Source organism: Streptomyces sp. NBC_00820, from assembly GCF_036347055.1.
Classification (GTDB): domain Bacteria; phylum Actinomycetota; class Actinomycetes; order Streptomycetales; family Streptomycetaceae; genus Streptomyces.
The window spans coordinates 6,170,687-6,286,029 of record NZ_CP108882.1; the positions used below are offsets into that span (position 1 = coordinate 6,170,687).

Consider the following 115,343-nt stretch of genomic DNA (forward strand, 5'->3'; position numbering starts at 1 on the left):
TCCACGGCTGCTCGGCCGAACTGGAGGCGCTGCTGGTCAAGTTGGGCTACGTGGACGGCGTCCACCCCAAGGGCCGTACCGCGGTGTTCGTCGGCGACCTGGTCGACCGCGGCCCGGACAGCCCCGGCGTGCTGCGCCGCGTGATGGCCATGGTGAAGTCCGGCAACGCGCTGTGCGTGCCCGGCAACCACGAGAACAAGTACGGCCGTTACCTCAAGGGCCGCAACGTGCGGCACACGCACGGACTCGCCGAGACCATCCAGCAGATGGAGGGCGAGAGCGAGGAGTTCAAGCAGGAGGTGCGGAGGTTCCTGGACGGGCTGGTCAGCCACTACGTCCTGGACGGCGGACGGCTCGTCGTCTGCCACGCCGGCCTGCCCGAGAAGTACCACGGCCGTACCTCGGGCCGGGTGCGCTCGCACGCCCTGTACGGCGAAACCACGGGCGAGACGGACGAGTTCGGGCTGCCCGTGCGCTACCCGTGGGCGGAGGACTACCGCGGCCGGGCCGCCGTGGTCTACGGCCACACCCCGGTCCCCGAGGCCTCCTGGCTGAACAACACCATCTGCCTGGACACCGGAGCCGTCTTCGGCGGAAAGCTGACCGCGCTGCGCTGGCCGGAGCGCGAACTGGCCGACGTGCCGGCCGGGAAGGTCTGGTACGAGCCGGCGAAGCCGCTGCGTGCCGAGGCGCCCGGTGGGCACGACGGCCGGCCGCTGGACCTCGCGGACGTGCACGGGCGCAGGGGAGTGGAGACGCGGTACGCCGGCCGGGTGGCCGTCCGTGAGGAGAACGCGGCCGCCGCCCTGGAGGTCATGAGCCGTTTCGCCATCGACCCCCGCCTGCTGCCGTACCTGCCGCCGACCATGGCGCCGACGCCGACCTCGCAGGTCGACGGCTACCTGGAGCACCCGGCCGAGGCCTTCGCGCAGTACGCGCGGGACGGCGTCGCGCGCGTGGTGTGCGAGGAGAAGCACATGGGCTCGCGGGCCGTGGCCCTGGTGTGCCGGGACGCCGAGGCGGCGCGTGAGCGGTTCGGGGTGGACGGGCCGACCGGCTCGCTCTGCACCCGCACCGGGCGGCCGTTCTTCGACGACGGGACGGTGACCGAGGAGATCCTCGGCCGCCTCCGCTCGGCCGTCACGGACGCCGGCCTGTGGGAGGAGCTCGACACCGACTGGCTGCTGCTGGACGCCGAGCTGATGCCGTGGTCGCTGAAGGCCTCGGGCCTGCTGCGCAGCCAGTACGCGGCCGTGGGCGCCGCGTCCGGCGCGGTGTTCCCGGGCGCGCTCGCCGCCCTGGAGGCCGCCGCGGCCCGCGGCGCCGACGTGGGCGGACTCCTCGCCCGGCAGCGGGAACGCGCCGCCGACGCGGGGGCGTTCACCGACGCCTACCGCCGCTACTGCTGGACCACCGACGGCCTGGACGGGGTACGACTGGCCCCCTTCCAGATCCTGGCCGCCCGCGGCCGCAGCCTCGCCGCGCTGCCGCACGACGAGCAACTGGCCCTCATCGACCGGATGGTGGAGAACGACGGCACCGGACTGCTGCAGACGACCCGGCGGCTGTACGTCGACACCGGCGACCCCGAGTCGGTGCGTGCCGGCGTCGACTGGTGGCTGGAGATGACCGGCCGCGGTGGCGAGGGCATGGTCGTCAAGCCGGTCGGCGCGCTCGTCCGGGACGAGCAGGGACGGCTGGTGCAGCCCGGCGTCAAGTGCCGTGGCCGCGAGTACCTGCGGATCATCTACGGCCCCGAGTACACCCGGCCCGACAACCTCGCCAAGCTGCGGCACCGGTTCCTGAACCACAAGCGGTCGCTGGCGATCCGCGAGTACGCCCTCGGCCTGGAGGCCCTGGACCGGCTCGCGGAGGGCGAGCCGCTGTGGCGGGTGCACGAGGCGGTGTTCGGCGTGCTCGCCCTGGAGTCGGAACCGGTCGACCCGCGCCTGTAGGCGGCCGCCGGCAGCTCCGGCAGCTCCGGCAGCTCCGGCAGCTCCGGCAGCTCCGGCAGCTCCGGCAGCTCCGGACGTCGGCGGGCCGCGCTGGACGCCCGCCGATCCGGCGCCCGCCGATCCGGCGCCCGCCGACCCGGCACCCGCCGACCCGGCACCCGCCGACCCGGCGGGCGTCGGGCGGCTCGGCCTGATCGGCGGCGGCCGGGCGGCGACCCTTCCCCGGCTCCTCCGCGCTTCCGGAGCCGCCCCCGTGCCGCCCCGTGCACCGCGGTCCGAGGGGCGGGGGAGGGGACCCCTGGACGTACGCTGCGGCCCCGCTTGTCGTCGACCTGACGAAAACAGACGGCGGCGGAAACCGCCGAGAAGAGCGTGAACCGGGGTGTCCGTGGCCAGGATGGAGACATGGCATTCCACGTCGACTCCGAGGCCGGGCGCCTGCGCCGCGTGATCCTGCACCGGCCCGACCTCGAGCTCAAGAGGCTCACCCCGAGCAACAAGGACGCCCTGCTCTTCGACGACCTGCTCTGGGTGCGCCGGGCGCGCGCCGAGCACGACGGGTTCGCCGACGTCCTGCGCGACCGCGGGGTCGCCGTCCATCTCTTCGGCGACCTGCTCACCGAGACCCTGGCGATCCCCGCCGCCCGGTCGCTCGTCCTGGACCGCGTCTTCGACGAGAAGGAGTACGGCCCGCTCGCCACCGACCACCTGCGCGCCGCGTTCGACCGGATGGCCCCGGGCGAACTGGGCGAGGCGCTGGTCGGCGGCATGACCAAGCGGGAGTTCCTGGAGGGGCACGCCGAGCCCGCCTCCGTCCGCTTCCACGTCATGGAGCTGGACGACTTCCTGCTCGGCCCGCTGCCCAACCACCTCTTCACCCGTGACACCTCGGCGTGGATCTACGACGGCGTCTCCATCAACGCCATGCGCTGGCCGGCCCGGCAGCGGGAGACCGTGCACTTCGAGGCGATCTACCGGCACCACCCGCTGTTCCGTGACGAAACGTTCCACGTGTGGTCGCGCGGACAGGCCGACTACCCCTCCACCATCGAGGGCGGCGACGTCCTGGTGATCGGCAACGGCGCCGTCCTCATCGGCATGAGCGAGCGCACCACCCCGCAGGCCGTGGAGATGCTGGCCCACAAGCTGTTCGCGGCGGGCTCGGCCCGCACGATCGTGGCGCTGGACATGCCCAAGCGGCGCGCGTTCATGCACCTCGACACCGTGATGACCATGGTGGACGGCGACACCTTCACGCAGTACGCCGGGCTCGGCATGCTGCGGTCGTACACCATCGAGCCCGGGGCCGGGGAGCGCGAGCTGAAGGTCACCGACCATCCGCCGGAGCACATGCACCGGGCGATCGCCGCGGCGCTCGGTCTCGGCGAGATCCGGGTGCTGACCGCGACGCAGGACGTGCACGCGGCCGAGCGCGAGCAGTGGGACGACGGCTGCAACGTGCTCGCCGTCGAACCCGGCGTCGTCGTAGCCTACGAGCGCAACGCCACCACCAACACGCACCTGCGCAAGCAGGGCATCGAGGTGATCGAGATCCCGGGCAGCGAACTGGGCCGGGGCCGGGGCGGGCCGCGCTGCATGAGCTGTCCGGTGGAACGGGAGGCGGTGTGAGCGGACCCACTGCATAAACGCTGAATATCCATGCTATATGTCGTATAGAATTCCAGAGTCTGTGCACCCGTACCTCTGGAGCGCCCCATGGCGACAGTCCCGACAGCCCTCACCGGCCGCCACTTCCTCAAGGAGCTGGACTTCACCGGTGAGGAGTTCCGCGGCCTGATCACGCTTGCCGCGGAGCTGAAGGCTGCCAAGAAGGCCGGGACCGAGACGCGGCACCTGCGGGGCCGGAACATCGCCCTGATCTTCGAGAAGACCTCGACGCGCACCCGCTGTGCGTTCGAGGTCGCCGCCGCCGACCAGGGTGCGCACACCACCTACCTCGACCCGGCCGGCTCGCAGATCGGACACAAGGAGTCCGTGAAGGACACCGCGCGTGTCCTCGGGCGGATGTACGACGCCATCGAGTACCGGGGGCACGGGCAGGGCGTGGTCGAGGAGCTGGCCGTGCACGCCGGGGTCCCCGTCTACAACGGCCTGACCGACGAGTGGCACCCCACCCAGATGCTCGCCGACGTGCTCACCATGACCGAGCACAGCGACAAGCCCCTGGGTCGGATCGCCTTCGCCTACCTCGGCGACGCCCGCTACAACATGGGCAACTCCTACCTGGTCACCGGCGCCCTGCTCGGCATGGACGTGCGCATCGTCGCGCCCCGGGTGCTGTGGCCGGACGAGACGATCGTCGCGCTGGCCCGGCGGCTCGCCGCCGCCTCCGGTGCCCGGATCACGCTCACCGACGAGGTGGCGGAAGGGGTGCGCGGCTGCGACTTCCTCGCCACCGACGTCTGGGTGTCGATGGGCGAGCCCAAGGAGGTCTGGGACGAGCGCATCGCGCTGCTCGGTCCGTACGCCGTGACCATGGACACGCTGCGCGCCACCGGCAACCCGGACGTGAAGTTCCTGCACTGCCTGCCGGCCTTCCATGACCTCGGCACCGCTGTCGGCCGTGAGATCCACGAGCGGCACGGGCTGACCGAGCTGGAGGTCACCGACGAGGTGTTCGAGTCCGAGCACTCCGTCGTCTTCGACGAGGCGGAGAACCGGATGCACACGATCAAGGCGGTGCTCGTGGCGACTCTCGCCTGATCGGCATCACGAATCTCGCCTGAGCTACGTCACAAACCCCTTCCTGACCGGCCGTATCGCCCTTTATCCTGACAAACGGCCCGGTGCCACCCCCGCCCGGGCCGCTGTCGCGCCCCCACAGGTCGCGCCCGCACCACCAGAAACGAGCACCACCCGTATGCCCGCTCCCCGTATCAAATCCCCACACCTGCTCGTCGCCGAATCCGGCGCCGACCGCGAGGGGCACGGCCTGAAGCGCACCATGGGCCTGTTCCAGCTCATCTGCTTCGGTGTCGGCGCCATCGTCGGAACCGGCATCTTCGTCGGCCTGTCCGGCTCCGTGGCCCAGGCCGGTCCCGGCGTGGTCGTCTCCTTCGTCCTCGCCGCGCTCACCTGCGTCTTCACCGCCTTCTCCTTCGCCGAGCTGGGCGGCGCGATACCGGTCTCCGGCTCCTCCTACTCCTTCGCCTACGCCGGCCTCGGCGAGTCCACCGCCTTCCTGGTCGGCTGGTGCCTGCTGCTGGAGTACGGCGTGTCGATCTCGGCCGTGGCCGTCGGCTGGAGCCAGTACGTCAACGAGCTGCTGCACACCCTCACCGGCTGGCAGCTGCCCGCCGTGCTCTCGAACGGACCCGCCGACGGCGGGTTCGTCAACCTGCCCGCCGTGATCGTCATCGCGATGGCCGCCGTCCTGCTGGTGCGCGGTGTGCGCGAGAGCGCCCGGGCCACCGCCGCCATGGCCGTCGTCAAGATCGGCATCCTGATCGCCTTCTGCGTCATCGGCTTCAGCGCGTTCAAGCACGGCAACCTCTCGCCGTTCTCCCCGGCGGGCCTCGGCGGCATCGGCGCGGGCACCACGGCGGCCTTCTTCTCCTACATCGGCTTCGACGCGATCACCACCGCCGGCGAGGAGGCCAAGAACCCCCGCCGCGACATCCCGGTCGCGATCCTCGTCTGCCTGGGCGTGGCCACGCTGCTGTACTGCGCCGTCGCCGTCGCCGCGATCGGTGCCGTCGGCGGCCACCAGGTCGCCGGCCGGTCCGCCGCGCTGTCGTACGTGGTGAACCAGGTGACCGGGTCGCACATCGGCGGCGGGATCATCGCCTTCGGCGCGGTCGTCGCCATCGCCTCGGTCGTGCTCGCCGTGATGTACGGCCAGACCCGCATCCTGATGTCGATGGCCCGCGACGGACTCGTCCCGCGCGCCTTCGAGAAGGTCTCGCCCCGGACCTCCACGCCGGTCAGGGGCACCGTGATCACCGCGATCGTCTTCGCGCTGCCGGCGGCCTTCTGCCCGCTGGACGCGGTCGTCAACCTGAGCACCATCGGCACGCTCGCCATCATGGCGGTGGTCAACATCGTGGTGATCGCCCTGCGCCGCCGTGAGCCGGGCCTGGCCCGCGGCTTCCGGGTGCCGCTCTACCCGGTCATGCCGCTGCTCGGCGTCGCCTTCTGCCTCTACCTGATGTACGAGACGGGCTGGAAGACCTGGATCCAGTTCGCGGTGTTCCTCGCCGTGGGCCTGCTCGTGTACGTCGGCTACGGGCGCCGGCACTCCACGCTGGCCCGCGCCGCCTCCGCCGAGGTCACCTCGGCCGACGCTGAGCGGGAACCACAGGCAGTCTGAACCACACCGCCTTGCCCGACGAGGTAGGGCGGTGACCACAGGACGAACTGAGGGCGCGGATCAGCAGCAGACCGCGCCCTCCTTCCTGCCACGGGTCGGGCGCCTCGAGCACGGGACGCGTGAGATGGCCGGGCGGCTCGGGGTCCGGATCGTGGACCTCGACCTGGCAGCCGGTCGGCCGCAGCTCCACCACCAGCTCGATCGGGCCGCTCCCGGCGGTGTGCTCCACCGCGTTGGCCACCAGCTCCGCCGTGAGCAGCTCAGCCGTGTCGCTGTCGGGGGTGTGCTCCACCTCGGCGAGCGCCGTGCGCACCAGCGCACGCGCGACCGGCACCGCCGCGGCGGTGTGCGGCAGCGCGATACGCCAGGAGGCCGATTCGGTGGGGCGTTCGTGCAAGGCGAGTCCGTTCATGAAGCAGGCTGTCCCGCTTTCGACTGTAGGAATGGTACGGGTCCGGACATGAAGATCGTCTTCGGGCGCCGTCGGGGCGCCGAGGACAACTCCGTCTCCGGCAGGGGGTGCCCTACCCGGCCGGACATCCCGCCTCCCACGGCCGCGCGCACTGTTACGCCGCCGTGGCGGACCCGTGACGCGAGTGACGCCGCCGGACCGCGCGCGACGCGCCCTGTCGCGTACTCGTGACGACAGTCACAAATGGGTGATAGCTTCGTGGGGTAGCGCAACGTGAGGTACCGCCCCCTCTAGGAGGCCGCACGTCATGAGTCCCTTCACCGGCTCCGCCGCCCGCACCGGCGACTGGGAGCACCTGCGGGTCCAGATCGCCGACGGGGTCGCCACGGTCACCCTGGCCCGCCCCGACAAGCTCAACGCCCTCACCTTCGGCGCCTACGCCGACCTGCGCGACCTGCTCGCCGAGCTGTCCCGCGAGCGGTCGGTCCGGGCCCTGGTGCTGGCCGGCGAGGGGCGCGGATTCTGCTCCGGCGGCGACGTGGACGAGATCATCGGCGCCACCCTGTCCATGGACACCGCCCAGCTGCTCGACTTCAACCGGATGACCGGGCAGGTCGTACGGGCGGTACGCGAATGCCCGTTCCCGGTGGTCGCCGCCGTGCACGGGGTTGCCGCGGGTGCCGGGGCCGTCCTCGCGCTCGCCGCGGACTTCCGGGTCGCCGACCCCTCGGCCCGGTTCGCCTTCCTCTTCACCCGCGTCGGCCTGTCCGGCGGCGACATGGGCGCGGCCTACCTGCTGCCGCGGGTCGTCGGCCTCGGCCACGCCACCCGCCTGCTCATGCTCGGCGAGCCGGTCCGGGCGACGGAGGCCGAGCGCATCGGCCTGATCAGCGAGCTGGCGGAGGAGGGCGGCACCCACGAGGCCGCCCAGGCGCTGGCCCGCCGCCTCGCCGACGGCCCCGCTCTGGCGTACGCGCAGACGAAGGCCCTGCTCACCGCCGAGCTGGACATGCCCCTGGCGGCGGCGATCGAACTCGACGCCTCCACCCAGGCCCTGCTGATGAACGGCGAGGACTACGCGGAGTTCCACGCGGCGTTCACCGAGAAGCGCCCCCCGAAGTGGCGGGGGCGATGACGGTGGGGGCAGGCCGCCCGCACCCGCACGCGGACCCGGACCCGCTCCCGTCGGAGGGGGGCGCCGGCCGCCCGCAGCGCATCGCGATCATCGGTGGAGGACCCGGCGGCCTCTACGCGGCGGCGCTCCTCAAGCGCCTCGACCCCACCCGCGACATCACCCTCTGGGAACGCAACCCCCCGGACGAGACCTTCGGCTTCGGGGTGGTCCTCTCCGACGAGACCCTGGGCGGCATCGAGCACGCGGACCCGGTGGTCTACGCGGCCCTCCGGGAGGAGTTCGTCCGCTGGGACGACATCGACATCGTCCACCGGGGCACGGCACACCGCTCGGGCGGCCACGGGTTCGCCGCCCTGGGCCGCCACCGCCTCCTGGAGATCCTGCACGACCGCTGCCGCTCCCTCGGCGTACGGCTCCGCTTCCGTACCGAGGCACCGGACCTCGACCGGCTCTCGGCGGACCACGACCTCGTCATCGCCGCCGACGGTGTGCACAGCACCACCCGCCAGGCCTACGACCATGTGTTCCGCCCCCATGTGGCCACACACCACTGCCGCTATGTCTGGCTCGCCGCGGACTTCGCCTTCGGCGCCTTCCGCTTCGAGATCGCCGAGACCGGACACGGCGTGATGCAGCTGCACGGCTACCCCTTCTCGGCCGACGCCTCGACGGTGATCATCGAGATGCGCGAGGAGGTCTGGCGGGCCGCCGGCTTCGACGAACTCGCCGAGCACGAGTCCGTGGAGCGCTGCGCCAAACTCTTCTCCGACGCCCTCGGCGGCCGCCCGCTGCGCTCCAACGCCTCCTCCTGGACCACCTTCCGCACGGTGGCCTGCGAGCGCTGGTCGCACGGCAACGCCGTCCTGCTCGGCGACGCCGCCCACACCGCCCACTTCTCCATCGGCTCCGGCACCAAGCTCGCCGTGGAGGACGCGCTGGCGCTCGCCGCGTGCCTGGAGGAACAGCCCGACGTGCCCCGGGCGCTGGCGGCGTACGAGGAGGAGCGGAGGCCCGTCGTCGCCTCCACCCAGCGCGCCGCCCGGGCCAGCCTGGAGTGGTTCGAGGACCTGCGCCTCCACCTCGACCGCCCGCCCCGCCAGTTCGCCTTCGACCTGCTCACCCGCAGCCGCCGGGTCACCCACGACAACCTGCGGCTGCGCGACGCCCACTTCACCGAGGCGGTGGAGCGCGAGTTCGGCTGCCCGCCCGGCACGCCGCCGATGTTCACCCCGTTCCGGTTGCGCGGCCTGACCCTGCGCAACCGGGTCGTCGTCTCACCCATGGACATGTACTCGGCGACCGACGGCGTCCCCGGCGACTTCCACCTCGTGCACCTCGGCGCCCGCGCCCTCGGCGGCGCCGGTCTGGTGATGACCGAGATGGTCTGCGTGAGCGAGGAGGGCCGGATCACCCCCGGGTGCACCGGCCTGTACACCGGCCGCCAGGGCGAGGCGTGGCGGCGGATCACCGACTTCGTGCACACCCGGGCCCCCGGCACCGCCATCGGCGTGCAGCTCGGGCACGCGGGACGCAAGGGCTCCACGAAGCTGATGTGGGAGGGCATCGACGAGCCGCTGCCCGAGGGCAACTGGCCGCTCGTGGCCGCCTCCCCGCTGCCGTACAAGCCGGGAAGCCAGACCCCGCGCCAGCTCTCCCGTGCTCAACTGACCGATATCCGCGAACAGTTCACCGCAGCCGCCTGGCGGGCCACCCGGGCCGGCTTCGACCTGCTCGAACTGCACTGCGCCCACGGTTACTTGCTGTCCGGTTTCCTCTCCCCGCTGACCAACCACCGCACCGACGCCTACGGCGGATCACCGCAGAAGCGGCTGAGGTTCCCGCTCGAGGTCTTCGACGCCGTACGCGCGGTGTGGCCGGCCGAACGGCCCATGACCGTGCGCGTCTCGGCGACCGACTGGGCGGACGGCGGCACCACGGCCGAGGACGCCGTGGAGATCGCCCGCGCCTTCGCGGAACACGGCGCCGATGCCATCGACGTCTCCACCGGCCAGGTGGTGGCCGAGGAACGTCCCGAGTACGGGCGGTCGTACCAGACACCGTTCGCCGACCGCATCCGGCAGGAGGTGCGCGTCCCGGTGATCGCGGTCGGCGCGATCTCCTCCTGGGACGACCTCAACTCCCTGATCCTGGCCGGGCGGACGGACCTGTGCGCCCTGGGCCGCCCCCACCTCTACGACCCCAACTGGACCCTGCACGCGGCCGCCGAGCAGGAGTACGAGGGCCCCGGGGCCGTCTGGCCGGCCCCATACCGCGCGGGCGGCCGACGCCCCCGCACCGGCCGCGGCGACGCCCCCAAGCCCCGTCTGTCGCTCGGCCGCTGAGGCCGTCCCTTTCCGTCCGTACGGTGGACGGACGGGCCCGTCTGGTGTACTTCGGTCACAGCGCGATCGGACGGAGATCTCATGGGTGTGCTGTACGACTACTTCCACGCGGCCGACCAGGCCACGGCGGTGGACTGGGCGATCGGGCCCGCCGGGGACCGGCTGAACGGGCGGTCCCTGGACGAGGCGGGCGCGGACTGGTTCGACGCCAAGAACATGGACCCCAACGTCGTCCTGGGCCAGCTCGTCGCCTTCGCCGAGGGCATCCCGTTCGGCAGTCTCACCGACCCGGAGATGGTCTGGCCCGACCCCGTGGAGTGGCCCTACGGCCGTCCGGCACCCTCCGGGACCGAGTCCCCTTGGGACACCGGGCTCGTCCTGCAGCAACTGCCCGACGGATGGCGGGACGCCCTCGCCGGGGTCGTGGAGGACGCGGTGCCCATGCTCGCGCTCCAGTGGTACGACATCGAGGAGATCCGGTTCGCCGACTTCCTGCACGCGCAGAGCAGTGTCCGTACCTTCGTCGGTCTGGCCCGCCGTGCCAGGGCGGCGCGGGCGAGCCTGTACTGCCGCTGCGTCGTGTGAGCCTCACACCCCGGCGAACTCCGCCCCCGCGTCCCGCAGTCGCTCGTGCAGCCCCCGGAAGACCCGCGCCGAGCGGAACCCCGGCCAGTCGGCGGGGAGCAGCGGGGTGGGCAGGCCGGGGTCGGTGTAGGGCAGGTGGCGCCAGGAGTCCAGGGCGAGGAGGTAGTCGCGGTACGCCTCCTCGGGCGGGGTGTCCGGGCGCTGCTCCCAGGCGTGCAGGACCGGGGCGTGCGTGTCCAGGAAGCGCTCGTGCTCCTTGGCGATCGCCGCGAGGTCCCACCAGCGGGTGACGGCGTCGGGTGTCGGGGCGAAGCCGAGGTGGTCACCCCGGAAGAAGTCGACGTACGCCTCAAGACGCAGTCGGCTGAGCGTGTGCCGGGTCTCCTCGTACAGCCGGGCCGGGGCGATCCACACCCCCGGCGCAGCCGTGCCGAAGCCCAGGCCGGACAGCCGGGAGCGCAGCACGTGCCGCTTCTGCCGCTCCGACTCGGGCACGGAGAACACCGCGAGCACCCAGCCCTCGTCCCGCGGGGGCGCGGTGGCGTAGATGCGGAGGTCGCCGTCGTCCAGCAACTGGCGTGCCTCGGCCGAGAGTTCGTACCCTGCCGCGCCCTGCGCCGTACGGCCGGGCAGCAGCAGGCCGCGGCGTTTGAGCCGGGACACCGAGGAGCGCACACTCGGGGCGTCCACGCCGACCGCGGCCAGCAGCCGGATCAGCTCGGCGACGGGCACCGGGCCGGGCATGAAGCGGCCGTACGCTCCGTAGAGCGTGACGATGAGGGACCTGGGGGCGTGCTGCTCGGACACGTTGATCATTTTAGGTCTTCGGCATCACTGCTGATCACCATCATCGCTGGTCACCGTCGGTGCGCAGGCGGAACCGCTGGAGCTTTCCGGTGGCCGTGCGCGGCAGCGCGTCCACGAAGACGAACACCCGCGGGCACTTGTACGGAGCCAGCTCGGCGGTGAGGAACGCGCGCAGCGCCTCGGGGTCGCGCCTGGCCCCCTCGCGCAGCACGGTGTAGGCCACCGTCACCTGGCCGCGTGCCTCGTCGGGGCGGCCGACCACCGCCGTCTCGACCACGTCCGGGTGGCGCAGCAGCGCGTCCTCCACCTCGGGCCCGGCGATGTTGTACCCGGCCGAGACGATCATGTCGTCGGCGCGGGCCACATAGCGGAAGTAGCCGTCGCCGTCGCGGACGTAGGTGTCCCCGGTGACGTTCCAGCCGCCGCGCACGTACTCCCGCTGCCGGGGGTCGGCGAGGTAGCGGCAGCCGACCGGGCCGCGGACGGCCAGCAGGCCCGGCTCGCCGTCGGGCAGGGGCGTGCCGTCCGCGTCCTGCACGCGCGCCTGCCAGCCCGGCACGGGGACGCCCGTGGCGCCGGGTCTGATCCGTTCGTCGGCCGCGGAGATGAAGATGTGCAGCAGCTCGGTGGCGCCGATGCCGTTGATGATGCGCACCCCGGTCCGCTCGTGCCAGGCGTGCCAGGTGGCCGCGGGCAGGTTCTCGCCGGCCGACACGCAGCGGCGCAGCGACGACACGTCGTGGCCGTCCAGCGCGCCGAGCATCGCGCGGTACGCGGTCGGCGCGGTGAACAGAACCGACACCCGGTGCTCGGCGATCGCGGGCAGCAACTGCCGGGGGCCGGCCTGTTCCAGCAGCAGGGAGCTGGCGCCGGCCCGCATCGGGAAGATCACCAGACCGCCCAGGCCGAAGGTGAACCCGAGCGGCGGACTGCCGGTGAAGACATCGTCCACATGGGGGCGCAGCACATGTGCGGAGAAGGTGTCGGCGACGGCCAGCACATCCCGGTGGACGTGCATGCACCCTTTCGGGCGACCCGTGGTGCCGGAGGTGAACGCGATCAGGGCCACGTCGTCGGCCGCCGTGTCGACGGCCTCGAACGGCGTGCCGGGCGCCGGGCGGCGCAGCAGGTCGTCCGGGCCGTCACCGCCGTACGTCGTGACGCGCAGGCCGGGCACCTCCGCCTTCGCGAGGTCGTCCACGGACCGGACGTCGCACAGCGCGTGCCGCACCCGGGCGATCTCGCAGATGGTCGCGAGTTCGTGCGGGCGCTGCTGGGCCAGCACGGTGACCGCGACCGCGCCCGCCTTCAGCACCGCCAGCCAGCAGGCCGCGAGCCAGGGCGTGGTGGGGCCGCGCAGCAGCACCCGGTTGCCCGGGACCACACCCAGGGCGCCGGTGAGGACATGGGCGATGCGGTCGACGCGGGCGCGCAGGTCGCCGTACGTCCAGACGGGGCCGTCCGGGGTGCGGAAGACGGGGCGTGCGGGGTCGGTGTGGCCGAGGAGTTCGGCGGCGCAGTTCAGCCGTCCGGGGTAGGCCAGCTCCGGCAGGTCGAAGCACAGCTCGGGCCACTCCTCCCGCGGCGGGAGGTGGTCGCGCGCGAAGGTGTCGACGTGGGCCGAGTCGTGCATGGCGGTGCGCCCCCTTGCCGTGACAAGCGTCGAGACGGGCGTCCTCGTGGGCTCGGGCGTCCTGGGCTCGCATCGAGCGTATCGTGTTGGTGACGGCAGTCAACTGTGCGCGATAACGTCGGGGGAGGTGCCCCGCGGTGCCGGCCGCGACGGCGGCGCGCCGCCCCGGAGAGAGGACCGGCAGTGCTCGCATTCTCACTCGAACCGGAACAGACCGCCTGGTGTGCCGAGCTGCGCGCGCAGGCCGCCGACCGGCTGCGCCCGCTCGCCGACAAGGGCGAACCGGGCCGCGTCAACCGTCCGCTCCTCGCCGGGCTCGGTGAACTCGGGCTCCTCGCGAGGCTGTTCACCTCCGGCGCGCTCGACCTGTGCCTGATGCGGGAGTCCCTCGCCCAAGCCTGTACCGAGGCCGAGACCGCGCTCGCCCTCCAGGGCCTGGGAGCCCGTCCGGTGTACGCCCACGGCACCGCGGCCCAGCGGGAGCGCTGGCTGCCCCGGGTCGCCGACGGCAGCGCGGTGGCCGCGTTCGCGCTGAGCGAGCCGGGAGCCGGTTCGGACGCCGCGGCCCTCGCCCTCGCCGCCGACCCCGACGGTGAGGGCGGCTGGCGGCTCACCGGCGCCAAGTGCTGGATCTCCAACGCCCCCGAGGCCGACTTCTACACCGTCTTCGCCCGCACCACGCCCGGCGCCAAAGCCCGCGGGGTGACCGCCTTCCTGGTCCCCGCCGACCGGCCCGGACTCACCGGCACCGCCCTGGAGATGATCTCGCCGCACCCCATCGGCGCCCTCGCCTTCGACGCCGTGCCCGTCACCCCGGACGACGTACTCGGCGACGTCGACCGGGGCTTCGCCGTCGCCATGGGCACCCTCAACCTCTTCCGGCCCAGCGTCGGCGCCTTCGCCGTCGGCATGGCCCAGGCGGCACTCGACGCCACCCTCGACCACACCCGTGCCCGGGAGGCGTTCGGCGGCACGCTGAGCGACCTCCAGGCGGTCTCCCACCAGGTCGCCGAGATGGCCCTGCGCACGGAGGCGGCCCGGCTGATGGTGTACGCGGCCGCGGCGGCGTACGACCGGGGCGCCGCCGACGTCCCCCGGCGCGCCGCGATGGCCAAGCTGCTCGCCACCGAGACCGCGCAGTACGTCGTCGACACCGCCGTCCAGTTGCACGGCGCCCGCGCACTGCGCCGCGGCCACCTCCTGGAGCACCTCTACCGCGAGGTGCGCGCGCCCCGGATCTACGAGGGCGCCAGCGAGGTCCAACGGGGCATCATCGCCAAGGAGTTGTACGCCATGACCCGTGAGGGGGAGACCCGGTGACGACCGAGCGCGTCAACCCGCCCGAGCTGTCCCCGCCCGCCGGGTTCTCCCACGCCGTCGTCGCGGCCGGCTCCCGCGTGGTGTTCCTGGCCGGGCAGACCGCCCTCGACACCGACGGCAAGGTCACCGGCGCCACGCTCCCCGAGCAGTTCGAGAAGGCGCTCACCAACCTCCTCACCGCCCTCCGCGCGGCCGGCGGCACCCCGGCCGACCTCGCCCGTGTCACCGTCTACGCCACCGACGTCGCCGCCTACCGCGCTCACGCCCGCCAACTGGGCCGGATCTGGCGGGAGCTGGCGGGCCGGGACTATCCGGCGATGGCGGTCGTGGAGGTCGTACGACTCTGGGACGAACAGGCGCTGGTGGAGCTGGACGGGTTCGCGGTGCTGCCGTAGCCGAGACGTTCGCGCGGTAGCGGGAGCCGTAGCCGACCCGTTCGCGCCCAGGCCGAGACGTTCGCGCCGGAACCCTAAGCGGCCGCGGCCAGTCGGTCGGCGGGGATCCGGCGCGGCTGCACCACGCGGCCGTCGGGGCGCAGTTCGCCGGTGTCGTCGAAGACGATCGATCCGTCGCACAGCAGGGTCCAGCCTTGCTCGGGGTGGGCGGCGACGGAGTGTGCGGCGCCGCTGTCCGCCGCGCGGCACGAGGACTGGTGAGAACACATGGCGCACCTCCACATCGGATGCGAGGGGCCGGTGGCTCGGTCGCCGCGCGGCCATGTCCAGAAGATGCCCCACGCGCCAACGCCCCGGAACGCCCGGCGGTCAAGTGTGACAACATGCGGACACCTCGCGGACGGCTCGATGACGCGCCCCCGATGGAGTGACGATCACACGCGACGGCACGGCCGCCCGGTACCAGTGGAAGCCCCACTCCATGGAACCGGAAGGTGTCCCATGCCCGTACGCCCCGTCCTCGCCGCCGCGTTCGGCGCCGCCGCACTGCTCTGCGCCGTCGCCGCGCCGGCCGCCACCGCCCTCTCCGCCCCTACGGAGACGGTCACGGCCGACCCGACCGCCCCGATCTCCGTCGACGGCACCGTGACGCTCTCCGGCACCTACCGCTGCTTCGCCGGCAGCGGGCCCGTGTTCGTCACCTCCTCGCTCAGCCAGGCCGACGCCCGCGTCAAGTACGGCATCGGCGGCAGCGCCGCCCTGTGCGACGGCGTCGATCACCGGTGGGAGAACACCGGCAAGGTCACGTCCGAGGCCCTCAAGTCGGGCGCTGCCCACGTGGAGTCCACCCTCATGGAGCTGCGGTCCTCGGGCATCGTCCCGCTGCCCGTCTTCCACGCGGCCCAGGAACAGGACATCACCCTCGTCCAGCAGTGACGCCCGACGCGAGGGGCCCGGCACACGGACGTGCGCCGGGCCCCTCGGCGTGCGAGACACCCGGTGCCGGGGCCGCCGAAGAAGCGACCCGCCCGGGCCCCGCGACGAGGCGTGGCCCCAACTCCCCCGGGGGCGAGGGGAACCACGCCCCCGGAACCCGCCCGGACCGCCGCGGGCCTACGCCCCGTGGGACATCGTGTCGTCCGTGCACACCAGGTGAATGCGCAGGTCGGCCGCTCCGGCCGGGCGCTCCTTGCCCTGGGTGGTGTGCCAGACCTGCGGCTTGCGGACGGCGATGATCCAGCCGCTGGCGAGGTCGTTCGGGCGGCTCTCGATCAGGTCGGCCGCTTCCTTGCCGAGCCGCCGCCCGGACCCCGCGGAGAGCGTGTAACCGCCGCTCTCCACATGCTGCATCGCGGGACAGTCCAGCTCGTGCCGGCGGCCGTCGGCGCCGCCCACGAGGAGGGCGCCGGACATGTGCATCGGGGGCTGCGGCGGGTCCGCGGCGGCGGGCGCGGCGGAGCAGAGCAGCGCCGTGGCGGCCGCGCAGGCGGCGAGGGGCAGGCGTGACAGGCGTGTTCCCGGCATGGCGGGACTCCTCGCGACGGGAGGGAGGGGACAGAGTCCGACCATTGGAGCCGCCGACCGGCACCCCGCTTCGATGGACACGCAGCGTTACCGCCCATCGGGGTAAAACGGTCAATCTTTCGAGCTGGCGACACGGGATCGCTATGGTGTGTGATTAAGTGTGGGCGTTCCGTCACTCTACGTGGTCGCCTCCCGTGCTGCTCCGTGCCGCCCACGGCGCCCCGTGCTCTCACGAGGAGTTCCATGTCCCGCAGAGGGATCCTCGCCCACAAGGGGAGGTGGACGCTCGCGGCCGGCCGCGCCGCGCTTGTCCTGTCCGTCACCGCACCCGCCCTGCTCGCCCCCTCCCCGGCGTCCGCCGCCGGTTCCGCCCCGGGCGGCGTACGCATCACCCGCGACCAGCTCCGGGACGAGGTGCGCGCCGACGAGGTCGAGGCCTTCGGCCGGCCCCGCGCCGAACGGCTCGCCCGGGACCGCGTCGGCTACAACCCCAACGCCGACGAGAAGTACCGGCAGACCGAGATCCGCGGCACAGACGGCGCCTGGCGCCCCGGCCCGCACGAGCGGCTGCCGCGCGGCTACCACTCCAACGCCTTCCTGCTGCCCGACGGCCGCATCATGGTCACCGGCGACGAACTCCAGGAGATCGCCAACAACCCCGACATCAAGTCCGGGCTGAACGGCACCATCGAGATCTACGAGTCGCCGTACCTGCACCAGGGCGGTGCGCGGCCCATGCTGACCGGTGTCACGAACGGCTCCGTCGGCTACGGCACGAGCCTGCGGGTCAGCACCGGCACACCCGAACTGGCCGAGAAGGCCGTCCTGATGGCGCCCATCACCTCCACCCACTCGGTGGACACCAGTCAGCGCCGCATCGAACTGCCCATCACCAGCCGGGCCGGCAACAAACTGGTCCTGCAGACCCCGGCGTCCGCCAAGGACGCCCCGCCCGGCTACTACCTGCTGTTCCTGCTCGACTCGCGCGGCGTGCCCAGCGTCGCCAAGTGGGTTCAGCTGCGCCCCGGTTCCTGACCGGACCGGACCCTCCCGCTTCCCCTGCCGCCGGAAGAAGAGTCCCGGGCGGCGTCGCCCACGCGCCGCCCGGGACGGTCCGTCCCCGACCGTCCCCATCCAGCAAGGGAGTCACATGGCAACGCCATGCCGCTGCGCGACAGCACCGAGATCCAGGGCGACGTTCTCGCCGGGTTCAAGAAGGACCACATGACCCTGCTCCTCCTCCAGTTCGGCGACATGACGGCCGCCCGTAACTGGCTGGCGGGGCTGGTTCCGAGCATCGCCACCACCCGGCAGGTCGCCGCGTTCAACGCCAAGTTCAACGAGGCCCGCAGGAACTCCATGGGTGACGATCCGAAGAGTCTCAAGGCCACCTGGCTCGGGCTGAGCCTCACCCACCGGGGGTGCAGTTCCTCACGGGCCGGGAGACGGTCTTCGGCGAGGTGCCCACGGGAGGCACGATCGAGGCGTTCGTGCAGGGGTCGGCCCTGCGTTCCGAGGCGTTCGGCGACACCGGCCCCAACCACCAGAAGCACTGGATCTCCGGCGCGGACCACCGGCCCGTCGTCCACGCGGTGCTGACCCTCGCGGCCGACGACAAGGACGACCTCAAGGCCGAACTCGCCCGGCAGACGGAGGCGGCCTCCCGTGCCGGGATCGTGATCGTCCACCCGCAGGACGCCGAGCTGTCCTCCTGGCCAGCGCTGGAGGGCGTCGAACGGGTCGACGTGATCCTGCCCGTGCCGGACGAGCAGGGCGTCAACGGCGAGAGCGGCTACTGGCTGTTCCACACGATCGACGGCACCCAGGTCTACCGCCGGATCGACATCGCCCACGACGCCCGCCACACCAGCCGGCGCGTCGGCGGCGACCAGCCGCTGTCCCGCTGGAACTCCCTCGGCGGCGTGACCCACGTCGACGCGGTGCTGCCGGTGCCCGACCAGCGCCGGGTCGATGGCACGACGCAGTACTGGCTCTTCCACACCACCCCGCAGGGGCAGCGCTACCGGCTGATCTCCGTCGCCGACGGCGGCATGCACACCGACATCCTGGAGCGCACCGACCGCGACCTCACCAAGTGGGCCTCCCTGCAGGGCGTCGGGGAAGTGGAGGACTTCCTGTTCGTCCCGCAGAAGTACCGCGTGAACGGGCAGACCTTGGTGCGGGTCTTCCACGACGACCGGCGGTACCGGGTGATCTCGGTCGCGGACGGACCGGGCCATCCCGACACCCTGGTCCGCGAGTCCCGCCCGAACACGCCGTGGTTCCGCCGCGGCTGACCGACCGGCGGCGAGACCCGACTCAGGCCGGGCGTACGGCACTTGCGGTGACACATGGTGCCGGACGCCCGGCCTTTTTCGGTGGCTCCATTGGCATGGACCTGACTTGCCGCCTCGGCTAGGATCTGCCCCGCACGCTTGAGAGCGCTCTCAGACATCGGCTGTTCCACCCCCACCCAGATGGAACGACGAAGGGCAACCCCCATGAGACGCACCACACTCGTCCGCGTCGGCCTGGCCGCACTCCTCACCCTCGGCGGCCTCACCGCCGCCGGCACCCTCCCCGCGTCGGCGAACCCCGCCCCCACCCCGCACACGACGGCGGCGGACGCGCCCGCCTCCGACGGCCTGCTGGCCGCCATGCGGCGCGACTTCGGCCTCACCCGGAACCAGGCGGAGGCACGCCTCAAGGCCGAACGGGCCGCCACCGCGCTCGCCCCGAAGGCGCGCAAGACCGCCGGGGACGCGTACGGCGGCTCCTGGTTCGACGCGCGCAGCGGCCGGCTCACCGTGGCCGTCACCGAGGACGCCTCCACGGCCACGCGCCAGAGCCTGCGGGCCGCGGGCGCCGAACTCCGCACCGTCCGCCACACCGCCCGGCAGCTCGACGCGGCCAAGGCCCGCGTCGACCGGCTCAAGGCGCCCACCGGCGTGACCGCCTGGCACGCCGATCCGGCGACCGGCGCGGTCGTCGTGGACGTCGTACGCGGCCGGAGTTCCGACAACGATGTCCGGCGCTTTCTGACCCGGGCCCGCGAGACGGCTCCCGTCACCGTCAGGACCGTCGCCAAGGCCGCGGGCACCCTCGCAGCGGGCACGGTCGGCGGCGACCCCTACTACACCGGCAACGTCCGCTGCTCCATAGGCTTCTCGGTGTACGGCGGCTTCGTCACCGCCGGTCACTGCGGCCAGCCCTCGGCGGCCGTCTACGGCTGGGACCACTCCTACGTGGGCAACTTCCAGGGCTCCTCCTTCCCGGACAACGACTACGCCTGGGTCAACGTCGGCAGCGGCTGGTGGACCGTACCGGTCGTGCTCGGCTGGGGCACCGTCTCCGACCAGCTCGTGCGGGGCTCGGCCGTGGCACCCCCCGGCTCCTCCATCTGCCGGTCGGGATCGACCTCCCACTGGCACTGCGGCACCGTCCTGGCCCTCAACGAGACCGTCAACTACAGCCAGGGCGCCGTCCACGAGGTGACCCACACCAACGTGTGCGCCGAACCCGGCGACTCCGGCGGCTCCTTCATCAGCGGCGACCAGGCCCAGGGCGTCACCTCCGGCGGCTGGGGCAACTGCACCAGCGGCGGCGAGACCTGGTTCCAGCCGGTCAACGAGATCCTCAACCGCTACGGCCTCACCCTGCACACCGCCTGATCCCGGACACCGCCTGATCCCGTCCACCGCGAGGGGTCCCGCCGGACGACGGCGGGACCCCTTGGTGCCACGGTCACGCACGTCCGCCTACAGCAGCTGCCACAGGTGGTCGTCGGTGCCGTTGTCCGCGAACTGCACGACCTGCGCGCTGTTCGCGGTGGACATCCTGTCCACGCCGAGGACCTTGCCGCTGTTCTTGTTCTGCAGACGGAACCAGCCGTCGCCGTTGTCCAGCCGCCGCCACAGGTGGTCGTCGGTCCCGTTGTCCTCGAACTGCACGACGATCGCGCTGTCGGCCGTCGACATGCCGTCGACGCCCAGCACCTTGCCGCTGTGGCCGTTGCGGACGAGGAACCAGCCGTCGCCCCGGTCGAGCAGCTGCCAGGCGTGGTCACCGGTCGGGGTGTTGTCGAACTGCACCACCCGCGCGCTGTTGGCCGTCGACATGCCGTCGACCGCCAGCACCTTGCCGCTGTGCCTGTTCACCACGCGCCGGAACGGCGGCTCCGGCGTCCACTGGCGGCCGTCGGACGAGACGGTCGGGAAGCTGCTGATCCGCAGCCGGGCGGCGCCCATCGGGATGAGCGTGACGCTCTCGGTGGGGGAGTCGGAGCGCGCCGGGCTCTGCTGGAGCGGAGTGACCACGTGCTCGTCGTCCGCGATCCACTCCGGGATACGGCGTGCCTGTGCCGTCATGCGCACCGGCGTGCCGTCCTGTGTGAAGGGGTCGGCCGCGAGCGGACCCCCGGTGCGGGCGAACTCGGGTGTGCTGCCGAGCAGCAGGCCGTAGTTCCACGGGGTCGTGGCGTGCACCTCGTACTCGGGGAAGTCGTCGCTGCCCGCGTAACGGACGTAGTTCTCGCCGATCCGCAGCGCGTACGTCAGCGGGCCGCGCCGGACACTGACCGCGGCGTGGCCGGCGGACCAGGTGCGCACGGTGGTGCGCTGCGGCAGGCGCAGGGTGACGGTGTCGCCGTCCGCCCACACACGGTCGACGGTCACGAAGGCGGGCCCCGCCTTCGCCGCGACCGTAAGGCCGTTGACGGTCAGCGCGGGAGCCTCGCACCAGCCCGGGACGCGCAGCCGCAGCGGGAAGCGCACGGTCTTGGCGGGCGACACGGTGAGGCGGACGGTGTCGTCGAAGGGATAGTCGGTCTCCTCGGTGATCGTGACCCGGGTGCCGCCGGCGACGGTGGCCGTCACCTGGCAGGGGGCGTACAGGGCGGCGGCCAGGCCCTGGTCGGGCGTGCCGAGCCACAGCTCCTCGCTGAAGTAGGGCCAGCCCATGCCGTAGTTGTGGGGGCAGCAGCGGTACTGGTCGACGCCGGGCTGGAACGACTGCATGGCGAAGCCGTTCTGGAACTGCCCCTGTGACTTCACGTTGTTGTCGAGGTCGACGCTGTTGGCGCTGGTGACGTAGTGCAGCGCCTTGCCCTGCGGGTCGAGGGCGGCGGGCAGCAGGTTGAAGGCCAGTTCCTCGCAGCGGTCCGCCCACAGCGGGTCACCGGTGACGCGGGTCAGCAGCTCGTGGCTGGCCATGAACTCCACGATCCCGCAGGTCTCGAACCCCTGCCGGGGATCGCCGAAGCCGGGCCGGTAGTTCTCGTCCCCGGCGAACCCGCCGCCCGGGAACTGGCCGAACTCGCCCATCACTTGGTCGTAGTGACGGTAGGCGGCGGTGGTCAGGGCCGCCGAGCCCGAGCGCAGCGCGTACTGGGCGGGCTCGCGGAAGCCCTGCGCGATGTTGACGTTGTGCGGGCTCGGGACGGTGTTGGTCCAGTCGGCCCCCCAGGAGTGCATCTTGTCGGCCAGGTCCAGCAGGAACGCGTCACCGGTACGGCCGTACAGCCACAGCGCGACGTCCAGGCCGTCGCCCCAGCGGTAGGAGATCCAGCTGTGGTCGAAGGCTCCCTTGCCCTGGGCGTTCATGAAGGTCAGGAAGCGGGTCAGGAAGGGCACGATCCGCTGGTCGCCGGTGTACTCCTCCCAGGTGCGCAGCGCCATCAGCAGCGGCAGGAACGGCCAGAAGTCGGGGCCGCCGTCCAGCGAGGTGCGCAGGGCCCGGGGGCCGAAGAAGCCGTCGCCCTGCTGGGTGACGAGGACCGCGTCGATCCAGCGGCGGGCGTTCGCGAGTGCGTTCTGGTCGCGGGTGGCGACGGCGAGGGGCACGTAGCCGCGCAGCCAGTACGGCAGCTCCTCCCAGCCGGGGTTCTCGGGGTGGACCCAGCCGGTGGTGGTGAAGTCGAGGAAGTGGGAGCGCTGTTCGTAGCGTCCGAACAGTCCGTTCAGCTGGAGCCGGAGCTGTCCGGCGAGCCAGCCGCGCGGGGTGATGCTGCCCGGCCGCAGCCGGGTGAACGCCGTGGGGGCGAGAGCGCGGACGGCCGCACCGGTCCGGCGGGAAGGGCCGTCCGCCGCGGCGGCCGCCGGCGCGAGACGGCCGGCCAGCGCCGTGGCGCTGATCGCCAGGGCGCCGCCGGTCAGGAAGTGGCGTCTGTCGAGGGACATCGGATGCTCCTGGGGGGGAGGGAGTCCGGCAGGGGGGACGCGCGGCCCGCCCCGTCCCCTGGAGGGGCGGGCCACGCATGCGGGGAGAGCCGGGGTGCGGCTCAGGCGGTGGCGCACACGAGCGTGCCGTCCTCGGCGCCCTTGATCAGGGCCCGGTGAGCGGCGCGCAGACGGTCGGCGTCGGGCTTGAGGACCTTGCGGTCGTAGGTCATCAGCCCGTTCAACTCGCCTTCCACGTCGCTGATCTGGGTGTAGACCGCGCCGTTGCCGCCCTGGCAGGCCGCCAGTTGCCCGACCTCCTCCAGGCGGTCCAGGTAGACGTCGGTGTAGGTGTCGGGGGTGACGCCCACATAGGTCATCTGGACCGGGAAGGCGTGTCCGGGCACGCCCAGGCCGAGTCCGCCGTACTCGCCGCTGACCAGGGCCCGCCTGCCGTCCGGCCTGGGCAGTTGCGGACTCGGGTAGCCGTGGGCGTCGGCGATGTCGCCGTTGCCGCCGTCCACCGCGCCGCAGCAGTTCAGGCCGCTCATGTTGTTCTCCAGGCGCGTGGGGTCGAGCGACTTGGCGTAGTCGGCGATCCTGGCCTGGTCGTACTGGCCCCAGCCCTCGTTGAAGGTGACCCACATGACCACCGAGGGATGGCTGTCGTGCTGGAGGATCATCTCCTTCAGCTCGTGCTCGTACTCGGTACGGGCCGTCGCCGAGGGGTTGACCGTGTTCATGGCCGGCATGTCCTGCCAGACCAGCAGACCGAGCTTGTCCGCCCAGTAGTACCAGCGGTCGGGCTCGACCTTGATGTGCTTGCGCACGGAGTTGTAGCCCAGCCGCTTGTGCACCTTCAGGTCGTAGGCGAGCGCCTGGTCGGTGGGGGCGGTGTACAGCCCGTCGGGCCAGAAGCCCTGGTCGAGCGTGGCCATCATGAAGACCGGCTTGCCGTTGAGCAGCGTGCGCTGCTTGCCGCCGACCGTCTTCACCTCGATGGACCGCATCCCGAAGTAGCTGCCCACCCGGTCGGCTCCGGAGCCCTTGCCGACCGTCACCTTCAGCTTGTACAGGTGCGGGTCGTCGGGCGTCCAGGCGTGCGGGTGCGGCACCGGCACCTTCAGCGCGGAACCGGTGGTGCCCCGGGCCCGGCCCACCTCGCGCCTGCCGTCGTAGGCGACCGCCGTGACCGGCAGGCCGTCCCGCACCCCGCGCGCGGTGACGGACACCGAGCGGTCCGCCAGGTCGGGCGTGGTCTTCACGTCCTCGGCGTGGTCGCGGGCGACCGGCTCCATCCACACCGTCTGCCAGATACCGGAGGTGGGGGTGTACCAGATGCCGCTCGGGTCGAGGCGCTGCTTGCCGACGGGCGGGTTCTCGCTGCCGGCCGCGTCGGTCGGGTCGTACACGCCGACGATCAGCTCCTGCTTCCCGGACTTCTTCAGCGCGTCGGTCACGTCGAGGCTGAAGCGGTCGTAACCGCCCTTGTGCTCACCGACCTTGCGGCCGTTGACGTAGACCGCGGTCTGCCAGTCGACGGCGTCGAAGTTGAGCTGGAGCCGCTGGTTGCCGTGGACGCGCCAGTCGGCGGGCACGGTGAAGGTGCGCCGGTACCACATGCGGTCCTCGTGCCGCTCGATGCCGGACAGCTGGGACTCGACCGGGTAGGGGACGAGGATCCGCTCGGCGAGGTTCCGGCCCGTCGGCGGCTGTTCGCCCGCCGCCGCGCCCGCGAACTGCCAGGTCCCGTTGAGGTTCTTCCAGTTCTCGCGGGTCAACTGCGGCCGTGGGTACTCGGGATGGGCGTTCTTGGCACTGACCTGGTCGGCCCACGGGGTGCGCAGCTCGTACGCCGAGTTGTTGGTGCCGGTGCTCCAGAAGTCGCTGACGGCGGTGCCGTCGGCGCCGGTCAGGCCGCCCGAGCCGTCGTAGCGCAGGTCGGCGTAGCCGCCGTGGCCGCCGACGACCGGTTCGCTGAGCGGGACCACCAGCTTGTGCGGGTCGGAGGCGTCCAGGTGCGCGGTGCCGCGCGGCCACGCCGAGCCGCCGACATCGATGTCGAGGTGCCCGTCGAAGCCGGCCGGGACAGCGGCGAGCGGCTGGGCGAAGTCCAGCACGAGCGTCTTTCCGTCGGGCTGGATCGCCGCGTCCTGGGGGCCGTTGTAGGTGAAACCGTCCGGCAGTGTGAAGGCGGACTGGGGGATCGCCTGCTTGGTGCCGCCGGGCGGCGTCCAGCGCACGTGCAGGTTGGATCCGCCGTAGTGCTCGAAGTACTCGACCTTGATGTCGTAGGCGCGGCCGGCCTCCAGGGTGACGGGAGCGGAGGTCTGCTCGCGGTCCCAGTCGTCCACCCAGTGGTCGATGACGATCCTGCCGTCGATCCACAGGCGGAAGCCGTTGTCGCCGGTGATCGAGAAGGTGTGCGCGCCCGTGGCGGTGGGCGTGAGTCTGCCGGTCCAGCGCACGCTGACGTCGTCCTGCCGGCCGGCCCGGGCCTTCAGGCGCGGTTCCAGGTCGGCGAAGTCCAGCGAGGGGTCGAAGGCGGTCGCCTTGAGGTCGGCGAAGTCGAAGGCTCCGGGGGCGGATTGGGTGTAGTAGTCGCCCTTCAGGCCGTGGGTCGTGGCCGGTGTGCCGTCCGCGGCGGCGGGGGCGGCGCCCGGTCCGGCCACGCCGGCGAGGACGAGCACCAGGGCGGTGAGGGCGGTGAAAGCGGTGAGCGCGCGGGTGAGGCGGCGGCTCGCGGGCTTTCCGGGACGGGGGAACGGTCGATGCACGAGAACCTCCGGGACACGGAGTTGCGGGTGCGTGCTCTGCCCGTGCTTCAGGTCATCTTGTATAACGTTGGAAACAAGGGCAGTTGGCATGACAACACGCCTCCTGCGCTCTGTCCAGGTGTCTGACACGAGGCGTGGGAGGACTGAGATGCGGGTGAGTCTGAAGGACGTCGCCGAACGCGCGGGGGTCTCGGTGAAGACCGTCTCCAACGTGGTCAACGACTATCCGCACGTCACACCGGGGATGCGGGCCCGCGTGCAGCAGGCCATCGACGAACTGGGCTACCGCCCCAACCTGACCGCCCGGCACCTGCGCAAGGGCCGCACCGGGATCATCGGCCTGGCCGTGCCCGAGCTGGGCAACTCCTACTTCGCGGAACTGGCGGGCGCCGTCATCGACGCGGCCGCCCAGCACGAGTACACCGTCCTGCTCGACCACACCCAGGGGCTGCGCGAGCGGGAGATCCTGGTCTGCCAGGGGTTCAGGGCCCGGGTCATGGACGGGCTCATCCTCAGCCCGCTGGAGCTGGAGACCGAGGACCTCGCCGCCCGCGGGGACGACATGCCGCTGGTACTGCTCGGGGAGCGCCGCTACGACCTGCCCTACGACCACATCGTGATCGACAACATCGCCGCCGCGCGTGCCGCCGTACGCCACCTGCTCGGGCTGGGCCGGCGCCGCATCGCCTTCCTGGGCGCCCGGCACGACCGCTCGCACCAGCCCGCCCATCTGCGATTCATCGGCTGGCAGGCGGAGTTGGCGGCCGCCGGACTGGTCGTGGACGAGGGACTGGTGGCCGCCACCCGGGGCTGGGGCCACGAGGACGGGGCGCGCGCCATGGCCGAACTGCTGGACTCCGGGCAGCGGCCGGACGGTGTGTTCGCCTACAACGACCTGATCGCACTCGGGGCGATGCGGGTGATGTTCGAGCGGGGGCTGCGCATCCCCGAGGACGTCGCCGTGGTCGGCTTCGACGACATCACCGAGTCGCGCTACGGCGCGGTCACGCTGACCACCGTGTCCCCGGACAAGGTGGCCATCGCCCGGCTGGCCGTCGAGTCCGTGGTCGGCCGGCTCAAGGGCGAACAGAACCACGAGACACCGCGGCCGTCGTGTGAACTCCAGCCCGGATTCACGCTCGTGGAACGGGAGAGCACCCTCGGACGGCGCCCGTTGTCCCGCTGACCCGCACAAATGCGCCTGATGAAGCAGGAGTTGGGGGTACCGGTCAGCCGGTGCCCTCGTGCGTGAGGTGTTTACACGACACTTCCAACGATGTAAAAAGCATCCTGATCTGGTCACCGCCGGACCGGCCTTCCGCAGTCCCGAAGTGGGGTAATCCGCATGAAGCCGCACTCCCGCAGCACCACCAGGAACATCCTCGCCGTCGGCCTCGCCGCGAGCCTGGCGCTGATCGCCGGCTGCACGAAGTCCGAGGACGGCGACGCCTCCGACAAGTCCAGCGCCGCGAGTGACGGCGGAGGCCAGCAGGTCGCCTCGGGCGGCGACGGCAAGACCTGCGCGATCGGCGACTACGGCGCCGACAAGCTGGACCTGAAGAACACCGTCGTCGGCTTCTCGCAGTCCGAGAAGGAGGCCAACCCCTTCCGCATCGCCGAGACCGCGTCCATCAAGGCCGAGGCGGCCAAGCGCGGCGTCAAGCTCCTCACCGCCAACGCCCAGTCGCAGTTCTCCAAGCAGATCAGCGACGTCCAGGACCTCATCGCGCGAGGCGCCAAGCTGCTCGTCATCGCCCCGCTGAACTCCGACGGCTGGGACCCGGTGCTCCAGAGCGCCGCCGCCAAGAAGATCCCCATCATCACCATCGACCGGCAGATCAACGCCACCGCCTGCAAGGACTACGTCAGCTTCATCGGCTCCGACTTCGTGAAACAGGGCGAGCGCGCCGCCGACCAGCTGATCGAGGCGACCGGCGGCAAGGGCGAGATCGCCATCCTCCTCGGCGCGGCCGGCAACAACGTCACCACCGAGCGGACCAAGGGCTTCGAGGACCGCGTCAAGGCCAAGGCCCCGGGCCTCAAGGTCGTGTTCAAGCAGACCGGCGAGTTCACCCGCGAGAAGGGCCAGTCCGTCACCGAACAGCTCATCCAGTCCAAGCCCGGCATCAAGGCGGTCTACGCCGAGAACGACGAGATGGGCCTCGGCGCCGTCAACGCCCTCAAGGGCGCGGGCAAGAAGCCCGGCGACGTCAAGATCGTCACCATCGACGGCACCCGCAACGCCGTCCAGGGCATCGCCGACGGCTGGATCAGCGCGGTCATCGAGTCCAACCCGCGCTTCGGGCCGCTCGCCTTCGCCACCCTCGACTCCTTCACGCAGGGCAAGCCCGTGGGCGAGGACATCGTCATCCAGGACAGCCAGTACACGACCGCCAACGCCAAGGCCGACCTGGACAAGGCGTACTGACCCTGGTCGCACGGGGCCGGCCGGCCCACGGCCGGCACGGCCCCCGAGCAGGCACGTCACCCATGACTCCATGGAGAGCAGCCGTGACCGCACCCCCCGACGAAGTCCTCGCCGTCCGCGGCCTGACCAAGCGCTTCCCCGGCGTACTGGCCCTGGACGGGGTGACGTTCGCCCTCCGCGCCGGTGAGACACACGCGCTCGTCGGCGAGAACGGCGCCGGCAAGTCCACCCTGATCAAGGTTCTCACCGGCGTCTACCGCCCCGACGAGGGCGAACTGCGCCACCGGGGCGAGCGGGCCTCCTTCCCCACCCCGCTCGCCGCCCAGGACGCCGGGATCTCCACGATCTACCAGGAGGTCAACCTCATCCCCCTGATGAGCGTGGCCCGCAACCTCTTCCTCGGCCGTGAGCCGCGCACCCGCCTCGGCCTGATCGACTTCGCCCGTATGCACCGCGAGGCCGAGCGGACGATGGGGGAGTACGGCGTCCACGTCGACGTACGCCGGCCACTGCGCGAACTCGGCGTCGGAGCACAGCAGATGGTCGCCCTAGCCCGGGCCGTCTCCGTCGAGGCCCGCGTGGTCGTCATGGACGAACCCACCTCCTCCCTCGAACCGCGCGAGGTGGACACCCTCTTCGGCGTCATCCGCCGGCTGCGCGAACAGGGCATCGCCGTCCTGTACGTCAGTCACCGCATGGACGAGCTGTACGCCATCTGCGACACGGTCACCGTGCTGCGCGACGGACGGCTGGTGCACACCGGCCCGCTGGCCGAGACCGGACGCCTGCAACTGGTCTCCCTCATGCTGGGCCGGGAGGCGAGCGAGGTCAGCGCCGAGGGCGTCACCAAGTTCACCGGTACGCACGACGCGGGCGGCCAACCGGTGCTGAGCGCCGAGCACTTGACGAAACAGCGGCTGCTGCACGACGTCTCCCTGGACATCCGCCCCGGCGAGGTCGTGGGCCTCGGCGGACTGCTGGGCTCGGGGCGCACCGAGACGGCCAAGGCCATCGCCGGCGCGCTCCAGCTCGGCGCCGGCCGGGTGACCGTCGCGGGGACCCCCGTGCGCACCGGATCCACCCCGGCCGCGATCCGCGCCGGGATCAGCCTGCTGCCCGAGGACCGCAAGTCCGAGGGGATCGTGCCGGGCCTGTCCGTCCGGGAGAACATCGCCCTGGCCGCACTGCCCCGCATGTCCCGCTTCGGCCTGGTCTCCGAGGCCCGTATCGACGCCGTCGTCGACACCTTCATGAAACGGCTGCGCATCAAGGCCGCCGGCCCGCACCAGAAGGTCGGCGAACTCTCCGGCGGCAACCAGCAGAAGGTGCTGCTCGCCCGCTGGCTGGCCATGCAGCCCAAGGTCCTCCTCCTCGACGAACCCACCCGCGGCATCGACGTCGGGGCCAAGGCCGAGGTGCAGAAACTCATCGACGAACTCGCCGAGGACGGCCTCGGCGTCCTGCTGATCTCCTCCGACGTGGAGGAACTGATCGAAGGCTCCGACCGTGTGGTGGTGCTCCGGGACGGAGCCGTCGTGGGCGAGCTGACCGGCGACGACGTCACGGAGGGCCGGCTGATGGAGACCATCGCGGCAGCCGCCGAGGAGGTGGCTTCGAATGACTGAACTCGCCCTCGACAAAAGCATGTTCGCCGACCGTCACGCCCTCGTGGCGTGGCTCCAGCGCTACGGCGTCTACCTGGGCCTCGGCGTCCTGCTGCTGTTCAACGTGCTGTTCACCGACCACTTCGTCTCCGGCGAGAACTTCCGTACCCAGGCCGTCCAGGTCTCCCCGGTCCTGATCGTCGCCCTCGGCATGGCCCTGGCCATCGGCACGGAGGGCATCGACCTGTCCGTCGGGGCCGTGATGGCCCTGTCCACCTCCCTGGTCTCCCTCTACCTCGGCTACGGCCCCTGGCTCGCCCTCCTCGTCGCCATGGCCGGCGGCGCGGTCGTCGGACTCGCGGGCGGCTCGCTCATCGCCGTCGTCGGCGTGCAGCCCATCGTCGCCACCCTCGCGCTCATGGTGGGCGGGCGCGGCATCGCCCTGGTCCTGCTGCCCCAGCTCAAGGACGTCCGCGACCCGGCCATGAGCTCGCTCGGCTCCGGCGACGTGGCGGGCGTCCCCTACCTGGCGCTCATCGCCGCGGCACTGGCACTGATCACCGGCTTCGTCGTGCGCCGTACGACCTTCGGCCGCCAGCTGCTCGCCATCGGCGACAGCCGCCCCGCCGCCCAGCTCGCCGGCCTCCCGGTCCGCCGGGTCCTGATCGTCGTCTACGTCTGCTCCGGCGTCCTCGCCGCGATCGCCGGCTTCCTCGCGACGGCCCGGCTGCAGGCCAGCGACCCCAGCTCGCTGGGCAACCTCATGGAACTGTCCGCCATCACCGCCGTGGTGGTCGGCGGCACCCCGCTGAGCGGCGGCCGGGTGCGGATCGGCGGAACGGTGGCCGGAGCCGTCCTCATCCAGCTGCTGACGGCCACCCTCATCAAGCACGATCTGCCCTCGTCGTGGACGCAGATCGCCCAGGCCGTGGTGATCGTGCTCGCGGTGTACGCGGCACGGGAGAGGGGGAAGCGGTGAGCGGTACGGCGGGTGAGGGGCAGGCGGTGACCGATGGCGGCGCTCAGGCAGCGGCCGGTACGGCGGGCGAAGGGCACGCGGTGACCGGTGCGAACGGCGACGGGCACGCGGAGGCCGGTACGAAGGGAGCGGGGCGAGTGGTGACCGGTACGAAGGAGCACGTCACGACCGCCCCGCAGGCCGCGCCGGTCGCGGGCGGCACTCCCTGGCGCGGGGACCGGCTGACCGCTCTCGCGCAGCAGCACGGCGCCCTGGTGGCCCTGGCGATCCTCGCCGTCGTGGCCTCCCTGTCCTTCGACTCCTTCGCCACGACCGACAACCTGGGCAACATCGCGGTCTCCTCCGCCTTCGTCGCCACCGTCGCCCTCGGCATGACCTTCGTCATCGTCTGCGGCGGAATCGACCTGTCCGTCGGCTCCGTCTTCGCCCTCGGTGGCGTCCTGGCGGCCTGGGGCTCGCAGTACGGCACCCTGGTCGCCCTGCTGCTGCCCCTGGCGGTGTGCGCCCTCATCGGCCTGGTCAACGGTCTGCTCGTGGCCCGCACCGGCCTGGCGCCCTTCATCGTCACCCTCGCCTCGATGCTCGCCGCCCGCGGCCTCATGCTCGCCCTCACCGACGAGGGCGCGAACACCTACCTCGTCGGCAAGGACTCCTTCTTCGCGACCCTCGGCCAGGGAAAGCTCCTCGGCGTCGGAACCCCCGTATGGATCACGGCCGTTCTCTTCCTGGCCGGTGCCGTCCTGCTGCGCCGTACCCGCTTCGGCCAGCGGGTGTACGCCGTCGGCGGCAACGAGCAGGCGGCCGGTCTCATGGGCGCCCCCGTGGCCCGTACGAAGATCACCGTCTACACCCTCTCCGGCCTCCTCGCGGGCCTCGCCGGAGCCCTGAACGCCGCCTATCTCGCCTCCGGCGTCACGATCCTCGGCTACGGCATGGAACTCGACGCCATCGCCGCCGTCGTCATCGGCGGCACCCTCCTCACCGGCGGCCTCGGTTACGTCAGCGGCTCCCTCGTCGGCGTCCTCCTCCTGAAGGTCATCCAGAACGTCATCAACCAGATCGGCTCCCTCGACTCGGCCTACCAGCAGGTGGTCAGCGGGGCGTTCCTGGTCCTGGTCGTCGTCGCGCAGACGTGGCTGGGGCGCAGGCGCAGGGCGGGCTGAGGGGCGGGGTCGGCCTACCCCGCGGCGGTCAGCGCCTCCAGTGCGCTCGCCTGGGTGCGCCAGTCGGTCACGTTCGGTCCGCTCCCCGCCCACCGCTCGCCGAGCCGGTTGAGGGCGTCACGGTCGGTGCCCCAGACCGAGTCGGCCTGCCGGGTGAGGTAGGCGCGGTAGGCCGACGAACCGGTGGCGTCCGCGAGGTCGGCGAGATGCCGTACGAAGACGCCCTTGAACTGCTTCTGGTTGTCGTCGCACGAGCCGCTGCCGGTGTCGCATGACTCGGTGAGGACTCCGTCGCGCGTCAGCTGCGGTGACGAGACCGCGGCATCGGCCAGCCGCTCGGCGGTGTCCAGATACCGGCTCTGGCCGGTCGAACGCCACAGCTCCGTGAACGCGCCGATGGCCAGCCCCTGGTTGTAACTCCACACGGTCTGACCGTTGTTGGCGCAGCCCGAGGTCAGGCCGTCGTTGACCAGTCCCGAGGAGTTGATCAACCCGCTGTTCAGGTACCAGTTCGCGGCCGTCGTCGCCCGCGCACCCCACACGCTGTCGCCGGCCACCCGCTGGTGCAGCGCGGTGGTGAGCCACAGGTACAGCCCGTTGGTCACGGCGTTCTTGTACGTGCGCTCCCGGTCCCACCACACACCGCCGCCGCAGCTGCCCGTGTCCCAGTACTGCTGGATGTAGCTCGTGATGGTGACCGCCTCGTTCAGATACCGCTGTTCGTGCGTGGAGTCGTACGCCGCCACCCAGGCGACCGCCCACCACCCCGCGTCGTCGATCGCGCGGCTGACGAAATGCCCCTCCACCGGGTCCGAACTGCGGGCGCCCGCCGGGAAGACGCCGTCGTTCTGCTCGAAGGTGCGCGCGACGACCCAGTCGTAGTCGTGCCGCCCGGTGCGCTGCCCGAAGTCGACGAGCGCGGTCAGCGCGACCGCCGAGTTCCACCAACTGCTGCGCCACCAGCCCTCATTGACCTGGTACGACGCCACCAGCGCATCCGCCGCGGCCCGCGCCCGGGTCGGCGCCGGCCGGGCCCATGCCGTGCAGCTCCCCTGCTGATGGGCGGCCTCGCGGCCACAGGCGCGCACCGCACCGCCGTACAGGAGGCCTCTCGGATCCCGGGTGGCGAACATGGCCGTGCGTGCCGAGACCGCCCCGGACGGCACGGAGGTACGCCCCAGCGAGGAGCCCTCGGACCAGCTCGCGCCCTCGTCCCAGGACCGGTCGAGCCAGATCTCGTCGCCCGCGCCGCCGTTCTCGACGACGCCCCACGCCATGCCGTTCTTCTGGTCCATGTGCAGGCTGACGGTCCGCCCGAACAGGGTCGTCGCCGGCACCGGCCGGTCGTCCTCCGCCGCGGTGCCCGGGGCGGCGCCGTCGCAGGAGGACCCGTCGCACACCTGCGGGCGGAACCAGTCGGTGCAGCCGACCGCGGCCGCGTCCCCGCAGGCCCGTATCCAGCCTCGCCGGTGTCCCACCGGATCGGTGACGTTGTACATCAGGGTGCGCGTCCCGGTCCACGCACCCGGGATGCTCGCCTTCCCCAGCAGCCCTTCCCAGGTGGCACCCCGGTCCCAGGACCGGTCCAGCCACACCGAGTCGCCCTGCACGCCGTTGTCGACGCTCGCCCAGGCCATGTCGTCCGGCTCGGAGACGTGCAGGCGCAGGACGCGGCCGTTGATGTTCCGGTCGGGCAGGGGGAAGGTCTCCTGTCGCGCCTTCGACGGATCGAGCGTGTCGCAGGAGAGCGCGCACACGGTCGTCGCGGCGTGCGCGGGGGCGGGCAGCGCCAGCAGGCCGGCCAGGGCGAGGGCGACGGCGAGGAGTGTGCCGAGAATGCGATGCGTCCGAACCGACATGGCGTATCCGTCCCGGGGTCGGTACACGTTTCCCACGTTGGAAGTTTCAGTCATGTGCACGACAGCACTGGGGTGGGGCTTTGTCCAGACCTCGCGCGCACCATGGCCCGGACCCGCGCTGAGGGGGGGGCGGTGTCCCGGCCAAGGGATACCGCCCCCCCGCACGCGCGCCCTCAGTCCACGCCGTCCACGTAAGGGCGGGCCAGGCGGCGCAGCGGGGACGTCCTGTCCCACACGTGCCAGCGGGCGCCGCACAAGGGGTCGGTCTCGTACGTCACCTCCGCCGGGAAGCCGGCGGTCCCGACCCGCTCGGCCGGCGGAGCGGTGAGACTTCTGCCGCAGCGGGGACAATTGTCCGGGGTGCGCATCGGGTACATGCCCATGGTCGTGCCTGCCTGGGGGGTGTCGTTGGGATCAGGTCGGATCAGGCCGTGCCGGGCGTCGCGGACCGAGCTGATCCAAACGACACCCCCCAGGGGATCAGCGATCGCCGGAACGGGCCGTCACGGCCCATCCGTTCACGTCCGAGGCGTCGCTGTCGCACGCCAGGACCCGCCAGGCGTCCGCACTCCACGCGAAGACCGCGTCCTGGCCGAAGCGGTACCCCAGCGCACGCGCCTCGGCATCGCTCAGACCGGTTACGGCGACGCTCTCCTCGCGATGCGTGCCGGGCGCGTCGCCTCCCACCGCAGCCCACCAGGTGAGTCCCCGCCGACGGACCTCGTCGAGCAGCAGTCCCTGGGCGCGGGCGTTGTCCGCGTCCGGCGCGGTGAGCCCACGGGGATTCCAGGCCGTGACCACATGGACGGCGGCGGTGCCCGCCGGTTCCGGGAAGTGTCCCAAGGCCGTTCCGCGAGGGCGCGGTTCGACCCGAACGCTCAGGTCCGGGAAGCGGATGTCGACGACCGCGTGCCGGTAGAGGTCCCAGTGGGGAGGGGTGAGGGGGGTACGGCGGGCGAGGGGTGCGTCGTAGGCATGCAACAAGGGCCTCCTGGGAACGAAGGACCCCCTTACACGCCGTGCAGGGAGATCGATGTCTGCCCCCATGCGGTCACGGGAGCATGTCTCGGCCGGGGATCACACCACCGCCACAGCGGCGGCCCGGCCGAGCCGCACGATTGCACGATCCGGGTCCTGAGGCAAACGGCGTCGGTGCGTATTGCGGACGGCGGACAGGGGTGTTAACTTGCCGCCCGGTCGTCCCTTCCCGCACCAAGTCGCTCCCTGTCGTACGGTGTTCCGTCCGCCGGGGACCAGCGGGGCGACGGCCGGCCGCACACGAAGTGCGCGGTGAACCTGCAGATCACCGGGGTGCGGTCGACGCGCTACCGGGGTCCTTCGACTCCGGGAGCCCCCTTGACCACGACAGATCCCTCCGCAACCGAGCCGCACCGTACGGGACTTCCGGCCATCGACCTCGCTGCCGCCCGGGTGCTGTTCCGTACGGCCGAGTCGAGCGGCCTCGGTCGCACGGGGACCGACGAGATCCTTCAGCAGTGGCTCGACGGCGGCTTCGACCTCGCCTTCTACCGCAACGCGGAGCGCCCCCTTCAGGTACGGGCCGTCGAGCAGTGCGACCAGGTGCCGCAGTGGCTGTGCAACAGCCGTGTCGGAAAGGCGAGGCTGGAGGCGGTCTGCCTCAACCCGGTGCGGGAAAAGCCCTCTTCGGAGTACGAGGCGGACTCGGCACCCCCCGAGGAGCCGGAGCCGGGGGAGCCGACGGAACAGGCAGAGCCCGCCGGTGCCGAGTCCGAGGAGGCCAAGTGCCCGGACGCCGCCGTCTGCCACTGCATGCCGGGGCTCTGCTGGTGCGGTGCGCCGGACGAACAGGGCTGGGCGCAGGTGGAGAACCGTCAGGGCGGCGAGGACGGAGGCGGCGGAGGCGACGACGCCTTCGCCCTGCGGCTCGTGTACGCCTACGCGCGAGGGATGGCACAGGACCCGTCCTACGACCTCACCTGTGAACTCCCCCCGGACCTCGACCGGCGGACGCTCCGGGGACTCACCGACCTCATCGGGACCGCCCAGGCGAAACTGGACGCGGAGAGATGGGACACCGAGGGGTCATGGCGCTGTCATTGGTCCTCCTGCGTCGGCGAAGTCACCGGACCGTCCGGCACAACCGGGGAGGTGAGGCTCCACCGCGACGGCGGAGCGCATACCGTCCAGGTCATCGGGATACGGGGAGAAGCCCCGCACGCGTTGCCGACCGCGAGGCCGGGTGAGCCGGCCGAGGAACTTCAGGACGCCGACACGCCGGACGAGCTGCGGAGCCTTCTGCGACGGGCGACGGCGGAGATGAGGGCGGCCGGCTACGAGGTCGTCGGCGAGTGGACCGTCAACTGGTCGCGCTGCCGTGTCCCGCTGGCCGACCTGGACTGACGCGGAGCCCGGAGAGCCGTACAAGTGCGCGCGCCCGCCCCCCGCCTTCCGCAAGCCCCGCTCGTCGGCGGAAATTACCTGCGGCGGCGGACGGAAAGGGCGGAGACTCGTCTCATGGCTGACATGGAGTCGTTCCGGGACGCGGTCACGGCATGGGTCGCCGGCGGCCCCGGGGACCCCGCGCGCGCACTGGCCACGCGGCTGGCCGTCCGGACGGTCGTCCTGCTCGAAGGGCTGAGCGACGCCGCGGCGGTCACCGCGCTGACCGAGCGCCGCGGCCGGGACCTGACCGCCGAAGGGGTCTGCGTCCTGCCGATGGGCGGAGCGATGAACGTCGGGCACTTCACCCGGCTCCTCGGCCCCTCCGGCCTGGACCTCCGTCTCGCCGGGCTGTGCGACGAGGCGGAGCACCGCTACTACGTCCGCGGCCTGGAGCGGGCCGGTGCGCCGCAGCAGGGGTTCTACGTCTGCGCGGCGGACCTGGAGGACGAACTCATCCGCGCGCTGGGTGTCACGCGGGTGAAGGAGGTCGTGCGGGCGGAGGGCGACCTGCGCCCCCTGCAGACCTTCCTGGCCCAGCCCGCACAGCGGGACCGCACCCCACAGCAGCAGTTGCGCCGCTTCCTCGGCACGAAGAAGGGCCGCAAGATCCACTACGGCCGTGTCCTCACGGAGGCCCTCGACCCGGAGCACGTCCCCGCCCCGCTCGACGCCCTGCTCGCCACCCTCTGACCACCGGGCGCCACCCGGCACGGGGTCCACGCTCCTGGCGTACGCACACTTCCTGCCCCCGCGCGGGCGTACACGGCGGCCGGCGCCGCCATCGACGCGCTCGCGAGGAGACGCCGGCGACGCCCACCACGGTGGTCGCGCGGCGGCACAGGCACTGCCCGCGCGGACGGGTGGCCGTGGCGCCGTGCGCCGGCCGGGCCCGCGTGGTCGCTCACGCCAGGTGGCGGGCGACCAGAAGGGCGTGGACCTGCTCGGCGGCTCCGTCGACACCGTGCGGCGTGAGGTCGACCGTCAGGTCCGCGGCGGCGCGGGCCTGCGCAGCGGAGCCGTCTTCGGCCACGCACACGTCCAGGCAGATCGTTCCGGACCGCTCGTGACGGGCCCGGACCTCATCGCGGTGTGCCGCGTCCGGGGCGGCGGGGGAAACCACCGCGATCACCCCGTTGCGGGCCATGACCTCCGCCGTCACGCCGAGGTGATCGGTACCGCAGTCCCTGTCACGGGAGTACCGGGCCCCGAACTCGTCGCCGTCGAGTGCCTCCGCCCGGTGTCCTTCGGCCCGCAGCCGTGCGGCCAGGGCCCGGGCCAGTACGGAGGTGCGCGGCGCCGGACCCGTCAGCCAGACCGTGGCGCCGCACGCACACCGCTTCGTGCCGCACTCCCGCCCCGGTGGGGAAGGAGTCGAAGTGTCACCCCGAGTGGTCATATCCATGCCGATCTGTCTCCGTAGCCCAGGTGTTCGGCGACCTCCAGGGTCTGCGGGCCGAGAGACGGCTCGATGAGCGCCGCCCGGCCGCGCCAGCGTGCCGCCTCGGGAGCGGCCGTCGCGACCACGGGTCCGATGCCCTCGTGGACGACCTTGCGCAGGGCACCGTCCATGGGGATGCCGAGCCATGCGCACAGCTCCTCGAAGACGGCGATCCGGCTCGCCGGAGTGCTGATGAGGTCCTCGAAGCGCAGTGTGAGGCAATCGGTGCCCGAGGCCGCCAGGTCGTCCAGGACCGCCCTGTGGGAGCTGCGCCACTGGAAGGCGCAGACGTCCAGCAGGGGCCGGTCGGTGTAGCGCCGCCAGCCGGGCGGCAGGTCGAACTTCCACCACCATCGGTTCTGCGGGTCCTGCTCCACGTATCCCTGGATCGCGAGGGGCTCGGCCATGCGGTGGGCGTGGAAGCCGCGGTGCCGCCAGCCGTCGTACAGGCCGTTGACGGCCGCCGCGGGGTTGCGTGTCAGGTGCAGCACGCGGAAGCGGGCGTTCGGGAAGAGCGCCCTGAGGAAGTCCATCCGGTACACGTTGCTGGGCGTCTTGATCACCAGCGGCCTGTCCCGGACGTCCGCCGCGCCGACGTGGCGCCAGGGACGCGGCAGGACGAACGGCGGTTCCTCGACGAGGAGTTCCCCCAGCGCGCCGTGCACCCGTGGCGCCTGCGCGAGCTGGTGCGCGGGCAGGTCGTAGAACCGCGGGTCCACGGCGACGCCCTGGTGCGCCAGTTCGCGGCACAGGGCGAGGAACACGGTCCCCGGGGCCCGTACCTCGCCGGGCGCCCAGCCGTGCCGGGCGCGGACCTCGCTCAGGACCCGCTCGGCGGTTCCGGCCACGTGCACCGGATCGACCGGGAGAGCGGGCCACTGCACGGTCAGGCGCCAGGCGAGGTCGAGCGCGTACGTGCGGTCGTCGACCCGGTCGGCGGCGCAGCCCACGTCCCGGGCGAGCTCGTCGCCGAGCATGCGGCGCACGTCGGGGGCGAGGCCGGCCAGGTGCTCGGCGTTCAGCTGGTCCGAGCCGCTGCCGCCGACGTGGTGGGCGAGTCCGGCGAGCCGCAGGAACGGGTTGAGTTCCGCCGTCAGGTGCAGCAGCGACGCCGACTCGCGCAGCATCTCCGCGACCATGCTGGAGCCGCCCCGGGAGCTGGAGGCGATCAGCACGATCTCACCTACCGCGGCGGGGAAGTCCGCCACCGCGGGGCCTCGCAGCTCGCCCAGCGGACGCAGCCGGTGACGCATCGCCTGCAGCGGCTCGACACCGGTGGGGGTGTACAGCCTCATCCGGCGATCACCGTGGCTTCCTCAGCGAGTAGACGCACCAGCGCCACTGGTCGCGGATGGAGCCGTCGGCGCCCACCTCGAAGGGGTGGACCGCCCGGACCTCCGGCGGGGCGTCGTAGAAGAGCCGCCGGATCTCCTGCCGATGCGCCGGAGTGGTCTCATGGGTGTCGATCCAGGTGTCGATCGATTCCCACAGCAGGTACTCCTTCATCACGACGTCGGTGAAGCCGGCGCCGAGCAGCAGGTTCCGGAAGTCCTGCTCGCGGAACATCTGGTACAGCAGCGGCTGCTTCTTCTTGAAGACGCGGTACATCCAGAAGGCGTCCTCCTCCGCGAAGGGCACGATCTGCCCGACGATGAACTGCCCTCCGGGCCGCAGCACCCGGAAGATCTCCGAGACGGGACCCTCGGGCTGTGGCAGCAGATGGAGGACCTCGCGGGTGACCACCAGGTCGAACGAGTTGTCCTCGTAGGGGAGTTCGTAGACGGTTCCCTGGTCGACGCGATCGAGGCGGGTGGAGGCGATGGCGACCATCTCGGGCGTGATGTCCAGGCCGATCATCTCGCCGACCTTGCCGCGGAAGGCGCCGCCGACGACACCGCTGCCGCAGCACACGTCGAGCATCCGCCCGTTCGGGGTCACGTCGGCCAGCTCGGCGTGCTGCTTGAGCAGACCCTCGTCGGTCAGCCACTCGCAGGAGTCGTGCCAGTTGCGGGACCGGATGCCGAACTGGCGCTGGTAGACCTTGTAGTCGATCTCCAGTTCACGGCGCTGGAAGCGGGCGGTGCGGCCGGCCAGCCGGGCGGCGAGACGGGCACGGGCGGCGTCCAGGGCCCGGGAGACGACGCGCCGCCCGAGATCCTCGTCCTGCTGGATGCGCCGGCTGAACTCGCGCTCCACCCAACGCTGCAGGAAGGTCCCGATCTCCGGGTTCTGCAGCCGCTTCTTGGTCTGGCCGTCGAAGCGGGGGGCGCCCATGCGCAGGGACACGACGGCGGTGAGGCCCTCCAGCACGTCGACGGTGGTGATGCGTTCGCCGGTGTGCTCGTCGAGCATTCCGTGAGCCGAGGCGAAGCCGTTGATGGCGTGGGCCAGGGCCACCCGGATACCGTCCACATGGCTGCCGCCCTGGTCGGTGCGGACGCCGTTGACGAAGCTGCGGATCTCCTCCGTGTACCCCTCGGTCCACTGCAGGGCGACGTCGAAGTCCGCCTCGTCCGCGCGCCCGGCGATCACCACGGGCGTCGGGTGGGTGGCCGTCGCGTTCTCGTTCAGCCGGGCGAGGAAGGCACGCACACCGCCCTCGAAGCGGAACTCGACGTGCTGTCCGGTGCGTTCGTCGGCGAGGCGGACGGTGAGCCCCGGGTGGAGGAAGGCGATCTCCTGGAGACGCTCGCAGAGCGCGTGGGCCGAGAAGTCGGTGGTGTCGAAGATCGCGGGGTCCGGCCGGAAGGTGATGGTCGTGCCGGTGTCCGCCGCGGGACCGAGCCGGGTGAGTTCGCCGAGGGCCTCGCCCCGGGCGAACTCCTGCCGGTGGTGGCCGCCGTCGCGGCGGATGTCGGCGCGCAGCCACTGGGCGAGGGCGTTGACGCAGGACAGCCCCACGCCGTGCAGTCCGGCCGAGTGGGTGTAGGAGGCGCCGGTGAACTTGCCGCCCGCGTGCAGGGTGGTGAGCACCACCTCGCAGGCGGGGCGCCCGCTGTCCGGATGCGGGTCGACCGGGACACCGCGTCCGTCGTCGGCGACCGCGCAGCCGCCGTCGGCGTCCAGGGTCACCGTGACCTCGCGGCAGTGGCCGGCCTCGAACTCGTCGACGGCGTTGTCGAGCAGTTCGAAGACGAGATGGTGCAGTCCGTCGGCGGTGGTCGAGCCGATGTACATGGAGGGGTTGCGGCGTACCGCCTCCAGCCCCGAGAAGACCACGATCGACGAGGCGTCGTAGGGTGCCGCGGTGCGGGCGGCCGTCGTGGGACGGATGTCAGTCATCGCTTCCTCCCGGCACGGTCGTGAGGGCGTTGCTCCGGTCCGCGCTGTCGGTGAGTTCGCGCAGGGCGGCGTCCAGCTTGGCGACATGCGCCTTCTTCAGGGCACCGGCCGTGGTCAGCCAGCTGGCCACGTCGATCTGCCCCTCCTCGAACGCGTCGGCGGTCAGATCGGGGTAGGTGCCCTCGGCGTCCCGGAGCGCCTCGGACAGCGACGACGCGAGGTTGAGGGCGGTGTCCCCGAGGGTCTGGGGCAGGCGGTCACGCAGCACGTCGAGGTGTCCGTGCGCGACGCAGGCGACGCTCGCGGCCAGCTCCCGGAACAGCTTCGCGGTCTCCGTGTGGCCCTCGATCTCGGCGATCTGCGCGAAGTAGGTGTAGCGCTGGACGGTCAGGGCCTCCGTGGCGAGCTTCGCGTGCACGCCCTTGAGGAAGCCGTCGCTCGGCTGGGTCACCGGACCTCCTCGGCGTCGAGGGGACCGGGCTTGTGGCCCGTGACGACCGCGAACAGCATGTGATCGGTGAACCGCCCGTCGGCCTCGCGCACCGCGTGCAGGGACCGGAACTCCGGGGAGGCGCCGCGGTACACCTCGCGGATCCTCTCCCTGCGCTCCTCGTCGATGGCCCCGTTGTCCGACCACACGTCGACGTCCTCGACGGAGACGTACCGACGGCTGGTGACCGTCTCGCAGCCGGCCTTGCGGACCAGTTCCTCCAGGTCGCCGGGCAGGAAGAAGTGGCGCCTCACGGGGTTGCGCAGCCGGAGGATCTCGAAGTACTCGTCGCGGTCGGCGACGCCGTAGGCGCAGAGGTTGACGACGGTGATCCTGCCGCCGGGCCGGGTCACCCGGACCATCTCCTCCACCGCGTCCGGCAGGTTCATGAACTGCACGCCCTGCCTGCAGACCACGATGTCGAAGGAGCCGTCCTCGAAGGGAAGCGACTCGGCCGGGGTGATGACCAGGCGGTCCAGGTACGGCCGGGCCTGTCCCGCCATCTCCTCGGTGATGTCCACCCCGACCACCTCGGCGGTGCGCCCGTGGAACACACGGGAGACCAGCCCGGTGCCGCAAGCGACGTCGAGGACCCGGTCAAAGGTGCGCGGGGACGTCTCGGCGAGGACGACCTCCGCCAGGTCGCCGTCGGTGCACCAGGAGCTGGACCGGTCGTACGTGGCGGCGCGCACGGCGAAATGGCCGGTGACGTCTTCTCGGCTGATGGTCAAGTGAGTTCTCTTCTCGTCGCGGGTGGTCCTGGTTCGCCCGGGGCGCCGCGCAACGCGGCCGGCGCCACGGTCGGCGCGGAGCGGATCGCACGTCGAGCGGGGTGCCGGCCTATCGGCCGTGCAGCGTGCGCAGCCGCAGCAGACGCACGTAGACGTCCCGGGAAAGCCGGGACCGGTAGTTGCGGTCGTGGCGCAGCGAACGCGCCTCGATCCGCAGTCGCAGCAGCGCGGACCGCAGTGCGAGTCCGAACGGTGAGGGACCGGCGACGCCGGGCGCTCGTGGATCCACCGGGTAACCCAGCGCCTGCTTCACGGGGCCGGTGACCTTGTCCACCAGCAGCCGTTCGCGTTCGGTCAGGGCCGTCCGGTGCGCGCCGACCCGGCTGGTGCTGACCGGCTTTCCGGCCTGCCGCCAGGACTCGGAGAGCGCGGAGGTCTGCCGGGCCGCCACCGTGGTGTGATGGGCCAGCATGGCCGGTTCCATACGCTCGCCGAGGAAGGCACACAGCGCGGTCAGTTCCCGCTCGGGGGCGGCCACGAGGTCCTCGTAGCGCAGCAGACGCACCACGTCGGGCCCCCACGTGTCCTGTGCGGCCAGGGCGCGTTCCTGCTGCCGGCGCCACAGGAGCGCCATGCGGTAGGGGTGGCTGGGGCCGAACACCGCGCGTTTGGCCGATGCCGCCACGTCACAGGGTTCGCGGACCAGCCAGACGAAGCGCGCGCCCGGGTACTCGGCGAGTACCTCCTCGACGTGGTCGACCATGAAGGTGCTCTTGCAGCCCCAGCGGGACGCGCCCTCGGCCCGCCGGTGCTCCTCGTAGATCGCGGCGACCACTCCGAACAGCGTCGGAGTCGCGGCCTTGGTGACCCGGTCCGCGTCGACCGGGTGCGGCCAGGGGTGGATGTGCCGTCTGAGCAGGCCCAGGGCGTCGGCGACCAGGCGGGCACGGTTGTCCTCGTGCGCCAGGTCGCCGTAGCGCTCGGCGAGTGGAGCGAAGTACCGCATGAAGTGGGGCGGATGCGGGACCGTGATCCTCGAGTGCGCGTCCAGCATCAGCCTCAGCAGATTCGAACCAGACCGTTCGGTCCCGATGATCAGTACGGGACCGTCGGTCCTGTCCGGGCCCACCGATGTCATGCTTGCCCGGTGGCGGCCGTGTCACCCATGAGCTTCGCCCCGCTCCGCATGAGACTGCTGCCGGCGGCGGCGGTCTCGGGGGACGCGCACTGGTCGAGGGTGTACCGCTCCGAGCCGGGCGCCAGCGGGCCGGCGCCGGAACTCCACTGGGCCCGCCAGCCCTGGCCGGCGTAGTCCGTGGAGCGGGCCAGACCGTCGTCGGACTGCGGGTGGAAGTACTGGAAGTTCTCCGGGTAGTGCCGGAAGTCCATGACGGGGCCCGGCTGGTAGGCGTCGTAGATCCGCTTGTAGGCGTCCCGGCACATCTGCTCGTCCAGCCCGCTCACGTTGAGGAACTCGTCCTCGTGCAGGGCCTGTTCGATGGACAGCCAGTTGAGGTGGTCGATCTCGGAGCGGATGGTCCCGCTGCCGACGGCCTGCTTGTAGACGGTGGTGCCGGGCATGGCCGACAGGTACTTCACGCGAGTCACGTGGTTGTACGACTCCGCGAAGTCGACCATGTGGTTCAGCGACTCCTCGCTCTCGTTGGGCAGGCCGACGATGAGCAGCGAGCCGAACCGGACACCGGCGTCGAAGGTGGTGCGCATGGCCCGCACGGTGAGGTTCTCACTGCTGCCCTTGCGGGCCTCGCGCAGCACCTCGCTGCCGAGCGACTCCACGCCGTACAGGATGATGTCGGCGCCCGAGTCCCGCATGGCGTTGATCCTCGGCACGTCCATGTCCGCGCAGCGCGTCAGGCAGGTCCAGCGGATGTCGTGGTCCTTGATGACATCGCAGATCTCGAGCGTCTGGCGGCGGTGCGAGCTGAAGGTGAGGTCGACGAAGAAGGAGAAGTCGATGTTGTACTGGCTTTTCAGCCAGGCCATGTCCCGGTCCATCTTCTCCGGGGACTTGGCCCTCACCTGCGGTGTCGTGCGGTAGCAGAAGGAGCAGTCCATCTTGCAGCCGCGACTGTAGGAGCTGATGATCTGCGGCTGCAGACCCATCGGGCTCTGCGCCTGGGGCCACAGGTCGAGCCGCATCCTCGGCAGTGCGTCGAGGTCCATCATCTGGCCGCGCGGCCGGGTGCGCTTGGTCTCGCCCTCCGCGGTCTTGTACCAGAGGCCGTGGATGTTGGGAAGATCCTGTTCCCATTTCCCGGCCGAGTAGCTCTCCATGAGCTCCAGAATGGTGATCTCGCCCTCGCTGATCACCGCGACGTCGCAGTCGGTGCTGTCCATGAAGATATGGGGCACGGACGTGACGAGGGAACCGCCGCAGATGATCGGCACGTTCGGTTCGGCCTCCCGCACCTTCGCCATGAGTTCACGGCAGAAGGGGAAGTTGTCCTCGAACGTGCACACACCCAGCACGTCGGTCTGGCCGACGATCTGGTCGTAGGCCGATTTCAGCGGGTCGAGATCGTAGCGGACGTCGACGATGCGCACCGGATAACCGGCGTTGTGCAGCACCGTCGAGATATACGTCGCGCCCTCGTAGGGGGAGGTCAGGAAGAACTCCCAGCCGCGCGGCATGGTGAACGGGGACGGGCCCACGAGGAGGGTGAAGCGGGGCAGCGAGGGATCCGTCCGCACGGGCGTGGTGTCCTGCTCGCGCATCTGGCGCATGTACCGCTGATCCACTGAGTCGTCGGCGTTCGCGTACAGTTCTATGGCCAGGGATTTGGGCGCCATCCGAGATTTCCTCCGGCTCGGTCGCGGTATCTGGGGCGCGCTCCGATTTTCGCGTTTCCCGTGGGGGGCGGGGCGCGGAACACGGTCAAGCCTGACATGGCACCGATGACGCGTAAAGCTCGCCGATGAACAAGTGCACGTCGGCTGCCGGGTATTGGGTTGGTGAGCCTAGGCGGTTTCCTGCTCGCGGACGCTCAGCGCGTCCGCCACTTCCTGCCATGCCCGGGAGCAGTCGTTGGCCAGGGTGATGACGAGGTCGGTGCAGTGCGCGGGGACGCCGCTGAGGAGGTGCTGCCGGCCGGTGCCGGAGACGAGCGCGTGCGCGTGCAGCAGCTTCAGCAGGGCACGGCCCGTCTCGGTGAAGCGCAGCGAAGGGTCCTTGCGCAGCCGCCGCAGCAGCTCCGCGGGGTCGCCGTCGGCAGCGCCGACGACGCACGGGGCCGGCTTGTTCTGGGCCGGTTCCTCCCCCTGAGTGCCGGTCCGGCGCCCGCGCTCGGGTACCGGCTCCTGGCCGAGCCTGAGCCGCTCCCGTACGTCATGGGCGGTGCCGAGGGAGATGCCGCTGCGGCGGGCCACCTCGCGCAGCGGAAGGTCCGGATGGTCGGCGATCAGCCGGCCGGCCTCGCGGCGCCCCTCGGAGGCGTCGATCGGCCGGACGCGGCCGTCCCGGCCGAGGCGCGCGTTCGACTGACGGACTTCTCCGGTTGAACGGCGGCGAACGGACGCTACGGTCTTCGGGGACAACCCGGCCACCGCGGCGATGGTGCGGTCGGACCAGTGCGGATGCGTACTGATGATGCGCTCGGCCGCGGCGGTGCGATCGGCCCGCGAGAGCGGCAGCCCGTGGCGCACGTTGCTCTGGACCGCCAGCACGAATGCGTCCGCGACCGACCCGTCGAAGAACCGGACCTGGATCGTGCGGTCATTTCGCAGAAGTGCCGCCCGTAACCGATGCATTCCGTCGATGACGCGCATGGTGGGGCGGTGGATGAGGATGGGGGGAAGTTCCGAGCTCAACGCCGATATCAGGTCGGTGTGTTCTTGGCACTCGCCGTCCAGTCGGGGCGAGTCCGACGGATGCAGGAAATCGATGGGAACGCTGTGTACTGCCTCGCTCGGGCTGGAACACGGACCGTCTTGGAAGTCACCACGCACAGAGCCTCCAGAGTAGTAAGAAGTGCTCGGTTGAACGGGCGGAACGGGCAGTAAGATACGGAGATCTTCATCATCCGCCAGGCGGTGACCCATTCACGCCGAATTCGGCGGATGCTCGTTGCCTCCGCGCGGCCGGTCTATGTTTACTCGTACACAACAGGGTGTCCAGGGGGGCGGGTTCGGCCGATCCGTCTTGGCCTAATTCACCTTCCTCATCGTAGGGAGACGCGACTCGTTTCGGTCGTTCTCCGGTCCGGCTGTCCTGAACGCCTCCCCCAGTCGGTGCGATCCGGCACCTCGACCCTCCGTAATCAAGCCACACCGGGAAGAGCACGCTCATGGGAAATGTCCTGTTCGTATCCCTCGACACGGTGCGGGCCGATGTCGCCTACTCGGGGCGGATGCCCGGTATCGAGGCGCTCCGCCGCCGGGGCGTCACCTTCCGGCAGGCGATCTCCTCGGCGCCCCTCACCCCGATCAGCCACGCCAGCGTCTTCACCGGTCTTCAACCCACCCGGCACGGCATCCGCCATCTTCTGCGCGAGAAGCTCCGGCCCGATGTCACGACGATCGCCGAGCGGCTGCGCGCGGCCGGCTACAACACGGGCGCCGTGGTCTCGTGCCCCGGCATGAACAAGTGGTACGGCCTGGACCGCGGCTTCGACTTCTACGACGACGAGATACCCCGCCTGCCGGACGGCAGCGACCCGTTGACGGTCGGGGACGTGAAGATGCGCGGCCTGGCACTCAAGCGGGCGCCCCTGGTCGTCGACCGCGCGCTGGAGTGGCTCGCCGGGCAGCAGGAGCCGTTCTTCCTCTTCGCGCACTTCTTCGACGCCCACTGGCCCTACGAGCCGCCGGAGGACGTCGGCGTGCCCGTCGACAACCCCTACGAGGGCGAGGTGGCGTACAGCGACCACTACCTCCAGCGGCTTCTCGCCGGGATCGAGGAACAGGGGCACGCGCTCGACGACCTGCTGATCGTCCTCTTCTCCGACCACGGTGAGGACCTCGCGGGCTGGTACCCCAACGACCACGCCGGGGACCTCGGCCACCCCTACGAGGAAGGGCACGGCTGCCTCCTGTTCGACGCCACCCAGCACGTGCCGATGATTTTCAGCGGACCCGGACTGCCGCGCGGCGCCGCCGTCGACAGCCAGGTACGTCTGGTGGACATCGCGCCGACCGTCCTCGACCTGCTCGGCATGGAGAAGGCCGACGGCGACGGCGCCTCCCTCACGGAGTTCTTCACCGACGGCGAGGGCACCTCCCGCCCCGCCTACTCGGAGACGTACTACCCGGAGGAGCGGCGGGCCGACGGCCAGTACCCGGACCTGCTGCCGCTCACCTCGGTACGGTTCTCCGACGACGCCGGCCGACGCAAGGTGATCTGGCACGTGGGCGGTGACCGGGTGGACGCCTACGACCTGACGGCCGATCCCCACGAACAGCAGGGACAGGCCCTCGTCGTGCCCGGAGACCAACAGGGCTGAACGCGCCTGCGGGCCACCGCCGCTTCCGCCGACAGCCGGGCGGACGCGCGTCGTGGCCCGCAGGCGCGCCCGGTTCAGCTCCCGCCCTTCGCTCCCTCCACGATGGACTCGATCCGCCGCTCGTGCATCAGCGTGACGAGGCGACAGGTCTCCGCCAGGTCGTCACCGAGTGCCTCGGGCCCCTTGAGGTACCAGAACAGCTTCCGGGGGACACAACCGCGCCGGAGCTTGGTCGTGTAGCCCTCCGGGCCGTAGTTGATCTCCCGGACGCCGCGCCGCAGCGCCTCCTGGACCATCGCGTAGTAGCCCAGGTTGAAATGCGCGAAGCTGTCCGTTCCGGCGCGGCCGACGTCACGGGCCGCCATCTTCACGTGGATGACACCCGCCCGCTCCAGGAACACCGCGAACGCCAGGAGTTCGCCGTCGCGACGGCCGACCAGCATGTGCGCGTACTCGCCGACGTTCTCCACCACGGAGCGGAAGACGGCCCTCTCGCCCTCGAAGTCGTAGGGACTGCCGTACTTCTCCTGCAGCCGGGCCTGCATGTCCGCGATCGTGTCGAGGTTGTCCTCGATGGACTCCAGGCCCACGGTGAAGCCGCTCTCCTCGAAGACGCGACGCTCCCGCAGGACGCCGCGGCGGCGGCTGAGGGTGTCCAGATAGCCCTCGAAGGAGTCGAAGGTGATCGGCAGCACACAGGTCGCGCCGGTCTGGACGGCCTGATAGCCCTCCTGTTCCAGTGCCTCACGGACCTCCCGCTCACCCTCCTCCACATAGAGAACGGCCGAGCAGTCGGCCTCCCACGCACCCCGCGCCTCGTCCATCTCCCGCACCAGCGGACGCAGCACGTCGGGCCGGCCGGACCACGACAGTCCGTGGGTGAAGCCGAACGGGGCCGTGCACACGACCGATCGGCCCAGCGTCGCCTCGATCCGCTCCGCGAGATACGCGGCCCGCTGCCGTTCCCCGGCCGAGAGCACGCTCAGCAGGGACTCGTTGCGCAGATGCCCGGAGGCCAGGCCGGCCGGAGTGAAGAAGGGCGGGACACCCGGGCCGATCGCGTACAGCGCGGCGGAGGCACGCACCGCGCCGGTCTCGTCGCGCCGCAGCACGTACCGCTGCCGGTCGGTGAGCGCCCCCTCGACACTCGTCGTCCAGCCAGGCGTGAGGAAGACGTTGTGCCGCGGGTCGGCAGGCCACTGCGGCACCTCCGCGATCTTCGTGTACCACTCCGGCTTCATCACTCGCACGTCCCCTTCACTTCTGCGCTGTCACACCGCTTGCGGGTGCGTCGGAACCCGTCTGACGCCCGTACCGCTCGGCCGGTCCGCCAGGCGGCGGCAGGAAACCCTCCCGCTCGAACGCGGCGACGTAGCGGGCGAAGAGCGCCTCGTCGACCGGCGGCAGGGTGACGCCGACCGTGTGCAGGGCGCGACGGGTCGGCTCGGAGTCGAACACACACGGACCGGTCGACCCGGCCCGCTCCTGTTCGGCCTCCTCCGGCGGGATCAGACCGAGCAGCGGGAAGGCCGCGTTGCCCGGGGCGCGTTCCACCCGGCGGTGCCACTCGGCGAGCGGGACGTCGTCCAGCGTGTGGCCGAGCGCCCGCAGCAGCCGTACGGCCTCGGCGAGGCGCAGCGGGCGCTCGCCGGAGAGGTGGTAGGTGCCGCCCGCGGTGGACGGATCGAGGGCGAGGGCCGCGATCGCCGCGCTCACACCGTCCACGGGCACCAGGTCGAAGGCGGGGGCGTAGCCGGCGGGGGCCGCGCCCGCCTGCAGGCAGCCCCTGACGAACAGCCAGAAGAAGTCCGAGGTCTGGCAGAGCCCACTGGTGCTGTCGCCGCTGATCCGGGTGGGCCGGAACACCGTGACCGGTAACCCGCGCCGTCTGGCCTCGTCCACCAGGGCCTCGGCCACCCACTTGGTGCGCGCGTAGCCATGGCGCAGCAGGCTCCCGTCACCGCGCGGCGTGTCGGCGTGGATCCGCGCCCCGGCCGGGCCCTCGGGCGGGTAGACCCCGACGGTCGACACATGGCTGACCGGCACGCCGCGGTGGGCCGCCGCCAGTCGCAGTACCTCCGCCGTGCCGTCCACGTTCGTCGCCTTCAACCTCTCGTAGGGCAGCGTCAGGTTCACGGCGGCGCCCACGTGGAAGACGGCGTCGGCGTTCCGCGCCAGCCGGTCGGCCTCATCGGGCGCCAGGCCCAGCCAGGGCCGAGCCAGGTCACCGGCGACCGCCCTGACGCGGTCCGGCCGCCACGCGGACGCCAGGCCGTAGCGCAGCAGGGCGTGCCGCAGACGGTGCTCGGCCGCGTCCGCGTCACCGGCGCGGACCAGGCAGGTGACGACGGCGTCGCTGCGCTTGAGCAGCTCCCGCAGGACGAACGCGCCGAGGAACCCGGTGGCACCCGTCAGCAGGACCTCGCGCGGCGCGGCGGCCGACCGGACCGGGCCGCCCGCGGGGACGATCGAGGGATCGAGCACCGCCTCCGCGGCGAGGCCGGAACGCCTCGTGGCACCGGCCGGGCCCCGGACGAGCCGGGTCAGAGCGGCCGGAGTCGGCGCGTTGAACACGTCCGCCGGGCGCAGTTCCAGGCCCAGCTCGGCGCGCAGGGCGACGACGAGTCGCACGGCGAGCAGGGAGTCACCGCCCAGCGCGAAGAACTCGTCGTCAGGGCCGACGTGACCGGCGCCGAGGACATCGGCCCACACGGCGGCGACGGAGCCGACCAGACCCGGCGCGGCGCTCTCCCGGGCCGCGGGCCGGGCCGGGCGGGCCTCCGCGTACCGTGCGCGCAGGGCGGCCCGGTCGGTCTTGCCGGTCGCCGTGCGCGGAAAAGCCGGGACAGGGAGCAGAACCGTGGGCACCAGCGGTGCGGGAAGCCGTGCGGCGAGCGCCGTGCGGACCTCCGCGGGGTCGGCACGGCCCGTGTAACAGGCCATGAGACGCCGGTCCGCCGGAGTGCGTCCCGTCACCAGGACAGCCGCGTCGCCCACCCCGGGCAGCCCCTGGAGCACCGCCTCCACCTCGCCGGGCTCCGTCCGGTAGCCGCGGATCTTCACCTGGTCGTCGGTACGGCCCAGGAAACGGATCGTCCCGTCCGCCTCGATCCTGCCGAGGTCGCCGGTGCGGTAGAGCAGGGCGGTGCCGTGGGCGTCGGCCGGGTCCGGGACGAAACGGCCGGGCGGCCCGTTCGTGACGTATCCCGTTGCGACGCAGGCTCCGCTCACGCAGATCTCGCCCGGCACGCCGACAGGACGGGGCCGCAACCGGCCGTCGAGCACCCGCACCACACTGCCGGGCACCGCGCGGCCGATGGGCGGCCGGTCGGGCCAGGCCGAGGGGTCACCCGTGAGCGGCTCCCGGGTGACCACATGCGTCTCCGAGGGGCCGTACTGGTTCTCCAGCCGGGCCCCGGGAGCCGCCGAAGCGAAGAACGACCGGATGGCCGGCGTGACGATGAGCTCCTCGCCGGCCGTCACCACCTCACGCAGACCGGCCGCGCGGCGGCCGACGGTCACGGCGTACTCGGCGAGCTGTTCCAGGGCCACGTACGGCAGGAAGAGGCGCTCCACCGCGTGCCGTTCGACGAAGTCCAGCAGGCGGTGCGGATCGGTGCGCACCTCGTCCGGCACCAGTACGAGCCGGCCGCCCGAGCCCCAGGTCGCGAAGATCTCCTGGAAGGCCACGTCGAAGCCGGGAGCGGCGAACTGCAGGGTCCTGGTGCCGTCCCCGGCCGAGGAGACCCGGCACTGCCACTCCACGAGCGAGGCCAGCGAACGGTGGGGGAGCGTCACGCCCTTGGGCCGGCCGGTCGAGCCCGACGTGTACACCACGTAGGCCGTGTCCTCGGAGCCGACCGGGGGCAGCGCGAGGCCGCCGGGCGTGCCGGCGAGGTCGCCGGGCCGCAGAACCGGTACTCCAGGCGGCGGCGCCGGCGGCTTCGGGCCGTCCGCGGCGAGCAGGGCCGCGGTACCGCTGTCCCGCAGCAGGAACTCGGCCCGCCCCGCGGGCAGCGCGGGATCGAGGCACAGGCAGACGGCGCCCGCACGCATCACACCGAGCAGGGCGACGGCGGTGCCGGTCGTGCGTGCCCCGTGCAGGGCCACGACCCGGCCGCTCAGGCCTCTCGCCACCAGGGCCCGGGCCACGGCCCCGGAACGCGCCCACAGTTCCGCGTAGGTGAGCGGCCGCACGCCGTCGTCCACGGCGACGGCATCCGGCACACGCCGTACCGTCCGCGCGACCGCGTCCGCCGCCGTCGGCACCGGCCCGGCGGGGGCCGGACGGGCGAGGGTGTCCAGCAGGCGACGCTCCGCCGGGTCCATGACGTCGAGGTCGTCGACGGCCCGCTCCGGGTGGGCCGTGGCGTCGGTCAGCAACGCCAGGAAGCGGTCGGCGAGCCGGCGGGCGGTGGCCGGGGAGAACAGCTCGGCGGCGTACCCCAGGCGACCGAGATAGCCGTCGCCGCGCGGGACGAGATGCACGAAGACATCGAACTTCGCCATGCCGTTGTGCGGGTACAGACGCTCCGCGTCGATCCCCGGCAGCTTCAGACCGGGGGCCCTGGCGTCGTCGACGGTGAGCACGACCTGGAACAGCGGGAAGCGGGAGGTGTCGCGGGAATCCGCGAGTTCCCGCACGAGCCGGCTGTGCGGGACCCGGCGGTGGGCCCGGACGTCGCGGACGACAGCGGCCGTGTCCTTGACGAGTTCGCCGAACGACAGCCCGGGCTTCAGCCGCTGGCGCAGCGGCATGACGTCGGTCAGGCAGGCGACGACCTGCTCCAGCTCGATCCGGTCGCGCCGGTCGACCGGGGTGCCGATCACCACGTCGTCCTGGTCGCCGAGCCGTGCCACGAGGGCGGTGAGCGCGGCCGTCAGCACGGTGAACGGCGTGACACGTGCTGTCCGGCACAACTGCCGTACGGCAGAGGTAAGTTCCGGTCCGACGGTGAAGCGGACCTCGCCGCCCGCGGCGCCGAGGCGGGCGGGCCGCGGGTGGTCGAGCGGGAAGGTGCTCTGCGCGGGGGCGCCGGCCAGCACCGTCCGCCAGTGCTCCAGGTCCGCTTCCGGTCCGGCGGTGTCCGCGCGCTGCGCCGTGGCGTACTCGGCGAACGACGTCAAGGGCTCCGGCAGTTGCGGCCGGCCGCCCTCGACTGCCGCCCGGTAGAGCTCGGCGAACTCCTCGTCGAACAGGCGCAGACTCCAGCCGTCGATCACCGCGTGGTGGACAGCCACCGCGAGCACGGCCTCGTTCGGAGCGCAGAGCAGCAACGTCGCCCGCAGCAGCGGCGGCCGGTCCAGCGGCAGCGGGCCCGACACCGCGGCTCGCAGCGCCTCGGCAAGGTCGTCGGGCCCTACCGGGCGGACGGCGAGCGGCACCGGGGCCGGCGGCGCGACCAGCTGCACCGGCCGGCCGTCCCGCAGGACGAGGGCGGAGCGCAGCGCGGAATGGCGCGCGACGAGCCCGGTGAGGGCGGCCTCGACGGCGCCGCGGTCGACCTCGCCGCGCAGCCGGTGCGTCCACGACTCGACGTACCGGCCGGGCGTGAACTGGTCGCTGAGCCAGATGGACTCCTGCTCGGCCGACATGTCGGTGCCGAGCCCGACGGACTCGCTCATAGGGGGTCCTTCCCGGTCCGGTCGCCCTCGTGGCCGAGCAGCGTCGCGACGAGCGCGTCCCGGTCGAGCTTGCCGGTGGCGGTCAGCGGCAGGGAGTCGGCGTGCCGCACCACGTCCGGCAGCAGATGCCGGGGCAGTACGGCGGCCAGTGCGCGGCGCAGCTGCCCGGCCTCGGTGCCGGTGCCGCTGTGGGTGTAGAAGAGGGCCAGCCGCGTGTACGTGCCGTCGGCGTCGGGCACGGGTACGGCCGCGCTGTCGCCGACGCCGGGAACCAGCCGGGCGGCGCTCTCCACCTCCTCCGGCTCGATCCGGTGGCCGCGGATCTTCACCTGGCGGTCGGTGCGCCCGGCGAAGTGCAGCAGCCCGTCGGCGTCGAACCGGCCGAGGTCGCCGGTGCGGTACATCCGCTCGGGGCGGCCGTCGGGGGCGAGTACGGGGAAGGCCCGGGCGGTGAGTTCCGGTTCGCCGAGGTAGCCGAGCGCGAGTCCGGCCCCACTGACGCAGATCTCCCCGACGGTCCCCGGCGGCACGGGACGGCCGTCGCGCAGCACCCGCACGTGGCGGCCGGGGGCGCTGCGGCCGACCGGGATGCCGCCGGGCCGGTCGCAGTCCTCGGGCAGCACCCGGTGCACGGTGGCGAAGACGCAGGTCTCGACGGGGCCGTACCCGTTGAACAGGGCGGTTTCGTGCCGGTCGAGGAAGGCGCGGACATGCGGCACGGAGAGCCGTTCACCGCCCGTGATGACCCGGCCCAGTCCGCGGAAGCAGTCCGGGTCCTCACTGACGAACACGTTGAACAGGGACGCGGTGAGCCACACCGTGTCGACACCGTGCGAACCGGCGAGCGCGCGCAGGGAGTCGGGCATCAGCGGAGTGCGCTCCACGAGGACACTGGTGCCGCCGAGGACCAGCGGCCCCCAGGTCTCCAGCGTGAAGGCGTCCCAGCCGGCGGGTGCGGCCTGCGGCATGACGGGTGTGGCCGGGAAGGGCGTGAAGCCGTCGCCGAACAGGCTGGTGGTGGCGGCGTGTCCGCTGACGACCGGCTTGGGCCGGCCGCTGGTGCCGGAGGTGAAGAACACGACGGCGGGGCTGTGACCGTTAACCGACGGCTGCGGCACGACGGCCTTCGGCGACCGGCTGCCACGAGCCGCCAGGTCGCGGGGGTCGTCCGGGGGCGGCGACCACACCGGCCCGGACCAGCCCTCGAAGGGGCCCGGTGCGACGACCACCGGGGGACGCAGCATCGCGAGGACCGTCCGCAGGCGCGCGGTGGGCCAGGCGGGGTCCAGGGCCGCGTACGCCGCCCCGCACTTCAGCACGGCGAGCAGTGCCGCGACCTGGCCGGGTCCGCGGGGCAGCAGGACCGGGACGAAGCTGCCGGGTCCGGCGCCGAGCGTGGCGAGGCGTGCGGCCCAGGCGTCGGACAGGGCGTCCAGTTCGCCGTAGCCGAGCCGTACGTCTCCCTGGACGAGGGCCGTCGCGTCGGGGGTGGACAGCGCGTGCCGGGCAACGGCGGTGTGGATCAGCGGCTCCGTGCCGCCGGACGCCGCCGGGGCACCGGCCGTCCGCCGGGCCGCCCTCGCCCGGGACGGGGCCGTGGTCTCGTTCACCGCGCCGCCCGGGCCGCGTCCACGGTCTCGACGAAGGCCGCGAGGTCCTCGCTGTCCAGCAGGGTGGTCGCGTCGATGTCGGTGCCGATCCGCCGGCCGATCCGCAGACAGATCCGCACGGCGTCGAGCGAGGTGCCACCGAGGTCGAAGAAGCTGTCGGCCGGCCGGACCGGGCTCTGGCCGGTCACCTCCGTCACCACGGCGAGCACCAGCTCCGCGGTCGCCACCTCCCCGCCGTCCGGTAACGCGTCGTCCCCGGCGATGTGATGACGGCTCACCGTTCCGTCTCCTCGAGGCCCTGCTCGATGAACTCCCGCTGCTGCGGCGAGCGGTGCCGCACCGACACCCGGTCGCCCTCGACGAGGACGAACCCGTAGTCGCAGTAGTGCTCACTGCGCAGCACGGACGTCCACTTGCGGCGCGGAAGCGGCAGCACCGCCGGGTACATGCCCCGTTCCGCCAGGCGGCTCCGGATCTTCTCGGCGGCCGCGGTGTCCGCGGGGTTGCGATCGAGATCGGCGAGGATCGCCACGCGCGGTTCCCGGGGTACGGGGGTCATCAGCTGGGCCAGGACGGTCAGGCCCAGGCCCATGCAGACCGCGGGGACCGGGTTGTGGTTCATCAGTTCGCAGAGCTGGTCGATCCGACCGCCGTCACCGATGAGGAACGGCTCGGGCACCGCGCGGGCCGTGGCGAAGATCTGGTAGTTCATCCCCGAGTAGTGGCCGGTGCCGTGGATCTGGCTGAGAGTGAAGGTGAGTTCGGCACCGGGCAGCATCGGCCGCAGCCGCGCCCACACCTCCTCCACGGCCGCGGCTTCCTTCTGGATGCCCGGGTGTTCGGCCTGGGCGGCCTGCCGCACGAACTCCTCGACCGGCATCCGCTCGGGCTCGAACAGCGTCAGCAGCAGCCGGCGGTCGGCCGGGGACAGCTCCGCGACCTCGGCCAGGACCTCTTTCGGGCCGCGCTCGTCGAACCGTACGGCCTGGGTCAGTCCGGGGCGTACGGAGTCGAGGACGTTGTGGTCGGCGAGCTGGACGAACACCGGCTCGATGCCCGGTATTCGCTCCAGAACCTGGTGGGAGACGGCGATGATCTCGGCGTCGGCGTACGCGGAGCGCAGGCCCCAGGCGCCGAACAGCAGTTGCTGGAACTCCCGCCGGTAGCCGGGCAGGTTGGGCTGGCGGTCGCGGTGCAGGGTGGCGGCCTGGGCGAGTTTGAGCGGGGGAGGGGAGGGCAGGTCCGCCACGAAGCGGGACATGCTCATGGCCAGGTCGGCCTGGAGGGCGTACCGGCTGCCCTCCTTCACGCGGTGCACCTCGAAGATCCGGCTGGCGTGCACCTGGGTGGCGGCGACGTAGCGCTCCCGCAGCTCCATCGACGTGGTTCGCATCCGCGTGAAGCCGTGAACGCGCGCCACCTCGGTGAAGAGGTCCTCGATGAACCGGCTGTTGTCCAGTTCCTCATCGAGGATGTCGTAGAAGTGGGGAATTCTGCTCTGAATGCTTTTCATGCGGCTGCGACGGACCTTTCCACTTCAGGACGGCAACGACACCTGCGGCGGGGGACGTCAGGAGGGGGGACCGTCCGTGACGGACCGGTCCTGTCCGCCGGTCACCGGCACGGGGACGGGCCCGGACTCGTCCCGTGGGACGAAGCGCAGGCCGCGGATGCTGGGAACGCACAGGACGAGCGGGGCGGTGGTGAGCGTCCAGGCGACGGACACCCAGAGCGTGCCCGTCGCTCCGATCGAGCCGGAGACGGGGCCGGCAGCGGCGTAGCCCAACGGTAGCAACGCGGACGACAGAAGGATGTCGTTCGAACTGACCCGGGACAGCTTGTCGGGCGCCACATGGTGCTGGAGGGCGGTGGTCCAGTTGGTCAGCGCGATCGTCACGGCCAGCCCGGAGAGGAACTCCGCGCCCGCGACGACGACGAGTGGCGTTCCCAGGGCGAGCGCGGCGGCCGGCGCCGCGTATCCGGGAGCGAGGATCAGAGCCGCCGCGACCAGGGGGCGGCGCGGCTGCCAGCGCAGTGCCAGCAGGCCACCGACCACGGAGCCGAAGGGCAGGCAGGCGAGCACCGTGCCCCAGGCGGCGGCGCCGCCGAGGGACTCCTGCGCGATGAGGGGACCGAGGACGACGAGCGGGGCGACGACGAAGAACAGGTTGGAGGCGTCCCACAGCATCTGCACCCACAGCCAGTTGTGCCGGGTGATCTCCAGCCAGCCCTCGCGCAGATCGGTGAAGAACGGCCGGCGTTCCCTGGCGGGACGCTCCGCCGGATGGATCAGCAGCAGACAGACGACGCTCACCACGAAGGTCGCGGCGTCGGCGAGGAAGACGACGCCGAAGCCGACGTGCGTGACCAGCAGACCCGCGACGGCGGGTCCGACGATGCCGGCGGCCGAGTTGGAGATGTTGCTCAGGGAGTTGGCCTGGTGCAGTTGGTCGGGGTGCACGAGGTCGGGGATGATGCCGGCCGCCGCGGGACGGAAGAGACCCTGACCGGCGCCGTGCACGGCGGTGAGGACCAGCAGATGGGTCATGGTGGCGTGTCCGCTTGCCAGCAGCAGTGCCAGCACTGTCTGGCTGACGGCGCGCGTCCCGTCGGCGGCGAGCATCACGGTGCGTCTGCGGAACTGGTCGGCCCAGACGCCGCCGATCAGGAGAGCGGCGATCTCGGCGACGGTGCCCACGGCCAGGACGAGCCCCACGCTGGTGGCCGAACCGGTCAGGTCCAGAACGGCGAAGACCGTCGTGACAGGCACCAGGCCGCTGCCGAACCGGGAGGCCGTCTGACCGATCCAGTAGCCTCTGAACGCGGTTGTGCGTAAGACGCCTAAGGACTGCTGCAGGGTCACCGCAGAGAACTCGCTTTCTCCGACCTGGGCAGGGTGGGGCCGTACGACCGGCTGTGCGGCTGTGCACCGGTCCCAACCGTAGCGTCACGCGCCGTGACGCTCCACCGCTATCGGGCGGCGCGGCACGGTTTCTGCCGGTGCGTCAGGCGTCGGGCGCCGGGTCCCTACGAGGACGCCGACCGGTGCAGGATGCCGGTCAGACAGCCGAGGGCGCCGGCCGCCCGGACGTACTCGCCGACGTCGACGGCCTTCGTCTCGATGCCGGCCGACTCCAGTCGTCGCCGGGTGCGCGGGCAGCCGTCCGGCATCAGCACCTTTCCCGGCGCCAGCGTCACCACGTTGAGGCTGCGTCGGCCGACGACCTCCTCGTCGGGTTCGAACTCCAGCAGCTCGTAGTCCCGGGCCGCGAGTGCGGCGCGCAGTTCGTCCGTCGCCGCCGCCCCGTGCAGCAGGGCACGCCGTGCGTCGACGGGGACCAGGGAGCCCAGCAGATGCTGCACGCCGGGGCCGAGCGGCACGGGCAGCACCTCGGCCCGCTGCTCGGCGAGGACCTGGCGCAGCGCGGCGCCCCCTGCCCGGTCGGTGCGGAAACCGGTGCCCACGAGGACCGTCCCCTCGTCGATCCACAGGGCGTCGGCTCCCTCGAACGACGCGGTCCCGCGGACGGTGTGCAGGATGGGGACGCCGGCCTCGGCCAGCGCGAGTGCCGCGTGGCGCTCCTCACCGGCCCGCTGCGCGGACGCGGTGCGCCCCAGTACCGCTCCCTCCGGGGTGACCAGGAACAGATCACGCAGGAAGATCACATTGGGTGGGGTGTCCGGCGGGGGCGCGGTCACATGGACCGTGACGCCCTCCTCCCTGAAGGCGTCGGCCACCGCGTCCGTCTGCGCCCGCAGCCGCCCCAGGTCGACCCGTCCGGTCATCAGCTGGGCGCCGGGGTCGGTCACCGCGCCCATGCTGTCCGGCGGCCGGGCGAGCAGCACGGCCCGCAGTGGGTCGACCTCGCTGCGGTACCCGCAGCGGGCCCAGATCCGGCCCGCCCGGCTCTCCGCGGCATGACTGTCCAGGCGGCGTGACCAGCCGGGTCCGCCCAGCGTGCTGGGCGGCTGCGCGCTGGCAGGGGACGCGCAGTCCATACGGCGTTCTCCTCGCTCGGGTGCTCGGGTGCTCGGGTGCTCGGGTGCTCGCGTGCTCGGTCTTCTCGGGCCGCCGGGCTCGGCCGGGTCCGGTCCGGGCCGCCCGGGACGGCTAGGGCCTTTCTTCCGGATCAGGCCGGCTCCGGTCTGCGGTGCCTTCTCTGCCAGACCCCGCGACCCCGGCAAGATCCGGAAGAGAGGCCCTAGGCCTCGCCGGACCGCGTCGGATCTCCGGTCGCCGGCTCAGACCGAGTAGCCGAGGGCGCGGAGCTGGCCGCGGATCTCGTCGGTCGCGGGGACCTGTGCGGGCTCCCGCAGCGCGGTGCGGTAGTCGTCGAGCAGGGTCAGCAGGTCCACGCCGTCGTCATCGGGCACCGCCCGGGGCACGCCGTCCGCGCCGATCCTCTCCACGCGGACGCTGTCGAAAGGCGTCGCCCGCTGGAAGGCCTCGGAGTAGTGGCGGGCCATCCGCACCACCTTGCGGTCCCCCGCATAGGCCGCGTGGCCGACCAGGAAGTGCCGCAGCGGGCCCGGATCACGGCCGCTCAACTGCTTCTCCTGGAAGGCGATGAAATCGTTCAGCTCGGCGTTGTACGACTCGGCGAGGGCGGGCGCGTCCGCGTCCAGGGCGCTCTCGCCGCGCACCACGGAGGCGAGCGAACGCCCGTCGAAGACCCCGGTGGCGGGGGCCGGGACGCCGCTCAGGTCCAGCACGGTGGGCGCGATGTCGACCGTCCGGATGCGATGGGTGTGGGTGCCCGGCCTGACCCCGTCGCCGACGATGATCAGCGGTACCCGCAGCACGCCCTCGGCCATCGAGTTGAAGTGTCCGTTGGTCTGCGCGTCGAACTCCTCGCCATGGTCGGCGAACAGCACGAGCAGCATCCGTTTGCCCGTGGCGGCCACCCGTTCGGTGAGCCGGTCCACGAAGCCGGTCAGCCGGGTGGCCAGGAAGTGCTCCACCCCGTCGAGATACAGCTGCATCAGCCGGTCGTAGGCGCCCTGTTGGTGCAGATACGTGGTGGCGCGCTTGTAGCGGACCAGCAGATCGGCGTCCTCGGGTTTCCGGTAGGTCTCCACCAGCCGGTCCACGAACGGCAGTTCGTCGGGCAGGCCGGCCTCCAGCTCGGCGACCTTCTCCCGGTAGGCGTCGCCGCCGAAGGTCAGGCTGTGGAAACCGTAGGGGAGGTGAACGCCACCGAAATGGGCGAGGGCCACCGTGCGGTCCGACGAGGCGACGGCCTCGATGAACTCGTCGTCCTGTTCAACGAGATACGTGTCGATGTTCCGGGTGAAGCCGAGTTCGGGGCCGAGAATAATGGGAAAGTCCACCTTCATCACCGTGCGCCGGCCGTCCCGCCGCCCGTAGGTGAATAGCGTGGGGGCCCTCAGCGACCCGTTGTAGAATTCGTGAATTCCGTTGTGCAGCGGGTATTGGCCGGTGAATATCGCCCCGTGCGAAGCCGCCGTGTAGGGGGCCGCGCTGATCATGTTGGGGAAGAAGGCGCCGCGTGAGGCCAGCTCGTCCAGCAGCGTGGTGCGGACCGGGCGGACGCCGGGGTGCGTGTGCGGCCACAGCGGCGTGGGGTGCGCGGACAGCGCGTCGGCGCGGAGCGTGTCGACGGACACCAGGACGATGTGGTCGTAGTGGCTCGGCTCGGGCACGGGTTCTCGGCCTCCGATGGGCTCTGCGATAGGTCTCGGCTGCTGGGCGACGGTGTTCGACTGAGGAACACGCGCCGGTTGAACGAGGGGCGGGCAGCGGGGGGCTCAGTCCGCGGCCGGTGCCTCAGGGGCCCGGTCCTCCGCCTGCGGGGGATAGATCTCGGGGTCGTCCAGGGGCAGCTTCAGCCAGGACAGCATCTGCCGCAGCTGGTGGTAGGCGGCGAGGCGCTCCTCGTCCGTGCACGCGCTCTCGGCCCGGGCGACAGGCTCCCACAGCCGGTGGATCATCACCGGCCCGATCTCCAGCAGACCGCCGCTGCCGCCGCTGGCCCACCGGGCGAGCACGTACCGGACGACGGCTCCGGTGGGAATGCCAAGGTTGCGGGACATGCCGCGCACCGTGTGCAGCGGGTCGAGCAGGCCGTAACCCACCACGTCCGACTTGAAGTTGGCGTGCGGATCGTCCTTCGCCCAGGTGCCCTTCCAACGGCGCAGGCACACCACGTCCTCCCCGTCCGCGGTGGTCCACACATCGGCATCGGGCACGTGGCTCTCCACCCCCGCCTCCTTTCGGATTCCGACAGGTCCGGACGAGTGTTCCGCCGCGCGGACGGTTGCGCAACCGTGCATTCGGTCCGGCCGGATGTTCATTCCGCCCGCTGGACAGGACGAATGCGGGCGGGGTAACCATGAAGACCGATCGCACTCCGAGCCGCCTCCACCTGTGACCGAACCGGATTCCCCACCGGGGGATTCCCGTGCCGGGCACCGCCGTTTTCGTCCGCTCCCGGGCAGAAGTGAATGGACTCGTCGAGGAAATCCATGACCGTGCCGCATGTCCGCCGCCCCGCGCGTCCTCAGCCGTACGACCGCCCTGTCCCGCCCCGTCCCGCCCGCTCCGGTGAGACGAGGGGGCAGGCGTGACTTCCGTGAGCCACGTCGTGGCAGGACGGACCGCGCCCCCCGGCGTGACCCGGCGCGTCCTCGCCGCGAGCACCATCGGCAGTGCCATCGAGTGGTACGACTTCTACCTCTATTCGACGGCGGCCACGCTGCTCCTCGGCCCGTTGTTCTTCCCGCATCAGTCGCCGGCCGCGGCCACGCTCGCATCCTTCGCCACCTACGCCGCCGGGTTCGTCGCCCGCCCCCTCGGCGGCGCCCTGTTCGGGCACTTCGGCGACCGTGTCGGCCGCAAGTCGATGCTGGTGCTGACCCTGGTGGTGATGGGCGGGGCGACCTTCCTGGTCGGGGTGCTGCCGACCTACGGACAGGCCGGCCTGTGGGCCCCCGTGCTGCTCGTCACCCTGCGCGTGGTCCAGGGCATAGGCATCGGCGGCGAGTGGGGCGGCGGCGTCCTGATGACGACGGAGCACGCACCGCCCGGCCGCCGTGCCCTGTTCAGCAGCCTGCCGGCCGCCGGCTTTCCGCTGGGTCTGGCCGGCAGCACGGCGATGATCTCGCTGGTGTCCCTGCTGCCCGACGACGCACTCATGACATGGGGCTGGCGGCTGCCGTTCCTCGCGTCCGCCGTGCTCGTGGCCGTCGGGATGTACGTCCGGCTGGGGGTGGCGGAGAGCCCCGAGTTCCTGCGCGAGAGGCGCAGCGGTGCGCCGGCGAGGGTCCCGATCGCCGAGGTGCTGCGGCACCGTCCGGGCCACGCGGTGCGCGGGGCGCTGGCGGCGCTGGGTCTCGCGATGATCGTCAGCACGTTCTCGGTCTACCTCGTCGCGCATGCCTCCCACACCCCCGGCACTCGGCCGCTGCTGATGACCGGACTCGTGGTCGGCGCGCTGCTGGAGGCGGCGATGCTGCCCGTGTTCGGCGCGCTCTCCGACCGCTACGGGCGCCGCAGGGTCCTGCTGTTCGGCTACGCGGTGTGCGCGCTGACGGCGGTTCCGGCGCCCGGCTGGCTGACCTCCGGTGACCTGGTACGCGTCGTGCTCGTCTTCGCGGTGGCGATGGGCATCGGGCACGCGGCTGTCTACGGCGGCTTCGCCGCGTATCTGGTGGAGCTGTTCCCCACCCGGTACCGGTACTCCGCACTCGCCGTGACCTACCAACTCGGCGCCACGCTGGCGAGTTTCGGCCCGTTGGTGGCGGCAGCCGTCGCGGGCTCGGGCAGCACGGCGTGGCCGGGTGTGTGCATCCTGCTCGGAACGCTGGCGGTGGCCGCCTGCGCGGTGGCCGCGCCCGGCCGGCGCGCAGGCGCCCAGGCTCCGCCGGCCCGCTCGTCGAACCGGACGACCTCAGGCGCAAGGGAGTAGCGGATGCTGTCCATCACCAAGGAATTCCATTTCTCCGCCAGCCACCAGCTGGCCCACCTGCCCTCCGACCATCCCTGCACCCGGCTGCACGGACACAACTACGTGCTGGTCGTGGAACTGTCCTGCGCCGAGGAGAACGTGAACCGCGCGGGCTTCGTGCGTGACTACCGGGACCTGGACACCCTGAAGAAGTGGATCGACGACGTACTGGACCACCGGCACCTCAACGACGTCATGGACGACAACCCCTCCGCGGAGAACCTGGCGCGCTGGGTGCACGGCAAGTGGTCCGGGGAGTATCCGGAACTGACCGCCGTCAGGGTGTCGGAGACACCGAAGACCTGGGCCACCTACAGGCCCGCGGTGTGACCGGCACCCGCCGGCACCCGCCCGCAGCGACCCGGAGGAGGTGGGGTACATGAACAGGCCGAAGCTCGTCGTCAACGAAATCTTCGGTCCCACCTGACCGTCCAGGGCGAGGGACCTTCCACCGGCCGTTCGTGCGCCTTCCTGCGCCTCGGCGGCTGCAATCTGACGTGTACGTGGTGCGACACCCCGTACACCTGGGACTGGACCGGGAGTTCGGAGTCCGGGGTCGCCCACCAGCCGTCGCGGGAGCTGCACCCGATGACCGTCGAGGAGGTGACCGAGCGGTTGCTCGCCTACGGCACACCTCTCGTGGTGGTGTCCGGCGGCGAACCGCTCAGCCAGCAGCTGCGGCTGCTGCCTGTGGTCGAGAACCTGAGGGCCGGCGGTGTGGACGTGGAGATCGAGACCAACGGAACCGTCGTGCCCGCGCCACAGTGGGCGGCGACCGGTGTCCGGTTCAACGTGTCACCGAAACTCGCCCACTCGGGAGTCGCAAAGAGCAGGCGCATCGTTCCCGGCGCGCTCACGGCGTTGCGCGCGCTGCCGGGCACCTGTTTCAAGTTCGTCTGCGCGGCGCCCGACGACCTCGCCGAAGTGGAGGAAGTCGTCCGCGCTCACGCACTGGACAACGTTTGGATCATGCCACGCGGCCAGTCGCCGGAGGAGATCGCCGATGGGCTGCGCGCCCTGGCCGACCCGGTCGGCGTCCGCCGGTGGAATCTGACCGGGAGGCTGCACGTGACTGTCTGGGGAAACCAGCGGGGGGTATGAATGACTCAGAACACCGAGACCGCACCAGTGCTGACGATGGCGGGGACCGGCGAACGGCGGCCCGACCCGCTGGAGCGCATCGCCCGGGAGCTGCTGCTGGAGATCGGCGAGGACCCTGAGCGGGAGGGACTGCTCGACACCCCGGCGCGCTGGGCCCGTTGGTGGCGGGAGTTCGCCGAGTACGACCCGGGCACGGTGGAGACCGCGTTCACATCGGCCGGCAGCCCCGGCACGGTGTCGGTCTCCGGGATCGAGGTGTGGTCCCTGTGCGAACACCATCTCCTGCCGTTCTCCTGCCGGGTGACGATCGCCTACCGGCCGCGGGGACAGGTGCTGGGGCTCAGCAAGTTCGCCCGGATCGCCCACCAGCACGCCCACCGGTTGCAGGTGCAGGAGCGGCTCACCTCCGACATAGCCGACGCCGTCGAGAAGTTCACCGCTTCCCCGGACGTCGCCGTGCTGTGCCGGGGCGAGCACCTGTGCATGGCCATGCGCGGCATACGCACCCCGGCGACGATGACCACCGTCGCCTGGCGGGGAGCCTTCGAGGACCCCGCGGCGCGCGCGGAGTTCCTCGCCTTCCAGCCGACCACCGGACCCGGCCCGCGGTGACCCCGGGGGCTGACGCAGAGAGGACCGGAACACCACGTGCGTATCACCACCGAGCCCCGGACCGGGCTCAGCTTCGACGACGTGCTGCTGGTACCCCAGCGCACCTCGCTGCGCAGCCGCCGGCACGCCGATCTGACCAGTGAGCTGCTGCACGGGCTGCGCCTGCGCACTCCTGTCGTGTCGGCCAACACCCAGTGGTGCACCGGCGATCGGATGGCCGTCGGCATGGCACTCAACGGCGGGCTGGGCATCCTGCACCGGATGCAGACGACCGCGCAGCAGGTCGAGCAGCTGCGCCGGGCCAAGGCCCACGAGCCCACCGCCGAAGAGCGGGAGGCGGGGCCCACACTGGACACCGGCGGACGGCTGTTCGTCGGGGCCGCGGTCGGCGTGACCGGGGACTGGCGGGAGCGGGCCGGCCAACTCGTCGCGCACGGCGCCGACCTGCTCGTGGTCGACGTCGCGCACGGCCACAGCGACCAGGTTCTGGAGGCCGTGACGCGGTTGCGCGGCGACCACCCCGCCGTGCCGCTCGTGGCCGGCAACGTGGCCACCGCCGCGGGCGTCCGCGATCTCGCCGAGGCCGGTGCGGACGTCGTCAAGGTCGGCATCGGGCCGGGCGGAGTGTGCACCACCCGGCTGGTGGCGGGCACCGGCGTGCCGCAGCTCACCGCCGTACTGGACTGCGCGGCGGAAGCCGCCCGGCACGGCGTGCGGGTGATCGCCGACGGCGGTGTCCGGCACGCCGGAGACATCGCCAAGGCGCTGGCGGCCGGGGCCGCGGCCGTCATGCTCGGCAGCCTCCTCGCCGGGGCCGACGAGAGCGAGGCCGTGCCGGTGCTGCGCGACGGCGTCCCGTACAAGGTGAGCCGGGGATTCGTCTCGCTCGGCATGGAACTGACGCTGCGCCGGGAGGCCGGCGAGAAGATCACCCGGGAGGAGGTCGACGACTACGTCCCCGAGGGCGTGGAGGCCACCTTCGCCGCCACGGGGCCGCTGAAGCGGACCCTGCGCCAGCTCACCGGCGGAGTCCAGTCGGCGCTGAGCTACTCGGGCGCCGCCGACGTCGACGCCTTCCGCGAGAAGGCCGAGTTCGTCCGGGTCACCCCGGCGGGACAGGCCGAGAACACCCCGCACGTGCGCTCCCGTACCGAGCAGATCGAGATCGACCATGTGACGGAAGCGGTGGGCGGATGACGGGACAGGAACTGCCGGGAGAGTCCGCGACGGCCGGCGAACGGCCCGGCATGTGGAGTCGGCAGGGTGCTTACGAACTGAGCTGGCACGACCTGGGCACCGCACTGGACAGCATCGCCCGCTCCGTCCGCGCCGATGGCTTCACCCCCGATGTGGTGCTCGGCGTGGCCCGCGGCGGACTGCTCGCCGCGAGCTATCTCACGTGCGCCCTCGACGTGCCGCAGATGAGCCTCGTCCGGGTGCGCCGCACCCGCGACGACAGCCAGTACGCGGCCAAGCGCCCGCCGCTGCTCGAACAGGAGGGCCCCGTGCCGAAACCCGGTACCGCCGTCCTGGTCGTGGACGACATCGTGGGCACCGGCGCCACCGCCGACGTGGTGCGCGAGCATCTGCGCACGGCGGGCGTCACCGACACGGACGTCCGCTTCGCGGCCCTGGTGCGCAACCACCGCTCCGGTTACGTGCCGGACTACTGCCCGGCGGTCGTCGACGACTGGGTCGTCTTCCCCTGGGAGCAGGGCTGGGGCCGCACTGCGGGCACGCGTCCCTTCCCGCTCGGGGAGGCGAGGTGACACATGCCCCCGCACCCGACTTCACCAGCAGCGGCCTGACCCGCGTCGCCCCGTCCGAGGCCGGGCTGCCCCCCTGCTACGACGCGGTGGACGTCTACGCCTGTGACCGGCCCCTGCGGGCCGAGGTGGAGGTGGCCCGCACCCTGGCCGACCTCGAACGGCGGCACGGGGCCCGGCCCACCACCGTGTTCACCCGGATCGTGGACCGGCCGGGGACCCGGGTGCTCGGCCACCCCTACCCGCGTGCGGTGCTGCTCGCGGCGCTCGGAGTGGACGAGCACACCCGACTGTCCGACATGGCCACCCGGCTGGCCGGTCCGCCGCATCGCGTGCGCCCGGCACCGGAACCGGACGGCGCACCCGCGGGGCTGGAGGAGCTGAAGGGCCTGGACGACCTGCCCGTGCTCCGGCACCGGCCCGGCGACGGCGGGCGGTACGTGACCGCGGGCATCGGCGTGACGACCCGCCCGGACGGTTCCGAGCCCAACCTCGGCTTCTACTGCGTCCAGGCGGTCTCCACGCGCCGCGCCCGCGTTTTCATGGACCCGCGCACCGATGCCCACCGGAACCTTCAGGCATGGCACGCGCAGGGCAGGCCGATGCCGGTGTCGGTGTTCCTGGGCGCGAACCCCGTGCACGCCGTGGTGGCGGCCTCCCGGCTGCCCGCCGAGGGCGACGACTACCAGATCGCCTCACGGCTGCTGCGCGACGACGTCACCGTCACCGGCGCCCCGCCCGTCCCGGCCGACGCCACCCACGTGCTGACCGGTCGGGTACTCCCGGTGCGGGAGACGGAGGGCCCGTTCGGCGAGTTCAAGGGCTACTACGTCGAGGAGCGGGAGGGCTACGTCCTGGACGTCACGGGTGTGGCCGCTCGCTCCGGCGCTCCCTGGCCGAGCATCGTCGCGGGCGCCGAGTCGGGGCTCACCCTGATGAGTTTCCAGAACGAGTACCTGATGTACGCCCATCTCACCGGGCAGGGCCTGCCGGTGAGGTCGGTGCGCTACTCCGTAAAGGCGCGTGGGGAGTTCGTCGCCCTGATCGAGACCGACGCGCCCGACCTGGACCTGGTGCGGGAGGCCATGCGGTTCGACGTCCGCGCCAAACTCGTCCTGTGCGGGCCCGATCTCCGCGACGTCGGACAGGCTTTGGCCACATACGGCTTCGTCACCCATCGCGCGCCGTACTACCGAAAGGGCAGGATCGAGGGTGAGCGGCTGGGCCTCGCGTTGGTGATCCCACCGACCGGACGCCCCGTCGAGTACTGATCACGAGACCGTTGAGGGAACCTGTGACCGACCGTTTCTCCCGCATCCTGCCCGCGTCCCTGATGGTGCTGCCCGGCCCGCACGGCACCGTCACCTTCGTGCACCAGCTCAAGGGGCCGTACGCCGGCAACTGGCTGCTGCCGGGCGGCGGGATCGAACCCGGGGAGTCCGCCATGGCCGCCGCGATCCGTGAGGCGGAGGAGGAGACCGGCTGCCGGGTGACCTCCTGCGCGCCGTTCGCCGTCTACGAGTTCACCGGGAAGTGGGCCGAGGGGCGTTACCACCTGCACATGTTCGCCTTCCTCGCGGAGGGCGTCCACCGGGTCTCCGACGACTTCCAGGGCCACAACGTGGGCGCCGTACGCCAGGCACGGATCGGCGAACTCCCCCTGCACTCCACCGATCTGCAGATTCTGACCGACGCCGGGCTCGCCTCCTACGGGGAGCCGGAGATCAGCCGGGCACTGGCCGCGGACGGCATCACGATGCACGCCCTGCGAGTGAACGGCGCCACGACGACGTGCGCGACCGCCCAGGAAGGAGCCATCCCGTGACATCGGAGATACAGGAGGCCGAGGGCAGGCCGGGTGAGCGCCGCCCGCCGGCCGTGCTCACCACCAACTGGCCGTCCCTGTTCCTGGTGTACGCCACAGGTGTCACCGCGGCCATGGGCCTCGGGAAGTTCTCCGTCGCCACCGACTCCCTCCGGCACGATCTGGGCATCGGGCTCGGCGCCCTGGGCTGGGTGATATCGACCGTCACCGCGGTGTCCGCGCTGCTCGGCACCCCGCTCGGGTTACGGCTCGGCCGGATGTCGACCCGTAAGGTCCTGGTGGCCGGCGCCTGGGCGGTGGCGGCGGCGGCCGCGGTCGAGGCCCTGGCGGCCGGCTTCGGGACCCTGCTGCTGATCCGCGTGGTGGAGGGGGTCGGCTACCTCATGGTGGTCATCGCCTGCCCCACGCTCGTCGTTCGGCTGTGCGCCCCGGCCGACACCTCCCGGGCACTCGCGCTGTGGGGCACCTTCGTGCCCGTCGGTCTGGCCCTGAGCACGGCTCTCGGCGGGGTGGCGGGCACGGCGTTCGGCTGGCGCGGCTGGATGCTCGTCGTCGCCGCGATCACCGCGCTCCCGGCCCTCGTCCTCAGTGTCACCCGCGTGGGCTCGGCCCCGGCCGGCACCGGGGCGGCCGGGGCCGACGGCGCCACGGCGCGGGCGGCGGCCGGGCGGCTGCCCCGGCAACGCGAGCGCGCGCGGCAGCGGCTGCGGCACACCGGCCCGGTCGTCCTGCTGGCTCTCGGTTTCTGCATGGCCTCGCTGGTGACGGTGGCCATCTTCTCCCTGCTGCCGACCTATCTGGAGAAGGAGCTGGGGCACAGCGCCTCGGACGCGGGAGCCACGGCCGGCCTCATCTCCCTGGTGAGCGTCGGCGGCGGCCTGCTGATCGGCTGGCTGCTGCACCGCAACCCCGACAGCCGTCCGGTCCTGCTCTGCTCCGTGCTCACCGTGGCCGCCGCGTGGGCGGCCTTCCGGCCGGGCGGCGCCGCCGGGCTGTTCGTGGCCGGTGCCGTGGTGATCTCCGCCGTCAACGGCATCCTCGTCGGCATGATCCTCGCCCTGGTCCCACGGCTCGTCGACTCGCCCGACGAGCTCGCCCTCGCCAACGGCATCGTCACGCAGGGCGGCAGCCTGGGCTCACTCCTGGGCCCGCCGCTCTACACCATGGGCGTGGAGGGCTGGGACTGGACCGCGGTCGGCACCCTGACCACCGCGGGCATGGCCGTCTGCTGGCTGTTGTTGACCCTCGCCCTGCGCCGCAGAGTGCCGTCGGACCGGCAGGAGCGAAAGGCCTGACAGGCCGCAGGGCCTGACCCCTGGCCAGGCCCTGCGGTGAGCCGCCGGCGCGTGAGGGTTCCTCAGGCCGTGGCCGCCCGGCGATCCGTCATGGCGACGACCACCGCTCCGAGCGCACAGGCGATGCCGGCCGCGAGGTAGGCGAGGTGGTAGCCGGTGAGCTGGTCGTCGCTGGTCGCCGCGACCAGGACCATGACCGCCACGCCGACGCTGGCACCGATCTGCTGTGCCACGACGTTCACCGCACCGGCGACCGCGTGCCGTTCCGGCTCGACGCCGGTGAGTCCGGCGGACGTCATCGAGGGGAAGTTCAGTCCCTGGCCGATGCCGCTGATCACCAGGCCGGGCAGCACGTGCAGCAGGTAGCTGCCGTGGTGCGGTGTGCTCATCCACAGCGCCGTTCCGCCGCCGATCAGGACGAGTCCGACAGCCATCAGCGTGCGCGGCGCGTACGTGGCGAGCAGGCGTCCGGTGACGAAGTTGGCGGTGAGGAACACACCCGCGGACATCGGCACCAGCGCGAGACCGGACTCGAACGGCGAGTACTTCAGCATCCCCTGCAGATACAGCGGCGCGAAGAACAGCATCCCGACCGAGCCCATGTACTGGAGGAACGCGGCCAGGCTCGCCGCCCGTACCGACGAGACCCGGAAGAGGCCGAGAGGGAGCACCGGGTCGGCGGTGCGGTGCTCGCGCGCGACGAAGAGCAGCAGGAACACCGCCGCGCCGCAGAACGAAGCCCATGCCGACGCGCCGCCAGTGCTCGCGCCCACGACCAGCAGGATGAGACTGATCGTGCCCGAGACCGCACCGGGCAGGTCCAGCCGGCCACCGCGCCCTTCACCGCCGGGCAGTCCGGCGCGCGTGGCGGACAGCACGGTCACTCCCACCACCACCGAGAACCACAGCACCGACCGCCAGCCGAGGAACTGAGTCAGCACCCCGCCCAGCAGCACCCCGCCGCTGAAGCTCGCCGCGCCGACCGCCGCGTACACACTCAGTGCCCGGTTGCGGACCGGGCCCGCCGGAAACACCTCGGTCAACAGGGCCAGCGCGGCCGGGCCCGACAGGGCGGCGCCGATGCCCTGAACCGCCCGCGCACCGAGGAGCACCCAGGTGTCCGGGGCCACGGCTCCGACCAGAGCGGCACCCGTGAACACGGCGACACCGAACTCGAACACCCGCCGACGGCCGAGCACATCGGCCAGGCGCCCGCCCACCAGCAGGAAGCCGGCGAACGTCACGGCGTAGGCGACCATGACCCACTGGAGCGCGGTGTCCTCCAGGTCGAAACGCGCTCCGACGGACGGCAGGGCGGCATTGAGCACCCCGAGACCGCTCACGTCCAGGGCGAGCGCCCCGGCCAGCACCCCGAGTGCCAGTCCCGGCCGCTGCCGTGACATCACCTCCGTACTGGTCATGCGGGCCTCCCGGGGCGCTCGGCGCCCTGCGGCCGCGGGCCGGGCGGCCCGCCGTCACGTGCCGGGCCGAGGGCGGCTGCCCGAAGGAGGGGGCGGCCGAGCCGTAATCGGGCGGAGCCCCCACCGCCCGTGGGCTTCCGTCGTGTTGTGGCGAGTTTTATCCGTCCCGTACCCATTATCAGGACACGGGCATCGGCCGGCGTCGACTCGTCGTTCATGATTCTCATGCCGAGCAGCTTGCAGTGCCGCTCGCCCACTGTCCAGACCGGCCCTTCTGCTCGTATGCCGCAGGAAGGAAGGGAATCGCCGACTTTCACCGAGGGCGACGTTTATGGGTGTCGATACGGGCCGACCGTCGTCCGAGAGGCGAGTGAACCAGTCAAGCGGGGGGTAAATCACGCCAGTACACCTCCTGACTCACCGGTCACACTTGTTTCACCATGGACGGAGTGGCAGTCTGAAGTCGTCGCGCAAGTGCCTCGTAATACGGCCACGTCGGTCCACATGATTTCCGACCTGGCCGGAGCAGACGCAATCGGTTCCAGCCAAGATGACTTAGCGGGGGGTCGAGGTCGCGGTGCAGGTGACAGTCTTTCCAGAGCCAGGCTCGCGCGTCCGTGACGGTGTGGCCTGCGCAGCGAGACCTGAGCCCCTTCGCCCCTGAGAGGGATTCCTGACGCCCGGCTCTCCCGTAGCAGTCGCCGCAGCGAAGCGAAGTCCGTTTCACAAAACTTCCTCATGGCCGGTTTGTCGAGTGCTGACCCGCCATTTCGAGATTCATTGGCCCTGGCCGTTCCGACGGGATCGGCCGCATGTGCGCCACAGCTTCCCGAGTCAGCTGTCGTTGCACGGCTCGGCGGGTTTTCGAGGTCTTGATCATTCCGGCCCGAGCTCTGTCAGCCGTTTCCTTCCGTCCTGCTGAGGAGCCCCAATGCCCCAACGGCATGCAGCACAGGATTCGTATGCCATAACAGAGTTTCTGATCTCTCATGTCGTTGAGCTGATGGACTTGTCCAAGGACGCTGTGGATCGCTGGACGCCGATGCACCAGTACGGCCTGGACTCGGCGAATCTGTCCGCCCTTGCCGCCGCACTGTCCGAATTCCTCGGCTGGAAAGTCCCGGTCACCTGGATGTGGCAGTATCCGACCATCGACGAGCTGTCCCGTGCGCTTGCCGACGGTCCTCGTACCGCGCGGACCGCGGCCCCGGTCAACGCCCGTCGTACGGCGTCGTACGAGCCCGTCGCGATCGTGGGCATCGGCTGCCGGTTCCCCGGAGGACCGGATCCGTCCTCGTTCTGGCGACTGCTGGTCGAGGGCCGCGACGCCGTCGGCCCGGTGCCGGCGGGGCGACGCGACCTTCTGAACGACAAGGTGCGGTGGGGCGGGTTCATCGACGGCATCGACCGGTTCGACCCGCTCTTCTTCGGCATCTCACCCCGCGAAGCCGTCCAGATGGACCCCCAGCAGCGACTCGTTCTGGAGCTGGCCTGGGAGGCGCTGGAGGACGCGGGTGTCGCGCCCCACAGCCTCGTCGGCAGCGACACCGGTGTGTTCATGGCCTCCTGCTGGGGCGACTACGCCGCTCTGGCCCACTACCGCGGTCCCGACAGCCAGATCACCCCGCACACCGCGACGGGCATGCACGACGGCATCATCGCCAACCGCGTCTCCTACATCCTCGGCCTGCAGGGCCCGAGCATGGCCATCGACGCCGCCTGCGCCGGATCGCTGGTCTCGGTGCACGTGGGATGCCAGTCCATCTGGATGGGCGAGAGCGAGCTGGTGCTGGCCGGTGGTGTGAACCTGAGCTTCGTCTCCGACTACTACACCGCGATGGACGCGATGGGCGCGCTCGCCCCGGACGGCCGCTGCAAGTCGTTCGACGCCCGTGCCGACGGCTACGTCCGTGGTGAGGGTGCCGGGGTCGTCGTGCTCGCCCCGCTGAGCGTGGCGCTCGAACGTGACCTTCCGGTGTACTGCCTGATCAAGGGCAGCTCGTCCAACAACGACGGCCTGAGCAACGGCATGACCGCGCCGAACCCCCAGGCGCAGGAGAAGATGCTCCGCACCGCGTACCAGCGGGCCGGCATCGACCCCTCCCTCGTGGACTACATCGAGTGCCACGGCTCCGCGACGCCCCTCGGCGACCCGATCGAGGCCAATGCCATCGGCGCGGTCCTGGGCGGCGACCGCGCACAGCCGCTGCGGCTCGGCTCCGTCAAGTCCAACGTCGGGCACCTGGAAGCGGCAGCCGGCATCGTCGGCCTGGTCAAACTCGCGCTGTCGATGCGCAACGGCGTGCTTCCGCCGAGCCTGCACTACACCGCGCCCAATCCGCAGATCATGTTCGACGAGTACAACCTCACCGTCCAGGACCGGCTGACGGCGTGGCCGCGCCGGTCCGACGCGCGCCGCGGTGGCGTCAGCTCGTTCGGGTTCGGCGGCGCGATCTGTCACGTCGCCGTCGAGGAACTGCCACGCCCCGAGAGCGCACTCCTCCTGCTGGCCGCGGACTCCCAAGAAGCGCTGGCCGACAAGGCCTTGGCGCTGCGAGAGGAGAACGACCTGCGGACGGTCTGCGGCCGGACACCCGGCGACGGCAGGTTCCGGCTCGCCGCCACCGCTCGCGACATGACCGAACTCAGGGCACGGCTGGAAGCCTTCCGCACCGGAGCGCCGGACCCCGCGCTGAGCGTCGGGGAGGCCACCGAACGCAAGCCGCGGGTGTCGTTCCTGTTCTCGGGCAACGGCTCGCAGTGGCTGGGCATGGGCAGGCAACTCCTCGCCGGTACGCCCGTGTTCCGCCGGTCCATGATGAAGTCCGACAGGCGGATGCGGGAGCTGCTGGGCTTCTCGCTCGTCGACCAACTGCTGGCGCCAGACGGCCGTATCGACGACATGGACGTCTTCCAGCCGCTGCTGTTCTCCCTGCAGGTCGCGCTGGCCGACACGTGGCGCTCGCTGGGGGTGGAGCCGGACGTCGTCGTGGGACAGAGCGTGGGGGAGTTCGCCGCCTCGTACATCGCCGGCGCACTCGACTTCGAGGACGCCTCCCGCCTGGCCGCGCACCATGGCCGGCTCCTCCAGCAGCTGGCCGTCGGACACGGCGAGGGCATCGTGGTCATGGCCGGTACGGACGCCGTCAGGCAGTACCTGACCGGCCGGCTCACCGTCTCCGGCCGCAACGGCCTGAACTCCACCCTGGTCACCGGCACACCGCAGGAGATCGACGAACTGATCCAGCGGCTCACCGACGACGGCGTCACGAGCCACCGGGTACGGATGGGACACGCACCGCACTCGCCGCTGGTCGACCACGTCCTCGCCCCGCTTCGGGCCGAACTCGCCGACATCAGGCCCCGCACCACGCGCATCCCGATGATCTCGACGGTCACCGGCGCACTCGTCGACGGCGCGGAGCTGGGACCGGACTACTGGGCGGACAACCTGCGCCAGGAGATCCGGATGGTCGACGCCCTGACGAACCTGCGCGACCACGACATCGACGCGGTGATCGAGATCAGTCCGCACCCCGTGCTGCTCAAGTCCGTGTCGGAGATCCTCACGGCGACCACCCTGCCGTCGCTCCGTCGTGGCGCCGACGAAGCCTCGACCCTGCTCGGTTCGCTCGGCGCGCTGTACACCGCCGGCCTCTCCGTCGCCCCGAGCCCGTTCATCGCGGGTGACCGGGGACGACACGTCACCCCGGGGGGAGGCGACGTCGCTGCCGACGGACAGGTGCACCTCGTCCCCGTCACGGCGCGCACGCCGGCTGCCCTGGCCGACACCTGCCGTGAGCTGTCCAACCATGTCGAACGAGACGCCGGCCTGCGGGTTTCCGACCTTGCCTACACGCTCGCGACCAGGCGTACCCACCACAGCCGGCGGATAGCGCTGTTCGCCCGCAACCGTCAGGAAGTCCTGGACGGACTCGCCCGGGTCGCGGCCGGTCAGCCGCACCCCGATGTCGTCACGGGCGCGGGCGCGGGCGCGGGCGCGGGCAACGGCGACCGGCGGGTGGCGCTGGTGTTCTCCGGCGGTGGAACCCAGTGGGTCGGAATGGGCCGGGAGCTCATGCGCTCGCACACCGGTTTCCGCACGTCGATGCACGCCTGCGACGCCGCCGTGCGCAGGGCCGGCGGCTGCTCGGTGCTCGACGCGCTCGCCGCCCCCGCCGACCAGGCCAGGTTCGAGGAGATGGACGTCCAGCAGCCTGTTCTGTTCGCCCTGCAGGTCTCGCTGGCGAAGGTCTGGCTCGAACTCGGCATCCAGCCGACCGCCGTCGTCGGGCACAGCCTGGGCGAGGCCGCGGCCGCGTGCGTCGCCGGCGCGCTGTCGCTGGACGACGCCGCCCGCGTCGTGGTCGCCCGGTCGCACCTGCTCGAACACAAGGCGGCCCCCGGAGCCATGATCTCCGTCGACCTTCCGGAGGAGGAACTGCGGCCATGGCTCGCCCCGTACGCCGGGCAGGCGGCCGTCGCCGTGGTCAACAGCCCCACCAGCGCCGCGGTGTCCGGCTCACCCGAGGCCGTCGGCGCCCTGGAGGCCGACCTCCGCGGGGACGGGATCTCCACCAGAAGGATCCGGGTCGAACGGCCGGTGCACAGCCCCGGCATGGATCCGCTCGTCCAGCCGCTGCGCGAGAGCATCGACGGCATCACCCCCCTGGCGAACACCATCGAGTTCCGCTCCACGGCACTGGCCGACACGGTGAACCCGGTCGCCGACGTCGACTACTGGGTGCACAACCTCCGCAACCAGGTCCGCTTCGCGGAGACCATCGGCGCGCTGGTCGACGACGGGATCGGCACCTTCGTCGAGATCGGCCCGCACGAGACGCTGCGCGGCGCGGTCGAGGAGATCGCGCTGACCCGCGGTGCCCAGGTACACGCGATCAACTCCCTGCGGCGTGACGAGAGCGACGTCCGCTGTCTGCTGGGGGCCGTGGCGTCGTTGTACGTCAGGGGCCTCCCCCTGGTCCTCGATTCGTTGTTCGCCGATGACGTCGAGGTCGTGGAGACCCCGCTCGTCCAGTGGCAGAAGGACCGGCACTGGCTGGACACCGACCCTCGCCCCCGCGTCGCGCCGGCACCGGCACCGGCACCGGCCACCGGAACCGTGGCCGAGCCCGTGGCCGGGACCGCGGCCGAGCCCTCCGCCGAGCCCGCAGCCGGGACCGCGGGGAACAGGCCACTGGCGGAAGTCGTCCTCGGCGAGATCGCCGACGTGCTGGGCGTGCCGGCGAGCACCCTCGGCGAAGGCACCGGCCCGCGCGACTTCGGCCTTGACTCGATGCTGGCGATCCGCCTCGTCAACAGGCTGCAGTCGCTGTTCGGACAGCGCGTGTCGCCGGTGGTCTTCCTGGACGGCCGGAACACGTCCGAGGTCGTCGCCCACATCGTCGAGGTCGTCGGCGGGCCGGCCCCCGCCTCCGCGGCGGCGCCGCCGGCCACGGAGGCCACGCCGGACCGGACACCGCAGGCACCGCCGAAGGCGGCCGCCGCACCGGCGCCCAGGGCCGAGCCCACCCCGACGTTCCTCGACGACCTGTCCGAGCTGGACGCGGAGGAGCTGCTGGACGAACTGGCCGCGCGCGGCCTGCTGGACCCCACCGACGAACCGGCGCTCGACCAGCTGGGCGCCGACGGTCTCGGTCTCGAACTGGCGCCGGCCTCGCACGGCCAGGCCTCGCTGTGGTTCATGCAGATGGTCGCGCCGGACGCCGTCCCCTACAACTTCATGGTGGCCGCCCGCATCCGGACCGCGGTCGACGAGAAGGCCCTCGACCGCGCCGTACGGGCCGTGGTGGAGCGGCATCCCGCGCTGCGCACCGTCTTCGTCGAGGCCGGCGGCCGCCCGTACCAGGTCGTCCTGGACGAACCGGAGTACGAGTTCGTCGTGGTGGACAGCACGGACCGCGACGACGAACAGGCCCGAGAGGACCTGGCCGCATACGGTCACCTCCCGCTCGACCTGGACAACGGGCCGCTCGTCCGCGTGGTGCTGATGGCGCGCGGACCGGCGGATCACTACCTGCTGGTGCTCGTGCACCACATCGCGTCGGACGCGGCGTCGGCAGACGTGATGATCCGCGAACTCCAGGAGTACTACGAGGGCGCCGACCCCGCCGACAGCGCGCCGGTCCCGCCCTACACGGAGTTCGTCGAGTGGGAACGGCAATGGCTGGCCGGCCCGGCGGCCGACACGGCACTGGCCTGGTGGTCGGAGAAGCTGGCCGACCCGCCCGCCCACCTCGACCTGTCCGCAAAGGTGCGCCCTCCCGGCGTCACCTACGAGGGCCGCGACCTCACGTTCCGCTGGAACGCCGAAGAGACCCGGCTGCTGAAGGAGTTCGCGGTGCGCGAGGGCGTGTCGGTCAGCACCGTCGTGCTGGCCGGTTTCTTCGCCACGCTCAACCGCGCGGCCGCAGCCGAGGACTCCGTACTGGCCACCGCCATCGCCCAACGCGCCGAACCCGGCTGGGAATCCGCCATCGGCTACTACCTGAACACGGTGCTGGTGAGGGCGAAACCGGCCGGGGACCGCAGCTTCCGGGACCTGCTGGGTGAGGTCCACGCCTTCTCGCTCGGCCTGCTCGAGCACATGAACTACCCCCTCGACCTGCTGGCGTCCGCCCTGAAGCCGCCCAGGGCCGAGGGCCGCTCACCGTGGTTCGACGTGGTGGTCAACTGGCTCTCCTCGGAGGCGTTCTCCCGGTCCGTCAAGCTCTTCCACGGCATCGGCGACACCATCGCGCCCGATGCCGCCCTGCCGCTCGAACCGCTCCAGGTCCGCAGGCACCTGGCCAAGTTCGACCTGGAGATATCGATGGCCGACATCGACGGCGAGGTGGTCGGCCACGTCCAGTACAAGCCGAGCTACCTGGAAAGGCAGACCGTGACGGCACTGCTCGCGCTCTACCGCACCGTGCTCTTCGACTCGATCGCCCAACCCGGCCTGGCACTGCAGGACATCGCGCCGAGCGGCCTTTCCGAGGAGACGGACCAGTGACCGAGACCCTGCACTCCGAGTTCGTCGAACAGGCGGCCAAGAACCCCGGCGCGCCCGCGGTCTACTCCGACGCCGGCGTCCTGACCTACGACGAGCTGAACGAGCGGTCCCGCGTGCTGGCCGAACGGCTCGTCGCCGAAGGCGCCGGCCCCGGTGTCCCGGTCGGCATCTGCGTCGAGCGCACGCCCGACTTGATCGTCGGCATCCTGGCCGCCCTGCGCGCAGGCTCCTGCTACGTACCGCTCGACCCCGGCTACCCGGCGGACCGCCTGGACTTCATGGTCCGCGACAGCGGGACCCGCCTGCTGCTGACCACGCCCGCGTCACGGGCCCACTGCCCGGCCGGTCCGACCGTGGTCGTGCTGGGCGAGACCGTGACGACCGAGCCCGGCGCGAAGCCCGCGCCGGTCGTGCCCGGCGACACCGCGTACGTCATCTACACGTCGGGATCCACCGGCACGCCGAAGGGCGTGGCCGTCCGGCACAGCGGCTGCGTCGCCATGCTGGCCGAGATGGACCGGATCTTCGAGGGCTGCGACCTGAGCGGTGTGTCGGCGGCGAGCTCGGTCTGCTTCGACATGTCCGTGATGGAGATCTTCGCCGCGCTGTGCCGCGGCGGCGCCGTCGTGCTGGTGGAGAGCGCCGCCCACCTGCCGGAGAGCCGCCACATCGACAGGATCACCCACCTCAACGTCGTACCGTCGGTGATGAACGGCCTGCTCGACGCCGACGTCCTCCCCCCGAAGGTTCGCACGATCGTGTTCGGCGGTGAGGCACTGCGGCGCAAGCTCGTGGACCGGGCGTACCGGGAGACCGGCGCCGACCGGGTCTTCAACGCCTACGGCCCCACCGAGGGGACCGTCTTCTGCTCGTTCGGGCTGGTGCCGCGGGACTCGGCCGACGAACCGACGATCGGCACGCCGTCGACCGGCGCCCGTGTGTACGTGCTCGACGAGAACCTGAGGCGACTACCCGCAGGCGAGTTCGGTGAGCTCTACCTCGGCGGCGCCGGCCTCGCCCACGGCTACGTCAACCGGCCGCGCACCACGGCCGAACGGTTCGTGCCCGACCCGTTCCTGGACGGCGAACGCATGTACCGCACCGGTGACGTCGTCAAGTTCACCGCCGACGGCGAGCTCCAGTTCGGCGGCCGCGTCGACCACCAGGTCAAGCTCCGTGGATACCGCATCGAACTGGAAGAGGTCGAGGCCCGGCTGACCGGCTGCCCCGAGGTCAGGGAAGCCGCCGCCGCCGTGCAGGGCAACAGGCTCGTCGGCTACGTCGTGCCCGAGGGCGACGACCACCCGCGAGGCGGCGCGTGGCCGGACGCCGGACGACAGGGCGCCATCACCGGCAAGCTCGCCGCCGAGCTGCCCGACTACATGGTGCCGGCGACGATCGTGTTCCTCGCCGCCCTTCCGCTGGGGCCCGGCGGGAAGCTCGACCGCGCCGCGCTCCCCGAGCCGCCGGCCACCGACACCGCCGTCGCGGGGACCTTGACGGCCGCCGGCACGCCGACCGAGGTGGCGCTGTCCGAGATATGGGGCCAGCTGCTCGGCCTCGAACCCGCGAGCATCGACGTCCGGGCCGCCTTCTACGACCTCGGCGGTGACTCGCTGCTGCTCATCCGGCTGGCCAGGCTGATGACCCGGCGATTCGACCGCCGCGTCCGCGTGCCCGATCTCTTCAGTTTCCGTGACATCTCCTCCCTCGGCCGCTGGCTCGACGAGGAGAGCGGCGCCGAGCCCGAGGCCGTCCAGTCGGCCCGCCGTCGAGCCGGCGCCCGCCGCGCCGCACTGCGTCACCGCGGTACCCCCACCGGCAGCTGAGCCGCCTTTCGACTCGACCCGAAGCAGGAGCCGTCCCATGACCGAAAGCCCCGAGCAGGACCACGACCCGGGTGATGTGGCCGTCATCGGCATGTCCCTCCGGGCACCCGGAGCCCCCACCAAGGAACAGTTCTGGGACAACCTCGTGCACGGCAGGGAGTCCGTGTCGTTCCTCGCCAAGGACGACATCCACGTGGACGAGACCCTGATCCACAGCCCGTTCTACGTGCGGGCCTGCGGAGTGCTCGACACCTACGACAAGTTCGACCCGTCGGTGTTCGGCATCAGCGACCGGATGGCGGTCGCGATGACACCGGAGAACCGGCTGTTCCTGGAGAGCGCGTGGGAGACGCTCGAGGACGGCTCCTACGACCCGGACCGGATCAGGGGCGAGGTGGGCATCTACGGCGCCAACAACCCGCAGACCGCCGCGCTCTACAGCTCCCCGCCGGACCGGGTCTCGGTCGGCCCCGAGGCGATCGAGGCCAGTCTGGCGTGGTCGCCGGACACCATGACCTCCAACGCCCTGTACTACATGGGGCTGACCGGCGAGGCCGTCACCGTCGCCGCTGTCTGCGCCGGCTTCCACTACGCGGTGCACCTGGCCTGCCAGTCGCTGCTGCTCGGCCAGACCGACATGGCGATCGCCGGCGGCGCCATGGTCCGTCTGCCGCACCCCCGAGGTCACCTGTGGGAGGAGAACCGCGTCCTGTCGAAGGACGGTCACTGCCGTCCCTTCGACGCCAACGGCACCGGCACCGCGCTGTCCAGCGGTGTCGTCACGGTACTGCTCAAGCCGCTGGCACAGGCCGTCGCCGACCGCGACCACGTCTACGCCGTGGTCAAGGGTTCGGCCGTCAACAACAACGGTGTCAGCGCGGTGGCCTACGGTCTGGCACAGCCGGAGCGGCTGAGCGCGTGCATCGCCAACGCCATGGAGGTCGGTGGCGTCACCCCGGACACCGTGTCCATGTACGAGGCCAACGGTCTCGGGTTGCCGATGACCGACGAACTCGAGGTGCACGCGGCGAACATGGCGTTCGGCAAGCAGACCGGCACCACCTCGATCGGCGGGGTCAAGGGCAACGTGGGCCACGGCGGCGTGGTGTCGGGCGGCTTCGGTGCGATGAAGGCCGTGATGGCCCTGTACCACAGGAAGCTGCCCGCGACGATCAACCTGACGGAGGTCAACCAGGACCTCGACCTCCCCAGCACCCCGTTCGTGCCGCAGCTGGAGACGGCCGACTGGGAACCGGAGTCCGGGATCCGGCGTGCGGGCATCACCTCGCTCGGCGGTGGTGGCTACAACGCGCACCTGGTGCTGGAAGAGCCGCCGACGGCCGCCGGACGTGCCCCCGAGGCCGACGGCAGGCCGCGCCTGGCCACGCTGTCCGCCCTGGACGACGAAGCGCTGGCCCGTCAGCGCGCGAGGCTGAAGGACTGGCTGGAGGCCGACCCCGGCCTGCGCCTGGACGACGTCTGCTTCAGCCTCAACATGGGCCGCAAGGTGATGGCCCGCCGGTGGGCGGCCGTGGTCCGCAGCCGTGCGGAGCTGATCGCGGCGCTCTCCGCGGACTCCCCGGCAGGCATGGCCGTCGAGACCGCGACCGCGCCGCGGGTGGCTGTCGACTCCTTTCCCCGCAACGACAACGGGATCGTGCGGTCCGGGACGGACGCACAGGCGCTGTCCGACCTGGCCGCCGCCTGGGTCGGCGGCCAACAGGTGGACTTCGCCGCCCTGCACGCCGGGGAGGCCAGCCACCGCGTGCCGCTGCCCGCGTACCCGTTCCGGCCGCGCCGGTTCTGGCGTACGGACTGGTGACCGTGAGCACGTGGGCACCGGGCACCGTGGACCTGGGCGATCCGGACACCTTCGCGGACCACGACCTCGACGAGTTCTGGCGCACCCTGCGGGACACCGCCCCGGTGTCCTGGAACCCTCCGGCCGACGGCCGCCGGGGATTTTGGGTGCTCTCCCGTTACGACGACATCATGGCCACCTACCGGGACGACGTGAACTTCACGTCCGAGCACGGCAACGTGCTCGTCACCCTCCTGGGCGGCGGTGACGCCGGTGCCGGCCGGATGCTGGCCGTCACCGACGGGCACCGGCACCATGAGCTGCGCAAGATCCTCCAACGGGTGCTCTCGCCGCGGGTCCTCGACGAGGTCGCGCGGGCGGTGCGGGTCAACACCCGGCAGCTGATCCGGGAGGCGGCCGAGTCCGGCGGCTGCGACTTCGCCGAGCAGATCGCCGGCCGGATCCCGATGACCACGATCTCGAACCTGCTCGGCGTGCCCGAGCAGGACCGGGACTTCCTTCTCACCCTGACCAAGACGGCGCTGTCGACCGACGACGAGGACATCGACGACGTCGACTCCGAGATGGCCCGCAACGAGATCCTGATGTACTTCGCGGACATCGTCGAGGAGCGGCGTGAGTCCCCGGGCCAGGACGTGATCAGCATGCTCGTCGGCAGCTCCGTCGACGGTGTGCCACTGTCCGACGACGACGTCGTGCTCAACTGCTACAGCCTGATCATCGGCGGCGACGAGACCAGCCGGCTCACGATGATCGACTGCGTCCGCACGCTCGCGGCCCACCCCGAGCAGTGGCTGCGGTTCAAGCACGGTGAGGTCGCCGTCGAGACCGCCGTGGACGAGGTGCTGCGCTGGGCGTCACCCACGATGCACTTCGGGCGCACCGTCGTCCGCGAGACCGAACTGCACGGTGAACGGCTGCGCCCGGACGAGATCGTCACGCTCTGGCACGCCTCCGGCAACCGCGACGAACGGGTCTTCGAGAAGCCCGGGGAGTTCGACCTCGCCCGCACTCCCAACAAACACATGGCCTTCGGCTACGGCCCGCACTTCTGCGTCGGCTCGTACCTCGCCAAAGTGGAGATCTCCGAACTGCTCCTCGCCCTACGGGACTTCACCACCGGATTCGAGCAGGCCGGCGAGGCGCTGCCCATCCGGTCCAACTTCCTGACCGGCTTCTCCACGCTGCCGGTGCGGTTCCGGCCCGATCACCGCGGACTGAAAGAGGTCGACCTATGAGCGGTAACCCCTTCGTCGGGGGCGACGCCGAGTGGCTGGTCGTGGCGAACGCCGGCGGGCAGTACGCGCTGTGGCGGCCGTACCTGGACGTACCGAAGGGCTGGCGGGTCGTCCACTCCTGCCCGGACCGTGACGGCGCCCTCGACCATGTCGAGCGACTTCACGGCGGTGGTGAGACACCGATGACCTGACCGCCGTGCGCTGGTGCGCGGCACCGGAGCCGCTTGCGACGGGCCCCACGCCTTGGTGGAGCGCTCCCACACGCACTGAACAGACACCCGACCGGCGACCGCAGGAAGCGCGAGTGATGAACATCTACATTTCAGGACGAGGGGCGTTCGCGGTGCAGGTCGCGGAGGCTCTGCTGGACGAAGGACACAAGATCGTAGGAATAGCCGCCCCCCGGCTGCGCCATGGACATTCCGACGAGAGCAACGCGCTGTCCTGGGATCGCCTGCGCGCCTGGGCGTATCCCAGGAACATCCCCTGGACGGACTCGGCCGAACTGCGCGCGGCGCATGTCCCGGACGGGGTGGACGTCATCGTCGCCGCGCATTCGCACGCCTTCCTCGGCCGCCGGACGCGTGCCAGGGCGGCCGTCGCCACCATCGGCTACCACCCCAGCCTGTTGCCGTTGCACCGGGGCCGGGACGCGATCCGATGGACGATCCGCGACGGTGACAAGGTGACGGGCGGAAGCGTCTACCACCTCACGGAGCGCACCGACGGCGGTCCGCTCGCCGCCCAGGAGCACCTGTTCGTGCCCCCCGGCTCGACCGCGCAGAGCCTGTGGCGCGAGCATCTGGCCCCGCTCGGCGTGCGGTTGCTGCTGAAGGTGGTCGCCGACCTCGCCAAGGGCAGGCGGATCGAGGTCCCCCAGGACGAGAAGGTCGCGACCTGGGAACCTGCGATGGGCGCGCCACCCCTGTTCAAGCCCGAACTCATCGAGCTCCCCGGAACGGTGCCCGTGGACGGCAGCAGGGGTGCGCTTCACGCGCAGTGAGCCGCCCGGCGTGTCCCGGTGATCCGCACCAGCTCGGCGCCGGCGGGGCCGGGGGCCACGCACACGAGGCGGCACGCGGTCCGCAGGTCGGCCGGCCTGCGGAGGTGTCGTGCCCGTTGCCCCCAAGGGGCACGACACTGTGCCGGTCAGATGTCGCGGAAGAGACCAGACAGCCCCGTGGCTTGCCGTGATGTGCGGCTGCGGGGCGCCGACCTGTGTAGATGATCTTTCGGCTGTTCCGCGGTCATGCCCGTTGGCGTGGCCGGAAGCCAGAGGAGTCCCAGGAGTGTCCGTCGGATCGTCGGCGTCGACGATGAAGGGCGCACGGCGCGAAGTGACCGGTCGGATCGGGCGCGACCTGCAGGTTCCGCCGTGGCAGCCGTACCGGACGGAGTGGCCGGCCCGACCGCCGCGGGCAGGCCATCACGGCGTACGGGCCGTCCAGTGCAGTTCAAAGGGGGCGTCTGCGTTCAGGCGCTCGCGCCGAGCAGGGGGGCGGTGATCGTCCCGGCGCTTTTTCGGGCGGCCTGAGCGGGGCCTTTTCTTGGAATGAGACCCATGCCTAAAGTGAAGAATTCGTGTACGTTGTCAACGCGCTTACCTCCCCAGGGTTCGAGGGCGGCCCGTGTACGCTGGACCCATGACAGAGAATGCCGCTTCACCGGTCGGCCCCCTTGTCACGGGTGCTGAGATCGCTCGGCTGGCCGGAGTGACTCGGGCCGCTGTCTCTAATTGGCGTCGGCGCTACGGCGACTTTCCCGCCCCCGCCGGCGGCGGGGCGAGCAGCCCGCTCTACTCCCTCGGTGATGTGCAGGAGTGGCTGGACCGACAGCGCAAGAGTCACGAGGTGTCTCCTGAGGTCGAGCTGTGGCAGGCCTTGCGGGCCGCGTACGGGGATCAGATGATCACGGGCCTGGCAGCGGTGGCCGGCATGCTCGCAGCGGGACGTGAGGTGAAGCTGCCGGACGATATCGCCGCGCGGGTGGACGCGCTGATCCGGACCGAGGCGCCCGTCGGCCTTGTGAGTGGCCTCACTGAAAGATTCATGGACTCCGCCAGACGTGCGGGATCGGACCAAGTGACTTCGGAGCGCGTGGTGCGTGCCGTGTGCCGCTTCGTTCCCGAGCTACCGGCCGACGCCACCGTCTTCGATCCAGCCTGCGGAATCGGGGTGCTGCTTCTTTCCGTCGCACCGGGACCGGCCATGCAATGCCGTGGTCAAGAGATGGACGCGGACAGTGCTCGCTTCGCGCAACTTCGTGCCAGCCTCACAGGGAGGTCGAATGTGCGCATCACAGCGGGTGATTCCCTCCGTTCTGATGAATGGCCGGATCTGAAAGCCGACCTGGTCGTTTGCGACCCACCAGCTGGTGTGACCGAGTGGGGACGGGGTGAGCTGCTGCTTGACTCTCGATGGGAACTCGGTACCCCGTCCAAGGCCGAAGGGGAGCTGGCGTGGCTCCAGCACGCTTATGCCCACACCAAGCCTGGCGGTTGGGTTCTCTTGGTCATGCCCGCCTCGGTCGCGTATCGCAAGGCGGGGCGCCGTATCCGGGCAGAGCTGGTGCGCCGGGGCATCGTGCGGCAGATCGTAGCCCTGCCGCCTGGGACGGCGACGTCTCACGCCCTGCCCGTCCACCTATGGCTGCTGCGGCGTCCTGAGGACGGGGCAGGCGCGGGTGCGCACCACGCCGTGCGCATGGTCGACTTGACTGCCAACAGTCCGGACGACGATCTGGAACCACGGCCCGACCAGGTTACCGATGTACAGCCGATCGATCTCCTCGACGATACTGTCGACCTGACTCCTGGCAGCCATCTGCGGGCCTCACATCGTGACTATTCGGGGGAATACACGATGCTGCGCGCTGAATTGCAGGAAGAGATCCGCCGATTCGCCCTTCTTTTGCCCGAACTTGGGGCAGGGGACGGGCCGGGGGCACTGGACGGAGCCACCACCAGTGTTGCTGAACTCGCCCGGGCTGGACTCGTCGCCTACGACAGTCAGGAACCCGTGTCGAACAGCGAGCAGCTCGACACGGACTACCTGCAGGGGTTCTTGCGCAGTTCCGCCAACGTCCGCCGGTCCACGAGTGCCAGCGGGACCTTCCGCGCAGACGGCAAGGGATCACGAATTCCGCGCATGGGCATTGAGGAGCAGCGCCGATATGGCTCCGCCTTCCGGGCGTTGACAGCGTTCGAAGAGGCGATGCGGAAGATGGACGAACTGAGCCGGCGACTCGCTGAGGTCGCCCGTGACGGCCTGGCCTCCGGTGCCCTGGCGCCGGAGGACTGAGGACGGTGCGGGGGACACTCGGCGGGGCTCCGCACGTGCCCGCTCCGCACTGTGATTCAGGCCATGCCGGGCAGGAACGGGCTCGCGGTTCCGCTCCATGTCACACTCAGCGCCTCACGAGCGCGGGTACAGGCGACGAAGAGAAGACAACGCTCTCGGAGCAGGTCGGCGTCGTGCTGCAGCGGGTCGGCTTCACGTGCGGTGATCTCACGGGCGAACGGGACAGCGCCCTCCGCGACGCCCAGCACGGACACGGCCCGGAACTCCAGCCCCTTCATCGCATGCATTGTTGCCAAGCGCACGCCTTCGCGCTCCTGCTCGGTCTGCCCCTTGACCCGTAGCACCGGAATGCCGGCGGCCTTCAGTTTCTCCTCGGCGGCGTCGAGAGAGAGGTTGAAGCGCGCGCACACGCCGATCTCGTGCGGTGCGAGTCCATCGGCGAGCAGCTCACGGACCCGGTCGACCAGCGCTGCGGTCTCCTCTTGCCGGGTGGTGAACCCTTGCGTCTGAGGGCGGCTTCCATGGAGCAGAGAGCGGTACCCGGCCAGTGAATCCGTTCCCTCGCCCTCCAAGGCATCGATCGTGACAGGCGCGAGCAGCCGTGCCGACCAGGCGAGGATCTCCTCGGTCGAGCGGTAGTTGACATGCAGACGGAAACTCCTGCCGGTGGTGGCGATACCCAGGGAGCCCAGGGACACCCTGGAGTCGTAGATCCGCTGATGCGGGTCTCCGGTGACGAACAGGTCGTCGGGCCCGGGGGAGACAGCGGCACGCAACACTCGCCACTGGGCGGGATGCAGGTCCTGCGCCTCGTCGACGACGATGTGGGCGTACGGGGCCGGTCCGGCGGCGAGGAGATCGGCGGCCCGTCCACACACGCGCTGGTGGGTGGTCTCGCCGCGGTCGCACAACAGCTGCTCGAACCGCTCGACACCGCCCCACAGCAGCTGGCGGCGGGCGGCACCGAGACCGGTGCCCCGGCCACGGCGGCTCGCGCCGAGGTAGGCGTCGAGATCGTGCAGATCCTGGCCGAGGACGACGTGCCGGTACTCCTGAGCGAGGAACTGGGCGGTGAACGGCAGATCGAGCTGCTTGATCACCTTTTCCCACAGCTGCCGCTGTTCCCGGTCTCCGACCGGCTTGGGCACGGTCCCCGACTGCGCGCGCACGATGCTGTTCGCGAACGCGTCGACGGTCGTCACGTCGACCCGGTCCAGCAGATCCTTGTCCTCGGCGAGGAGCAGGCCGAGCATCTCACGCAGTCCGGCGGCGAGCGCGTTCGTGTACGTGGTCAGCAGAACGCGACCGTCCGCCGAGCGGCCCAGCAGGTGCTTGACCCGGTGCAGGGCAGCCACCGTCTTCCCTGTCCCGGGCCCGCCCGTGACCTGGACCGGACCCCTGTACGAGGTGCGGTAGGCGACGCGTCGCTGCGAGGGGTGGAGGAAGACCCGCCAGGCCGCGAACGGCTTCTCCAGCGCCTCCTCAAGCTCCCTGGGACCGGTCACCAGACGGATGCGCCCAGAAGTGTTGGCGATCACCGTGGCCAGGTCCTCGACAGGTTCGGCCGGAGCGTCGACGGGACGGCGGACGGCGACCACGTCCCGGTACACCTCGTCAGGCTTGAATCCTTCGGCGAGGAACTGCAGTACCTCCAGCTGGTCTTCGGGCAGGAGTGTGGCGAACGCCTCCAGTTGGGCCTTGTCCACGAAGGAGCGCGCGGCGCGCAACACCTGTTCATCGATGCCGAGTTCGCGCAGCGTGCCGTCGGAGTACGCCGCGAACAGCAGCCGGGATGCCGTGCGCGCGGCCGTCTCGTACAGCGGTGTCAGTTCGTCCAGGGCGACGGCGTTGCGCACCTCCAGCGCGCGGGTCGCGGTGTTGGCGCTGTACAGGCGCTTTGCCGCCCATGTGTAGGCATCATCGTGCGGCAACACGTTGACCAGCAGGAACATGTCGCTGCCGTCGTCGGGGGCGAGGACGACGCCCCGCCAGAAATCCGTGATCCGGATGGTGCGCATCCGTTGGTCACGGGCGTTACCGACGGACTCCAGGTGCAGTCCCTTGTCCGAGTTGAGCTCGGCGACGGTCAAGGCCTGGAACTTCGCCATGGCCTTGCGCACTCCGGCACGTACCGGCTTCTCCAGGGTGTCGTAGCCGTCCCAGAAACTCTGGGCAAAGGCGAGCCGGGGCATGGAGTCTTTCCTTTCTTCCTGACCGGGCCGCTGTGCCGGCACCGGTCCGATTCCGCGAGGAGACATGCGGGTGAGCGATGGCTTCCTCGTGGTCTTCCGTGGTCACTGAGCCGGGCCGGGTCCGGTCAGCTGTCCGGCGATCTCGCGCAGAGTCGCCAGTAGCTGTCCGGGTTCACGGGAGAGGTCGAGGCTGTGCTGGTACAGCCGGATGCCGCGCCCGTCCGTCCCTGTCGCCGTTCCGTGAATCTCATGGACGCGTCTGGGCTGCCGTCCTGCCGCGTACACCAGATGTGCCTCGCGCAGACCGAGCGCGGTGGCGTATGCGAGCACCTGGTAGAGGTCCGCGTTGAGGAGCCCGTCGGCCTTCTCGATCTTGTACTTGGCGTCGACGACCGAGAGCGGCGTCCGGCCGTCGTTGGTGCGGACGACGAGGTCCGGGCGTATCCGTACCCGGCGGGCGACGTCGAGATGGTGGGGGTCCTGCAGCCGCGCGGTCAGCCCGTGCTCCCGCAAGGCCTCCCGCAGGCCGACGGTGACGAAGTCCTCGAACAGCTTGTTCATGTCGAGCAGGAAGCCGTCGACGGTGAGAGGTTGCGCCCCGGGGGGCCGGTGCTCCGGGGAGGTGCCGCGCAGCACCGCCTCGGCGAGCCGCAGCGCCGGCTGGTAGCGGGAGTTGAGGCGGGACGGCTGCCAGGGCGGCAGTTCCTGCCCCTGTATGAGTGGCAGTGCGTCGGCGAGACGCGAACGCTGCCGGGCCAGGCGCCGCCGGACAGGTCCGGGGACGCCCGGCAGGCGCAGCAACCACTCGGTGGCCGCGCGCAGGATGCGGTTCTCGGCGGTGTCGGCGGTGTACGCGTCGTAGGCGATCTCCACGGGCGGCGTCCGGCCGAAGTGCCGCCGGATCTGGTCGGCCTCTCGCAGCCGTCCGCGTACGACGAGCGCGGACTCCTCCACCATGCGGTATCCCTGGAGAACCCCTTGCCGCAGCGCGACGTCGATCTGCCGTTCCACGGCGTGGGCCAGCGCCGGGACGATGTCGTCGTAGGCGCCGGTATCGACGGTGCCCTCCCGGTCGTCACGCCAGGCGCGCGCCGGGTCGAGGCTGAAGCCGAGAAGGAAGAACAGCCGGCTCACGGGAGTCTTGGGCATGATCCGTACGACGGTGCCGTCGGGCGTGCGTACGGCACCGACCCGGCTTCCCGCTCGCAGCAGCCAGTGTCCGCTCCGCACGGGGTCGGGTGTGGCGCTCTGCAGAATGCCGGAGGCGGCCAGAGCCCGCCCGGCCGCTGCGCTGACGGCGACCGATACGGCCGGCCCGTACTCGCGCAGCAGCACCTCGGTCGCGGCCTGCCTGTCCTGGACGGGGGACGGGGAGTGCGCCGCGCCGGCATCCGCAGGCGCGCTCATGCCGGACCGTGCTGCTCGCGCAGCGCGTCGAGGCCGTAGCGGGCGGCGACGTCCAGGCCGTCGCCGTAGTGGTACTCCTCGAGCAGGGGCAGGATCTTCGTCCGCCAGGTCCTCTCCAGCCCGCCGTCGCGGTACACGCCCGGCTTCATCAGATACGAGGGACCGATGGCGAAGTCACTTTCGTCGATGCGACTGTTGAGGGCGTCAAGGAGGCGTGCGGGCTCCAGGTCCCAGCCCTCCCGCTTCAGCCAGCGCACCAGGAGCCCGGCGGTCGGCTCGGTGCGCGGGGACAGCTCCACGAACGCGAAGCGACGCCGCATGGCCGCGTCCACCAGCGCGATCGACCGGTCGGCGGTGTTCATCGTGCCGATCACGAAAAGGTTCGGCGGTAGTGCGAAGTCGTCCCCGGAATAGGTGAGTCGCACGGATTTCGTGCGGTACTCCAGGAGGAAGTACAGCTCGCCGAAGACCTTCGCCAGATTGGCGCGGTTGATCTCGTCGATGATCAGGAAGTGCGGGATGTGACGGTTGCCTTCCCGTGAGGCGAGATCGGCGAGCTCCCGCAAGGGGCCTGCCGTAAGCCGGAATGCCACCTCTCGCGACTCGGGGTCCTCCACGGGACGGAACCCCTCGAAGAAGTCCTCGTAGGCATAGGAAGGGTGGAACTGGACGATCTTCACCTGCTCCGGACCGCCCCCGAAGTACTCGGCAAGCTTCATCGCCACGTAGGTCTTACCTGTGCCGGGCGGGCCGTACAACACCAGTTGCCGTTCGTCCAGGAGGAGTTCGCGGATCTCGTCCAGCCAGGCGCGGTCGTGTACGAGAAGGTCGGCGGCGAAGGCCTCGGTGACATCCGGCAGCGACAGCTCCCGCTGCACCGGACGGTCCGCGTCGGAAAGGCCGACGACGCCATCGGGGGGCTCGGGGGCCGTTCGTCCGGTGCCCGCGGCGAGCCCGTCGAGCGAATCCAGGACGCTGGTCAGGTCGACCACGTCGTGCTGGACGGACAGCTTCTGCTGCACCTCCTCCGGCAGTTCCTCGTAAGGGTGGCTGTCCGGCAGCCAGGCGACGGATCTGCGCAGATTGGACAGGCTGCCCGGCGACCCGGCCTGTACGGCGTCTCCGGTGATCCTCCCCACGTGCAGCCGCCCGTCGCCGATGGTTGCCACCGTGTCGCCGAGCCGCATCTGCGTAAGGAACGCATGCAACTCGTCCACGAGGCCCCGCTTTTGACTGTACGAGGCCGCGCCTTCGTATCCCTCCTCCACGAACCGGCGCAGCGTGCTCTTCGTCGGGTCCTTCTCCTCCACGGGCGGCAGATGCGCGCCCGCGAGCGAGATGATCCCCTCCTCCAGCCACAGCCGCCGGACGAGGTTGTGGCCGGAGACGTTCGAACCGCGCACGAGCCACGCCTTGCGCGGAGCCCGCCAGGCGGTGGACTGGTAGTCGGCGAGCGGATGGCCTTCGGCGGTGCGCCAGGACTCCGGACCGGACGCGTCGTAGCCGTACACCAGCGCGGCGGCTGCCGAGGAGGAGTTGCACGTGATGTCGCGGGTGGTGACCCAATGTGGCGCAGTCCCGGGCCGCCCGGGATCCGAGGGGGCGTCGACCAGGGCCCCGCCCGCACGCAGTTCCGCACGGCGTCGCCGAGAGTGCTCGCCGAGTCCCGGCCATGCCTCGGCGGCCACGACGGAGCCCTCCTTCAGGAGGAACTGGTTCGTGCCGTTGCCGCCGAACTCCGTGAGCAGGTGTCCGTGCGCTTCGCCGTCCCCCTTGAGCAGCTTGATGCGAAAGTCGGGGGAGCCGGGAAGGCGGTCGGGCTGCGACATGGTGACCCTTCCGAGGGCGAGACTGCACGGGCATCGACAGCTTACGTGTTGACACTGTCAATCGATAGGTGATCACCGCAGATCTCCGACAGTCGCCAATCACTCGCACATGTGCGCGATATGACCACCGATCGACACGGACGGCCGTCCGGGATGCAACCGCCAGTGCCGCTGGATGTGTCTCCTGTGTGGGTCGAGGTGGAGTTTATCTTCGAGAGTCTGTTGACGATGTAAACAGGATGACTCTAGAGTCTGGACTTGTCGACGTGGTCCCGTTCGGACAGAACCGGCGCTTCGGCTGCTGGAGTTGGGGGGCGGTATGAGCAGGGAGCCGATGACGGAACCCAGTCGGCGCATGATCGAGGCGGAGCTGCCGGCCGTCATCGAAAGACTCAAGCGCTGCGCTTCCCGGGCCGGAGTCGTCAGCCAGCGGGCCTTCGCCCTGGAGGCGGAACGGCTCGGACTCGCGAGCCATGAACAGCAGCGGCGGCTCCGCGACGGGCTTGGCGCCATGGGTATTCATGTGAGGCCCACCCGCAGGGGAGTCCTGGAGCCGCGTCGCCCGGCTCCCGCCGAGTTCGAGGTGCGGAACGCGGTCAAGCCGAAGGCGGCTGGAGCTCTGCCGAATCCGCCTCGGACTCCGGTCTCTTCGTTGGACACTCGGATGTCCACCGCACATCCCGACTTCACGTCTGCTCCTGGATTCACCGGTGCCAGAAGTGCGAACGGCAGCCCGTGGGCCGCCCAGGCCGGACCTGGCGAGGGCGCGAGCGCGGCGGCCCGGCGCCTGGCTCAGGCCCGGCAGATGCTGGCCCGTTACGCCGACACGGGCGGTACCGTCAGCAAGCTCGCCCACGACGGCGTCGCACGGCTCCACGGGCTGGAGACCGCCGAAGTGCGCGAGCTGAAGGCGGAGTTCCCCATCACGCGCCCCCTCCCGGTCCGCGGGTCGGCCGAGACGGTGGAGCGGCGTGACTCCTGCCCGGCGGTGCCCGCACCGATTTCGGCGCCGGGCGGCGCTGGCGAGAAGCCGGCTACCGGGAAGACGCGTCGCCGAGCAGCCGATCTCGGCACGGACGCGCGGCTGGCCGAGGCCGTCCGCGCCGCCCGGGCCGTACTGGAAGCGGACCGGTGGCGCCGGGATCTGGCCAAGGTGTTGCTGAAGGCCGAAGAAGAGGTGGGTCTCGCCGCTCTCCTGCGCGGCGGTACCGGCCCCCTCGGCCGTGACGTGCCGGAGGAGGAGATCGCAGCGCTCGAAGAGGGAAGCGAGCAAAGGCGTGCCTTCGACTGTCTCGTCCTGCACAATCTGCGGCTCGTGTGGAAGATCGCGCTGGGCTACCAGGGACGCGGACTCGACATTGAGGACCTGGTCCAGCACGGAAACATCGGACTGATGCGCGCGGTGCGCAAGTTCGACGCCACCAGGGGCTACAAGCTTTCGACCTACGCGACTTGGTGGATCAGACAGGCCATCACCCGGGCCATCGCCGACGAGGGAACGCTGATCCGGTTGCCCGTGCACTTGCATGAGACGGTCAGCAAGGTGGCCGTGGCCGAGCGCAAGCTCCTGAGCGAGGGACGCGCCAGGACCATCGACAACGTGGCCTACGCGACGGGCCTCACCTTCGCGGAAGTGGAGAAGGTGCGACAGATCAGCCGGATCACCGACTCCCTGGACCGGATCATCAGCGACGACGCCGCGCTCGGCGACTTGATCATCGGGCCGAGCCGACTGCCCGATCCCTGCCGCGAGCTCCTGCGCAAGGAATTCGAGGAACGCGTCATGGATCTCCTTGCGGGCTTTCCGGAACGTGAGGCCCACATCCTCACACGGCGTATGGGCCTTGACGGCGACGAACCGGACACGCTGGACGCGCTCGGCGTGGTCTTCAAGCTCACCCGTGAACGTATCCGGCAGATCGAGGCGAAGACCAAGCCGGTCTTCATCGAGCAGCTGATCCGGGCGGGGCTCGTACGCAAGCCCCGCACCCAGTAGACCCGCGGCCTTTCAACCCTTTGACCTCTCATTCCAAGGACCCGCGCATGGACCCCCGCCAAGAGCTCGTCGACTACCTCACCCGCCAGCTCGTCGGCCCCGCCGGCGGTGACGACGAGGTACTGGATGCGCCACCGGACCGGCAGTACCTCATGGGCACGCTCTACCCGCAACAGGCCGACCTCCAGCGGCAGCTCACCCTCGGGGGCGACGACCCCGAGGCTGTCGGGGCCGAGCCGGACGCCCCCGACGTGTCGCCGGCCGCCGACCCGGTACCGGAGACCAACACCTGGCTGCCCGCGTCCCTCGGCCTCAGCTTCTACACCACCGCCACCGACATCGAGGTGAGCTGCACCGCCGCCCGCTACGAGACAGTGAAGAACGAGTCCGGGCGTGGCCGGCGCTGGCACCGGCACCCCCTCACCCCCGAGAAGCTCACCTTCGACGCCGCCCGGCAGGAAGAGCACGTCTTCGACAAGCACGCGAAGATCATCGTGCGGCGCCGCTCCTACGGCGACGGCACGCTGGTCACCGTGGGCCTGGTGAACGAGCGCCGTCACGACGGCTCCTCCGACAAGGCCCCCAGCTGGGACGACATGCTGTTCCAGTGCCGGCTCACCGTCCGCCCCGTCGACGGCGCCGTCCTGCCGTACCCCAGCGTCCGGCTCGCCAGCCGCGACCCCGAGGAGCGCGAACTGCGCCTGCAGTACCGGCATGTCGTCACCCACGCCGTCGGCCACGGCTGCGCCGTCCGCGAGGAGCGCGGCCCGGAAGGCACCGTAGAACTCCTAGCCAGTGAGGCCCTGCCGCGCGCCGAGGTGCCCGCCGTCCGGGCCGGCGGTCCCCTCGACGCCCCCGCGCTCACCCTCTCCCACCTCGCCGATCCGGCCGTCAGCGCCAGCCAACTCCGCGAGGATCTCGCTGAGTTCGCCGCCTCGTACCACGCCTGGTACGTCGCCCAGCGCTCCGTCCAGGTCCCGGTCTGGGGCCGGGAAGCCGCGGACCGGATCCTCGACCGCATCCGCCAGGCCGTCACCCGTATCGAAGCGGGCGTACGCACCCTGTGCGACCCGGCTCGCCCCGAACTGCTCGCCGCCTTCCGCATCGCCCAGCGCGCCATGCTGCTGCAGATGCGGCACTCCGCCTCCGACCAGGCAGGTCAGCGGCGCCACCGCTCCGACCCCGTCGCCATCGACCCGCCGGTCGACCCCGAGGCCGGCTGGCGCCCCTTCCAGCTCGCCTTCTTCCTCCTCGCCCTCGACGGCGTCGCCGACCCCGGCCACCGCGACCGCGAGACCACCGACCTGATCTGGTTTCCCACCGGCGGCGGCAAGACCGAGGCCTACCTGCTCCTGGCCGCCTTCACCATCGCCCTGCGCCGGATCCGCGGCGAAGGCGGCGGAACCACCGTGCTCAGCCGCTACACCCTCAGCCTGCTCACCACCCAGCAGTTCCAGCGCGCCGCCACCACGGTCTGCGCCCTGGAACACCTGCGCCGCAGCGAACCCGGACTCGGTCTCGGCGACGAACCGATCACCATCGGACTGTGGGTCGGCGACACCACCACCCCCAACACCTACCAAGCGGCCAAGGACACCTTCGAGGAGCAGCGCCGGGCCAGCCACCCCGAGGACGTCTTCATCCTCGACCGCTGTCCCTGGTGCGGCACCCGCATCCTGCCGCAGGCTCACTCCAGCGTCCGCGCCGACTACGGCGTCCGCGCGGGCTCCTCCGACTTCGCCTTCAACTGCACCCGTGACGAGTGCGCCTTCCACGAGGTCCTGCCCGTCGCCGTCGTCGACCAGCACCTCTACCGCAACCCGCCCACCTTCGTCCTCGGCACCGTCGACAAGTTCGCCCGGCTCGCCTGGGAACCTGAGTCCGGGCGCATCTTCGGCGCGGGCACCGGCAACCCGCCCCCGTCCCTGATCATCCAGGACGAGCTGCACCTGCTCACCGGACCGCTCGGCACCACGGTCGGCCTCTACGAGGCGGCCATCCTCGAACTGTGCACCGGCGCCGACGGCCGCCCGCCCAAGGTCGTCGCCGCCACCGCCACCATTCGGCGCTCCGCCGAACAGGTCCGCGCCCTGCACCACCAGGACGTCCAGCTCTTCCCGCCGTCCGGACTCGACGCCCGCGACAGCTTCTTCGCCGTCCCCGACAACGGCCGCCCCGGCCGCCTCTACCTCGGCGTCATGGCCCAGGGCCACACGGCCGGCCGCGGCGCCGTCGCCACCACGGCGGCCATGCTCCAGGGCGTCCACCAGCTCCCCGAGGAACACCGCGACGACTACTGGACGCTCGTCGCCTACCACCACAGCCTGCGGGAACTCGGCCGTACCGTCACCGCCGCGGGCGACGACATCCCCGCCCAGCTGCGCGGCCTCGACGAGGGCGCCGGCGTCCGCACGCTCGGCAACGACGACGTACAGGAACTGACCAGCAACCTCAGGCGTGCTGAGCAGCCCATCCTCCTCGACCGCCTGGAGCGGCCCTGGAAGGACCCGCGGTCGGTGGCGTTCCTGCCCTGCACCAACATGCTCTCCGTCGGCGTCGACGTGAAGCGGCTCGCCTACATGCTCATGCAGGGCCAGCCCAAGACCACCGCCGAGTACATCCAGGCCACCAGCCGCGTCGGCCGCCACCACGTACCCGGACTCGTCGTCACCTACTTCAACGCCACCCGCCCGCGCGACCGTTCCCACTACGAGACCTTCATCGACTACCACCGGGCCCTCTACCGCTACGTCGAACCCGCCAGCATCACCCCCTGGTCGCTGCCCGCCCGCCGCCGCGCCCTGCACGCCGCGCTCGTCATCCTCGTCCGCCACCGGCTCGGCCTGGCCGCCGAGAACCAGGCCGGCCTGATCGCCCGTCACAAGGGCGAGGCGGAACACATCGCCGACGCCCTCGCCGAGCGTGCCGCCATCGCCGAAGGCGGCACCACGGGCGCCGACGGCGACGCCGTACGGGCCGACGTCCGCCAGGAGCTGGGCTACCTCCTCGACGACTGGTACCAGCAGGCCACCGCCGCCGCGGCCGAGGGCAAGGACCTCTACTACCGCAGCCAGGGCAACGGTCAGCACAACCTGCTCAAGAGCTTCGAGCAGCGCTACGGCCTGTGGGAGACCCTCAACTCCATGCGCAGCGTGGACCGCGAGTGCCAGATCACCGTGACGGGAGCAGGAAAGTGAAGCGCAAACTCCGGGTCCGCCAGGCGCAGACCGTACTACCGTTCGGCGTCGGTGCCGTCCTCGACATCCAGGGCGAGTCCTTCGTCGCCGCCGGCATCGAGACCTGGCCGCACTCCAAGACCCCCGTCGTCTCAGAACGGCTCGCCGCCCGGCTCGGCGTCACCGGTTTCTTCGCCGCCCCGCACACCCTCAACGACCGCTACGACCAGCTCGACCGCCCCGGCGTCCCGCATGTACGCTTCCCCGGCTGGCTGTTCTGCGGCTCCTGCCGGGCCATGGTCCGCTTCCTGCGCGAGCACGAGAAGCCCGGCGAGCCGCCCGTCTGCACCTCCTGCTCCGCGGCGCCCCGCCTCACCCCGATGCGCTTCGTCCGCATCTGCGCCGACGGCCACCTCGACGACATCGACTGGTGGTACTGGGCCCACTCCAAGCTCACGCACGAACTGCGCGATGCCTGCTCCGAGTCGAAGCAGACGTGGAAGGCCCACCGCCTGAGCTTCCGCGTCGCCGACCGCGCCTCCGGACTCGAAGCCCTCTCGGTGCGCTGCGGCGCCACCAGGGAGAGCGGCAAGCCGTGCGGCGCCGAACGCGACCTCCTCGACCTCCTCGGTCCTCAGGGTGGAAGTTGCTCGGGCCGCAACCCCTGGCAGTACCCGAATGAGAAGCCGACCTGTGGCCAGCAGGTCCACTACGTGCAGCGCACCGCCGGCAACGTCTACTACCCGCTGGTTCACTCCGCCCTCGACATCCCCCAGACCACCGAACCGCCGAAGGCCCAGCAGGACGCGACCGAGGCCGTCCTGGCCCACGACTACTGGGACCTGCTGCTCGGCGCCCTCGGCACACCCCGGGCCGACACCTTCCGCGGCATGGTCCAGGAGGACACCGAGGCCTCCGACGCCCTCATCGACCAGCTGCTCGCCGAGGCCACGGGCGCCCCCGCGCCCCCGTCCGCGAGCCGCCCTGCGGGCGAGGGTATCGACCTGAGCCGCGACGAGTGGTACGCCTTCGAAGCCACGCAACATCCCGAACCGACACCAGAGTTCGCGATCCGCCGGAGCGGGCTCGGCCTGGCCGGTGATACGGAGGAACCCTGGGCCACCTTGGACGCGCACATCGACGGCGTCGTCCTCGCCGACCGCCTGCGCGAGGTGCGCGCACTGACCGGATTCCGCAGACACTCGCCGGGCGGAACCCTCGTACCCGCCGACACCAGCGGACGCCTGCGCTGGCTGCCCGCCACCGAGGTCTACGGCGAGGGCATCGTCCTCACTCTCGACGAACAGCGCCTGACCGACTGGGAGAGCGACCCCCGCGTCCTGCGCCACGTCGGCGGCGTCCGCACCGACCTCGAGGCGTCGTTCCGCAAGGAACAGCTCGCCGAGACAGCCGGCAGCGAGCTCTCCCCCCGCTTCGTCCTCCTGCACACTCTCGCCCACCTGCTCATCCGCCAGCTCTCTTTCGACTCCGGCTACACCACTGCGAGCCTCCGCGAACGCGTCTACGGCCGAGCCGAGTACGGCCAGCGCGGACTGCTCATCTACACGGCGGCCGGTGACGCCGAAGGCACCCTCGGCGGCCTGGTCCGGCAGGGCGAGGCACCCCACTTCGCGGAGACACTCGTCCGCATGCTGGAAGCGGCCGCCTGGTGTTCCGCCGACCCGCTGTGTGCCGAACACACCGGCCAGGGCTTCGGAAACCTCAACCGGGCCGCCTGCCATGCCTGCACCCTGCTGCCCGAGACGAGCTGCCAGACCGGCAACACCCTCCTCGACCGCGCCCTGGTCGTCGGCTCCGTCACCGTCCCCGGCTACTTCACCGACGTCCTCACCGCCGGCCGCCTGTCCGCGGCCGCCACCGCCCTCGGATGACACCCATGACCACCACGAACGGCCCCGTCCTCCACCCCGACCTCACCCCCGCCCAGCGCGACTGCCTGGACGCCCTCCCGCTGGAGGGGAACCACGTGGTCAGCGGCCGGCCCGGCAGCGGCAAGAGCCTGCTCGCCGCACACCGCGCCGTCCACCTCGCCCTCACCGGCCGCCCCACCCTGCTGCTGTCCCGCTCCAACCTCCTGCGCCAGCTCCTGCGCGACACCCTCCACCCGCTCGCGATCCCGGGTGCCCCCGTCGAGGCCGCCACCGTCCACGGCTGGATCCAGCGCCGCTTCGGCGGCGACGCCCCGCGCACCGAGGACGGCTGGTTCGACTGGACGGCCCTCACCCATCAGGCGGCCGCCACCCTCGGCCACGACGACGCGGCCACCCCCCACCTCGTCGTCGACGAGGGCCAGGACCTGCCCCCCGGCTTCTACCGGCTGGCCCGCATCGCCGCGGCCTCGGTCACCGTGTTCGCCGACGAGTGCCAGCGCCTCACCGAGACGAACTCCACCCTGACCGAGATCACCGACGCCCTCGGCCGCTCCACCGGACGCGCCGACCTCGCCGGCAACCACCGCAACACCCGCGAGGTCGCCTCCCTCGCCGAACACTTCCGCACCGGCGGCCGGCTCGCCCAGATGCCCTTCCGCAGCGGATCACTCCCCCTGATCCGCCACTACTCCGGTACGAAGGACCTCGTCGACGACATCGTCGCCATGGCGGCCCGGCAGCCCCGGCACCGCATCGGCGTCATCGTCAACTCCCTTCGTACCGGGGCCGACCTGATGAGCCGCCTGGAACGGGCCGGCCTCGCCCAGGAACCCCAGCTCTACAGCTCGGCCGCCGCCTCAGGCCGCTACCGCGACCTCGACCTCACCCGCCCCGGCGTCGTCATCGTCCACCGGGCCAGCGCGAAGGGCCTCGACTTCGACACCGTCGTCATCGCCGACACCGAGACCGACGCCGACAAGGACCCCACGTCCGCGGACCTCCGCATGGCCTACTACGTCATGATCACCCGCGCGCGCGAGCGGCTGATCCTGGGCTGGCAGGGCAGCCGGCTGCCACGGCACCTGGAGGGGCTGCACGGGTGGGCGACGAGGAAGTGACGAGGTGAGGCGAGTACCGCCGGTGACCGTCGGCCACAGCTGCCGGAGCACGGCTCGGCATCATGGCCGACGTGTTGCGATTTTCGCAACACGTCGATACGGTGTTGAGATGACTGAGACTGTGATCGACCGCGTGCGCAAGGTCATGGACGCAGCCTCCCTCTCCCAGGCGGCGTTCGCGGAACGAGTCGGCCTCTCCCGGGACAAGCTCTCCAAGTCGCTCAGCGGCGTGCGCCGGTTCAGCTCCCTCGACCTCGCCCGCATCGCGGAAGCCTTCGGCACCACGGTGGACTGGCTGCTCAACGGGCGCGAGCCGGTGAACCCCCGTGCCGCGGCCCGCCCCGCCGGAGCGGCTGCCGAAGGTGCCAGGTGGGCCGAGATCGAGGCGATCGCCTGCCGCTTCCAGAACGCCTACGACGTCCTGGACCTGCTCGGCAGGCCGCGCCCGATTCCACAACTCCCCGAACTCCGGCCGGAGCTCGAGCGCTACGTCGATCAAGGTGAAGGCCTCGCGGCCGACCTCACCGAACATCTCGCGCGGCGAGGGGCGGGCTCACCCGCCGGAATGGACCTCCCGGCCCTCACCCGGCTCCTCGCGGACCACTGCGGCATCGACGTGGCACTCGTCGAGTTCCCCGGCCAAGCCGGCCTGTCCGGCGCCACCTGGCAGTCCGAGGCCTTCCGGATCGTCCTGCTCGCGACTACCCAGGAGTGGACCCGGGCCCGCTTCACTCTTGCTCACGAGGTCGGCCACCTCCTCGCCCGCGACGCCCAGGACCTGCGCGCCGACACGGCACCGCAGCCCGGCAAGCAGAAGGACTACACCGAGGTGAGGGCCAACGTCTTCGCCGCCCACTTCCTCCTCCCCGAAGCCGACGTACGCGCCGCCTGGGAACGCACGGTCGCGGCCCCGGACGCACCCACCGACGCCGAACTCAGCGAGCTCGTCGTCACCTTCAAGGTGTCACCGAGCGCGCTGGCGGCACGGCTCCACCGGCTCGGCCTCCTCGACACCGCCCGCCGCGACCGGTTCCGCGGATTCACCACCGAGATCTGTCACGTCCTCGCGGGACGGCTCGACGACCACTACCGCCACCGCGCCGAATCCGCCGTGGCCCGCCCGCCGCTCGTCCCGATGGCACAGCTGCTCGCCGCGTACGAGGCCGGCGACACGACCCTCCGTCCGCTGGCCGCCTACCTGGACCGCACGGTCGACGACCTGAGAGCCATACTCGAACCCGCGCCTCCCACCCGCCCGTTGCCGGCGGACGAGAAGGGTGACCCGGTATTCCAGCCATGACGCGACCCCTCGACCTGCCCGGCCACGTCAGTCTCTTCCCTGACAACACGGTTCTCTGCAACTTCGGCACCGTGGGCCGTCTCGATCTGCTCCGCAAGCTGCTCGACGGCCACGGCCGCTGGACCGAAGCCGTGGCGGAGGAAGCCCGCCGTTCCGCGGCCTACGTCCACGCCCTCGCTCAACTCCCCGTCGAGGGCTGGTTGGGCGAACCGATCGAGCTGTGCACCGATGTGGAGATCGCCCTCGCGGACCGGCTGCGCCGGGCGGTCTTCGGTGGTACACAGAGCGAGCCGCTGCGCCACCTCGGCGAAGCCGAAACCCTCACCCTCATCCAGAGCCGCAAGGAGTTCGCCGGCGCCGTCTGGATCACCGATGACCGCGACGCGAGCGAGTACGCCGTCGCACGCGGCATCCCCGTCAAGAACACCGTCACCCTCATGCGCGAAGCCGCTGTGTCCGGGCAGATCCACCACACGGAAGGACACCGGCTCCTCCTCGCCATGGTCGCGGACGGCCGGCACATTCGCGGGGTACCGGAGCGCGCCGCGAGCCTGCTGGACTGACAGTCGAGCCTGCTGACTGACAGCGAGGGCGGCCGGAGCCCCGGTGAGGCGTGCGGTGCCGGACGGTCCGGGCCCTGCACCGCATCAGCAGCCACTCACCGCCTCGACGGCAGTACGCCTCCCGCAGCGGACGGAGTGCTCACGTCCGCGAACTGGCCGCGGCCTTGTTCGGCGAGGAGCCCGAGGCGCACGAGCTGGGTGTCCTGGGCGGCCTGGTCACCGCGTTCCACCGCGGCGCGCAGGGCGTCACGGGCGGCCAGGACCTCCTTGCGAAGGGTCGCCGGGTAGGAGTCCTGTTCGGCGAAGCGGATGGTGAGGATCGAGGTGCGCACCGCCGGGTCGAGTCCGGTCCAGAGGTCCTCCACCCGCTCCGTGCTCGCCCGCATCGCATCCGTGTCCATGGCTCTGCGCGCGTCCATGACCGCCTCCGAGGCTTCCCGCAGTTCCTCCAGAACACGAGCGGGCAGCAGTCCACGTCCGCTCTGTGCGGCGATCGACGCCCGAGCACGGGCACTTCGGGCCTGTGTGCACAACTCCAGCGTCTCGCGGGCCGAGACCAGCAGGCCGTCCAGGGAACGGCCTGCGGTCTCCCCCTTGCTGAGGGCCGACAGGTCCACCATGGTTTCGGTGAGGGCGTCGCGTTCGGCGTGGGTGATCTCCTGGCCCCAGGTGTCCAGGAAGTGGGCGTACTGGGTGTGCAGTTCGGCCGCCTTCCGCCCGACAGCGGCGGAGACCATGCTGCGCCGTAGCCGGGCGCCGTGCCAGTCGTCGGAGCCGACGCGGTACTTCAGGTCGATGGTCCGGTCGGCGTCGAGCCGTACCTGAAGGGTCAGCGGTACGTCTCCCCGGAGTCCGTCGGTGCGCTCGTGGACGAAGCCACCGCAGAACTCGTTGCGCTGCGCCGAGCGCAGGTGTTGTCCCTCCCAGACGCGGAACCGCACGGGTCCGCCGCCGCGCACCACGAGGTCGTCCACCCGGTGCCACTCGGTCGGATAGGGCGTGCCACCGGGAAAGAGGACCTCCACCGTCCCGTCCTCGAGTTCGAGTCCGATGTGCTGCGCCGTGACCTGCGCGGCAGGGGCGGTGCCGAAGTCGCCGCCGCAGAACGAGCACGCGCTGAGACCGGTGGCGTTGACCATCCCGCAGCCGGGGCACTTCAAGCCGCCCGCGTCCAGTGGCGCGTCGCAGTCGAGGCACACCGTCGCGGAGGCGGGGTTGTCGTCGCGGCCGCATTCCGGGCACTCCACGCGGGTGGCCTTGACAGCGCCCGCGCGCAGTCCGGACAGATCCGTGGTGCACACGGGGCAGAAGGCCGTGAGCTCGGGAGCGGGGACGTGACAGCCCGGGCAGTCCACGGTGGCCGGGCCCAGCAGCGGAGCCGCACAGCCCGGGCAGGCGTCGGCGGTGACGGGAATGCCCCCGACGGTGCAGGCCTCGGCGGGACAGTCGAGAGTACTGAGGAGACCTGCTTCCACGGCGGCGCCGTGGGCGACGGCCATCATGGGATCGACCGCGTCCGACACCGTGCTCTCGCCGAAGAGGTCCCGAAGGTCGCGGCGGACGGCCGGAATGCGGGTGGAGCCACCGACCAGGAGTACGTGCTGTACGTCCGCGGGCAGCGCGTCGCTCTCCTTCAGTGCCGACTCGACCGTCTGCCGCATCCTGAGCAGGTGCTCGGCGAGGAGCTCTTCGAAGTCCGCGCGTCGCACCGCCCCGGACCAGGACCCGCCCTGGCGGCCGAGCGGAGCGAGGGTCACCTCGGAGACGTCACGCGAGGACAGTTCGACCTTCGCGCGCTCGGCGGCGGCCCGGATCCGGGAGGCGTCCCCTTCGCCGCCGTGGTCGCGCCCGCCGAGCTGCTTGCGCAGGTGGCCGTCGAGCAGCGCGTCGAAGTCACTGCCGCCGAGGAGATTGTCCCCGCCAAGCTTGTCCACCGAGAAGTACCCGGGACCGATCGTCAGCAGTGACACGTCGAAGGTGCCGCCGCCCAGGTCGAAGACGAGCACGGTGGCGTAGCCCTCGGGGCCGTCCTCGCCCCGCATGACGCCGAAGGCGTGTGCGGCGGCGGTCGGTTCCTGCACGATCCGCGCCACATGGAAGCCGGCCAGCCGGCCGGCGTCGCGTACCGCGCCGATCTGCGGCTCGGCGAAGTACGCCGGAACGGTGATCACCGCACGCCGGAACGGCACCCCCGCGGCGCTCTCGGCGTCCTCCTTGAGCCGGCGCAGCAGAAGGGCGGAGATCTGCACCGGCGAGAGGTAGTGCTCACCGAGCCGGACCTCCACCGAACCGTCGGCGCTCTCCCGCACGGGCGGCGCATCGTCGGGCCGCGCCTTCAGCGCCTGCTGTACGAGCTCGTCGTCCCAGCGCCGCCCGATCAGCCGCTTGACCTCTGTGATCACGGAACCCGGTGCCCCGTCACGCCAGTTGACGGCTTCACGGCCGACCAGCAGGGCGCCGTGAGGGTCGATCCCGAGAGCCGAGGGCGTGGCCTGATCGCCGTGCCGGTTGGGCAGGACGACGGGTACGCCGTCGTGCAGCCATGCCGTGACGGAGTTGGTGGTGCCGAGGTCGATGCCGAGAGTCCGGTGCATGGAAGGTTGCTTCCTGATCGTCATGGGGCGTCGGACAGGGGAAGTGCGGTGCGGTGTGGTGCGGGCGTGGTACGAGGGCTGCGGGGGCGCGCTGGGCGCGCGGGACCGGGCCTGGTGTGCTGCGGACGGGCACGCCGATGGAGTACGGCAGCCCGGTCAGGTGCGACGGGAGCGGCGTCCTCGCCAGGCCGGGGGCTTGCGCGGCCGGTGCCGCTGGGAGCGGGTGGTACGCCGTGGCTGTGACCGGCTGTTGCCGGCCGAGGTCACCTTGGACGCTGCCGGATCCGGGCCGTCCTCGACCGTCGTGCCGTCCTCGACCGCCGGGCCGGCATGGACCGTCGCGACGGGCTCGGGGTCCGGTGCGGCGCCCGGCACGGCGACGACCACCTGCGCGGGCCGCAGGGTGGCCGTACCCAGGCGGAAGCCGGTGACCTTCTCCCTCAGTACCGTGCCCTCCGGACAAGTGGGATGGGGCTCCGTACCGACGACACGCATCTCCGCCGGATCGGCAGCCCGGCCCACCACCTCCATCGGGCTGACGTCGTGCCGGGCGAACTCGCCGCGCAGCATCAGGTGCGCGGCATCGATCTGCTCGCTCAGGGCGACGGCGGCCGAGGTCGCCTCGCGAGCGGATCGCGCCTCGTGCACGGCACCGGCCCGGCGGCGCGTGTCGGCGAGCAGGTCGTCCAGGGGCAGCAGGGAGCTCAGCAGAGCATGCAGCCGGGCCTCGGCCTCCTCGCGTTTGCGGGACAGAGCCTCGACCCGGCGCCGCAGTTTGTCGAGTTCGGACGGCGGGCCGGTGGTGGCAGTCGAAGAGGCGGAATCGTTCACGGAAGCTCCTCGGTGTCCTGGCGGGGCAGTGGCGGGGTGAGCATTTCGGCGACCAGGGCCGTGACGGCACTGCGGGAGGCCTGGTCGGCCTGGCGGATGAGCTCCTCCCGGGCCGGATCCTGCCGGGCCGCGGCGAGGGCCTGCGCCGCCTGCCTGCGGAGAACCAGGGGCCGGGTGCCCGGCACGATGTCGGGGACGAGTTCGTGGAGTGTGGGCCCGAACCAGGGGATCGCGGGCGCCTCGGTTCGCCCAGCGCCCCTCAGGGGCTCGTCGACGGTCAAAAGAGGGGATCCTGTCCGAGGTCGTCGGGGCAGCGGCTGCCGGGGGCGGGGCCGAACAGCACTCCTTGGTCCAGCAGTCCGGCACCGAGCCGTTCCGCGCACGCTCGGTCGCGTCGTGCCCCGCCGAGGTCGCCCTCCTTCTCGCGTGCCTGGGCGCGGCGCAGATAGGCGGTTTCCACGGTCTGGTCGAACCGGGCGCTGACGCCGGTCGGCATGTGGTCCCGGAGGAACAGTTCGATGACGTCCGACGGGGACGCGTCGGCCTCAAGGTGCTCGGCGAGTTCGAGTACCGCCCTGATGCGCTCCTCCCGGACACGGTCGTCGGCCGGGCCCGCGATGTCCACGGCCGTGCTCATCAGGCCGACACGTCGTTCCAGCCGGGCGCGAGTGCGCTCGTCTTCAGTGAACCGACCCGCGCCGACCAGGAGGTCGACGAGCAAGTTGTCGACGAGTTCCTCTCCGTAGGGGCCCTCGTCACCGCTGTACCGAAGCGCGCCGCGCACGGCGGAGCGGGCTCGTGACGTACGGCCGCCGGACGCGGCGGTGACGGCCTGCGCGACGTAGTGATCCTGCAGCCACCTCCGGGCCGCCACACAGTCCGGATCGCGCCGCAGCAGGTCCTTCACCGCGTCCACACGGATCCTTTCCCGGGGTTGCGTCCCGTCGACCGCCAGGAGCAGGTCGGCTCTCAGGTGGTCGTCGAGGCCGGACCGTGCGTCCCGGTCACGGGGCGATACGGCCAAGGCTCGCGCGAACCGGTTCCTGCTCTGTACGGGGTCGCTGTCGAGGACGCGCCGGCCCTGCCGGACCAGTTCGGCGGCGAGTTCGGGGGCCAGCGAGCTCTTCTCGGCCAGCAGCGTGTGGGCCAGTTCCAGGCCGTGGATCCGTGCGATGGGGGAGTAGTCGCGCCCGGTGAGACTCCGCCCGACGTTCTTCCCCGCTCGGAGGACGGCTGCCTGTTCCCCGGCATCGAGGGAGCGCCCCAGCCGCGCCGCTGTGCTGAAGTCCGCCAGCGCCTCGCTCCACTCGGCGGCCGCCACCCGGTCCCGGCCCCGCTGCGCGAGAGCACGGGCCACCACGTCGGCGCACGCGCGGTGATCGGGCGAGTCCGCGGTCCAGGTGCCGGGGTCGGGGTGACGGGCGGTGTAGGCGTCGAGGAGGGCGAGGTGGCGGCCGTCGCGCACGAGATGCCGGGCGGCATGCTCGAGAGGGATCAGGCCGTCGGATCCGGCCTCCGAGGGGACGACCTCGTCAGCGACGAGACGTTCAGCCGCCCAGGCCGTCTCCCACGCGGCGATGACATCCCGGCCGCTCCGGACGTCCAGGGCGTGCAGCAGGTCGGTGATGCGTCCGAGTAAATGACGGCGGGCCTCCTTCCAGAGCTCGTCGGGTACGGGAGTGCCGCGTCGACCGGTGAGCAGCCCGCGGAAGTCGCCCAGGTCTTCCTCGTGGAGGAGATACGCCCACAGCACGATCGCGAGCGCCGCGGTGCCTGCATCGGCGTGCAGCCCGTCTTCCCCCAGCCGGCGGAGGGCACTCACCGCAAGGGTGTGCACGACCCCTGTCGCCGCACACTCCAGGTCTTCGCTGGAGGGACACCGCCGGACCGCCTCAGGCCAGTTGTCGGCCCGCGCGGCCAGCGCGCAGCGCAGCACGGCGTACCGTGCTGCGGCGTCGTCGGCGGTGGGCGTGCCGAACTCGTTCTCGATACGCCGCAGAAGTGGACGTACGAGGTTGAACTCGGCGCGCAGGAAGGCATTTTCGGCGGCGTCCAGCAAGCGGTCCGTTGTGACGGTCCGGCCGGGCTCACCGGTGTCGTCCACGTGCACGGTCTTCGCCCCCCAGGGTCCCTTGCGTAGCAACAGCCACCGTAAATAGGCGTGTTAGCAATGTCAACGCATCGATGGGTGGACTCGATACCGGACGGCCCTGGATGAGACGACCGCTGCTTCCCAATGAGGAGCGATGTGCGGCGAGCTGCTTCCGAACATCTCGATTCCCTTCTTGACCAGGGCTTTTCATGTTCACGGCCTCTGGTGCCGTCGACGTACGCATGTCAAGATTCGTTCCATCCCTTGCCTTTCGCGGTAGTCAGCACCCATGTTCACCGGAGGATGCGGAGTTGAGGCAGATCGACACCCGGCTCATCCAGACCGCGGTCATCGGAGGCCCTGCCTCCGACCAGCCCGTGATTCTTCCGGAACAGCCGCACAACCTGGACGAGTTCCTGCGTCAGTTCGGGCGGGACGACTTCTGGTGCGGCAGGCTTCTCGGCGGCTGCGGAAGGCCGCTTCGGCCCAAGCGGTACGTCACGAAGGTCTGCCACTTCGCCCATGAAGCGGGCTCCGGCAGTGCGGCATGCCGCCGGACCACCTACAGTGCGAACGACGCCGATCACTTGTTCATCAAGGCTCATGTGACCCGCTGGCTGGCGACGCAGGGACACGCGGCCCATGGTGAGCTGCGTAGCTTCGGGCATTGCCACGGTGATGCCGTGGACTTCTGGCTGCGTCGCACGAAGACGCACCTTCGGTTCGAGCTGCACCCGGAGGACTATCGGATCTGGCGCAAGGCGGCGGACAGCCTGGGCGCGAAGGAGGGCCGCATCGAGTGGGTCTTCGCCCAGGACGACGCGCTCACACACGACATGGTGGCGCGTCGCGGGTACGCGCTACGCGTGCGGTGCGAGACCTATGACAACGACCGCCGCGTGTTCATCGGCACTGTGACCGACGGAAAGAAGACGGTCTGGGCTCCCCTTGGGCAGTGCCGGATGACCGACAGCGGCCTCGTCACGCCCGCACTCGAGCAGCTGCGTGCCGAGGGAGTGGTCCGTGAAGGAGGCGTGGACCGCGAGCCGCTTCCTGCCAGCCTGCCCCTGTCCGGCGGTCAGGTCGTGTTCGCGGTGGACACCGAATCGGCACCCGTGTCTTCGACGCCGTTCGCCATGGCCGGCCGCTACCTGGTTCCCGGCTTCGTCAAGGCTGCGGGAAGCCGCATCGTCCGGGCCCATCTGTCACTGCCCGACAAGGTGCCGGCTCCCACGGACCAGTACGTCTACCGCCTTGCGGGCATTGTCCGACTGCTTGTCACGGATGTCGCCGAGGGAGTCGGGACTTCGTGGACGGTTCGAGCCGACGCGCTCGTGCGGCTCAATGGCCTGGACGCGGAACGCACCGGTCTGTGGCGCCCCAGCGTCGCGCTTGACGAGAAAGCGGCGCGTTCTGTCTCCGGCGCCTCCCCGCTCATGGACCTCACGTCCGGCAAGTGGCAAGCACCGGAAATCGGGCCAGAGCAGAGAGTGGCCGCGCTCAGGAAAGCGCTGGAAGCGGTGGCGGCGAAGGGCACCACGATCGCTTCGCACGAGCTGGTGGCACAGATGGGCAAGTGGCTATATGACCTGTCAGACCCCAAGCGCGTGGAACTACTGGTCGAGGTGGACAGCCCCCTGGTACCCGGCCGTCCGTTGTTGAGCCCCCTGATTGTCACCGCCTGGGGCAGGCCCCTCCCTTACCTGGGTGAGGTGCTGCGGAAGCTGGGAGTTGATGCTCCGGCCTCGGGATCTGCCCTTCTCCAGTGGGCGGCTGCCGAACTGAGGAAGGCGCACGAGGCGTACGGGAGGCAGGAGGTGCCGGCATCGGCCGCCCCGTCGCGTGCCGTGGATCGGCTGGCCGTCAAGGAGAAGGCGCTCTCCGAGAGCGAGGCGCGTTGGGCGTACCGGCGACGTACGGAGATGCAGGAAAGGCTGAAGGAGGCGGCGGAAATCCGAGCCAGGGAAGGGGGCAGGTCGGCGCGTGCCCGGCGCTTGACGCAGGCGATAAAGCAAGGGGACGCGCATCTCGCGTTGTACGAAGAAGTCCGCCCTCGCGGGAGGGCCCTTCGAGTCTGGTTGATGGACGCTGACCGTCTTTTGGACGACCTCGGCCGTCTGATCGGCCGTCCGATCGCCGTCACCATCCCCGTCAAGACAGAGCCTCGTACTGTCAGTGCCAAGCCGACGCCAGAAAAGAAGAAGGATCCGCACCTCAGGAAGATCCGTCGTCTGCTCGGCGAAATGAGCCGGCCCAGTCGGACCCTCCCTGCCCAGGAACTGCTGCGGCTGCTTGAGGAGATCAAGGAGCATCGTGGGCGGCTTTCCCAACCGCTACCTGACGCGGAAGCCAAGCTTGTCGCTCGTTGGCAGCATGAGTTGGCAGCCCAGAGATCTGCCGAGCTCTCCGCACAGGCGGCGACGTCCTCGCCGAACGCAGCGCCGGGAGCCGACCGTACCGCAGAGTCACCCATGGAAGACCACCTCCCCGCCGAGACCATCGGCAAGTTGGCTGCCACGGTCAAGGGCATTCTCGAGGAACTGGCCCGCGCCGGTAGTGCCCCGCTGAATTGGAGAGACATCTGGCTCAGGGCCAACGGGCAGCTGCCGCCCCTGCACACCCACGACCAGATCGCGTTGCTCGTCGCGGCGGATCGGAGTACACCGGCTGATGAGCCGCTCCTGTCCACGCTGGTCAACAGTTCGGACGTCTCACCGCACGGGCTCTATCGTCAGGTACGTCTCGACCTCGGCAGGAAACCCATACCTGCCTCGGAGCTGGAGGTTCACCGGGCAACGGAGGTTCTCAGGTTGCGGCAGATCTGGCGATACCGGCGGTGAGCGGGTCGAACATCCGGCGCCAGGGGGTGCCCAATGGGCGACGGAGGGGTTGGGCCACGGAACCCACGGCAGGGAGTCGCGCCACCTTGGGCGCCCGAAGGCCCAGTCCTGGAGTACCTGGGCCTGGAAGTGGAACGCGGCGACGAGTGACAGGCCACGCCCGCCCTCGCGCAGCGCGACGGGCTGGGACCGCGTGGAGGAGCGAAGGCCCTCCCTCACACATATGGCGGGGAGAACCCGGTGTCCACGGTATCGCGGCTTCCCTCGGGTGATACTGAAGGTATGGACGCGACGACCACCGCCCCCCGCGCCGAGGTGCTGCGGGAGCGCTACCGCAGTCGGCTGCCCGAGCGTCTGCGGGAGCTTGCCGGCCCGGTCGAGGGCACTGTCGACCTGCCACTGCACATCGTCTGGTCCGGACGGACGAGCTACAGCCTGGACCGTCCGAAGTCGCGCATGACGCTCTACAGGACCGTCCTCGCCGAGGGCCTGCGCGAGGACCTGGTCGCCCTTCTCCACTACAGGCTGCTGGCCGAGCAGTGGCCCGTTCTACGTCGCTTGGTGAGTCCCTACATTCGGGAGGTCTGGGAGGACGCCTTTCCTGAGCTGCCCGGGACCGCTCCGGCTGACACAACCGCCCCGTGATGCTCCCTCCGCTCCACGAGCGTCTCCTTGCCGACATCATCGACCTCGGCTCTCCCTATCCGCTGGTCCTCACCGGCGGATACGCAGTGCAGGCCCATGGCCTGGTCGAACGGTTCAGTCGAGACCTCGACGTCGCGACCGAGAACCCTGCCCCGATGGATGAGATCGTCGCTTCCCTCACGACCGGCCTCACCGCGCGCGGCTGGCGGACAACGCATGTCCAGACCGACCCGCTCAGCGGCCGTTTCCTCGTCACCGACCCAGATACTGGCGAGGAGTGCGAGGTCGACGTCCTCAAGGAGGCATTCTGGGGCGCGCCTGCCCAGACGCCCTATGGTCCGGTCCTCTCCCTGGACGACGTGATCGGCACCAAGGTCCGTGCTCTCGCCGACCGTGGTGCGGTTCGCGATCTCATCGACGTTCAGGCCGCCTTTCGGCACCGTTCCACCGCCGACCTCGAAGCCCTCGGCCGCCGCCGCGCCCACGACGAGTTCAGCCTTGAAAACCTCCGCGACCGGCTCATCGGCGCGGATTGGTACGAGGACGAGGACTACGCCGCCTACGGGCTCACGTCCGGACAGATCGAGGAACTGAAGGCGTGGGCGCTCGCGTGGGCAGATGACCTGGAGGCGCGGATCCACCATGAGAATGCCTGATCGGAGGCCGTAGCCCGATCCACTCGGCGTTGCCCCGCGCCAGTCGTGTCACAGGCGTCGGGGGCGGTCCGCACACTTGCTCGACGAGCCTCGCCGGGGATAGCGAGCTGCGTACATGGTCTTGCGTACGCGCTCGATCAACGACCGTGGGCCGAGGCCATGGCGGAGGGAGCCCGCCGTTCGTCGGCTCGCGTCTGCGGAGACACCACAGGACACCTGCCGTGATATGCGTCACATTCGAGCGACCGTGCGGATCTGGCATGTTTGCGCAAATTGCCGCTGGTGACGGTGGGTGTCAGGTTTGTTGCTGGTGGTGACGGTGGCGGATGGGGTGGCGGAGTGGCGGGGGGGTTGGCGAACTTGCGTGCGAAAGTTTGCTGTAACTGAAAAGCCACTCTCCGTTAAAAAGTGGTGGTGGGGAGCTCTGCACGAACAGGTGGGGCGCGTTGTTTGCTGGGACTCAGGAGTAACGATGCTTCAGGCACCGCGAGTTGGGCGTACGGGGACGCCGCTTTGGTGCCGCGCGAGATGCAAGGAAACCACCGTGACACAGGACAACGTGGTCAGCCTCGTGCTGGCCTCGAGCGCCGTTGCCCGGGCGTACGCGCCGGATCTCCGCGCCGGTCTGCGCCGCCTGTTGGGTGCTGGGGTGCGCCTCGGCGCGGAAAGTCTCATCGCCCAGCACCACACGCCGGCCGCGCGCTCCGACGCGGCCCGGGTGGAGGACGCCGGGAGCGGTCGGTGACCGGGCAGCCCCCCGACGAAAACGGCGAGGGTGCGCTACGCGAATCCAGCGACGTGATGCCGTCGGCCTTCTGGTCCTTCCACGAGCTCTACCACCAGGCGTACTTCGAGTACGCGTTCGTGCAGTTCGGCGACCAGGTCAGCGCCGGCAGGCTGGTCGACCGGACCTTCGCGCTCCTGGGGGCGATCTGGCGGGACGTCACGACCCAGGTGAGGCCCGAGGCGTTCGCCTGGACGCTGCTGAAGGAACACGTCGCGGTCGAACTCGAGAACCAGGGACGTGAGCCGGCCGCCCCGCAGACCCTCGCCTTCGAACGCGCGAAACGCGCGGCATGCGATTCGGTTCTGGACAACTTCCGCGATCGATTCCGCGCGCAGGTTACCCAACTCGAAGAGAGCATGGGCCTCTATGCGGCAATGGCCCGCCTGCCCGAGCGCCAGTTTGATGTCATGGTGCTGCGGTTCGCCCTGGGGTTCTCCACCAAGCGGACCGCGCTGGTGATGGGCGTGCGAGAAGCGACCGTGCGCTCCACCCAGCGCACCGCCAAGCGTCGCCTGGCCGCAGACCTCGGGCTGGAGATCGGCGAGGACACCGACGATGAGGAGTGAGCCCACCATGCGTCCGCACCGGCCGCGCACCATAGAAGAAACCCTCGCCGACGCCCGCACGCACAGCGCCTACACCCCCCAGTACCTCGCCGCCTCGCGCCGCCGTATCACCGAGCAACTCCACGAGATGCGCTGGATCAACGCCCTCGCCCGGACATGGCGATCACTGCCCGACCTGCTCCCGCACGAACGCGCCGGACACGACCTGCGCGCGGTGTGCCGGGGCGTCATCCACCGTGATGACGCACCCCACCGCATCGCTCGCTTCGACAACACCCGCGATCCCGGCGGCGCGCTCGCCTTCGCCTGTCTCCTGCTCCTGGCCGACCGGGAGGAAGGCGCCCAGTTCTGGCTCCAGTACGCGGCCGGTGGCGGTCAGACCACCGGAGCGATCTGCCTCCACCTCCTGCATCTGCGCCGCGGCGAATGGCGGGACGCGAAGCACTGGGCGCAGCAGATCGCAATCCTCGAAGACGAACCGTGCCAGTACGCCCCCGTTCCCCACGAGGTCGTCGACACCGCCGCCGGCGCCGGCGGCACGACCATCCGGGTCGATCTTCCTGTCGCCCCGATCGCTATCCCGGACGACGCTGTCAAGGACGCCGTAGAGGACCTGGACGTCGACCAGTTCGACGGCTTGGGTGCCATTCCCCAGCCAAGCGCGGACCTCGCCCGCCACCTCGAAGATCTCGTCACAGCCCACTGAAGCAGGGGCAGGCCGGCGGGCTGGTCCAGGGGATCCCAAGGGCGGGGCTCATCCGTCAGCACGCCGGAGGCGACGTCGAGAGCGTCGAGAGCTCGGCCCGGACGGTCTTGCCGCCGGGCGGGTGGGGGACGGTGTCCCAGCGGTCGGCGAGGGCGGCGACGAGGGACAGGCCGCGTCCGCCGAGGTGGAGCGCCTCGGGGTCCGTGCTGGTTGGCGGGATCGCGGGGGCGCGGTCGCCACGGGCATCGGTGACCTCGATGCGGAGGCGGTCGGCGGTCGGGGCGAGAGCGAGGGCGAGCCGGAAGTCACGGCCGGGGAGATGGCCGTGCAGTACGGCGTTGGCGGCGAGTTCCGCGACGACGAGTTCGGCACGCTCTGTGAGGTCCTGTGATGCACCCCAAGAGTTCAGCTGGGTTACGGCGAGCAGCCGGGCGAGGCGGGCGCCGCGCCGCGTGGAGGACAGTAGCTGGCTGAACGTACATGCGGGTGAGAAGAGTTGAGGGAGGGGCTGGTTCATGGTGTCAGCGTGGCGGCCGGGATGGGGCGGAGGCGAGCGTCGGAGCCCGTACGCGGAGTGAGCGTACGGGGGCGCGGCATGGACAGTACGTGCTCGCACCGTCACCCTGGGTGCGTGAACCGCGGGAGGTGTCAGCGGTGTGGCACGGAGAAAGGGGCGGCGGATGAGCATCGCCGAAGGTGGCGTCGCCGAGGGCGCCGGTGCGCAGGCCGCGGCGGCGGGGGAGTGGGAGCGGGAGCCTCACCCGTCGGACAGTCTGCGGACGTTCGGCGCGGTCGTCCAGGCCCTGCGCGAGCACGCGGGACTCAGCCGCGAGGAGCTCGGCGCCCGGGTGCGGTACTCCAAGCACACTGTGGAATCGGTGGAGTTGGGGCGTCGCATGCCGGATGCCGAGTTCGTGGAACGTGCGGAGGAAGCGCTCGGCAACACGGGTGCGCTGCGGAAGGCCGCCCGCCATCTCAGCCGGGGGGAGGCGGGCCTCGCGGTGTGGTTCCGGCGCTGGGCCCGGCTGGAACGGGAGGCGGTCAGCCTGTGCACGTACGAGTGCCGGCTGGTGCCGGGGCTGTTGCAGTCGGAGGGGTACGCGCGGGCGGTGTTCGAGGGCACGATCCCGCTGCGCACGGACGAGGAGCTGCAGGCCCAGCTCACGGCCCGCATGGACCGGCAGCGGACGATGCGGGAACGGCCTACGGTGCCGTTCAGCTTCATCGTCGAGGAACACGTGTTCCGGAGGCGGTTCGGTGACGTGGCTGCGATGCGCGAGCTGTTCGACCATGTGCTGGAGCGGAGCGCTCCGCGCAATGTGACGTTGCAGGTGCTGCCGTTGGACGCGGGGTTGCATGCTTGCCTGGATGGGCCGGTGCGGCTTCTGGAGACCGTCTCGGGGCAGAGACTCGGGTACTCCGAGGGACAGAAGAACGGGCGGCTGATCTCTGACCCGAAAGAGGTGAGTGCGCTCTGCCAGCGCTATGACACACTGCGCTCGCAGGCCCTGGGCCCGACGGAATCCCGGGCCCTGCTGGAGCGACTGCGGGGAGAGCTATGAGCAGCGATACGACAGGATTCACCTGGTTCAAGTCCAGCCACAGCGGGAGCGAGGGTGACGACTGCGTGGAGGTCGCGATCGCCGAACAGGCCGTCCACGTAAGGGACTCCAAGGATGTGAGCCGCCCGGCCTTCGTGGTGAGCCGCGAAGGCTGGGGGCGGTTCGTGGGATTCGCTTCGGGGAGCTGAGCGGCGAGGCGGCCGGATCACCTCATCCGCTCCCGCAGGTGGCTTGACCGCGCCTGCGGGAGTGTCGCGTCTCGCGGGGCTCGCTCTTTACAAAACATCGTCGGTCAGGGGTTCGTCATCCGGGTCGGTGGCCAGTGCGATCGGCAACGGAAGTCCGTACTTCTCGCACAGGAACCGGGTCTGGCAGTAACGCTGGGCGTCGGCGGCCACGTTGCCGAGGATCGCGGCGTTCATGCCGGCGCCGATGAGGACACCCACGAACGGAACGACCTTGGCGACATCCTTGACCGGCACCCTGGCACCGTTCGGGCCCAGCTGCTTCATCAGCTTCTCAAGGGCGGCGATGAGGCGGTGGTCCTGGCGCAGCTTCTCCGACCATCTGACGCGTCCCTTGAGTGCACTCGCCGCGCGAGCGGTCTCGCTCAACGGCTGGGCTTTGGCCGCCTGTGCCATGAAGGACCGGCGCACCAGGCGTTCGATGAAAGCCTGTTCGTCGGGGTCTTTGGCGTCGTAGCCGTAGGAGTACGCGATGCGGGCGGCGATCGACGTGCTCAGGACCTGGATGACGAGGATGTCCGCCGTCAACGCGGCGAGGGTGCCGGCGACGGGGACCATGGCCAGCAGCCCCATGGCACCCCCTTCGGCCGCTCCGACGGCCCTCCACTTGAGCGTGTTGGCGGTGAGCAGCCGGTCGCAGACCTTGATGTCCTGCTTCCGCAGTTCCGTGAAACTGCTGATGTCAACACCCTTC

Annotated in this window: 87 protein-coding genes and 1 pseudogene (2 of these 88 running past the window's edge); 52 read left to right on the forward strand and 36 right to left on the reverse strand. The window is 71.1% G+C overall.

What is annotated here, in order from left to right; genetic code table 11:
- From OIB37_RS27810 to OIB37_RS27825, 4 genes are all read left to right on the forward strand, one after another.
- On the forward strand, positions 1–1,955 hold the 3' portion of the coding sequence (locus tag OIB37_RS27810; protein ID WP_330460343.1) for a polynucleotide kinase-phosphatase. It extends 649 nt beyond the left edge of the window; only the last 1,955 of its 2,604 coding nucleotides appear in the window; the start codon falls outside the window, past its left edge; it ends in the stop codon at positions 1,953–1,955.
- Between the two features lie 405 nt (positions 1,956–2,360).
- Positions 2,361–3,584 (forward strand): arginine deiminase, encoded by a 1,224-nt coding sequence (locus tag OIB37_RS27815; protein WP_330460344.1) that lies wholly within the window; start codon positions 2,361–2,363, stop codon positions 3,582–3,584.
- 87 nt (positions 3,585–3,671) lie between these two features.
- Complete coding sequence (gene argF, locus OIB37_RS27820; RefSeq protein WP_330460345.1) at positions 3,672–4,679, forward strand: ornithine carbamoyltransferase; 1,008 nt, start codon at positions 3,672–3,674, stop codon at positions 4,677–4,679.
- A 157-nt stretch (positions 4,680–4,836) separates the two neighbouring features.
- Positions 4,837–6,285 (forward strand): amino acid permease, encoded by a 1,449-nt coding sequence (locus OIB37_RS27825; protein WP_330460346.1) that lies wholly within the window; start codon positions 4,837–4,839, stop codon positions 6,283–6,285.
- On the opposite strand, the gene OIB37_RS27830 is transcribed toward OIB37_RS27825, so the two are convergent.
- Positions 6,245–6,697, reverse strand: a complete 453-nt coding sequence (locus OIB37_RS27830) for an ATP-binding protein (protein WP_330460347.1) — start codon at positions 6,695–6,697, stop codon at positions 6,245–6,247. The two genes, OIB37_RS27825 and OIB37_RS27830, sit on opposite strands and share 41 nt — an antisense overlap.
- Before the next feature lie 307 nt (positions 6,698–7,004).
- On the opposite strand from OIB37_RS27830, the gene OIB37_RS27835 reads away from it, so the two are divergent.
- The 3 genes from OIB37_RS27835 to OIB37_RS27845 all read left to right on the forward strand — a co-directional run bounded on the left by OIB37_RS27835 (position 7,005) and on the right by OIB37_RS27845 (position 10,759).
- Complete coding sequence (locus OIB37_RS27835) at positions 7,005–7,832, forward strand: enoyl-CoA hydratase family protein (protein WP_330460348.1); 828 nt, start codon at positions 7,005–7,007, stop codon at positions 7,830–7,832.
- Positions 7,829–10,174, forward strand: coding sequence for a bifunctional salicylyl-CoA 5-hydroxylase/oxidoreductase (locus tag OIB37_RS27840; protein ID WP_330460349.1), 2,346 nt, complete (start codon positions 7,829–7,831; stop codon positions 10,172–10,174). The genes OIB37_RS27835 and OIB37_RS27840 overlap by 4 nt, the downstream gene beginning before the upstream one ends.
- Positions 10,175–10,255: 81 nt before the next feature.
- Positions 10,256–10,759, forward strand: a complete 504-nt coding sequence (locus OIB37_RS27845; RefSeq protein ID WP_330460350.1) for a hypothetical protein — start codon at positions 10,256–10,258, stop codon at positions 10,757–10,759.
- Positions 10,760–10,762: 3 nt separating this feature from the next.
- On the opposite strand, the gene OIB37_RS27850 is transcribed toward OIB37_RS27845, so the two are convergent.
- Both OIB37_RS27850 and OIB37_RS27855 read right to left on the reverse strand, forming a co-directional pair.
- On the reverse strand, positions 10,763–11,575 hold the full coding sequence (locus OIB37_RS27850; RefSeq protein WP_330460351.1) for a PaaX family transcriptional regulator: 813 nt from the start codon (positions 11,573–11,575) through the stop codon (positions 10,763–10,765).
- 31 nt (positions 11,576–11,606) lie between these two features.
- Entirely contained in the window at positions 11,607–13,199 is a 1,593-nt protein-coding gene (locus tag OIB37_RS27855; protein ID WP_330460352.1) for an AMP-binding protein, read from the reverse strand.
- Positions 13,200–13,382: 183 nt separating this feature from the next.
- On the opposite strand from OIB37_RS27855, the gene OIB37_RS27860 reads away from it, so the two are divergent.
- Both OIB37_RS27860 and OIB37_RS27865 read left to right on the forward strand, forming a co-directional pair.
- Positions 13,383–14,519, forward strand: a complete 1,137-nt coding sequence (locus OIB37_RS27860; protein ID WP_330460353.1) for an acyl-CoA dehydrogenase family protein — start codon at positions 13,383–13,385, stop codon at positions 14,517–14,519.
- Positions 14,516–14,914, forward strand: a complete 399-nt coding sequence (locus OIB37_RS27865; protein ID WP_330460354.1) for a RidA family protein — start codon at positions 14,516–14,518, stop codon at positions 14,912–14,914. The genes OIB37_RS27860 and OIB37_RS27865 overlap by 4 nt, the downstream gene beginning before the upstream one ends.
- Before the next feature lie 74 nt (positions 14,915–14,988).
- Here OIB37_RS27865 and OIB37_RS27870 read toward each other — a convergent pair whose 3' ends face one another.
- Positions 14,989–15,183, reverse strand: a complete 195-nt coding sequence (locus OIB37_RS27870; RefSeq protein WP_330460355.1) for a DUF5999 family protein — start codon at positions 15,181–15,183, stop codon at positions 14,989–14,991.
- A gap of 232 nt (positions 15,184–15,415) precedes the next feature.
- Between OIB37_RS27870 and OIB37_RS27875 the strand changes: the two genes are divergently transcribed.
- On the forward strand, positions 15,416–15,850 hold the full coding sequence (locus tag OIB37_RS27875; protein WP_330460356.1) for a DUF6299 family protein: 435 nt from the start codon (positions 15,416–15,418) through the stop codon (positions 15,848–15,850).
- A 177-nt stretch (positions 15,851–16,027) separates the two neighbouring features.
- Here the strand turns inward: OIB37_RS27875 and OIB37_RS27880 are convergent, their stop codons facing one another.
- The gene (locus tag OIB37_RS27880) at positions 16,028–16,438 is read right to left on the reverse strand and encodes a hypothetical protein (RefSeq protein WP_330460357.1); all 411 of its coding nucleotides are present in this window, start codon (positions 16,436–16,438) and stop codon (positions 16,028–16,030) included.
- Between the two features lie 243 nt (positions 16,439–16,681).
- Here OIB37_RS27880 and OIB37_RS27885 point away from each other — a divergent pair, with 243 nt between their 5' ends.
- From OIB37_RS27885 to OIB37_RS27900, 4 genes and pseudogenes are all read left to right on the forward strand, one after another.
- Positions 16,682–17,473 carry a galactose oxidase early set domain-containing protein gene (locus OIB37_RS27885; RefSeq protein WP_330460358.1) on the forward strand — a complete coding sequence of 264 codons (792 nt, stop codon included), beginning with the start codon at positions 16,682–16,684 and terminating at the stop codon, positions 17,471–17,473.
- A gap of 189 nt (positions 17,474–17,662) precedes the next feature.
- Positions 17,663–17,800 (forward strand): annotated as a pseudogene (locus tag OIB37_RS36350) (hypothetical protein); the annotation flags it as partial.
- Between the two features lie 59 nt (positions 17,801–17,859).
- On the forward strand, positions 17,860–18,735 hold the full coding sequence (locus OIB37_RS27895) for a hypothetical protein (RefSeq protein ID WP_330460360.1): 876 nt from the start codon (positions 17,860–17,862) through the stop codon (positions 18,733–18,735).
- A 204-nt stretch (positions 18,736–18,939) separates the two neighbouring features.
- Entirely contained in the window at positions 18,940–20,109 is a 1,170-nt protein-coding gene (locus tag OIB37_RS27900) for an alpha-lytic protease prodomain-containing protein (protein WP_330460361.1), read from the forward strand.
- 87 nt (positions 20,110–20,196) lie between these two features.
- Here OIB37_RS27900 and OIB37_RS27905 read toward each other — a convergent pair whose 3' ends face one another.
- Together OIB37_RS27905 and OIB37_RS27910 are read right to left on the reverse strand one after the other, a co-directional pair.
- Positions 20,197–22,614 (reverse strand): beta-L-arabinofuranosidase domain-containing protein, encoded by a 2,418-nt coding sequence (locus tag OIB37_RS27905; protein ID WP_330460362.1) that lies wholly within the window; start codon positions 22,612–22,614, stop codon positions 20,197–20,199.
- 101 nt (positions 22,615–22,715) lie between these two features.
- Complete coding sequence (locus OIB37_RS27910) at positions 22,716–25,370, reverse strand: PA14 domain-containing protein (RefSeq protein ID WP_443058214.1); 2,655 nt, start codon at positions 25,368–25,370, stop codon at positions 22,716–22,718.
- A gap of 148 nt (positions 25,371–25,518) precedes the next feature.
- Here OIB37_RS27910 and OIB37_RS27915 point away from each other — a divergent pair, with 148 nt between their 5' ends.
- The 5 genes from OIB37_RS27915 to OIB37_RS27935 all read left to right on the forward strand — a co-directional run bounded on the left by OIB37_RS27915 (position 25,519) and on the right by OIB37_RS27935 (position 31,544).
- The gene (locus OIB37_RS27915) at positions 25,519–26,556 is read left to right on the forward strand and encodes a LacI family DNA-binding transcriptional regulator (RefSeq protein ID WP_330460363.1); all 1,038 of its coding nucleotides are present in this window, start codon (positions 25,519–25,521) and stop codon (positions 26,554–26,556) included.
- 159 nt (positions 26,557–26,715) lie between these two features.
- Positions 26,716–27,798 (forward strand): ABC transporter substrate-binding protein, encoded by a 1,083-nt coding sequence (locus OIB37_RS27920; RefSeq protein WP_330460364.1) that lies wholly within the window; start codon positions 26,716–26,718, stop codon positions 27,796–27,798.
- A 62-nt stretch (positions 27,799–27,860) separates the two neighbouring features.
- Positions 27,861–29,423 carry a sugar ABC transporter ATP-binding protein gene (locus tag OIB37_RS27925; protein WP_330460365.1) on the forward strand — a complete coding sequence of 521 codons (1,563 nt, stop codon included), beginning with the start codon at positions 27,861–27,863 and terminating at the stop codon, positions 29,421–29,423.
- Positions 29,416–30,381 (forward strand): ABC transporter permease, encoded by a 966-nt coding sequence (locus OIB37_RS27930; protein WP_330460366.1) that lies wholly within the window; start codon positions 29,416–29,418, stop codon positions 30,379–30,381. Before OIB37_RS27925 ends, OIB37_RS27930 begins: the two co-directional genes overlap by 8 nt.
- A 140-nt stretch (positions 30,382–30,521) precedes the next feature.
- On the forward strand, positions 30,522–31,544 hold the full coding sequence (locus tag OIB37_RS27935; protein ID WP_443058289.1) for an ABC transporter permease: 1,023 nt from the start codon (positions 30,522–30,524) through the stop codon (positions 31,542–31,544).
- A 14-nt stretch (positions 31,545–31,558) separates the two neighbouring features.
- Here the strand turns inward: OIB37_RS27935 and OIB37_RS27940 are convergent, their stop codons facing one another.
- Together OIB37_RS27940 and OIB37_RS27945 are read right to left on the reverse strand one after the other, a co-directional pair.
- On the reverse strand, positions 31,559–33,403 hold the full coding sequence (locus OIB37_RS27940; protein ID WP_330460367.1) for a glycoside hydrolase family 76 protein: 1,845 nt from the start codon (positions 33,401–33,403) through the stop codon (positions 31,559–31,561).
- Positions 33,404–33,883: 480 nt separating this feature from the next.
- Entirely contained in the window at positions 33,884–34,384 is a 501-nt protein-coding gene (locus OIB37_RS27945; protein WP_330460368.1) for a DUF3293 domain-containing protein, read from the reverse strand.
- A gap of 375 nt (positions 34,385–34,759) precedes the next feature.
- Here OIB37_RS27945 and OIB37_RS27950 point away from each other — a divergent pair, with 375 nt between their 5' ends.
- Together OIB37_RS27950 and OIB37_RS27955 are read left to right on the forward strand one after the other, a co-directional pair.
- Positions 34,760–35,785: a hypothetical protein gene (locus OIB37_RS27950; protein WP_330460369.1), complete on the forward strand. Its 1,026-nt coding sequence runs from the start codon at positions 34,760–34,762 to the stop codon at positions 35,783–35,785.
- A gap of 114 nt (positions 35,786–35,899) precedes the next feature.
- Complete coding sequence (locus OIB37_RS27955; RefSeq protein ID WP_330460370.1) at positions 35,900–36,517, forward strand: TOPRIM nucleotidyl transferase/hydrolase domain-containing protein; 618 nt, start codon at positions 35,900–35,902, stop codon at positions 36,515–36,517.
- Between the two features lie 211 nt (positions 36,518–36,728).
- On the opposite strand, the gene OIB37_RS27960 is transcribed toward OIB37_RS27955, so the two are convergent.
- From OIB37_RS27960 to OIB37_RS27995, 8 genes are all read right to left on the reverse strand, one after another.
- On the reverse strand, positions 36,729–37,229 hold the full coding sequence (locus OIB37_RS27960; RefSeq protein WP_330460371.1) for an adenylyl-sulfate kinase: 501 nt from the start codon (positions 37,227–37,229) through the stop codon (positions 36,729–36,731).
- A complete protein-coding gene (locus tag OIB37_RS27965; RefSeq protein WP_330460372.1) occupies positions 37,220–38,560 on the reverse strand; it encodes a sulfotransferase family protein in 1,341 nt (446 codons plus the stop codon). Before OIB37_RS27965 ends, OIB37_RS27960 begins: the two co-directional genes overlap by 10 nt.
- A gap of 7 nt (positions 38,561–38,567) precedes the next feature.
- Positions 38,568–40,547 (reverse strand): methyltransferase domain-containing protein, encoded by a 1,980-nt coding sequence (locus tag OIB37_RS27970; protein ID WP_330460373.1) that lies wholly within the window; start codon positions 40,545–40,547, stop codon positions 38,568–38,570.
- Positions 40,540–40,998: a rubrerythrin family protein gene (locus tag OIB37_RS27975; RefSeq protein ID WP_330460374.1), complete on the reverse strand. Its 459-nt coding sequence runs from the start codon at positions 40,996–40,998 to the stop codon at positions 40,540–40,542. The genes OIB37_RS27970 and OIB37_RS27975 overlap by 8 nt, the downstream gene beginning before the upstream one ends.
- Positions 40,995–41,768, reverse strand: coding sequence for a class I SAM-dependent methyltransferase (locus OIB37_RS27980; protein WP_330460375.1), 774 nt, complete (start codon positions 41,766–41,768; stop codon positions 40,995–40,997). Before OIB37_RS27980 ends, OIB37_RS27975 begins: the two co-directional genes overlap by 4 nt.
- 109 nt (positions 41,769–41,877) lie before the next feature.
- Positions 41,878–42,906: a sulfotransferase family protein gene (locus OIB37_RS27985; RefSeq protein WP_330460376.1), complete on the reverse strand. Its 1,029-nt coding sequence runs from the start codon at positions 42,904–42,906 to the stop codon at positions 41,878–41,880.
- Positions 42,903–44,579 carry a B12-binding domain-containing radical SAM protein gene (locus OIB37_RS27990; RefSeq protein WP_330460377.1) on the reverse strand — a complete coding sequence of 559 codons (1,677 nt, stop codon included), beginning with the start codon at positions 44,577–44,579 and terminating at the stop codon, positions 42,903–42,905. Before OIB37_RS27990 ends, OIB37_RS27985 begins: the two co-directional genes overlap by 4 nt.
- A gap of 168 nt (positions 44,580–44,747) precedes the next feature.
- Complete coding sequence (locus OIB37_RS27995) at positions 44,748–45,536, reverse strand: hypothetical protein (protein ID WP_330460378.1); 789 nt, start codon at positions 45,534–45,536, stop codon at positions 44,748–44,750.
- A 536-nt stretch (positions 45,537–46,072) separates the two neighbouring features.
- On the opposite strand from OIB37_RS27995, the gene OIB37_RS28000 reads away from it, so the two are divergent.
- Positions 46,073–47,227, forward strand: coding sequence for a sulfatase (locus tag OIB37_RS28000; RefSeq protein WP_330460379.1), 1,155 nt, complete (start codon positions 46,073–46,075; stop codon positions 47,225–47,227).
- A gap of 74 nt (positions 47,228–47,301) precedes the next feature.
- On the opposite strand, the gene OIB37_RS28005 is transcribed toward OIB37_RS28000, so the two are convergent.
- The 9 genes from OIB37_RS28005 to OIB37_RS28045 form a co-directional block, all read right to left on the reverse strand.
- Positions 47,302–48,468 (reverse strand): GNAT family N-acetyltransferase, encoded by a 1,167-nt coding sequence (locus OIB37_RS28005; RefSeq protein ID WP_330460380.1) that lies wholly within the window; start codon positions 48,466–48,468, stop codon positions 47,302–47,304.
- 16 nt (positions 48,469–48,484) lie between these two features.
- Positions 48,485–52,852: a non-ribosomal peptide synthetase gene (locus tag OIB37_RS28010; protein ID WP_330460381.1), complete on the reverse strand. Its 4,368-nt coding sequence runs from the start codon at positions 52,850–52,852 to the stop codon at positions 48,485–48,487.
- Positions 52,849–54,462, reverse strand: coding sequence for an AMP-binding protein (locus OIB37_RS28015; protein ID WP_330460382.1), 1,614 nt, complete (start codon positions 54,460–54,462; stop codon positions 52,849–52,851). The genes OIB37_RS28010 and OIB37_RS28015 overlap by 4 nt, the downstream gene beginning before the upstream one ends.
- The gene (locus OIB37_RS28020) at positions 54,459–54,740 is read right to left on the reverse strand and encodes an acyl carrier protein (RefSeq protein ID WP_330460383.1); all 282 of its coding nucleotides are present in this window, start codon (positions 54,738–54,740) and stop codon (positions 54,459–54,461) included. Before OIB37_RS28020 ends, OIB37_RS28015 begins: the two co-directional genes overlap by 4 nt.
- On the reverse strand, positions 54,737–55,975 hold the full coding sequence (locus OIB37_RS28025; RefSeq protein ID WP_330460384.1) for an ATP phosphoribosyltransferase regulatory subunit: 1,239 nt from the start codon (positions 55,973–55,975) through the stop codon (positions 54,737–54,739). The genes OIB37_RS28020 and OIB37_RS28025 overlap by 4 nt, the downstream gene beginning before the upstream one ends.
- 57 nt (positions 55,976–56,032) lie before the next feature.
- Positions 56,033–57,325, reverse strand: a complete 1,293-nt coding sequence (locus OIB37_RS28030; RefSeq protein WP_330460385.1) for an MFS transporter — start codon at positions 57,323–57,325, stop codon at positions 56,033–56,035.
- A gap of 164 nt (positions 57,326–57,489) precedes the next feature.
- On the reverse strand, positions 57,490–58,461 hold the full coding sequence (locus OIB37_RS28035; protein WP_330460386.1) for a dimethylarginine dimethylaminohydrolase family protein: 972 nt from the start codon (positions 58,459–58,461) through the stop codon (positions 57,490–57,492).
- A gap of 243 nt (positions 58,462–58,704) precedes the next feature.
- Positions 58,705–60,126 carry a sulfatase-like hydrolase/transferase gene (locus OIB37_RS28040; protein ID WP_330460387.1) on the reverse strand — a complete coding sequence of 474 codons (1,422 nt, stop codon included), beginning with the start codon at positions 60,124–60,126 and terminating at the stop codon, positions 58,705–58,707.
- Between the two features lie 105 nt (positions 60,127–60,231).
- Entirely contained in the window at positions 60,232–60,684 is a 453-nt protein-coding gene (locus OIB37_RS28045; protein WP_330460388.1) for a DUF6027 family protein, read from the reverse strand.
- A gap of 362 nt (positions 60,685–61,046) precedes the next feature.
- Between OIB37_RS28045 and OIB37_RS28050 the strand changes: the two genes are divergently transcribed.
- The 9 genes from OIB37_RS28050 to OIB37_RS28090 all read left to right on the forward strand — a co-directional run bounded on the left by OIB37_RS28050 (position 61,047) and on the right by OIB37_RS28090 (position 69,028).
- A complete protein-coding gene (locus tag OIB37_RS28050; protein WP_330460389.1) occupies positions 61,047–62,390 on the forward strand; it encodes an MFS transporter in 1,344 nt (447 codons plus the stop codon).
- 3 nt (positions 62,391–62,393) lie between these two features.
- Entirely contained in the window at positions 62,394–62,759 is a 366-nt protein-coding gene (locus OIB37_RS28055; protein ID WP_330460390.1) for a 6-pyruvoyl trahydropterin synthase family protein, read from the forward strand.
- 141 nt (positions 62,760–62,900) lie between these two features.
- The gene (locus tag OIB37_RS28060; protein WP_443058290.1) at positions 62,901–63,530 is read left to right on the forward strand and encodes a 7-carboxy-7-deazaguanine synthase QueE; all 630 of its coding nucleotides are present in this window, start codon (positions 62,901–62,903) and stop codon (positions 63,528–63,530) included.
- Positions 63,531–64,142 (forward strand): GTP cyclohydrolase I, encoded by a 612-nt coding sequence (folE, locus tag OIB37_RS28065; protein WP_330460391.1) that lies wholly within the window; start codon positions 63,531–63,533, stop codon positions 64,140–64,142. It begins immediately after the preceding gene.
- Between the two features lie 36 nt (positions 64,143–64,178).
- The gene (gene guaB / locus OIB37_RS28070; protein ID WP_330460392.1) at positions 64,179–65,339 is read left to right on the forward strand and encodes an IMP dehydrogenase; all 1,161 of its coding nucleotides are present in this window, start codon (positions 64,179–64,181) and stop codon (positions 65,337–65,339) included.
- Positions 65,336–65,911, forward strand: coding sequence for a phosphoribosyltransferase (locus OIB37_RS28075; protein WP_330460393.1), 576 nt, complete (start codon positions 65,336–65,338; stop codon positions 65,909–65,911). The genes guaB and OIB37_RS28075 overlap by 4 nt, the downstream gene beginning before the upstream one ends.
- Positions 65,908–67,179 (forward strand): UbiD family decarboxylase, encoded by a 1,272-nt coding sequence (locus OIB37_RS28080; RefSeq protein ID WP_330460394.1) that lies wholly within the window; start codon positions 65,908–65,910, stop codon positions 67,177–67,179. The genes OIB37_RS28075 and OIB37_RS28080 overlap by 4 nt, the downstream gene beginning before the upstream one ends.
- A 23-nt stretch (positions 67,180–67,202) precedes the next feature.
- Positions 67,203–67,733: an NUDIX hydrolase gene (locus tag OIB37_RS28085; RefSeq protein WP_330460395.1), complete on the forward strand. Its 531-nt coding sequence runs from the start codon at positions 67,203–67,205 to the stop codon at positions 67,731–67,733.
- Positions 67,730–69,028, forward strand: a complete 1,299-nt coding sequence (locus OIB37_RS28090) for an MFS transporter (protein ID WP_330460396.1) — start codon at positions 67,730–67,732, stop codon at positions 69,026–69,028. Before OIB37_RS28085 ends, OIB37_RS28090 begins: the two co-directional genes overlap by 4 nt.
- 62 nt (positions 69,029–69,090) lie before the next feature.
- Here the strand turns inward: OIB37_RS28090 and OIB37_RS28095 are convergent, their stop codons facing one another.
- Positions 69,091–70,449, reverse strand: a complete 1,359-nt coding sequence (locus OIB37_RS28095) for an MFS transporter (protein WP_330460397.1) — start codon at positions 70,447–70,449, stop codon at positions 69,091–69,093.
- 931 nt (positions 70,450–71,380) lie between these two features.
- Here OIB37_RS28095 and OIB37_RS28100 point away from each other — a divergent pair.
- The 7 genes from OIB37_RS28100 (at position 71,381) to OIB37_RS28130 (ending at position 85,652) form a co-directional block, all read left to right on the forward strand.
- Positions 71,381–77,464 carry an acyltransferase domain-containing protein gene (locus tag OIB37_RS28100; RefSeq protein ID WP_330460398.1) on the forward strand — a complete coding sequence of 2,028 codons (6,084 nt, stop codon included), beginning with the start codon at positions 71,381–71,383 and terminating at the stop codon, positions 77,462–77,464.
- Complete coding sequence (locus tag OIB37_RS28105) at positions 77,461–79,293, forward strand: non-ribosomal peptide synthetase (RefSeq protein WP_330460399.1); 1,833 nt, start codon at positions 77,461–77,463, stop codon at positions 79,291–79,293. The genes OIB37_RS28100 and OIB37_RS28105 overlap by 4 nt, the downstream gene beginning before the upstream one ends.
- A gap of 37 nt (positions 79,294–79,330) precedes the next feature.
- Positions 79,331–81,115: a type I polyketide synthase gene (locus tag OIB37_RS28110; protein WP_330460400.1), complete on the forward strand. Its 1,785-nt coding sequence runs from the start codon at positions 79,331–79,333 to the stop codon at positions 81,113–81,115.
- Positions 81,112–82,353: a cytochrome P450 gene (locus OIB37_RS28115; RefSeq protein ID WP_330460401.1), complete on the forward strand. Its 1,242-nt coding sequence runs from the start codon at positions 81,112–81,114 to the stop codon at positions 82,351–82,353. The genes OIB37_RS28110 and OIB37_RS28115 overlap by 4 nt, the downstream gene beginning before the upstream one ends.
- Positions 82,350–82,544 carry an MbtH family NRPS accessory protein gene (locus tag OIB37_RS28120; RefSeq protein ID WP_330460402.1) on the forward strand — a complete coding sequence of 65 codons (195 nt, stop codon included), beginning with the start codon at positions 82,350–82,352 and terminating at the stop codon, positions 82,542–82,544. The genes OIB37_RS28115 and OIB37_RS28120 overlap by 4 nt, the downstream gene beginning before the upstream one ends.
- 116 nt (positions 82,545–82,660) lie before the next feature.
- Positions 82,661–83,356, forward strand: coding sequence for a formyltransferase family protein (locus tag OIB37_RS28125; RefSeq protein ID WP_330460403.1), 696 nt, complete (start codon positions 82,661–82,663; stop codon positions 83,354–83,356).
- A gap of 640 nt (positions 83,357–83,996) precedes the next feature.
- Positions 83,997–85,652 carry an N-6 DNA methylase gene (locus OIB37_RS28130; protein ID WP_330460404.1) on the forward strand — a complete coding sequence of 552 codons (1,656 nt, stop codon included), beginning with the start codon at positions 83,997–83,999 and terminating at the stop codon, positions 85,650–85,652.
- Between the two features lie 56 nt (positions 85,653–85,708).
- Here the strand turns inward: OIB37_RS28130 and OIB37_RS28135 are convergent, their stop codons facing one another.
- From OIB37_RS28135 to OIB37_RS28145, 3 genes are all read right to left on the reverse strand, one after another.
- Positions 85,709–87,844: a UvrD-helicase domain-containing protein gene (locus OIB37_RS28135; protein ID WP_330460405.1), complete on the reverse strand. Its 2,136-nt coding sequence runs from the start codon at positions 87,842–87,844 to the stop codon at positions 85,709–85,711.
- 102 nt (positions 87,845–87,946) lie between these two features.
- Complete coding sequence (locus tag OIB37_RS28140; RefSeq protein ID WP_330460406.1) at positions 87,947–89,251, reverse strand: McrC family protein; 1,305 nt, start codon at positions 89,249–89,251, stop codon at positions 87,947–87,949.
- Positions 89,248–91,080, reverse strand: a complete 1,833-nt coding sequence (locus OIB37_RS28145; protein WP_330460407.1) for a DUF4357 domain-containing protein — start codon at positions 91,078–91,080, stop codon at positions 89,248–89,250. The genes OIB37_RS28140 and OIB37_RS28145 overlap by 4 nt, the downstream gene beginning before the upstream one ends.
- Before the next feature lie 334 nt (positions 91,081–91,414).
- Here OIB37_RS28145 and OIB37_RS28150 point away from each other — a divergent pair, with 334 nt between their 5' ends.
- The 6 genes from OIB37_RS28150 to OIB37_RS28175 all read left to right on the forward strand — a co-directional run bounded on the left by OIB37_RS28150 (position 91,415) and on the right by OIB37_RS28175 (position 101,125).
- Positions 91,415–93,076, forward strand: coding sequence for a sigma-70 family RNA polymerase sigma factor (locus OIB37_RS28150; RefSeq protein WP_330460408.1), 1,662 nt, complete (start codon positions 91,415–91,417; stop codon positions 93,074–93,076).
- A 47-nt stretch (positions 93,077–93,123) separates the two neighbouring features.
- Positions 93,124–96,273 carry a helicase-related protein gene (locus tag OIB37_RS28155; protein ID WP_330460409.1) on the forward strand — a complete coding sequence of 1,050 codons (3,150 nt, stop codon included), beginning with the start codon at positions 93,124–93,126 and terminating at the stop codon, positions 96,271–96,273.
- Positions 96,270–98,144, forward strand: coding sequence for a DUF1998 domain-containing protein (locus OIB37_RS28160; protein WP_330460410.1), 1,875 nt, complete (start codon positions 96,270–96,272; stop codon positions 98,142–98,144). Before OIB37_RS28155 ends, OIB37_RS28160 begins: the two co-directional genes overlap by 4 nt.
- A 5-nt stretch (positions 98,145–98,149) precedes the next feature.
- Entirely contained in the window at positions 98,150–99,262 is a 1,113-nt protein-coding gene (locus OIB37_RS28165; RefSeq protein WP_330460411.1) for a hypothetical protein, read from the forward strand.
- A gap of 109 nt (positions 99,263–99,371) precedes the next feature.
- The gene (locus tag OIB37_RS28170) at positions 99,372–100,562 is read left to right on the forward strand and encodes a helix-turn-helix domain-containing protein (protein WP_330460412.1); all 1,191 of its coding nucleotides are present in this window, start codon (positions 99,372–99,374) and stop codon (positions 100,560–100,562) included.
- Positions 100,559–101,125, forward strand: coding sequence for a hypothetical protein (locus OIB37_RS28175; protein WP_330460413.1), 567 nt, complete (start codon positions 100,559–100,561; stop codon positions 101,123–101,125). The genes OIB37_RS28170 and OIB37_RS28175 overlap by 4 nt, the downstream gene beginning before the upstream one ends.
- A gap of 95 nt (positions 101,126–101,220) precedes the next feature.
- Here OIB37_RS28175 and OIB37_RS28180 read toward each other — a convergent pair whose 3' ends face one another.
- From OIB37_RS28180 to OIB37_RS28195, 4 genes are all read right to left on the reverse strand, one after another.
- Positions 101,221–103,719, reverse strand: coding sequence for an Hsp70 family protein (locus tag OIB37_RS28180; protein WP_330460414.1), 2,499 nt, complete (start codon positions 103,717–103,719; stop codon positions 101,221–101,223).
- 156 nt (positions 103,720–103,875) lie between these two features.
- Entirely contained in the window at positions 103,876–104,550 is a 675-nt protein-coding gene (grpE, locus tag OIB37_RS28185; protein ID WP_330460415.1) for a nucleotide exchange factor GrpE, read from the reverse strand.
- The gene (locus OIB37_RS28190) at positions 104,547–104,831 is read right to left on the reverse strand and encodes a hypothetical protein (protein WP_330460416.1); all 285 of its coding nucleotides are present in this window, start codon (positions 104,829–104,831) and stop codon (positions 104,547–104,549) included. The genes grpE and OIB37_RS28190 overlap by 4 nt, the downstream gene beginning before the upstream one ends.
- The gene (locus OIB37_RS28195) at positions 104,828–106,660 is read right to left on the reverse strand and encodes a hypothetical protein (protein ID WP_330460417.1); all 1,833 of its coding nucleotides are present in this window, start codon (positions 106,658–106,660) and stop codon (positions 104,828–104,830) included. The genes OIB37_RS28190 and OIB37_RS28195 overlap by 4 nt, the downstream gene beginning before the upstream one ends.
- A 293-nt stretch (positions 106,661–106,953) precedes the next feature.
- On the opposite strand from OIB37_RS28195, the gene OIB37_RS28200 reads away from it, so the two are divergent.
- From OIB37_RS28200 to OIB37_RS28225, 6 genes are all read left to right on the forward strand, one after another.
- The gene (locus OIB37_RS28200) at positions 106,954–109,482 is read left to right on the forward strand and encodes a hypothetical protein (protein WP_330460418.1); all 2,529 of its coding nucleotides are present in this window, start codon (positions 106,954–106,956) and stop codon (positions 109,480–109,482) included.
- A 282-nt stretch (positions 109,483–109,764) separates the two neighbouring features.
- Positions 109,765–110,127 carry a hypothetical protein gene (locus tag OIB37_RS28205; RefSeq protein WP_330460419.1) on the forward strand — a complete coding sequence of 121 codons (363 nt, stop codon included), beginning with the start codon at positions 109,765–109,767 and terminating at the stop codon, positions 110,125–110,127.
- Positions 110,124–110,783 (forward strand): nucleotidyl transferase AbiEii/AbiGii toxin family protein, encoded by a 660-nt coding sequence (locus OIB37_RS28210; protein ID WP_330460420.1) that lies wholly within the window; start codon positions 110,124–110,126, stop codon positions 110,781–110,783. Before OIB37_RS28205 ends, OIB37_RS28210 begins: the two co-directional genes overlap by 4 nt.
- 544 nt (positions 110,784–111,327) lie before the next feature.
- Positions 111,328–111,528 (forward strand): hypothetical protein, encoded by a 201-nt coding sequence (locus tag OIB37_RS28215; protein WP_330460421.1) that lies wholly within the window; start codon positions 111,328–111,330, stop codon positions 111,526–111,528.
- Positions 111,525–112,136 carry a sigma-70 family RNA polymerase sigma factor gene (locus OIB37_RS28220; protein ID WP_330460422.1) on the forward strand — a complete coding sequence of 204 codons (612 nt, stop codon included), beginning with the start codon at positions 111,525–111,527 and terminating at the stop codon, positions 112,134–112,136. The genes OIB37_RS28215 and OIB37_RS28220 overlap by 4 nt, the downstream gene beginning before the upstream one ends.
- A 7-nt stretch (positions 112,137–112,143) precedes the next feature.
- A complete protein-coding gene (locus tag OIB37_RS28225; protein ID WP_330460423.1) occupies positions 112,144–112,842 on the forward strand; it encodes a hypothetical protein in 699 nt (232 codons plus the stop codon).
- Between the two features lie 55 nt (positions 112,843–112,897).
- On the opposite strand, the gene OIB37_RS28230 is transcribed toward OIB37_RS28225, so the two are convergent.
- Complete coding sequence (locus OIB37_RS28230) at positions 112,898–113,359, reverse strand: ATP-binding protein (RefSeq protein ID WP_330460424.1); 462 nt, start codon at positions 113,357–113,359, stop codon at positions 112,898–112,900.
- A gap of 163 nt (positions 113,360–113,522) precedes the next feature.
- Between OIB37_RS28230 and OIB37_RS28235 the strand changes: the two genes are divergently transcribed.
- A complete protein-coding gene (locus OIB37_RS28235) occupies positions 113,523–114,404 on the forward strand; it encodes a helix-turn-helix domain-containing protein (protein ID WP_330460425.1) in 882 nt (293 codons plus the stop codon).
- Positions 114,401–114,592, forward strand: a complete 192-nt coding sequence (locus OIB37_RS28240; protein ID WP_330460426.1) for a DUF397 domain-containing protein — start codon at positions 114,401–114,403, stop codon at positions 114,590–114,592. Before OIB37_RS28235 ends, OIB37_RS28240 begins: the two co-directional genes overlap by 4 nt.
- An 87-nt stretch (positions 114,593–114,679) precedes the next feature.
- Here the strand turns inward: OIB37_RS28240 and OIB37_RS28245 are convergent, their stop codons facing one another.
- On the reverse strand, positions 114,680–115,343 hold the 3' portion of the coding sequence (locus tag OIB37_RS28245; RefSeq protein ID WP_330460427.1) for an EcsC family protein. Its footprint extends 353 nt past the window's final position; the window shows 664 of its 1,017 coding nt (coding positions 354–1,017); its start codon lies beyond the right edge, outside the window — the gene reads right to left on this strand; it ends in the stop codon at positions 114,680–114,682.

Excerpts from the sequence above, each read along its gene's own strand:
- OIB37_RS27905 (WP_330460362.1), bottom strand. The coding sequence starts at position 22,614 with ATGTCCCTCGACAGACGCCACTTCCTGACCGGCGGCGCCCTGGCGATC.
- OIB37_RS28095 (WP_330460397.1), bottom strand. The coding sequence starts at position 70,449 with ATGACCAGTACGGAGGTGATGTCACGGCAGCGGCCGGGACTGGCACTC.
- OIB37_RS28150 (WP_330460408.1), top strand. The coding sequence starts at position 91,415 with ATGACGGAACCCAGTCGGCGCATGATCGAGGCGGAGCTGCCGGCCGTC.
- OIB37_RS27915 (WP_330460363.1), top strand. The coding sequence starts at position 25,519 with ATGCGGGTGAGTCTGAAGGACGTCGCCGAACGCGCGGGGGTCTCGGTG.
- OIB37_RS27840 (WP_330460349.1), top strand. The coding sequence starts at position 7,829 with ATGACGGTGGGGGCAGGCCGCCCGCACCCGCACGCGGACCCGGACCCG.
- OIB37_RS27880 (WP_330460357.1), bottom strand. The coding sequence starts at position 16,438 with ATGCCGGGAACACGCCTGTCACGCCTGCCCCTCGCCGCCTGCGCGGCC.
- OIB37_RS28125 (WP_330460403.1), top strand. The coding sequence starts at position 82,661 with ATGAACATCTACATTTCAGGACGAGGGGCGTTCGCGGTGCAGGTCGCG.
- OIB37_RS28180 (WP_330460414.1), bottom strand. The coding sequence starts at position 103,719 with ATGCACCGGACTCTCGGCATCGACCTCGGCACCACCAACTCCGTCACG.
- OIB37_RS27845 (WP_330460350.1), top strand. The coding sequence starts at position 10,256 with ATGGGTGTGCTGTACGACTACTTCCACGCGGCCGACCAGGCCACGGCG.
- OIB37_RS27885 (WP_330460358.1), top strand. The coding sequence starts at position 16,682 with ATGTCCCGCAGAGGGATCCTCGCCCACAAGGGGAGGTGGACGCTCGCG.
- folE (WP_330460391.1), top strand. The coding sequence starts at position 63,531 with ATGACTCAGAACACCGAGACCGCACCAGTGCTGACGATGGCGGGGACC.
- OIB37_RS28100 (WP_330460398.1), top strand. The coding sequence starts at position 71,381 with ATGCCCCAACGGCATGCAGCACAGGATTCGTATGCCATAACAGAGTTT.
- OIB37_RS27960 (WP_330460371.1), bottom strand. The coding sequence starts at position 37,229 with ATGGATATGACCACTCGGGGTGACACTTCGACTCCTTCCCCACCGGGG.
- OIB37_RS27920 (WP_330460364.1), top strand. The coding sequence starts at position 26,716 with ATGAAGCCGCACTCCCGCAGCACCACCAGGAACATCCTCGCCGTCGGC.
- OIB37_RS28130 (WP_330460404.1), top strand. The coding sequence starts at position 83,997 with ATGACAGAGAATGCCGCTTCACCGGTCGGCCCCCTTGTCACGGGTGCT.
- OIB37_RS28135 (WP_330460405.1), bottom strand. The coding sequence starts at position 87,844 with ATGCCCCGGCTCGCCTTTGCCCAGAGTTTCTGGGACGGCTACGACACC.
- OIB37_RS27825 (WP_330460346.1), top strand. The coding sequence starts at position 4,837 with ATGCCCGCTCCCCGTATCAAATCCCCACACCTGCTCGTCGCCGAATCC.
- OIB37_RS28120 (WP_330460402.1), top strand. The coding sequence starts at position 82,350 with ATGAGCGGTAACCCCTTCGTCGGGGGCGACGCCGAGTGGCTGGTCGTG.
- OIB37_RS27925 (WP_330460365.1), top strand. The coding sequence starts at position 27,861 with ATGACTCCATGGAGAGCAGCCGTGACCGCACCCCCCGACGAAGTCCTC.
- OIB37_RS27830 (WP_330460347.1), bottom strand. The coding sequence starts at position 6,697 with ATGAACGGACTCGCCTTGCACGAACGCCCCACCGAATCGGCCTCCTGG.
- OIB37_RS28025 (WP_330460384.1), bottom strand. The coding sequence starts at position 55,975 with ATGAAAAGCATTCAGAGCAGAATTCCCCACTTCTACGACATCCTCGAT.
- OIB37_RS28005 (WP_330460380.1), bottom strand. The coding sequence starts at position 48,468 with ATGAAGCCGGAGTGGTACACGAAGATCGCGGAGGTGCCGCAGTGGCCT.
- OIB37_RS28000 (WP_330460379.1), top strand. The coding sequence starts at position 46,073 with ATGGGAAATGTCCTGTTCGTATCCCTCGACACGGTGCGGGCCGATGTC.
- OIB37_RS27855 (WP_330460352.1), bottom strand. The coding sequence starts at position 13,199 with ATGCACGACTCGGCCCACGTCGACACCTTCGCGCGCGACCACCTCCCG.
- OIB37_RS27955 (WP_330460370.1), top strand. The coding sequence starts at position 35,900 with ATGGCTGACATGGAGTCGTTCCGGGACGCGGTCACGGCATGGGTCGCC.
- OIB37_RS28075 (WP_330460393.1), top strand. The coding sequence starts at position 65,336 with ATGACGGGACAGGAACTGCCGGGAGAGTCCGCGACGGCCGGCGAACGG.
- OIB37_RS27835 (WP_330460348.1), top strand. The coding sequence starts at position 7,005 with ATGAGTCCCTTCACCGGCTCCGCCGCCCGCACCGGCGACTGGGAGCAC.
- OIB37_RS27850 (WP_330460351.1), bottom strand. The coding sequence starts at position 11,575 with ATGATCAACGTGTCCGAGCAGCACGCCCCCAGGTCCCTCATCGTCACG.
- OIB37_RS28010 (WP_330460381.1), bottom strand. The coding sequence starts at position 52,852 with ATGAGCGAGTCCGTCGGGCTCGGCACCGACATGTCGGCCGAGCAGGAG.
- OIB37_RS28175 (WP_330460413.1), top strand. The coding sequence starts at position 100,559 with ATGACGCGACCCCTCGACCTGCCCGGCCACGTCAGTCTCTTCCCTGAC.
- OIB37_RS27900 (WP_330460361.1), top strand. The coding sequence starts at position 18,940 with ATGAGACGCACCACACTCGTCCGCGTCGGCCTGGCCGCACTCCTCACC.
- OIB37_RS27985 (WP_330460376.1), bottom strand. The coding sequence starts at position 42,906 with ATGACATCGGTGGGCCCGGACAGGACCGACGGTCCCGTACTGATCATC.
- OIB37_RS27875 (WP_330460356.1), top strand. The coding sequence starts at position 15,416 with ATGCCCGTACGCCCCGTCCTCGCCGCCGCGTTCGGCGCCGCCGCACTG.
- OIB37_RS27995 (WP_330460378.1), bottom strand. The coding sequence starts at position 45,536 with ATGCATCGGTTACGGGCGGCACTTCTGCGAAATGACCGCACGATCCAG.
- OIB37_RS28235 (WP_330460425.1), top strand. The coding sequence starts at position 113,523 with ATGAGCATCGCCGAAGGTGGCGTCGCCGAGGGCGCCGGTGCGCAGGCC.
- OIB37_RS28240 (WP_330460426.1), top strand. The coding sequence starts at position 114,401 with ATGAGCAGCGATACGACAGGATTCACCTGGTTCAAGTCCAGCCACAGC.
- OIB37_RS28155 (WP_330460409.1), top strand. The coding sequence starts at position 93,124 with ATGGACCCCCGCCAAGAGCTCGTCGACTACCTCACCCGCCAGCTCGTC.
- OIB37_RS27970 (WP_330460373.1), bottom strand. The coding sequence starts at position 40,547 with ATGACTGACATCCGTCCCACGACGGCCGCCCGCACCGCGGCACCCTAC.
- OIB37_RS28165 (WP_330460411.1), top strand. The coding sequence starts at position 98,150 with ATGACCACCACGAACGGCCCCGTCCTCCACCCCGACCTCACCCCCGCC.
- OIB37_RS28225 (WP_330460423.1), top strand. The coding sequence starts at position 112,144 with ATGCGTCCGCACCGGCCGCGCACCATAGAAGAAACCCTCGCCGACGCC.
- OIB37_RS28145 (WP_330460407.1), bottom strand. The coding sequence starts at position 91,080 with ATGTCGCAGCCCGACCGCCTTCCCGGCTCCCCCGACTTTCGCATCAAG.
- OIB37_RS27965 (WP_330460372.1), bottom strand. The coding sequence starts at position 38,560 with ATGAGGCTGTACACCCCCACCGGTGTCGAGCCGCTGCAGGCGATGCGT.
- OIB37_RS27815 (WP_330460344.1), top strand. The coding sequence starts at position 2,361 with ATGGCATTCCACGTCGACTCCGAGGCCGGGCGCCTGCGCCGCGTGATC.
- OIB37_RS28035 (WP_330460386.1), bottom strand. The coding sequence starts at position 58,461 with ATGGACTGCGCGTCCCCTGCCAGCGCGCAGCCGCCCAGCACGCTGGGC.
- OIB37_RS28055 (WP_330460390.1), top strand. The coding sequence starts at position 62,394 with ATGCTGTCCATCACCAAGGAATTCCATTTCTCCGCCAGCCACCAGCTG.
- OIB37_RS27870 (WP_330460355.1), bottom strand. The coding sequence starts at position 15,183 with ATGTGTTCTCACCAGTCCTCGTGCCGCGCGGCGGACAGCGGCGCCGCA.
- OIB37_RS27940 (WP_330460367.1), bottom strand. The coding sequence starts at position 33,403 with ATGTCGGTTCGGACGCATCGCATTCTCGGCACACTCCTCGCCGTCGCC.
- OIB37_RS28170 (WP_330460412.1), top strand. The coding sequence starts at position 99,372 with ATGACTGAGACTGTGATCGACCGCGTGCGCAAGGTCATGGACGCAGCC.
- OIB37_RS28230 (WP_330460424.1), bottom strand. The coding sequence starts at position 113,359 with ATGAACCAGCCCCTCCCTCAACTCTTCTCACCCGCATGTACGTTCAGC.
- OIB37_RS27930 (WP_330460366.1), top strand. The coding sequence starts at position 29,416 with ATGACTGAACTCGCCCTCGACAAAAGCATGTTCGCCGACCGTCACGCC.
- OIB37_RS28110 (WP_330460400.1), top strand. The coding sequence starts at position 79,331 with ATGACCGAAAGCCCCGAGCAGGACCACGACCCGGGTGATGTGGCCGTC.
- OIB37_RS28140 (WP_330460406.1), bottom strand. The coding sequence starts at position 89,251 with ATGAGCGCGCCTGCGGATGCCGGCGCGGCGCACTCCCCGTCCCCCGTC.
- OIB37_RS28205 (WP_330460419.1), top strand. The coding sequence starts at position 109,765 with ATGGACGCGACGACCACCGCCCCCCGCGCCGAGGTGCTGCGGGAGCGC.
- OIB37_RS27990 (WP_330460377.1), bottom strand. The coding sequence starts at position 44,579 with ATGGCGCCCAAATCCCTGGCCATAGAACTGTACGCGAACGCCGACGAC.
- argF (WP_330460345.1), top strand. The coding sequence starts at position 3,672 with ATGGCGACAGTCCCGACAGCCCTCACCGGCCGCCACTTCCTCAAGGAG.